Source organism: Bacillus sp. FSL R7-0672, assembly GCF_038601465.1.
Taxonomy (GTDB): domain Bacteria; phylum Bacillota; class Bacilli; order Bacillales; family Bacillaceae; genus Bacillus; species Bacillus pumilus.
In genome coordinates this window covers 3,280,833-3,396,175 of sequence record NZ_CP152010.1, presented here as the reverse complement: position 1 = coordinate 3,396,175, position 115,343 = coordinate 3,280,833, and the positions used below count along the sequence as shown (strand labels likewise).

The 115,343-nt window shown below is 40.5% G+C and carries 123 protein-coding genes and 2 pseudogenes (2 of these 125 cut by a window edge); 100 read left to right on the top strand and 25 right to left on the bottom strand.

Annotated elements, in window-relative coordinates; all coding sequences use genetic code 11:
- From MKY18_RS17310 to MKY18_RS17270, 9 genes are all read left to right on the top strand, one after another.
- Positions 1 to 752, top strand: the 3' portion of a protein-coding gene (locus tag MKY18_RS17310; protein ID WP_226804352.1) for an alpha/beta hydrolase family protein. It extends 217 nt beyond the left edge of the window; 752 of the gene's 969 nt are visible here — the last part of the coding sequence; the start codon falls outside the window, past its left edge; its stop codon occupies positions 750 to 752.
- A 4-nt stretch (positions 753 to 756) separates the two neighbouring features.
- A complete protein-coding gene (locus MKY18_RS17305) occupies positions 757 to 2,118 on the top strand; it encodes a HAMP domain-containing sensor histidine kinase (RefSeq protein WP_268453518.1) in 1,362 nt (453 codons plus the stop codon).
- A 13-nt stretch (positions 2,119 to 2,131) separates the two neighbouring features.
- The gene (locus tag MKY18_RS17300) at positions 2,132 to 2,689 is read left to right on the top strand and encodes a response regulator transcription factor (RefSeq protein WP_229200331.1); all 558 of its coding nucleotides are present in this window, start codon (positions 2,132 to 2,134) and stop codon (positions 2,687 to 2,689) included.
- Positions 2,690 to 3,279: 590 nt separating this feature from the next.
- A complete protein-coding gene (locus MKY18_RS17295; RefSeq protein WP_226804344.1) occupies positions 3,280 to 3,483 on the top strand; it encodes a helix-turn-helix transcriptional regulator in 204 nt (67 codons plus the stop codon).
- Between the two features lie 38 nt (positions 3,484 to 3,521).
- On the top strand, positions 3,522 to 3,800 hold the full coding sequence (locus MKY18_RS17290; protein WP_226804342.1) for a hypothetical protein: 279 nt from the start codon (positions 3,522 to 3,524) through the stop codon (positions 3,798 to 3,800).
- Positions 3,801 to 4,207: 407 nt separating this feature from the next.
- The gene (locus MKY18_RS17285; RefSeq protein ID WP_268453520.1) at positions 4,208 to 4,414 is read left to right on the top strand and encodes a hypothetical protein; all 207 of its coding nucleotides are present in this window, start codon (positions 4,208 to 4,210) and stop codon (positions 4,412 to 4,414) included.
- A 75-nt stretch (positions 4,415 to 4,489) separates the two neighbouring features.
- Positions 4,490 to 4,660 (top strand): hypothetical protein, encoded by a 171-nt coding sequence (locus MKY18_RS17280; protein ID WP_268453521.1) that lies wholly within the window; start codon positions 4,490 to 4,492, stop codon positions 4,658 to 4,660.
- Positions 4,661 to 5,138: 478 nt separating this feature from the next.
- Complete coding sequence (locus MKY18_RS17275; RefSeq protein ID WP_268453523.1) at positions 5,139 to 5,786, top strand: restriction endonuclease; 648 nt, start codon at positions 5,139 to 5,141, stop codon at positions 5,784 to 5,786.
- A gap of 417 nt (positions 5,787 to 6,203) precedes the next feature.
- Positions 6,204 to 6,782, top strand: a complete 579-nt coding sequence (locus tag MKY18_RS17270; RefSeq protein ID WP_268453525.1) for a YiiX/YebB-like N1pC/P60 family cysteine hydrolase — start codon at positions 6,204 to 6,206, stop codon at positions 6,780 to 6,782.
- A 21-nt stretch (positions 6,783 to 6,803) separates the two neighbouring features.
- Here the strand turns inward: MKY18_RS17270 and MKY18_RS17265 are convergent, their stop codons facing one another.
- The 3 genes and pseudogenes from MKY18_RS17265 to hemQ all read right to left on the bottom strand — a co-directional run bounded on the left by MKY18_RS17265 (position 6,804) and on the right by hemQ (position 8,653).
- The gene (locus tag MKY18_RS17265) at positions 6,804 to 7,118 is read right to left on the bottom strand and encodes a hypothetical protein (RefSeq protein WP_268453526.1); all 315 of its coding nucleotides are present in this window, start codon (positions 7,116 to 7,118) and stop codon (positions 6,804 to 6,806) included.
- A gap of 313 nt (positions 7,119 to 7,431) precedes the next feature.
- A pseudogene (locus tag MKY18_RS17260) lies at positions 7,432 to 7,815 on the bottom strand (MFS transporter); the annotation flags it as partial.
- 67 nt (positions 7,816 to 7,882) lie between these two features.
- Positions 7,883 to 8,653, bottom strand: coding sequence for a hydrogen peroxide-dependent heme synthase (gene hemQ, locus MKY18_RS17255; protein ID WP_003215092.1), 771 nt, complete (start codon positions 8,651 to 8,653; stop codon positions 7,883 to 7,885).
- Between the two features lie 240 nt (positions 8,654 to 8,893).
- On the opposite strand from hemQ, the gene pta reads away from it, so the two are divergent.
- The 11 genes from pta to MKY18_RS17200 all read left to right on the top strand — a co-directional run bounded on the left by pta (position 8,894) and on the right by MKY18_RS17200 (position 17,870).
- Positions 8,894 to 9,865, top strand: a complete 972-nt coding sequence (pta, locus tag MKY18_RS17250; protein WP_003215086.1) for a phosphate acetyltransferase — start codon at positions 8,894 to 8,896, stop codon at positions 9,863 to 9,865.
- Between the two features lie 133 nt (positions 9,866 to 9,998).
- Positions 9,999 to 10,850 carry a MurR/RpiR family transcriptional regulator gene (locus tag MKY18_RS17245; RefSeq protein ID WP_113767832.1) on the top strand — a complete coding sequence of 284 codons (852 nt, stop codon included), beginning with the start codon at positions 9,999 to 10,001 and terminating at the stop codon, positions 10,848 to 10,850.
- 142 nt (positions 10,851 to 10,992) lie between these two features.
- Positions 10,993 to 11,664, top strand: coding sequence for an RraA family protein (locus tag MKY18_RS17240; RefSeq protein WP_113767831.1), 672 nt, complete (start codon positions 10,993 to 10,995; stop codon positions 11,662 to 11,664).
- 11 nt (positions 11,665 to 11,675) lie between these two features.
- On the top strand, positions 11,676 to 12,551 hold the full coding sequence (locus MKY18_RS17235; protein WP_340913380.1) for a prephenate dehydrogenase/arogenate dehydrogenase family protein: 876 nt from the start codon (positions 11,676 to 11,678) through the stop codon (positions 12,549 to 12,551).
- Between the two features lie 45 nt (positions 12,552 to 12,596).
- Positions 12,597 to 13,931, top strand: a complete 1,335-nt coding sequence (locus MKY18_RS17230; protein ID WP_268453538.1) for a TRAP transporter large permease subunit — start codon at positions 12,597 to 12,599, stop codon at positions 13,929 to 13,931.
- Between the two features lie 13 nt (positions 13,932 to 13,944).
- Positions 13,945 to 14,211 (top strand): hypothetical protein, encoded by a 267-nt coding sequence (locus tag MKY18_RS17225; RefSeq protein ID WP_126740941.1) that lies wholly within the window; start codon positions 13,945 to 13,947, stop codon positions 14,209 to 14,211.
- A gap of 174 nt (positions 14,212 to 14,385) precedes the next feature.
- Complete coding sequence (locus MKY18_RS17220) at positions 14,386 to 14,796, top strand: DUF5082 family protein (protein WP_126740940.1); 411 nt, start codon at positions 14,386 to 14,388, stop codon at positions 14,794 to 14,796.
- Positions 14,789 to 15,067 carry a YwqI/YxiC family protein gene (locus tag MKY18_RS17215; RefSeq protein ID WP_126740939.1) on the top strand — a complete coding sequence of 93 codons (279 nt, stop codon included), beginning with the start codon at positions 14,789 to 14,791 and terminating at the stop codon, positions 15,065 to 15,067. Before MKY18_RS17220 ends, MKY18_RS17215 begins: the two co-directional genes overlap by 8 nt.
- A gap of 11 nt (positions 15,068 to 15,078) precedes the next feature.
- Entirely contained in the window at positions 15,079 to 16,869 is a 1,791-nt protein-coding gene (locus MKY18_RS17210) for a T7SS effector LXG polymorphic toxin (RefSeq protein ID WP_340913375.1), read from the top strand.
- A complete protein-coding gene (locus MKY18_RS17205) occupies positions 16,869 to 17,312 on the top strand; it encodes an SMI1/KNR4 family protein (protein ID WP_340913372.1) in 444 nt (147 codons plus the stop codon). The genes MKY18_RS17210 and MKY18_RS17205 overlap by 1 nt, the downstream gene beginning before the upstream one ends.
- A gap of 162 nt (positions 17,313 to 17,474) precedes the next feature.
- On the top strand, positions 17,475 to 17,870 hold the full coding sequence (locus MKY18_RS17200) for an SMI1/KNR4 family protein (protein WP_340913369.1): 396 nt from the start codon (positions 17,475 to 17,477) through the stop codon (positions 17,868 to 17,870).
- A gap of 194 nt (positions 17,871 to 18,064) precedes the next feature.
- Here MKY18_RS17200 and MKY18_RS17195 read toward each other — a convergent pair whose 3' ends face one another.
- Both MKY18_RS17195 and MKY18_RS17190 read right to left on the bottom strand, forming a co-directional pair.
- On the bottom strand, positions 18,065 to 18,940 hold the full coding sequence (locus MKY18_RS17195) for a fumarylacetoacetate hydrolase family protein (RefSeq protein WP_340913365.1): 876 nt from the start codon (positions 18,938 to 18,940) through the stop codon (positions 18,065 to 18,067).
- Positions 18,937 to 19,662, bottom strand: a complete 726-nt coding sequence (locus tag MKY18_RS17190) for a hypothetical protein (protein WP_340913362.1) — start codon at positions 19,660 to 19,662, stop codon at positions 18,937 to 18,939. Before MKY18_RS17190 ends, MKY18_RS17195 begins: the two co-directional genes overlap by 4 nt.
- 151 nt (positions 19,663 to 19,813) lie before the next feature.
- On the opposite strand from MKY18_RS17190, the gene MKY18_RS17185 reads away from it, so the two are divergent.
- The 7 genes from MKY18_RS17185 to MKY18_RS17155 all read left to right on the top strand — a co-directional run bounded on the left by MKY18_RS17185 (position 19,814) and on the right by MKY18_RS17155 (position 28,335).
- Positions 19,814 to 20,689, top strand: coding sequence for a LysR family transcriptional regulator (locus tag MKY18_RS17185; RefSeq protein WP_340913360.1), 876 nt, complete (start codon positions 19,814 to 19,816; stop codon positions 20,687 to 20,689).
- A 186-nt stretch (positions 20,690 to 20,875) separates the two neighbouring features.
- Entirely contained in the window at positions 20,876 to 22,741 is a 1,866-nt protein-coding gene (locus MKY18_RS17180; RefSeq protein ID WP_340913358.1) for a beta-glucoside-specific PTS transporter subunit IIABC, read from the top strand.
- A 25-nt stretch (positions 22,742 to 22,766) separates the two neighbouring features.
- Complete coding sequence (locus MKY18_RS17175) at positions 22,767 to 24,176, top strand: glycoside hydrolase family 1 protein (RefSeq protein WP_340913356.1); 1,410 nt, start codon at positions 22,767 to 22,769, stop codon at positions 24,174 to 24,176.
- Positions 24,177 to 24,340: 164 nt separating this feature from the next.
- Positions 24,341 to 25,186 carry a lipoate--protein ligase family protein gene (locus MKY18_RS17170; RefSeq protein WP_342487534.1) on the top strand — a complete coding sequence of 282 codons (846 nt, stop codon included), beginning with the start codon at positions 24,341 to 24,343 and terminating at the stop codon, positions 25,184 to 25,186.
- A 40-nt stretch (positions 25,187 to 25,226) separates the two neighbouring features.
- Entirely contained in the window at positions 25,227 to 25,712 is a 486-nt protein-coding gene (locus MKY18_RS17165; RefSeq protein WP_065097829.1) for a tetratricopeptide repeat protein, read from the top strand.
- 116 nt (positions 25,713 to 25,828) lie between these two features.
- Positions 25,829 to 28,105, top strand: coding sequence for a glycosyltransferase (locus MKY18_RS17160; protein WP_065097830.1), 2,277 nt, complete (start codon positions 25,829 to 25,831; stop codon positions 28,103 to 28,105).
- Positions 28,102 to 28,335: a DUF5970 family protein gene (locus MKY18_RS17155; RefSeq protein ID WP_113767824.1), complete on the top strand. Its 234-nt coding sequence runs from the start codon at positions 28,102 to 28,104 to the stop codon at positions 28,333 to 28,335. The genes MKY18_RS17160 and MKY18_RS17155 overlap by 4 nt, the downstream gene beginning before the upstream one ends.
- A gap of 34 nt (positions 28,336 to 28,369) precedes the next feature.
- On the opposite strand, the gene MKY18_RS17150 is transcribed toward MKY18_RS17155, so the two are convergent.
- Positions 28,370 to 29,170 carry an RsfA family transcriptional regulator gene (locus MKY18_RS17150; protein ID WP_265208735.1) on the bottom strand — a complete coding sequence of 267 codons (801 nt, stop codon included), beginning with the start codon at positions 29,168 to 29,170 and terminating at the stop codon, positions 28,370 to 28,372.
- 238 nt (positions 29,171 to 29,408) lie between these two features.
- Between MKY18_RS17150 and MKY18_RS17145 the strand changes: the two genes are divergently transcribed.
- From MKY18_RS17145 to MKY18_RS17130, 4 genes are all read left to right on the top strand, one after another.
- Positions 29,409 to 29,630: a DUF1450 domain-containing protein gene (locus tag MKY18_RS17145; protein WP_003215259.1), complete on the top strand. Its 222-nt coding sequence runs from the start codon at positions 29,409 to 29,411 to the stop codon at positions 29,628 to 29,630.
- A 170-nt stretch (positions 29,631 to 29,800) separates the two neighbouring features.
- Positions 29,801 to 31,102: an HD domain-containing protein gene (locus MKY18_RS17140; protein ID WP_007497716.1), complete on the top strand. Its 1,302-nt coding sequence runs from the start codon at positions 29,801 to 29,803 to the stop codon at positions 31,100 to 31,102.
- 30 nt (positions 31,103 to 31,132) lie between these two features.
- Positions 31,133 to 31,633, top strand: coding sequence for a YwgA family protein (locus MKY18_RS17135; RefSeq protein ID WP_065097834.1), 501 nt, complete (start codon positions 31,133 to 31,135; stop codon positions 31,631 to 31,633).
- Positions 31,634 to 31,858: 225 nt separating this feature from the next.
- Positions 31,859 to 32,671 (top strand): zinc-dependent metalloprotease, encoded by an 813-nt coding sequence (locus MKY18_RS17130; RefSeq protein ID WP_342497601.1) that lies wholly within the window; start codon positions 31,859 to 31,861, stop codon positions 32,669 to 32,671.
- A gap of 49 nt (positions 32,672 to 32,720) precedes the next feature.
- Here the strand turns inward: MKY18_RS17130 and MKY18_RS17125 are convergent, their stop codons facing one another.
- Entirely contained in the window at positions 32,721 to 32,906 is a 186-nt protein-coding gene (locus MKY18_RS17125) for a 2-hydroxymuconate tautomerase (protein WP_003214939.1), read from the bottom strand.
- A gap of 107 nt (positions 32,907 to 33,013) precedes the next feature.
- Between MKY18_RS17125 and MKY18_RS17120 the strand changes: the two genes are divergently transcribed.
- A complete protein-coding gene (locus MKY18_RS17120; RefSeq protein ID WP_342497600.1) occupies positions 33,014 to 33,676 on the top strand; it encodes a site-2 protease family protein in 663 nt (220 codons plus the stop codon).
- A gap of 12 nt (positions 33,677 to 33,688) precedes the next feature.
- On the top strand, positions 33,689 to 34,207 hold the full coding sequence (locus tag MKY18_RS17115; protein WP_065097836.1) for a YwhD family protein: 519 nt from the start codon (positions 33,689 to 33,691) through the stop codon (positions 34,205 to 34,207).
- 124 nt (positions 34,208 to 34,331) lie between these two features.
- Here MKY18_RS17115 and MKY18_RS17110 read toward each other — a convergent pair whose 3' ends face one another.
- The gene (locus MKY18_RS17110) at positions 34,332 to 36,401 is read right to left on the bottom strand and encodes a transglycosylase domain-containing protein (RefSeq protein WP_342497599.1); all 2,070 of its coding nucleotides are present in this window, start codon (positions 36,399 to 36,401) and stop codon (positions 34,332 to 34,334) included.
- Between the two features lie 224 nt (positions 36,402 to 36,625).
- Here MKY18_RS17110 and speE point away from each other — a divergent pair, with 224 nt between their 5' ends.
- From speE to argS, 5 genes are all read left to right on the top strand, one after another.
- Positions 36,626 to 37,456, top strand: coding sequence for a spermidine synthase (gene speE / locus MKY18_RS17105; protein ID WP_003214614.1), 831 nt, complete (start codon positions 36,626 to 36,628; stop codon positions 37,454 to 37,456).
- Positions 37,457 to 37,525: 69 nt separating this feature from the next.
- Positions 37,526 to 38,398, top strand: a complete 873-nt coding sequence (speB, locus tag MKY18_RS17100; protein WP_065097838.1) for an agmatinase — start codon at positions 37,526 to 37,528, stop codon at positions 38,396 to 38,398.
- Between the two features lie 75 nt (positions 38,399 to 38,473).
- Entirely contained in the window at positions 38,474 to 38,707 is a 234-nt protein-coding gene (locus tag MKY18_RS17095) for a hypothetical protein (protein ID WP_265208742.1), read from the top strand.
- 238 nt (positions 38,708 to 38,945) lie between these two features.
- Positions 38,946 to 39,368, top strand: a complete 423-nt coding sequence (locus MKY18_RS17090) for a DUF1934 family protein (RefSeq protein WP_044140186.1) — start codon at positions 38,946 to 38,948, stop codon at positions 39,366 to 39,368.
- Positions 39,365 to 41,038 carry an arginine--tRNA ligase gene (gene argS / locus MKY18_RS17085; RefSeq protein WP_044140185.1) on the top strand — a complete coding sequence of 558 codons (1,674 nt, stop codon included), beginning with the start codon at positions 39,365 to 39,367 and terminating at the stop codon, positions 41,036 to 41,038. The genes MKY18_RS17090 and argS overlap by 4 nt, the downstream gene beginning before the upstream one ends.
- A 48-nt stretch (positions 41,039 to 41,086) precedes the next feature.
- On the opposite strand, the gene MKY18_RS17080 is transcribed toward argS, so the two are convergent.
- A complete protein-coding gene (locus MKY18_RS17080) occupies positions 41,087 to 41,404 on the bottom strand; it encodes a hypothetical protein (protein WP_065097839.1) in 318 nt (105 codons plus the stop codon).
- Between the two features lie 605 nt (positions 41,405 to 42,009).
- On the opposite strand from MKY18_RS17080, the gene MKY18_RS17075 reads away from it, so the two are divergent.
- Positions 42,010 to 43,160, top strand: a protein-coding gene (locus MKY18_RS17075; protein ID WP_185108217.1) for an IS3 family transposase whose coding sequence is annotated in 2 segments (ribosomal slippage) — positions 42,010 to 42,283 and positions 42,283 to 43,160 — 1,152 coding nt in all. Because the reading frame shifts where the segments join, the coding sequence is not laid out codon by codon here.
- 69 nt (positions 43,161 to 43,229) lie between these two features.
- On the opposite strand, the gene MKY18_RS17070 is transcribed toward MKY18_RS17075, so the two are convergent.
- Entirely contained in the window at positions 43,230 to 44,201 is a 972-nt protein-coding gene (locus tag MKY18_RS17070; RefSeq protein ID WP_065097840.1) for a S66 peptidase family protein, read from the bottom strand.
- Positions 44,202 to 44,357: 156 nt separating this feature from the next.
- Here MKY18_RS17070 and cls (MKY18_RS17065) point away from each other — a divergent pair, with 156 nt between their 5' ends.
- The 3 genes from cls (MKY18_RS17065) (at position 44,358) to MKY18_RS17055 (ending at position 48,752) form a co-directional block, all read left to right on the top strand.
- The gene (cls, locus tag MKY18_RS17065) at positions 44,358 to 45,860 is read left to right on the top strand and encodes a cardiolipin synthase (RefSeq protein ID WP_065097841.1); all 1,503 of its coding nucleotides are present in this window, start codon (positions 44,358 to 44,360) and stop codon (positions 45,858 to 45,860) included.
- A 105-nt stretch (positions 45,861 to 45,965) separates the two neighbouring features.
- Positions 45,966 to 47,681, top strand: a complete 1,716-nt coding sequence (locus MKY18_RS17060; protein ID WP_106066376.1) for an ABC transporter ATP-binding protein — start codon at positions 45,966 to 45,968, stop codon at positions 47,679 to 47,681.
- 72 nt (positions 47,682 to 47,753) lie between these two features.
- A complete protein-coding gene (locus MKY18_RS17055; protein ID WP_342497598.1) occupies positions 47,754 to 48,752 on the top strand; it encodes a S66 peptidase family protein in 999 nt (332 codons plus the stop codon).
- Positions 48,753 to 48,782: 30 nt separating this feature from the next.
- Here the strand turns inward: MKY18_RS17055 and MKY18_RS17050 are convergent, their stop codons facing one another.
- The 3 genes and pseudogenes from MKY18_RS17050 to cls (MKY18_RS17040) form a co-directional block, all read right to left on the bottom strand.
- Positions 48,783 to 49,037, bottom strand: coding sequence for a general stress protein (locus MKY18_RS17050; protein ID WP_113767816.1), 255 nt, complete (start codon positions 49,035 to 49,037; stop codon positions 48,783 to 48,785).
- A 73-nt stretch (positions 49,038 to 49,110) separates the two neighbouring features.
- Positions 49,111 to 50,069, bottom strand: a pseudogene (gene uvsE / locus MKY18_RS17045) (UV DNA damage repair endonuclease UvsE).
- Between the two features lie 12 nt (positions 50,070 to 50,081).
- Entirely contained in the window at positions 50,082 to 51,278 is a 1,197-nt protein-coding gene (gene cls, locus MKY18_RS17040; RefSeq protein ID WP_065097845.1) for a cardiolipin synthase, read from the bottom strand.
- A 143-nt stretch (positions 51,279 to 51,421) separates the two neighbouring features.
- On the opposite strand from cls (MKY18_RS17040), the gene MKY18_RS17035 reads away from it, so the two are divergent.
- The 14 genes from MKY18_RS17035 (at position 51,422) to pyrG (ending at position 65,903) form a co-directional block, all read left to right on the top strand.
- On the top strand, positions 51,422 to 53,533 hold the full coding sequence (locus MKY18_RS17035; protein WP_342497597.1) for a heterodisulfide reductase-related iron-sulfur binding cluster: 2,112 nt from the start codon (positions 51,422 to 51,424) through the stop codon (positions 53,531 to 53,533).
- Between the two features lie 102 nt (positions 53,534 to 53,635).
- Entirely contained in the window at positions 53,636 to 54,811 is a 1,176-nt protein-coding gene (locus MKY18_RS17030) for an acetyl-CoA C-acetyltransferase (RefSeq protein WP_113767813.1), read from the top strand.
- A gap of 19 nt (positions 54,812 to 54,830) precedes the next feature.
- Complete coding sequence (locus MKY18_RS17025) at positions 54,831 to 55,694, top strand: 3-hydroxybutyryl-CoA dehydrogenase (protein WP_113767812.1); 864 nt, start codon at positions 54,831 to 54,833, stop codon at positions 55,692 to 55,694.
- 11 nt (positions 55,695 to 55,705) lie between these two features.
- Positions 55,706 to 56,818: an acyl-CoA dehydrogenase family protein gene (locus tag MKY18_RS17020; protein WP_342497596.1), complete on the top strand. Its 1,113-nt coding sequence runs from the start codon at positions 55,706 to 55,708 to the stop codon at positions 56,816 to 56,818.
- A gap of 16 nt (positions 56,819 to 56,834) precedes the next feature.
- Positions 56,835 to 57,977, top strand: a complete 1,143-nt coding sequence (locus MKY18_RS17015) for an acyl-CoA dehydrogenase (RefSeq protein WP_342497595.1) — start codon at positions 56,835 to 56,837, stop codon at positions 57,975 to 57,977.
- A gap of 346 nt (positions 57,978 to 58,323) precedes the next feature.
- Complete coding sequence (locus tag MKY18_RS17010) at positions 58,324 to 58,515, top strand: hypothetical protein (protein WP_034620267.1); 192 nt, start codon at positions 58,324 to 58,326, stop codon at positions 58,513 to 58,515.
- A 1,071-nt stretch (positions 58,516 to 59,586) separates the two neighbouring features.
- A complete protein-coding gene (locus MKY18_RS17005) occupies positions 59,587 to 59,877 on the top strand; it encodes an uberolysin/carnocyclin family circular bacteriocin (protein WP_003214902.1) in 291 nt (96 codons plus the stop codon).
- 158 nt (positions 59,878 to 60,035) lie between these two features.
- Positions 60,036 to 60,215, top strand: coding sequence for a hypothetical protein (locus tag MKY18_RS17000; protein WP_126741250.1), 180 nt, complete (start codon positions 60,036 to 60,038; stop codon positions 60,213 to 60,215).
- 695 nt (positions 60,216 to 60,910) lie between these two features.
- A complete protein-coding gene (locus tag MKY18_RS16995; RefSeq protein ID WP_238153554.1) occupies positions 60,911 to 61,357 on the top strand; it encodes a hypothetical protein in 447 nt (148 codons plus the stop codon).
- Between the two features lie 13 nt (positions 61,358 to 61,370).
- Positions 61,371 to 61,901 carry a stage II sporulation protein M gene (locus MKY18_RS16990; protein ID WP_065097851.1) on the top strand — a complete coding sequence of 177 codons (531 nt, stop codon included), beginning with the start codon at positions 61,371 to 61,373 and terminating at the stop codon, positions 61,899 to 61,901.
- Between the two features lie 30 nt (positions 61,902 to 61,931).
- Positions 61,932 to 62,546 carry an ATP-binding cassette domain-containing protein gene (locus MKY18_RS16985; RefSeq protein WP_058013461.1) on the top strand — a complete coding sequence of 205 codons (615 nt, stop codon included), beginning with the start codon at positions 61,932 to 61,934 and terminating at the stop codon, positions 62,544 to 62,546.
- On the top strand, positions 62,525 to 63,028 hold the full coding sequence (locus MKY18_RS16980) for a hypothetical protein (RefSeq protein ID WP_113767807.1): 504 nt from the start codon (positions 62,525 to 62,527) through the stop codon (positions 63,026 to 63,028). Before MKY18_RS16985 ends, MKY18_RS16980 begins: the two co-directional genes overlap by 22 nt.
- Positions 63,029 to 63,517: 489 nt before the next feature.
- Positions 63,518 to 64,057 carry a DNA-directed RNA polymerase subunit delta gene (rpoE, locus tag MKY18_RS16975; protein WP_065097853.1) on the top strand — a complete coding sequence of 180 codons (540 nt, stop codon included), beginning with the start codon at positions 63,518 to 63,520 and terminating at the stop codon, positions 64,055 to 64,057.
- Between the two features lie 238 nt (positions 64,058 to 64,295).
- On the top strand, positions 64,296 to 65,903 hold the full coding sequence (gene pyrG / locus MKY18_RS16970) for a CTP synthase (glutamine hydrolyzing) (protein WP_185107712.1): 1,608 nt from the start codon (positions 64,296 to 64,298) through the stop codon (positions 65,901 to 65,903).
- A gap of 41 nt (positions 65,904 to 65,944) precedes the next feature.
- Here the strand turns inward: pyrG and MKY18_RS16965 are convergent, their stop codons facing one another.
- Entirely contained in the window at positions 65,945 to 66,475 is a 531-nt protein-coding gene (locus tag MKY18_RS16965; RefSeq protein ID WP_113767805.1) for a DUF2529 domain-containing protein, read from the bottom strand.
- Between the two features lie 180 nt (positions 66,476 to 66,655).
- Between MKY18_RS16965 and MKY18_RS16960 the strand changes: the two genes are divergently transcribed.
- The 10 genes from MKY18_RS16960 to MKY18_RS16915 all read left to right on the top strand — a co-directional run bounded on the left by MKY18_RS16960 (position 66,656) and on the right by MKY18_RS16915 (position 77,046).
- On the top strand, positions 66,656 to 67,030 hold the full coding sequence (locus tag MKY18_RS16960; RefSeq protein WP_003214681.1) for a response regulator: 375 nt from the start codon (positions 66,656 to 66,658) through the stop codon (positions 67,028 to 67,030).
- A gap of 178 nt (positions 67,031 to 67,208) precedes the next feature.
- The gene (locus MKY18_RS16955) at positions 67,209 to 68,066 is read left to right on the top strand and encodes a class II fructose-bisphosphate aldolase (RefSeq protein WP_003214879.1); all 858 of its coding nucleotides are present in this window, start codon (positions 67,209 to 67,211) and stop codon (positions 68,064 to 68,066) included.
- Positions 68,067 to 68,178: 112 nt separating this feature from the next.
- Entirely contained in the window at positions 68,179 to 68,817 is a 639-nt protein-coding gene (gene fsa / locus MKY18_RS16950) for a fructose-6-phosphate aldolase (RefSeq protein ID WP_003215343.1), read from the top strand.
- Between the two features lie 247 nt (positions 68,818 to 69,064).
- Entirely contained in the window at positions 69,065 to 70,354 is a 1,290-nt protein-coding gene (locus MKY18_RS16945; RefSeq protein WP_003214820.1) for a UDP-N-acetylglucosamine 1-carboxyvinyltransferase, read from the top strand.
- A gap of 32 nt (positions 70,355 to 70,386) precedes the next feature.
- Entirely contained in the window at positions 70,387 to 71,352 is a 966-nt protein-coding gene (glpX, locus tag MKY18_RS16940) for a class II fructose-bisphosphatase (protein WP_065097854.1), read from the top strand.
- 364 nt (positions 71,353 to 71,716) lie between these two features.
- Entirely contained in the window at positions 71,717 to 73,000 is a 1,284-nt protein-coding gene (gene rho, locus MKY18_RS16935; RefSeq protein WP_003215202.1) for a transcription termination factor Rho, read from the top strand.
- Between the two features lie 130 nt (positions 73,001 to 73,130).
- Positions 73,131 to 73,331 (top strand): 50S ribosomal protein L31, encoded by a 201-nt coding sequence (gene rpmE, locus MKY18_RS16930; protein WP_003215407.1) that lies wholly within the window; start codon positions 73,131 to 73,133, stop codon positions 73,329 to 73,331.
- Between the two features lie 87 nt (positions 73,332 to 73,418).
- The gene (locus tag MKY18_RS16925; RefSeq protein ID WP_044140163.1) at positions 73,419 to 74,021 is read left to right on the top strand and encodes a thymidine kinase; all 603 of its coding nucleotides are present in this window, start codon (positions 73,419 to 73,421) and stop codon (positions 74,019 to 74,021) included.
- 279 nt (positions 74,022 to 74,300) lie between these two features.
- Entirely contained in the window at positions 74,301 to 76,001 is a 1,701-nt protein-coding gene (malS, locus tag MKY18_RS16920; RefSeq protein ID WP_113767803.1) for an oxaloacetate-decarboxylating malate dehydrogenase, read from the top strand.
- 88 nt (positions 76,002 to 76,089) lie between these two features.
- Positions 76,090 to 77,046, top strand: a complete 957-nt coding sequence (locus MKY18_RS16915) for an AEC family transporter (RefSeq protein ID WP_044140161.1) — start codon at positions 76,090 to 76,092, stop codon at positions 77,044 to 77,046.
- Positions 77,047 to 77,081: 35 nt separating this feature from the next.
- Here MKY18_RS16915 and racA read toward each other — a convergent pair whose 3' ends face one another.
- On the bottom strand, positions 77,082 to 77,630 hold the full coding sequence (gene racA, locus MKY18_RS16910) for a chromosome-anchoring protein RacA (RefSeq protein ID WP_265208905.1): 549 nt from the start codon (positions 77,628 to 77,630) through the stop codon (positions 77,082 to 77,084).
- A gap of 210 nt (positions 77,631 to 77,840) precedes the next feature.
- Between racA and prfA the strand changes: the two genes are divergently transcribed.
- The 21 genes from prfA to MKY18_RS16805 all read left to right on the top strand — a co-directional run bounded on the left by prfA (position 77,841) and on the right by MKY18_RS16805 (position 94,793).
- Positions 77,841 to 78,908 carry a peptide chain release factor 1 gene (gene prfA / locus MKY18_RS16905; RefSeq protein ID WP_044140158.1) on the top strand — a complete coding sequence of 356 codons (1,068 nt, stop codon included), beginning with the start codon at positions 77,841 to 77,843 and terminating at the stop codon, positions 78,906 to 78,908.
- Positions 78,898 to 79,782, top strand: a complete 885-nt coding sequence (gene prmC / locus MKY18_RS16900; RefSeq protein WP_185107714.1) for a peptide chain release factor N(5)-glutamine methyltransferase — start codon at positions 78,898 to 78,900, stop codon at positions 79,780 to 79,782. The genes prfA and prmC overlap by 11 nt, the downstream gene beginning before the upstream one ends.
- Positions 79,783 to 79,924: 142 nt before the next feature.
- Positions 79,925 to 80,404 (top strand): hypothetical protein, encoded by a 480-nt coding sequence (locus MKY18_RS16895; RefSeq protein ID WP_003214608.1) that lies wholly within the window; start codon positions 79,925 to 79,927, stop codon positions 80,402 to 80,404.
- A gap of 118 nt (positions 80,405 to 80,522) precedes the next feature.
- Entirely contained in the window at positions 80,523 to 81,179 is a 657-nt protein-coding gene (spoIIR, locus tag MKY18_RS16890) for a stage II sporulation protein R (protein ID WP_185107716.1), read from the top strand.
- A 63-nt stretch (positions 81,180 to 81,242) separates the two neighbouring features.
- Positions 81,243 to 81,686, top strand: coding sequence for a hypothetical protein (locus tag MKY18_RS16885; RefSeq protein ID WP_003215151.1), 444 nt, complete (start codon positions 81,243 to 81,245; stop codon positions 81,684 to 81,686).
- Between the two features lie 161 nt (positions 81,687 to 81,847).
- Entirely contained in the window at positions 81,848 to 82,900 is a 1,053-nt protein-coding gene (locus tag MKY18_RS16880; protein WP_081277137.1) for an L-threonylcarbamoyladenylate synthase, read from the top strand.
- A gap of 60 nt (positions 82,901 to 82,960) precedes the next feature.
- Positions 82,961 to 83,515: a manganese efflux pump MntP family protein gene (locus MKY18_RS16875; protein WP_044140153.1), complete on the top strand. Its 555-nt coding sequence runs from the start codon at positions 82,961 to 82,963 to the stop codon at positions 83,513 to 83,515.
- Positions 83,516 to 83,578: 63 nt separating this feature from the next.
- Complete coding sequence (locus MKY18_RS16870; RefSeq protein ID WP_065097861.1) at positions 83,579 to 84,037, top strand: low molecular weight protein arginine phosphatase; 459 nt, start codon at positions 83,579 to 83,581, stop codon at positions 84,035 to 84,037.
- Between the two features lie 140 nt (positions 84,038 to 84,177).
- Complete coding sequence (gene rpiB, locus MKY18_RS16865) at positions 84,178 to 84,627, top strand: ribose 5-phosphate isomerase B (RefSeq protein WP_044140151.1); 450 nt, start codon at positions 84,178 to 84,180, stop codon at positions 84,625 to 84,627.
- A 12-nt stretch (positions 84,628 to 84,639) separates the two neighbouring features.
- Positions 84,640 to 85,179, top strand: a complete 540-nt coding sequence (locus MKY18_RS16860) for a TIGR01440 family protein (protein WP_065097862.1) — start codon at positions 84,640 to 84,642, stop codon at positions 85,177 to 85,179.
- A gap of 177 nt (positions 85,180 to 85,356) precedes the next feature.
- On the top strand, positions 85,357 to 86,604 hold the full coding sequence (gene glyA, locus MKY18_RS16855; protein WP_012011552.1) for a serine hydroxymethyltransferase: 1,248 nt from the start codon (positions 85,357 to 85,359) through the stop codon (positions 86,602 to 86,604).
- Between the two features lie 146 nt (positions 86,605 to 86,750).
- Complete coding sequence (gene upp, locus MKY18_RS16850; RefSeq protein ID WP_003214553.1) at positions 86,751 to 87,380, top strand: uracil phosphoribosyltransferase; 630 nt, start codon at positions 86,751 to 86,753, stop codon at positions 87,378 to 87,380.
- A gap of 496 nt (positions 87,381 to 87,876) precedes the next feature.
- The gene (locus MKY18_RS16845; protein ID WP_003215321.1) at positions 87,877 to 88,260 is read left to right on the top strand and encodes an ATP synthase subunit I; all 384 of its coding nucleotides are present in this window, start codon (positions 87,877 to 87,879) and stop codon (positions 88,258 to 88,260) included.
- A gap of 7 nt (positions 88,261 to 88,267) precedes the next feature.
- Positions 88,268 to 89,002 (top strand): F0F1 ATP synthase subunit A, encoded by a 735-nt coding sequence (gene atpB / locus MKY18_RS16840; protein ID WP_065097864.1) that lies wholly within the window; start codon positions 88,268 to 88,270, stop codon positions 89,000 to 89,002.
- 48 nt (positions 89,003 to 89,050) lie between these two features.
- Complete coding sequence (gene atpE / locus MKY18_RS16835; RefSeq protein ID WP_003214968.1) at positions 89,051 to 89,263, top strand: F0F1 ATP synthase subunit C; 213 nt, start codon at positions 89,051 to 89,053, stop codon at positions 89,261 to 89,263.
- Between the two features lie 120 nt (positions 89,264 to 89,383).
- Positions 89,384 to 89,905, top strand: coding sequence for a F0F1 ATP synthase subunit B (gene atpF / locus MKY18_RS16830; RefSeq protein ID WP_065097865.1), 522 nt, complete (start codon positions 89,384 to 89,386; stop codon positions 89,903 to 89,905).
- On the top strand, positions 89,902 to 90,447 hold the full coding sequence (locus MKY18_RS16825; protein ID WP_034660287.1) for a F0F1 ATP synthase subunit delta: 546 nt from the start codon (positions 89,902 to 89,904) through the stop codon (positions 90,445 to 90,447). Before atpF ends, MKY18_RS16825 begins: the two co-directional genes overlap by 4 nt.
- A 16-nt stretch (positions 90,448 to 90,463) precedes the next feature.
- Complete coding sequence (gene atpA, locus MKY18_RS16820; protein ID WP_034660286.1) at positions 90,464 to 91,972, top strand: F0F1 ATP synthase subunit alpha; 1,509 nt, start codon at positions 90,464 to 90,466, stop codon at positions 91,970 to 91,972.
- Between the two features lie 88 nt (positions 91,973 to 92,060).
- Positions 92,061 to 92,927, top strand: a complete 867-nt coding sequence (locus MKY18_RS16815) for a F0F1 ATP synthase subunit gamma (protein WP_113767796.1) — start codon at positions 92,061 to 92,063, stop codon at positions 92,925 to 92,927.
- Between the two features lie 24 nt (positions 92,928 to 92,951).
- Positions 92,952 to 94,373 carry a F0F1 ATP synthase subunit beta gene (atpD, locus tag MKY18_RS16810; RefSeq protein WP_113767795.1) on the top strand — a complete coding sequence of 474 codons (1,422 nt, stop codon included), beginning with the start codon at positions 92,952 to 92,954 and terminating at the stop codon, positions 94,371 to 94,373.
- A 24-nt stretch (positions 94,374 to 94,397) separates the two neighbouring features.
- Complete coding sequence (locus MKY18_RS16805) at positions 94,398 to 94,793, top strand: F0F1 ATP synthase subunit epsilon (protein ID WP_044140142.1); 396 nt, start codon at positions 94,398 to 94,400, stop codon at positions 94,791 to 94,793.
- A 41-nt stretch (positions 94,794 to 94,834) separates the two neighbouring features.
- Here MKY18_RS16805 and MKY18_RS16800 read toward each other — a convergent pair whose 3' ends face one another.
- Complete coding sequence (locus MKY18_RS16800) at positions 94,835 to 95,308, bottom strand: hypothetical protein (protein WP_065098079.1); 474 nt, start codon at positions 95,306 to 95,308, stop codon at positions 94,835 to 94,837.
- Positions 95,309 to 95,478: 170 nt separating this feature from the next.
- Between MKY18_RS16800 and MKY18_RS16795 the strand changes: the two genes are divergently transcribed.
- From MKY18_RS16795 to MKY18_RS16770, 6 genes are all read left to right on the top strand, one after another.
- On the top strand, positions 95,479 to 95,709 hold the full coding sequence (locus tag MKY18_RS16795; RefSeq protein ID WP_044140141.1) for a DUF1146 family protein: 231 nt from the start codon (positions 95,479 to 95,481) through the stop codon (positions 95,707 to 95,709).
- Positions 95,710 to 95,836: 127 nt separating this feature from the next.
- Complete coding sequence (locus tag MKY18_RS16790; RefSeq protein ID WP_106066999.1) at positions 95,837 to 96,571, top strand: YwmB family TATA-box binding protein; 735 nt, start codon at positions 95,837 to 95,839, stop codon at positions 96,569 to 96,571.
- A 32-nt stretch (positions 96,572 to 96,603) separates the two neighbouring features.
- Entirely contained in the window at positions 96,604 to 97,911 is a 1,308-nt protein-coding gene (murA, locus tag MKY18_RS16785) for a UDP-N-acetylglucosamine 1-carboxyvinyltransferase (protein WP_342497594.1), read from the top strand.
- 257 nt (positions 97,912 to 98,168) lie between these two features.
- On the top strand, positions 98,169 to 99,194 hold the full coding sequence (gene spoIID, locus MKY18_RS16780) for a stage II sporulation protein D (protein WP_065097867.1): 1,026 nt from the start codon (positions 98,169 to 98,171) through the stop codon (positions 99,192 to 99,194).
- Between the two features lie 325 nt (positions 99,195 to 99,519).
- On the top strand, positions 99,520 to 100,218 hold the full coding sequence (locus MKY18_RS16775) for a VWA domain-containing protein (RefSeq protein ID WP_080772972.1): 699 nt from the start codon (positions 99,520 to 99,522) through the stop codon (positions 100,216 to 100,218).
- Positions 100,219 to 100,300: 82 nt separating this feature from the next.
- A complete protein-coding gene (locus MKY18_RS16770) occupies positions 100,301 to 100,978 on the top strand; it encodes a VWA domain-containing protein (protein WP_065097868.1) in 678 nt (225 codons plus the stop codon).
- Between the two features lie 52 nt (positions 100,979 to 101,030).
- Here the strand turns inward: MKY18_RS16770 and MKY18_RS16765 are convergent, their stop codons facing one another.
- Together MKY18_RS16765 and MKY18_RS16760 are read right to left on the bottom strand one after the other, a co-directional pair.
- Positions 101,031 to 103,379, bottom strand: coding sequence for an FdhF/YdeP family oxidoreductase (locus MKY18_RS16765; RefSeq protein WP_342497593.1), 2,349 nt, complete (start codon positions 103,377 to 103,379; stop codon positions 101,031 to 101,033).
- A gap of 82 nt (positions 103,380 to 103,461) precedes the next feature.
- The gene (locus tag MKY18_RS16760) at positions 103,462 to 104,727 is read right to left on the bottom strand and encodes an OFA family MFS transporter (RefSeq protein ID WP_342497592.1); all 1,266 of its coding nucleotides are present in this window, start codon (positions 104,725 to 104,727) and stop codon (positions 103,462 to 103,464) included.
- 134 nt (positions 104,728 to 104,861) lie between these two features.
- Here MKY18_RS16760 and fdhD point away from each other — a divergent pair, with 134 nt between their 5' ends.
- Together fdhD and moaA are read left to right on the top strand one after the other, a co-directional pair.
- Complete coding sequence (gene fdhD, locus MKY18_RS16755; protein ID WP_319610144.1) at positions 104,862 to 105,650, top strand: formate dehydrogenase accessory sulfurtransferase FdhD; 789 nt, start codon at positions 104,862 to 104,864, stop codon at positions 105,648 to 105,650.
- 10 nt (positions 105,651 to 105,660) lie between these two features.
- Positions 105,661 to 106,668, top strand: coding sequence for a GTP 3',8-cyclase MoaA (moaA, locus tag MKY18_RS16750; RefSeq protein WP_065097872.1), 1,008 nt, complete (start codon positions 105,661 to 105,663; stop codon positions 106,666 to 106,668).
- A gap of 253 nt (positions 106,669 to 106,921) precedes the next feature.
- Here moaA and rpsN read toward each other — a convergent pair whose 3' ends face one another.
- The 4 genes from rpsN to MKY18_RS16730 form a co-directional block, all read right to left on the bottom strand.
- Entirely contained in the window at positions 106,922 to 107,191 is a 270-nt protein-coding gene (gene rpsN / locus MKY18_RS16745; RefSeq protein WP_065097874.1) for a 30S ribosomal protein S14, read from the bottom strand.
- A gap of 16 nt (positions 107,192 to 107,207) precedes the next feature.
- Positions 107,208 to 108,404, bottom strand: coding sequence for a GTP-binding protein (locus tag MKY18_RS16740; protein WP_065097875.1), 1,197 nt, complete (start codon positions 108,402 to 108,404; stop codon positions 107,208 to 107,210).
- 80 nt (positions 108,405 to 108,484) lie between these two features.
- On the bottom strand, positions 108,485 to 108,634 hold the full coding sequence (gene rpmG, locus MKY18_RS16735; protein ID WP_003214771.1) for a 50S ribosomal protein L33: 150 nt from the start codon (positions 108,632 to 108,634) through the stop codon (positions 108,485 to 108,487).
- A 142-nt stretch (positions 108,635 to 108,776) separates the two neighbouring features.
- Complete coding sequence (locus tag MKY18_RS16730; RefSeq protein ID WP_106067006.1) at positions 108,777 to 109,199, bottom strand: DUF5362 family protein; 423 nt, start codon at positions 109,197 to 109,199, stop codon at positions 108,777 to 108,779.
- Between the two features lie 527 nt (positions 109,200 to 109,726).
- Here MKY18_RS16730 and MKY18_RS16725 point away from each other — a divergent pair.
- Entirely contained in the window at positions 109,727 to 110,128 is a 402-nt protein-coding gene (locus MKY18_RS16725) for a hypothetical protein (protein ID WP_044140129.1), read from the top strand.
- A 48-nt stretch (positions 110,129 to 110,176) separates the two neighbouring features.
- Here the strand turns inward: MKY18_RS16725 and MKY18_RS16720 are convergent, their stop codons facing one another.
- Positions 110,177 to 110,686, bottom strand: coding sequence for a hypothetical protein (locus tag MKY18_RS16720; RefSeq protein ID WP_106067007.1), 510 nt, complete (start codon positions 110,684 to 110,686; stop codon positions 110,177 to 110,179).
- Positions 110,687 to 110,784: 98 nt separating this feature from the next.
- On the opposite strand from MKY18_RS16720, the gene MKY18_RS16715 reads away from it, so the two are divergent.
- From MKY18_RS16715 to MKY18_RS16705, 3 genes are read left to right on the top strand one after another with little or no spacing between them, the layout of a single operon-like run.
- Entirely contained in the window at positions 110,785 to 112,584 is a 1,800-nt protein-coding gene (locus MKY18_RS16715) for an ABC transporter ATP-binding protein (protein WP_065097878.1), read from the top strand.
- 1 nt (position 112,585) lies between these two features.
- On the top strand, positions 112,586 to 113,143 hold the full coding sequence (locus MKY18_RS16710; protein WP_342497591.1) for a MauE/DoxX family redox-associated membrane protein: 558 nt from the start codon (positions 112,586 to 112,588) through the stop codon (positions 113,141 to 113,143).
- A complete protein-coding gene (locus MKY18_RS16705) occupies positions 113,140 to 113,670 on the top strand; it encodes a thioredoxin fold domain-containing protein (protein ID WP_106067008.1) in 531 nt (176 codons plus the stop codon). The genes MKY18_RS16710 and MKY18_RS16705 overlap by 4 nt, the downstream gene beginning before the upstream one ends.
- Positions 113,671 to 113,702: 32 nt before the next feature.
- Here the strand turns inward: MKY18_RS16705 and MKY18_RS16700 are convergent, their stop codons facing one another.
- Positions 113,703 to 114,212 (bottom strand): GNAT family N-acetyltransferase, encoded by a 510-nt coding sequence (locus MKY18_RS16700; protein WP_065097881.1) that lies wholly within the window; start codon positions 114,210 to 114,212, stop codon positions 113,703 to 113,705.
- A gap of 116 nt (positions 114,213 to 114,328) precedes the next feature.
- On the opposite strand from MKY18_RS16700, the gene MKY18_RS16695 reads away from it, so the two are divergent.
- Complete coding sequence (locus MKY18_RS16695) at positions 114,329 to 115,225, top strand: peptidoglycan DD-metalloendopeptidase family protein (protein ID WP_003214850.1); 897 nt, start codon at positions 114,329 to 114,331, stop codon at positions 115,223 to 115,225.
- Positions 115,226 to 115,305: 80 nt separating this feature from the next.
- Here MKY18_RS16695 and MKY18_RS16690 read toward each other — a convergent pair whose 3' ends face one another.
- Positions 115,306 to 115,343, bottom strand: partial view of a P-II family nitrogen regulator gene (locus MKY18_RS16690; RefSeq protein ID WP_335351368.1) — the 3' portion only. The gene runs 310 nt beyond the window's last position; only the last 38 of its 348 coding nucleotides appear in the window; the start codon falls outside the window, past its right edge; it ends in the stop codon at positions 115,306 to 115,308.

The following is a 115,343-nucleotide window of genomic DNA, read 5'->3' as shown; positions in this document are numbered from 1 at the left end:
ATAAGAATGACAAGGTTTCTGGGGAAGTGTTTTTACGAAAAGAGTCAAAATACAAGCCCAATGTAATCTTCGTACATGGATGGCGCATGGATTCATACGACAGAATCAAGAAGATTTATCACGATAAGATCGTTAAAAGTTATGATTGGAATATGTATTACTACACGTTGCCTTATCATTTCGATAGGGAACCGCAAAATTCAACATATTCTGGTGAACACATGATTAGCGCCAATATAAGTCGAACAGTGCAATCCTCCCAGCAAGCTATTGTTGAACTTAGAGGGCTGATTAAATGGATCAAGGAAAATGAAGGTGGGGAAATAATCGTAGTTGGTATTAGTTTAGGAGGGTGGCTAACAAACTTATTAGCAACAGTCGAGAAAGACGTGAATATTGTTGTATCAGCTTTTTATGCGAATAATATTGCGCATTCCATCTGGAACACTCTTCCTGGGAAGTATATACGAAGAGATCTGGAGGAACATGGGACAACGTATGAAGAACTCGACAAAGCTTGGGATATTATCAACCCTAGTAAAGCAAAACTTCTCGTAGACAAAGAAAATGTACTCTTAATATCAGGAAAATATGACATGTATATCGACATAAACGATGCTGATACTCTGTGGAATAGCTGGAATCAACCTAAAAGGCACGTATACAGTTGTGGGCATGCTGGAATTGTTCTATCTAGAAATAGAATAGCAGCTGACACACTTCAATTTATTGAAAGTAGGCTAAGGAAATAAAATGATGTTCATCCTAACTGCATTGTTGTGGGCCATGAGTTTAGTTTTGTTTCTTACTTATCCTGAAAATGAAAAAACAAGATGGGGTAGCTTTATTGGATTTTTTGGTGGTTTTGGTGGTTTAAGTGTAATTTTGTCGTATTACTTGGATGGTTCATCTAGCCATCTACAGCTAATCCATTACATTACATCATCTATTGGACACTATGGAACAGCATATGCAATCATGATTTTCGGCCTTGTGTTTTCAGAAATAATCAAAAGTAAAAAGCAAAGTTTCATTTGGAAAATAATTTTGTTCATACCCGTAATCATTATGCAAATTTACTTTACGGAATTCCCTCTATGGCAAACACATCATGTAGTTCTTTCATTATGGGTCGTACCATACGTCTTTATTTCTTTAGGATTGATGGTTTATGCAGCATATACAGATAAGAGTATAACAAGCAAAAGACAAAAAATTTATACTTGTCTAGTTATTGTACCAACACTCTTATTCGCGGTATTCACCAATATAATTTTAGAAGCCTTTGGAATATTTGGTGTGTGGATGCTAAACCCTTGGGTAATAGCTATTGCTTTTGTATTATTTGTTTATTTTATAATCAAATATGGCTTCCTGGGAGTACAAATAAAGTTTGAAAAACAAAGAAGAGACTTAACCATGAAGGCAGTAACATCTGGTACTGCCTTATTAAATCATTCAATAAAAAATGAAGTAGCAAAAATAGATCTTCTTGCAAATGACCTCAAAGAGTCAAAATTTGGGGAAAACCAGGAATCAGTTGATATGATTCTTAAATCAGCCACTCACTTGTTTGAGTTGTCGAGCCGTATTCAAAGTAAACTAGATATTATGGAATTAAAGGAAACAGAATTTAATATTATAGACCTTGTTAATTCAAGTGTTGAACTACTTCAGCCACAGATCAGCACTGTACAATTAAAGAAATTATTTGAAGTGGATGCGAATATCTATGCAGATCCTATTCACTTGCAAGAAACGTTATTAAATTTAATGGAAAACGCGATGGAAGCAATGAAGGATAATAAACAGATAAAGATTAGAGTCTACCAGGTGCGTCGTAAATTACATATTGATGTCGCTGATAATGGAAAGGGCGTTAATAAAGAAATGCAGGCCAAAATGTTAGACCCGTTTTTCTCTACAAAAAAGAAGGTTGGAAATTTTGGTCTTGGCTTAACATATTGTTATAACGTCATGACAAAACATAACGGCAGCATAAAAGTAAATAGCCAACTAGGAGAGGGAACAACTATAACCTTAACTATTCCTAGAAACAGAGTTAGCAACTTAAAATCAAGTTCGAAAAAAGAAATTGTTGGTGAAAGCTATGGATAATAGGATCAAGGTAATGATTGTTGAGGATGATCCAGTGTGGATGAAGGGTATTAGCGACTTAATTTCGAAAGAAAAAGATATGGTTGTTGTAAAAAAAGCTTTCACAAAAAGTGAAGCCTTGCAGCTGGAGAATCATGAAATTGATATTATACTTATGGATTTAACTTTATCTGAAGATGAGGAATTAGGCGGTTTAGATTTATCAAAAGAGTTGGTTGAAAGAGGTTTCCAGAAGATCATCATGCTTACTTCCTGGGAAGAGCCTGCAATCATTCTAGAGTCATTTGATCAAGGGGCCATGAATTACATTAACAAGTCATCGTACAAAGATATCCCAAAATTTATTAGAGAAGCTTTTATAGATAAGGTTACATTAAATGCTGATGTTTCAAGCCTGTTGATTAATGAACTGCGTATGGAGAGAAAAGCTAGCATATTAACTCCGGCCGAAAGAGAGGTTTATAAATTAAAAGAAAAAGGGTTAACAAGAGTGCAGATCGCGGAACATTTGTTTAAATCGGTCGAAACAATAAAAAAACAGTTGAAGACGATAAAGGAGAAACTTAAATAAAGGGGGGGTATAAAATTAACCCTCCCTTTTTGTTTTATCATCTTGTAAAGTAATATTCGTAATCGAATTTAAAAATGCCCTCAATAAGTCACGTTCCTTATCACTTAATTCGTTGAAGGATTGTATGAGGGGGCAATATTGTTCATATGTGAAAGAACAGTAGTTGATAAAAATGATTGAATAAACTCTATTTCGCCACCTGACATTTATTAAGTACATGCATAAGCTTTTCATTAATCTGAGCACTATCATCAATTTCAGGGAAGAGAGATTTAGGCAGAACTTCATAAAATATTTAAAGCATTGCAAATTTTAATCAGTGTCTCGATGTTTGGGTGAGGAAGTCCCCATTTCAATTTTACTTATAGAGGATTGGGAGACTCCTGAAAGGCGAGAGAATTCAGTAGATGATATCTTTAATGCTTGCCTGCGTTTGAGAATTCTTCTTCCTATTTCATTTTGTAATTCGTTCATAAGATCCACGCACCAATGTTTGTTATTAATTTAATAATAGCAGAAAAAGGTGAGATATTTTAATTTCTGATGAATATTCCTGAAGGAATAAAAGTTTTGAAAAATACCTTAAGGAGTTGAAAACAATAAAGAACATCGTTAAAGAAAAGAGAAAAGAAAAAGGGTGGACCCAGTTTCAGTTGGCAGCAGTATCCGGGGTTTCACAAGCAACCATCTCTAAGATTGAGAATGGTGACTATAATAAATCCTCTCTTGCTGTGATGATGAAAATCGCGCAAACATTAGGAATAAAGACAGAGGATTTAACAGAAAATTTATAAACGGTGGTGCAACATTACATATGAGACAGGTGCAAAAAATGTCAGAAGAAAAAATGGTAAGATTTGAATTTGTTGATCTTGCTAATACAGTGACGATTAAGACCTTTAATAAAGAGATTTATGTTCTGAAATCAAGTTTATTTGTTCAAAATGTCCATAATAATCAAGTCTTAAGATTGCATGAAATTTATTATGATATAAGAACAGTAAGAACAATAGAAGGCAAAGTTCTTGCTAAACGCAAGAATAGAAATAGTGAACTGGTTAAGGTTGGTAGGTCAAGATCAGTTAGTTATAGAGAGCAAGTTAAACTGTAATTGTTATTAAAATGTTCTTTTTAAAAAAATTATGCGTGGTGCTTGGTCGAAGATCACCAACCAAGTTAACTATACGACTAATCTAGTTAGTGGGGAGAAGCTTAAAATCCACTTGTGATCCAATTCGTGACTGAGGTTTTCTATTTATGATAGGAAATCCAAGGTTGTTGGTACATGCCAAAAACCAACATTATAAAAAGAGATAATACGAATAAATATGGAAGTTACATTTCTTGTACCATATAATGTATTTTAAGTTGGTTTCCATATTTAATTGTAGCATCTACAGTCTTTTATTACGGCATTCATTCTAACTTGACGTGCCATGAGATGAACTAAATAAATAGCAAGAAAAAAGAGTATTTCTTAAAAAGGAATACTCTTTTTTTATTAAAAAGGGTGAGGATATGTATAAGAAATTATTATTAAGGCGTTTATTGATTGTTTTAAGTTTAATTGTTATAGCTTCTTTAATGCTTTCCACAAATGATAACCCAACCACTAATTATACAGCCAAGAGGATAGAAACATTTGGGATTAATAATGAGGGCTGTTTAGAAATGGATGGGAAAGAAAAATTGATTAATCATGTTGAAAAAAATTTTAAGAATTAGTTTTTGAAGAACAGATTGAAAGTAATGAATTTGAACTGTCATTTTTATTCAATCTTTTCAAGAAAAATACGGCGTATGCAGCTGCACCAAAAATTGAATATAAAGGGGCTATTAGATGATGAAGAGAAGAAAACATGGAAACGTGCTGAAGGAATCGGTACGGTGGCAACGCGCGATTCTATCATTGAGCTACTAATCAAACGTGGTTACATTGAACGTAAAGACAACAAGTTAATTTCAACGTAGCTGGGAAGAACATAAATTCAAATGATGCCGGATGATTATCTTCTTACTAAAATGCATGCAACAGTATATCTAGAGTTATTGCTGTTGGAAGTTGAAGCATGCAAAATGACGAAATAAGACTTTTACATGGAATTGAGGCTTTTTATCAATAAAACTTGTACTGACATTAAGAACAACATTAAGACAATAAATTTGAACGAGAAGTAATAGCAACTGGTAAACAGTGCGGGAAACCTATTCTTGAAAATTCTAAGGCTTATAGTTTTTGTTTAAGAAAAATTTGGAGAAATTGGGGGAGAAAAAAGCCACGCCAAAGGAAACGACCAAATTACTAAATGGATACTGTAAAAATGAAACTAAAGTCAAGCTTTGAAAATAAAAGAGTGGAATTTTCTGAGCAAAGACAGCCTCCTATTTAGGAGGTTTTTTTCTTTCTTTACAATAGGAGGAGTCAATTTTGGTGAGGAGAAATATCTTATTGAAACTACCTAACACCTGGAATGTTTTGTTTATTGTATTTGCCGTAATCGTAATGATAGGTTTTTGTTATCTTGTTGCAAGCTTTCTTTCAAAAAACAAAAACAAGAGCAAATTCGTAAAGTCAAGCATTAAGGATATTGACCATATGGACGGTTTTCAGTTTGAGCAATACCTCGCATATATGTTTAGGGCCAATGATTATAAGGTTCAGGTGACACCTGAAAGGAAGGATTTTGAGGCTGATCTCATCATAAAAAAATCAGGCACAAAGATCGTAGTGCAAGCAAAGCGTCAAAAAGCTAAGGTCGGTATAAAAGCGATTCAGGAAATAGTGGCCGCTAAAAATCACTATAAGGCTGAAGAGTCCTGGGTGATCACGAACAACTTTTATACAAAAGATGCACGAGAACTGGCTGAAAGTAATGATGTTAAGCTTTTAGATAGATACAAACTCATTGAACTAATGACAGCACTCAATTTATCAGTAAGCATGACAGCTGGTGAATTCAAACAGAAAGTAAAGGCAAAGCCGATCAAGTGTGTTTGTGGAGCTCAAATGGCCCGTAAAAAAAATAGGCATTCTGGCCGTTCGTTTTATGGTTGCACAACATATCCCAAATGCTCACATACAAAGCCAATCCTGTGAATTTTCTTTCTGACTTCATAAGTATATATGTCTGTTGCTATTCAAATGAACCCCCACATCTATATGAGAATGGGGGGTTTTATGTTTCGATAGAACATAGTTTCAATCCATACTTTTCTTCTAAAAGTTTATTCATTTTTTTTAGATGTTTACTATAGAAAAGGGTAATCTCTTGATACATCTCTATAAGGGTTCAACATTAGGTCAGTAGAAGTTTTGGATAGTCTAATAACCATTATTGAGACCTCATATTATAGAAATGTGATTACCTGTTTCTTATTCCTTAGTTTAACCTTAAAATTACATAAATTTTAGGCTATTTTCGTAGTTTTTCCATCAAAAATAATATAAAATTAGAAAAATAAACCTATATTAGTAATACAGGTGAAAAATTGAAAACAGAAAGGATAGTATAAAATGCAACTTCGTAAGTTAATAACAGCAACATTAATAACAATTATCGCTACAACTTTTATCTTTTCGCCAAAAACAGAGGCAGCTGCTCCTAAGGTCAAATCTGGTGATATCTTAGTAACTCCAGTTGGACCAGTAGCAAAACTTGTAGGCCATACAGGTATAGTTGCGAATGATGGAAAAAGTGTTATTCACATTGCAGGACCAGGATATCATCCAAGAAAGATAAGTCTGAAATCTTGGAAATCAAGATTCCCAAAAACAAAGATTGTACGATACAAAAATGCAAGTAAAGCAAAACAAGCAGCAATATGGGCTGACAAGAACTTTATAAAAGGAAAATATAAAAAAATAAAATATTTTATTTCAAGCGGTCCATACCATTTTAGGTCAACATATTGTTCGAAATTAGTGTGGCAAGCCTATTATAAGGGTGCAAACGTTAAATTTAAAGATTGGTATGTAGCTGGTGGTCCATATGTATCAGTGACCGTTTTTGACGTCCCTGAAATAATTCAACCATATATGTTTTTAAGAAACGGTGACTTTAACGGCCTCAAAACAATTGGTAGAATAAATTAAAAAACATCCGAATGAGTTAACTCATTCGGATGTAATTCCTACTTTTTCAACTGCTGTTCTTTCTTTATCAACCCAACTATAAATAAAAACATCCTCTTTATCTTTTATCTTCACATAAGCTTCATAAGGAATAGAACCTCCCTTAATAAAGTTATATTTTATATCAATGTCAATAATATCCTTCTCAGAATAATCTTCTTTTACAAGTTCAAAAATAGTATCTCTCAACAATTCCTCTCGAGACATCATATCTCCATTAGCTAACCGGTTATATATAGAAAAACAAGAAAATAAGAAAAAAATAGAAAATAAGATTATAAAAACAAACTTTTTCATAACATCAACACCTCATTAAATATACTTTTTAATCTCAACATGCCAATGCAGCATGACCTCAAACGTTCCCTTCTTCTTCAATCTTGATCAGGCATGATTACTGTTGCACCTAGGGCATCTTTTCCATTCCAAAAGCTAAATCTTCTATCCAAATTTATGTTTAGTTCATCATAGCATAGGAAAGAATTTTTCCAACAAATTATTAATGTACTTATTTAAAGAATATATGAAAATTTTATCGCTCAAATTTGCAAGATGTCAATTTCGGTGGCGCTGATCAGTTCACCAGTATGTATTTTTGACCAAAATGCATATTTTTCTCCTTAGGCACAAGCCGTGCCGCCATGATCGCTCCGACACCAAAGAAGGTCCCGTGAGCAAATGATGTCAAAATACGTGCAGCCATTAATAGACCATAAGAGGTTGATATAGCAGCGACAGCATTTCCCGCCACGAACAGGATCATTAATAGAATGAGAAGACGTTTCCTCGACATTTTCCCAGTCGATAACGTTAAAATAGGTCCGCCAACTGCCACACCAAGTGCATATCCAGTAATCAGCTGCCCTGAAGCAGAGATAGATACATGAAGGTCGTTAGCAACGTTTGGTAAAAGTCCCATAATGACAAATTCAGTTATACCAATTGAAAACGCACCGAGCGTTAAAGCAAAAATAGCGATGGGGAAGTTTTTCATGATGTGATCACCCTTCTAAAAAAATATATAAAAAGGCTTCGGAAAGATCCGAAGCCTTAAGAGTTTATCATACATGAAAATAAGACGCCAGCTGCTCGTTTGCTAATCGGTTTCCGACAAAGAAAGAACCAAATTCGCCGTAGCGTGCACTGACTTCATCAAAGCGCATTTCATAAACCAATTTTTTGAATTGAAGCACATCGTCAGAGAAAAGAGTGACGCCCCACTCATAATCATCAAAACCGACGGAGCCTGTAATGATCTGCTTTACTTTCCCAGCATAACTGCGGCCAATTAAGCCGTGGCTTCTCATGAGTGATTTACGCTCATCCATAGAGAGCATGTACCAGTTGTCGTTGCCGGAACGTCTTTTATCCATTGGATAGAAGCATACGTATTGAGAAGAAGGGAGCTCTGGGTATAGACGCGCACGTACATGTGGGTTCTCGTAAGGATCTCCGCCATCTCCGCCTCCTGCTAAGTAGTTGCTAAGTTCAACAACTGAAACGTACGAATAAGCTGGGATCGTAAACTCTGCTAGTCGTGTCTTGTTGAATTCAAGTTCAATTTCACCCAGTTCTTCCATGGTTGGACGCAAAATCATGAGCATAATATCTGCTTTTTGGCCGACAATACTATAGATTGTTTGGCTTCCAGCCTTATCGTGCTCAGCTGTTTTCCATTTTTCTAATAGACCTGTGAACTCATGAAGAATCGCTTGGCGCTCATCACTTGTCAGCAGCTTCCAAGCTGTCCAGTCAAAGGTTCTAAAATCATGCAGTGCATACCAGCCGTCTAGTGTTTGAGCTGCTTCATTGGTTGTATGTTGTTCGCTCATTTATTTCACTCCTATTTACAGTTTTCCATCTGTTCCAACTATAACATAGTTTGTCCAAATGAAGATGTGATCAAAACTTGAACGACGAAGTCAGCTTTTATGGAAATTGATTAAATTAGTTTGAAAAATAAGAATTTAATTTGTAAGCGCTATAATGTAAGTTGGTAGTTTGAATTTATGGAGAAGAAGAGTATGCTTAAAAGAGAACGCTTTTTTTGTAAAATCAAGGAGGGTATATAAGTGGCAGATATTTTTTCAACAGTTCAGGAAAAGGTTGCAGGTAAAGGAGTAAAGATCGTTTTTCCTGAGGGAATGGACGAACGCATTCTAACAGCCGTTCAAAAACTAGCAGATGGCAAAGTCTTGCAGCCAATTGTTGTAGGTAAAACACAAGAAGTTGAAGCAAAAGCAAAAGAATTAGGTCTTACACTTGATGGTGTTGACGTGTATGATCCTCATACATATGAAGGTTTTGAAGAGCTTGTACAAGCTTTCGTAGAAAGACGTAAAGGCAAAGCAACAGAAGAGCAAGCAAGAAAAGCATTACTAGATGAAAACTACTTCGGTACGATGCTTGTGTACAAAGGTCTTGCAGACGGACTTGTGAGCGGTGCAGCACACTCAACTGCTGACACAGTACGCCCAGCACTTCAAATCATTAAAACAAAAGAAGGCGTAAAGAAAACATCTGGCGTCTTCATCATGGCTCGTGGCGAAGAGCAATATGTGTTTGCTGATTGTGCAATCAACATTGCACCAGATAGCCAAGATCTAGCTGAAATTGCGATCGAAAGTGCTAACACAGCCAAAATGTTCGACATCGAACCACGTGTGGCAATGCTTAGCTTCTCTACAAAAGGCTCAGCAAAATCAGACGAAACAGAAAAAGTATCTGAAGCAGTTCGTATTGCAAAAGAAAAGGCACCTGAGCTTGTACTTGATGGGGAATTCCAATTCGATGCAGCTTTCGTTCCTTCAGTAGCAGCGAAAAAAGCACCAGATTCCGTCATTAAAGGCGATGCTAGCGTATTTGTTTTCCCTAGCCTAGAAGCTGGAAACATCGGCTACAAAATTGCACAGCGCTTAGGTAACTTTGAAGCTGTAGGTCCAATCTTGCAAGGCTTAAACCAGCCAGTAAACGACCTTTCAAGAGGCTGTAATGCCGAAGACGTTTACAACCTTGCACTTATCACAGCAGCTCAAGCACTATAAAATAGCATCTCGGCTAAAACAGTCAGCGCGATAGATTCGTGCTGGCTGTTTTTTTATTTTGGACAAATGTGTACAATATAGAAAGAAAACAATCTGAACGTAGATAAAGCCGATAGGATGGGCAGGTGCTAAAATGGAGGATTTAATACATAAGCTTCAGCATAAGGTCGCGTTTTTAACTGATGCACAGAGGAGAATTGCAGATTATATCGTACAACATCCAATGGAGGTTGCGTTTTTAACTGTCGATAAATTAGCGTCAAAAGTCGGGACGAGTACAGCAACCATCATGCGATTCTCTGCTGCTGTGGGGTATTCTGGTTTTTCTGAGTTTCAAAAAGAGCTTCAATCAGCGATGAAGCATAAAGCTGACCCTCAAACAAGACTTGAGGCGAATCTCAAGCATTCAAATAAGAGTAAGCTCCTGCATAACCATGTAGAATTGCAATTTCAAAATATCCAGTACGCATTGGACAATATCACGGAAGAAACCTTTCAGCAAATTGTTGGGAAAATAGCCAATGCGCGCCACGTTTTGTGTACAAGTGTCCGAAGTGGAAGACCTGTTGGCGAATACATGTCGTTAGGAATCAATCGGCTATTGGGGAATTGCCAGTATATTGATGCAGATCAAAGTGACTGGGTGGATGATTTGGTTCATTTCAACTCGAGTGATTTCATTATAGCGGTCAGCTATCCGCGTTATGCAAAGCGTATGAAGGATTTGATGGAAGCAGCAAAGTCTTATGGGGTGGAAGTCCTTTTAATTACAGACAGCTACAGCTCTCCACTAACTAAATATGCACAATATGTATTACCGTGTTCCTCAGCAAGTGTAGGCTCTCATAACTCTGTCGTATCTGCTATCTTTATCGTCGATTTCATCTTAAGTGCATTAGCGATGAATGATCCTGAAAGAACAAAACCACGTTTAGATCAAATCAATCATATGTTAACGAAAATGAGTTATCACACAACACAATAGTCGTGTGGGGACTCATTTTTTATTTTTTGAAAGCGCTTTACTAATTAAAAATGAGATGGTATGATCATATCACAAAAGTAATGTATATTACTTTAAATGAATTAAATGTAATGAATATAACTCAAAGGGGATGATGGAAACAATGAGTACTGTTCATTTCGTGTCAAATGATCTTATAGCTAGGGCAAGAAAGCTTAACTCGACCTTGCTGTCAGACGTGATGGGATGCACCGGCGCGATGGATCATCAAATCAAACCAGTTGCGAGAGGCATGAATGTAGTCGGCACAGCTTTTACCGTGAGCTTACGGCCAGGAGATAATCTGTTTCTTCACCAAGCGATTTATTCTGCACAAGTAGGCGATGTACTCATCGTTGATGGGAAAGATCATAGGGGTCACGCATATTTAGGAGAATTGATGGCTAGTTCAGCAAAAGCTGTTGGAATAGAAGGAATCGTGATCGACGGTCTTGTCCGCGATAAAGTCGCTTTAGAGGAATTAGCTTTTCCGATCTACAGTAAGGGGTTCACGCCGAATGGACCTTTTAAGGATGGTCCTGGTGAATTGAATGAAATCATCTCGTGTGGAGGGGTCAAAGTATCACCAGGTGACTTGGTCGTTGCAGATGATGATGGAGTAGTGATTGTCCCGAAAGAGAAAGCAGAAGAGATGCTGTCACTAGCTGAAGAGAAACTAGCGTATGAAAACCACAGATTAAAGACCATTCAACATTATATGAGCGAAGGAAAGCAGGATATCAGTCTCTTAGCGCCTGCATGGCTAGAGGGCAGAATGAAAAAATTCCAGGGATAGGGGAATCTGTGATGAAGATAGGCTTTATTGGTTATGGAGAAGCTGCATATGAGCTGTCAACGGGATTGAAAACAGAAGGTTTAGATCATTTTTATGCGTATGATGTACTATTACAGAATGAGAAACTCGCTGGAACAATGAAAGAAAAAGCAGCCCGCACAGGCGTCGAATTAACAAGTAATGTGAGTGAAGTCATTGGAAAATCTGATATTGTTATTGCGGCTGTGCCAGCGAATAAAACCTTAGAAGTGGCTCAATCCGTATTAGATAGTTTGAAAAAAAATCAAGTATATGTGGATGTGTCGGCATCAACTCCAGATATCAAAAAACAAGTGGCAAACGAAATTGAAAAGCAAGAAGCTCTATTTGTAGATGTTGCCATGCTAGGATCTCTTCCAGTTAACAAACACAAGGTTCCAATCACTGCTAGCGGCAGTGGAACAGATCGATTCATTGAATTAACGAAAGAATACGGTATGAATATTACAAAAATCAGTGATCAGCCAGGAGATGCCTCAGCCTTAAAGTTAATAAGAAGCATTTATATGAAAGGGATTGTCGGTTTACTCATTGAATTTTTGGAAATTTCTAAAAAATATAATGTCGAAGATCAAGTGATTTCTTCACTAAGCGAAACGCTGGACAGCAAAAGTTTTGAAGAGACGATGAATCGTCTTGTGACAGGAAGTGCATTACATGCAAAAAGACGAGCGGTCGAACTACTTGGCTCTATTGAAATGCTGGATTCAGCTCATATTGATGCGAGCATGTGCCGGGCAGCACAACAGAAGCTAGAGAGATTAGCAGATTTTCAATTCGTTGAACGGTTTAATGGGGAAAAACCAGCCAGCTGGGAAGAAGTCATTGACGTGATGCAGCAAGGGTGATATTTGTAAGCGTTCTATTAAAATAAGGGGAGGCGAAGAAACGACATGGGTTTTATTGCATTGATTGTATTCATAGCCGTCATCATTATATGGAATGTCATCGTGAAACGAAATATGGGAGAAGCCATGCTATTAGGCTTTATTGCAACCACTTTGTTTGGCGGAATGGATGCATTAAGACTTTTCTGGGATGGTTTAAAATTTGCATCCACATATGAGGTGCTTTATGCAGCCGTTGCGTTTGTATTCATGGCCTATTTAATCGAAAAGCTGGAATTAATTCACGCACTCTTGCGCATCCTGAATTCGGTTGTCGGCAAGCTTCCTGGTGGAGCTGCTTATATGAGTACGTTAGGTTCAGCAGTGTTAGGTGCTCTTTCAGGTTCAAATTCTGCAAACACAGCTGCCACTGGCTCTATTACGGCTTCTTGGATGATTAAATCAGGCTGGAGCCGAACCCATACGGCCACGATTCTAGCCGGGAATGGCGGACTTGGAGCCGCGCTGCCTCCGAACTCTTCCATGTTTATCATGCTGGGCTTTGCACCAGTTGCAGCCCTTGTATCTGAGGGTGATTTATATATTGCTCTTTTAATAGGAGGGCTGTATCAAGTCGTATACCGATTTATTCTTGTGTATATTCTGGTGAGAAAAAATAAAATTCAAGCGATGCCGCCAGATGATATTGTCCCTTTTAGAGAAGCTGTGAAAAAAGGGTGGAAGTCGATCTTTATTTTTTTCGGTGCATTGATCCCGATTATCATGACGATTGGTCCACTTGCAAATTATTTAAAAGGTAATCCAGACATTGGACCAGAGGCGATGGATCAAATTTCTTTAATTACGTGGATTCCGATTCTCATGATGCTGATTAGCTTAACAATTGGAAGAAAAAAGGCGTCTGCTTTAGATTGGTCTAAGTTTTTCAAATCGGCCATTCCTAAGTTTACAACCATCGGAGCATTGATGCTGTTTGCTGTTGCTGCTAGTCAGGTGCTTGCTGAATTAGGACTTGCAGAAGATTTGACGCAAATCACATCAGTACTTGCCATTCCGAAGTGGCTCATGGTGCTCATTGTTGGTGTTCTTGTCACGCTGGTAGCTGGACCATTATCTTCAACTGCCACATTAACAGCTGTTGGACTTGTCTCATTTTCAGCTTTAATCTCAGTCGGAGTAGATCCAGTTGTCGCTGTTGTCGCCATTCTTGCCTTTTCATCAACAGAAGGCGCTTCCCCGCCGGCATCAGGATCAATCTTTATCGCTTCTGGTCTTGCAGGAGCCCGGCCGGAGAAGACATTTATACCACTCATTCTTTACTATATGCTGCCGATTGTAGGAATTGGCTGGCTCATCGGAATGGGCATACTTCCAGTATAGAAAGGAGAAACACATGAGAGCATTGATGGAATGTTTATTTAAAGTGCTGCTTGTCCTTTTCTTAACGTCAGGTACCCTGTTGGTATTCGGTCAAATACTAGGGATTCTCTTGCAAAATGGAGATTTGATCATAGCAAGTACGAACCTATTCAAAAATCCAACACTGGTGTTAAGCGCTTTTTTTAGTCTTGTCGGTTTCTCTCTTCATTATATTCCTGAAAAGAAAGACACGTCATTTAGCGATCAACCATCAGCATCAGCTGGTGATTCGGTCAAATAAGCGTCAAAAGCTGGATTCAGTTGGTGGATTCAGCTTTTTTGCGCGTGTGAATTAGGTATAAAAACCCAATACCTACGATTCATTTTTCGTTGAATTCGTTTTCAATCATATGCCTCTTGTGCTAGGAAATGGTAACATAACGGAGGACTATTTGAGGGATAGAGGTGTTTGACGATGTCTGGAGCTATCATCGGTTATACAACAGCCTTGTATTCGTTAAAGGCAGACATATCCATAAAAAAAGAACAAATCATAGAACTGAGCATGTGTCGAAAAGAAATAAAAGAAGCAAAGTCTGCTCTGGCAGATGCTAACAAGAAAATGACTTATCCAGATCTGACATCACATACATGGTTTGGCCATCTTGCAGATACGTTTGATGACATTCGAGAAGAGATGGCATCCGCCAGTCAAGAGATAAAAAGTGTACAGCTGACCAATCTAGTGAACCGAATTGATGAGAAAATCAGTGACCTAAAATCGGAAATCCATTCGTTAGAACATGAGATCCATTCCGTTGAAAGAAAAATAGAGAAAGAAAAGCAGAAACAATTGGAAGAAAAAAGAGGGAATTCACATGAGTAGAGAAATCAAAATAGATGTCAGTGAAATCAAACGAGTTTTACAACATGCAAAACAATCAGGCGCTCAAATGAATGCAAAACTTCCAACATCCATCAAAGGGAGAAACCAGCTCATAGAAGCAGACACATTAGAAAAAATCAATCAACAGTTGAACGAATTAAGTACATCCTACATAGGTATTCTTCAGAAACAGCTTGTGCAAACAGAACAAGCGGTGAACACCATGATCGAAACGGACAAGGCGCTTGCCTCCAGCAGTAAAAGAAAATAAAGGAGAACGCAATGAAAACCCTTGACGCTTTTGCGCTAATAAACGGAATGGACCAAACGCTGAATACATTAAAGCAGCAATCACAACAAATCAGCTCCATAGAAAAACAAATCCATCAGATCATCTCACTTGATGGCGCACTAAAGGGAGAGGCGGGACAAGCCATCCGCTCCTTTTATACAGAATGTCATATTCCCTTCCTGCAATTCTTTCAGGTCGTCATTGAGGAATACAGCACTGCGCTGAAAAGCACAAAACAGGCGCTTCATGCTCTTGAACCAAACCAGCACGGCTTGATCTCACAATCATTTATTGAACACGAACTAGATCAAGGACTAAAAAAAGCCGAGCGCACGATATCTGAGATTGTAACGGATGTAAACCATGCCATTGGCAGAATTGGTCATATTGTTCATTTGCCAAATGTAGACGAATCAGCTTTTCAGCAGAGCTATCAAAAAGCCTGGCTCGAGACCTCAAGAACCATTGGACTGCTTCATGCATTTGACCGAGAGCAGACAAGCGCTTTGCAAGAAACAAAAAGCTCCCTTCAAACAATGAAGCAATTCATCAACACGTTAAGCACCATGTTCACCGGCCCGAAAATCGACATCACCACCTATCAAAAAGGGTCTATTTTCAAAAATGGAAAAGAAGAAAAAATAAGCAGCACCGTCGGTGGATTAAATGACAAAATAGACAACCCGAAAGACAATAATCCGATGATGATCATGCTGAAGAAGCTGAGAGAGAAAGAACAGACGGATGTGGAGACGGTTGTTCGGGATGACACACATAAATACATCAACAAACAAGTCACAGTCAACGACCTATCCCTTACGACATTGCAAAGGGAAGCCGTGAACGGGAAAAACAAGATTCATAGAGACATCAGGGTCATAAATGGTAAACTATACAACGTCAAAGGCATTAAAAAATTAAAAGAATTCGATATCGCAGATGAAGTTGTCACCGACTCATCCGATATTGATTTTATTGGCGGCCGATACACCGTTTACGCCAATAAACAAATCATCCGAACGTATATCGCAAACGGTGTAGTAAGAATAGAAGAAGTAGACAAAATCCCAGAAAGCCGGAGCCGAGGCAACGCGAAGCGCATATTAGACGGTGAAGTTGTCTCAACAACCGAAAACATCATCCTAGAATACAGCGGAATCTACGACGGTTATCGAGCCGTCACCGGCAAAAACCCCGAAACCAGCCAAAACATCAGCAGCACAGACCAAGCTCTGTCCGCAGCTTCAATTATCCCAATCGCGAAAATAGTGAAGGTAGGGAAATATGTCTTTAAGATAGATCAAGGGAAGAGTGCGGTGAAGAGGATTACTACTAGTACAGGGAGTAAGATAGATTCTGATACAATAAAAAAATATGTTAGAGATATAGAAGGACGAACAGGTAGAGAGTTACCTAAAAACCAAATAGATAATTTGAAAGCAGCATTAAGAAATAAAGAGTATAGCAAAATGTCACCCATAGAAACGGCTAAGCATCGGGCGAAATTTGATAGTGTGAAAAATAAAGTAATCAAAGAGTGGGAAAGAAATACTGGACAAAAGTGGCCAGTGTATAATGAAAATATTATTTCAGGAAAAACTGGTAAAGTAATTAGAAAAAAAGGAGATAAGTATGATGCTCACCATATAATTGAAAATACTTTTGGAGGAGAGCATGAGTGGTGGAATATGCATCCTGCAAAATTTCCAAATGAGCATCAAGCAGGTATACATGGAGCAGGTTCACCAGCAAATACATTATTTAAAGGAGTTAAAAAATAATGGGATATGAAATTATTAAGAAAAACGAAGAAAATAGTTTTTTTTTAGTAACTGAAAAAGAAATCTTAGATGTTGAAAAGGAACTTGATTTAAAGTTTCCTAAGGAGTTAATTAGTTTTTATATAGAGGTAGGTTACGGTTTTATTAATGGGTCTGAGTTTAACACTAATCGCATTATGGACCCTTATTCTGTAAGAGACTTTCGATTAAGGGCTAATGATTTTGAATTCTATCCTGACATTGAAATCTATGATGAATTTGAGAATAACAAATTAATCTTTTTTGAAGCAAATGAGACAGCTTTAATGTCAATTGAATTGAATGAAAAGGATAGAAGCGCAATATATTATTATGATATACAAATTGCTAATTCTTTAGAGGAGTTTTTAACCAAAATACAAGAGGATGATAAATATTATCTAGATTTACTAGCAGACTATTAAAAGCCTTTCAAGATTTACTTTGCCTTCGATCAACTAATATATGAGAATTGGACAAGGGGAAATTCATAAATTGGAATATAATTGTGGATTGAGTGACCTGTTAAGTAAATCTAAAGATAAAGCAAAACTTCATAAACATAGCACTTATCTAGGAGGATCCAAATGGTCGATTTACCCCAAATCCCAGGCCTAATCATCAACAATCCAGAAACTGATATAAACATCAAAAAGGCAGAATCCCAACTAAACATGGTGCTACCCGATGCTTATAAAAACTTGCTGAAACAGACAAATGGATGTTCCATTGGTGGCGATGTTCTACTATACGGCACTGAGGACATTACGGAACGCAATGCAACGTGGGAGGTTCAACGGTATGCAGGAGGCTATATAGCGATTGGCGACGATGGTGGAGGGCAAGTATTTCTCATGCGTCAGACCAAAGAAGAGAAACTCGTGTGGGTTGTAGATGCTGGTGTAATGGTCCCTCAGCATGCAGAGTTAATCACTGAAGACTTGCTGACGTGGATGAGTGAAGGGGGTATCGTTGAAGCTTAATCAACAGGAGAGTGAGCGTATTGTCTGGAGCTCATGAACCAATTCCTGTCTCGGGGTTGTGAGACCTTGTGTTTTGATCTGAATTGGAGATAGTATATTGAAGATGGTGGGCGGCTATGTGACTTTTCATGTCATATAGCTTTTTATCAAATTGTAAAAGGTGGCCTTAGACATTTCTAGGCCACCTGCACACATCAAACTAATTTATTTTTTAACTGTCCAATTTGTCCAATTGTTACTTCCATTTCATCTCCAGCTTTAAGCCAATTCTGTTTATCAGGTGTATATCCCAAGATAACACCCTCTGGCGTACCTGAGAAAATAACATCCCCTGGTTTAAGCGTCATATACTTAGAAATGTAGCTAATGAGAGTGGCACAGCTGAAAATCATATTTTTTGTATTACTTGATTGTCTCACTTCACCATTAATTTTGCATTCAATTGATAGATTTGTTGGGTCTACCTCATCACTTGTCACCAGATAAGGACCGATCGGTGCAAATGCGTCAAGTGTTTTTCCAAGAAGCCATTGACCAGATTTCATTTGAAGGTCGCGTGCAGATACATCATTACCGACACAATATCCATAAATATATGACAGCGCTTCTTCTTCTGAGACATCCCGAGCTTCTTTACCAACAATCATCACCAATTCTGCTTCATAGTCATATTTCTCAGCAGTTTTAGGCAGTGGAATCTCTTGTTGATGTCCCGCTAACGTATTGTTAAATTTGCTAAACAGAACTGGAGAGTCTGGAATCGCCATATCTGCTTCTTCCACGTGAGGCATGTAGTTTAGGCCGACACATAGAATTTTTTCAGGGTTGATGACTACTGAATCAAATGTAATGTCCTGTTCTTTTACAAGATAGAGAGATGGGTCACTAATTGCTTCAAGAACATGATGAAGTTGTTCTCTGCCTTGTTCACCAGAGCGAATTAATGTATCAATTGACTCTGGAAGCGGAAGACCTTTTTGTTTTGCAGCTTCATTTACATTTATAATCCCATCTTCTGATTTGTAGCCAATGAATCGTTCATTATTTTTTATAAAATGACCTAGTTTCATTTAATTTCCTCCTTATTTGTACTGCAAGTACATCCAGCAGACATATGAGCAACCGCAGCATTTAATAGTTGTTTGACCACTAACACTTCTGATTTGTTACGAGGGGTATATATCATGAGATAAGTATCTGGCAGATTTAATTTAACCCCTGCTAGAGGGTGACGTTCTCCCCAGCCTTGTTCGATTACTTTTTTTGCATCACTTGGACTGAACACCATATGCATAGATCCGTCAGAAGGATGTATGTGTGCAATTTCTCCTTCGGTTTCCTTGGCAAGTGTTACCCCAGCATTTTTGTTAATGAGTGTAATCGCATCATTTCTTTTTTCAAAGAAACTTTTCTCATAGTGAACACATTGAGTATGTGATTGAACATATTCATTAAATACTTCATCAAGCAGTTCCCTTGTTCCTGGTTCGCTGTCCAATTGGTCCAATTGTCTATGTGGTACAGGATGTTTCCCGATTTTTGGACGAGGGCCTTTGCGCTTTTCTACTTCACCTAAACGAACAGAATCTTCTCTAGTATTCAATCTGTCATTATAGATATCTGTTTTGATAGGGTTCCGTTTATAAAAGCGGTAGTAAGTTACTAGCAACCAACCATAAACGTTATAAGGAACTCCACCTTTTCCAAGCTTTTTCCACTCTTCGTAATCTTTCTTTCCTAATAAGGTTACACCAATTATCAAAGGAACGTATTTAAAAAAAGATTTAAGCAACACAACACCTCCATGTTTTTATCACGGCGTATTAATTAAAGATAAGTTGAATTATAATGGGAATAAAATGGCTTGAGAAATGAATCTTTATTATTATTCCATAACTGATATGTTATGATCTTAATAAATTAGGGGACAGAGGTGATCATATATGACAATCACGCAATTATATATCTTTCTTAAGGTAGTGGAAGAGAAAAATTTCACAAAAGCTAGTGAAATCCTACATATAAGTCAGCCTGCAGTCAGTCATGCGATTTCTGGTCTTGAGCGAACCCTTGGTGTTTCTTTATTTATAAGAGATAAGAAGAAGGGGCTCGAAATCACTGAAATAGGCAGGAAAGTCGTTCCCTACGCAAAAGAATTGATTAAACAATATGAGTCCATTGAACATGAAGTGAGATTGTTCACCGAAAATAAAGCCGACGTGATACATATTAGTGGTTTCCCAAGTATCACCTCCGTATATATGCCAAAATTAATTTCGTATTTTAAAGAGCATGACCCATCCATTCAATTGTCTTTTACAGAAGGCAGTGTTAATAAAATAAAAGAATTGGTTATGGATGGTTCTGTTGATTTTGGAATCACCATCATCACTGAAGAAGACCATCAATCGATCTTTCTATTCGAGGAAGAGATGGTGATTGTTGCTCCCACTCCTCATCCTTTGGAAGAAGGTGAGGAAGTGAAAATGGAAGAAGTAGTTGATGAGCAAATCATACTTTGTGGTCATGGATTTGAAAAATCAACGATTGAAGCATTTCGGCAGCATCACTTAGAACTGAACATTAGCCATATTGTTGATAGTGTCAACACTGCCTTGAGCATGGTGAAAGGTGGGTTAGGCATTGCCATCCTGTCTCGAAAATCCTTTGAATATTTACCAGAAACACTTCAAACCATCTCCTTTACCCCTACGCTTCATAGGAAAATTGGGATTATTTATTCAAAAGATAAACCTCTCCGAAAATCTGTACAACTTTGTATAAAAGAAATTGGTAAATTTAATCAACTTAGTGAATAAGCCCATAACTTATAGGTTATGGGCTTATTCATATATTGTATTTTCTTTATAAAAATAAGTTTTTTATAATCAATGTATGTTAACGCTTTCTGATTCTAAAGAGAGGTAGAAATCGATAGGAAAGTATGGGTTATTTAGGTAATATTAACTATTTTTATCATTTTGAATAGTAAAGGGGATCTTTTTATGGATCATAAAAAGTTGGCTGCACAGATACTAGAACGAGTTGGTGGTCAGGAAAATATTCAATCCTTTTATCATTGTTCCACCCGGCTGAGACTACGTTTAAAAGATAATCGTAAGGCTTCTAAAGATCAGGTATCTTCACTTGAAGGTGTCATTCAAGTGGTTCAGGGGGGCGGAGAATTTCAAGTTGTGATTGGTAGTTCAGTATCAGAAGTACATGACGAGTTAAATCAATTGACCACAGGAGATTTTCAAGAAGAAACGACTCCACATCAAGAACAACGAAAAGGATTTAAAAACCGTTTCAATCAAGCTGTTGATATTATTTCAGGTATATTTACACCAATCATAGGGGCTTTAGCTGGAGCAGGTATTATTAAAGGAATTCTTGTCATTCTTAGTACAACAGGCGTACTCAATAATCAAGAAGGTTCATATAGAATTTTAAATGCAGCAGCAGACAGTGTTTTTTATTTTCTACCAATTGTGATAGCGCTTACGGCATCAAGGAAGTTTAAAGCTGATACGATCATATCTGTTATCATCGGAGCAGCTCTACTATATCCAGACCTTGTAACATTAATGGCAAGTGGGGAATCAATCACATTTTTTACAGTTCCAGTTCTGCCAGGTGTTTATTCTTCAACGGTTATTCCTATTATTATAGCTATATGGGTTCTTTCTAAATTAGAAAAGTTCCTAAAGCGAGTGACGCCAGATGTAATCAAAATATTAGTTGTTCCGGCTTTAAGTTTAGCCATTATTGTTCCTCTCACTTTGATCGTATTTGGTCCTGTTGGTAATTATCTTGGATACCTACTATCTAGTTCTTATGCCTTTATGTATCACTTAAGCCCTGCTGTTGCTGGCGCCTTTTTGGGTGGAACGTGGGCGATCCTGGTTATTTTTGGACTTCACAAAGTTTTAGTACCGGTTGGAATTAATGATATTGCACGATCTGGTCAAACAACAATCTTTGTGTTTTCAGCTGCGGCAAATTTTGCACAAGCTGGGGCAGCTTTAGGTATCTTTTTTAAATTAAAAGATAAAAAACAAAAATCGTTAGCTGGTACAGCCTCTTTAACGGCTCTATTTGGTATTACAGAACCTGCGATTTATGGTTTCACACTTAAATATAAAAAACCTATGATTGCTGCCGTGATAGGAGGTGCAATAGGCGGTATTATAACGGGTATTGCTGGATCAAGAGCAATCGCTGCCGCATCTCCAGGTTTAATGACTCTTCCTATATTCTTCGGGGATGGTTTCATTGGGCTGTTAATCGGTATCACTGTTGCTTTCCTTATCTCTTTGCTGTTAACCATTCTTTTTGGTTTCGAAGAACAGGGAGGCCGTGCTGAAGTGAATCAGCAGAAAGAGTCAAAAACAACTAGTCATCATGAAAGTACAGAAAAGGAAACACTTGTGGCTCCGCTGTCTGGAAGTTTAATTTCTCTTGAAAAGGTGAATGATCCAGTCTTCTCTTCCAAGTCTATGGGTGATGGATTTGCTATTATTCCTTCTGAAGGTAAACTATATGCGCCTGTTGAGGGGGTTGTTGCAACAGTTTTTCCAACTGGTCATGCCATCGGATTACGAAGTCATAATGGGGCTGAAATATTGATGCATGTTGGTATTGAGACGGTTAACTTACAGGGAAAACATTTCTCAGTTAAGGTAAAACCTGAGCAGGAGGTGCAGAAAGGTGATGTGCTGCTAGAATTTGATTTGGAAGAAATCATCAAAGCAGGATACGACAGCACCACTCCTATTGTTATAACGAATAGTCAAGAGATTTCTAGAACAATGAGAATCAGCAATAAAACGAATATAGCGGTCGGAGAAGAAGTAATGACCTTGAGTTGAATAATAAAAAGGAGCATATGATGATATGAAGAAATTGAATGAATTTCCAAAAGAATTCCTCTGGGGAGCGTCTACATCTGCCTTTCAAGTGGAGGGAGCGTATAATGAAGATGGAAAAGGTTTATCCATTGCTGATATGCAATCATTAGAGTCATCAACGACAAAAGCTGACACAAAAGTAGCAAGTGACTTTTATCATCGTATGGTTGAAGATGTCGCTTTAATGGTTGAATTAGGCTTAAAATCATATCGTTTTTCCATCGCATGGACAAGAATCTTTCCTAATGGAAATGATGAAGAGCCTAATCAATTAGGTCTAAATTTTTACAAGAAACTAATTAATGAATTGGTTAAAAATGGAATTGAACCTATACCGACAATGTATCATTTTGATTTACCTCAAGCACTGATTGACCAATATGATGGCTGGCATTCCTATCAATGTGTAGAAGACTTTGAAAGGTATGCACGTATTCTTCTAACCGAATTAGGAGAGAAAGTAAATTACTGGCTAGTCATAAATGAACAGAATTTGATGCTTAGAAAAGAAAAACTTATTGGAATTAAGGAAAAAGATCCTTTAAAACGTGAACAAATTCGGCACCAAATGAATCATCATATGTTTGTAGCAACACACCGTGCTATCGCCGCCTGTCGTGAAATTTGTCCGCACGCAAAAGTTGGGCCGGCATTTGCTTATCTTCCTTCTTATCCTGCAACTAGTAAACCAGAGGACGTTTTGGCAGCTCGTGATGCAGATAACCTTTACAATCATTATTTAGCAGATGTTCATGTGTTTGGAGAGTATCCGAAGTATTATTGGGACTATTTATGTGAACATAATTGGCAGCCGGATATCAAAGAAGGGGACATGGAAGTCATTAAGGCGAACAAACCCGACTTTTTGGCTTTTAATTATTATTTAACATTTGCAGCTGAATATTGTCCGCAAGATGTGGAAAATACCGATTATGTTAATATCTTAAATCTTGTTGTACCGGGCCGTTTCAGATATGTAAAAAATCCTTATCTAGATGCCACTGAGTATGGTTGGCAAATTGATCCGAAGGGGTTCCGGTTCGCTTTTAACACGTTATACGACAGGTATAGACTTCCATTGATGGTGACAGAAAATGGGATGGGAACAGCTGATGTACTAGAAGACGATTCGAAAGTTAGAGATGACTATCGAATTCAATATTTGAAGGACCATTTGTCTCAGATGAAACTAGCGATTAAAGACGGTGTTCCTATTATCGGCTACCATGTGTGGACTTTACTTGATGTCGTTAGTACAGGAAGCGGGTTTAAAAAGCGATACGGTTTGATTTATATTAACCGTGATGAAACAGATCTTAAAGATTTAAGAAGAATAAAAAAAGACAGTTTTTATTGGTATCAACAAAATATAGAGACCAATGGTGCCAACCTTTAACATAAGTTCAGAGACTTCTGCCCTTGGCAGGAGTCTTTTTAGTCATGAATGATAGTTTCAACTGTGAACCGACCTTTTTCCACATCACCAAGTCTCTCTCATTCTCCCTCCATTCATCCCATGTTATAATAAACACAGTTTATGAACGAGAGGATATGCAGGACATGAAAAATGAACCTATTGAGTTACTGACACAGCCGAAATGGCGAATCATAGATCAATCGAGCCTTGGTCTTTATGTGGACCCGAAGCAATCCTTTGCGATGGATGATACGCTTTGTGCGTCGGTCGGGAAGGGACTCTCACCAGCGACTGCGCGTTCTTGGGTGCATCACAATACAATTGTGCTTGGAATTCAGGATACAAGGCTTCCATTTCTTCAAGATGGTGTGAAGCTGCTTGAGGAAGAGGGCTATCGTGTGATTGTGCGCAATTCAGGCGGTCTTGCTGTGGTGCTGGATGAAGGTGTCTTAAATGTGTCGTTAATCTTTGCGGAACAAAAGAAGGGCATTGATATTGACCGCGGGTATGATGCGATGGTGGAATTGGTCCGCCGGATGCTGTCTAAGTATGAGGTGGACATTGAAGCCTATGAGATTGTCGGCTCTTATTGTCCTGGCAGTTATGATCTAAGCATCAATGGAAAGAAATTTGCAGGCATTTCTCAGCGTAGATTACGCGGTGGAGTTGCTGTGCAAATTTATTTGTGTGCAGATGGAAGCGGGCGGGAACGTGCCGACTTAATCCGCCGTTTTTATGACGCCGCCTTAAAAGACAAACGAGAAGAAGTGAAGGCAGTATTTCCTGATATACAACCTGATACGATGGCGTCTTTATCAGAATTAACTGGAGAACCAATTGATTGTGCGCTTCTTATGCGTCTTTTACTAGAAGAGCTTCAAACGCTCAGTGATCAGCTGACAGCGTCAGGACTAAACGCAGAAGAACAGCTTGAATTTGAAAAAAACATGACGCGGATGATTGAGCGGAATGAAAAGGTGTTTTCGTAAACATCAGTCTTTTAATCTTAAAAAGCATAGAGGTGAAGTGATGGAAACAAAGCTTGAGAAAGCCATTGAACTTCGAAAAAGTGGACACCATCTAGAATCAAATGAAATGCTCACTCATCTTGTAGAGGAGTATCCAGACGATGCCTCTATTCATTATCAATGTGCATGGAGTTATGATTTGTTAGGAGAGGAAAGGCAAGCTGTCTTTTTTTATGAAAAGGCCATCGAGTTAGGGTTGTCTTCAGGGGAACTGGAAGATGCTTTACTAGGGTTAGGAAGTACATACAGAACCTTAGGAGAATATGAAAAGTCCAAGCAGATATTCCTAAAAGGGATAGAAGCTTATCCTGATAACAAGGCCATTCAAACGTTCTATGCCATGACTTTGTATAATTTGAAGGAACATAAGAAAGCAATGGAAATATTACTGAACTGTTTAACTGAAACGACAACAGATCCTACTATTTTGAATTATCGAAAAGCTATTGATTTTTATTCAAATCAGTTAGACAAATTGTGGAAATAAACCATTTACGATAGTCAAATAGAAACGGAGGGGCACTGTAATGAAAGAATCCCCTCCTTCGTTATGTAGTTTTATATGCGATAGTCATTTATGGCGTAAGAAAGAAGGAAAATGTATTGTCATTATTCACCACGTATTACCCGCTGTTTATGCTTTGTGTTTTATCTGTGTTGTATGTAATGTATCGTATTCAGCCGGTGGCCACTACTGTTAAAAAAATCATCATTGTGCTCTGTGTGTTAACAAATGCCGCTTATATTTGCTGGCGTCTTTTCTTTACACTGCCGCATGAAGGTACTTTTAATATTGTGATGGGTATTTTGCTTGTTGCCTGTGAATGCATTGGGTTTTTACAGCTGCTTGTGTTTTATACACTTGTTTGGAAGCCTTCCAATCGGAAACAAGTCATGATCAGTGATCTTGACAGGCTGCCAACAGTTGATATTTTCATAGCTACATATAATGAACCAATTGAAGTGCTGAAACGCACTGTTGCAGGTTGTGTGAATCTCTCTTATCCAAAGGACAAAGTCCACATTTATTTATGTGATGATGGCAAGCGGGCGTCTGTAGAGCAGCTTGCTTCTGAGTTTGGTGTTCATTATCTGACAAGAACAGATAACCAGTTTGCGAAGGCGGGTAACTTAAACCATGCGATGTCTCAAACGAATGGGGAGCTGATTCTCACACTTGATGCGGATATGGTCCCCCTTCCTTCGTTTTTAGAAAAAACAGTGCCTTACTTTCATGATGGAGCGACGGCGTTTGTTCAAGTTCCACAGGCGTTTTATAACGAAGATCCTTTCCAATATAATATGTTCTCGAAGGATCGAATTCCAAATGAGCAGGACTTCTTCATGCAAACCCTCCAAGCTGGTAAGGATCGGTTTAATGCTGTGATGTATGTCGGTAGTAATACTGTCTTTAGAAGAATCGCCTTAGATGAAATTGGCGGATTTGCTACTGGGGTGATTACAGAAGACATGGCGACAGGAATGCTACTCCAAGGAAAGTTCAAATCTGTGTCTGTCGGAGAAGTATTAGCCGTCGGTCTGGCACCTGAAAGCTGGCTGGATCTGTTAAAGCAGAGAGATCGGTGGTCGAGAGGGAACATTCAGTGTGCCCGTAAGTTTAATCCTTTGAAGGTTCGTGGCTTAACGCTTATGCAGCGAGTTCTTTATTTAGATGGTATTGTGTATTGGTTTAACGGTTTGTTTAAAATGATTTACATTCTCACGCCGATTTTGTTTTTATTGTTTGGTATTCAAAGTTTCTGGGCAGATTTCCAGTCCATTTTCATGTTCTGGCTACCGGCGTTTTTTAGTTCCTATTTAGCATTTAAACTAGTGTCGAATCAAAAAAGAAGTATGTTTTGGAGTCATATTTATGAAAGCTCTATGGCATTCCACCTGGCTGGTGTAGCTTTAAGTGAGCTGTTTTTCAAAAAGAGAGTGGAATTTCTTGTCACACCAAAGGGAATTCAAACGGACAAAAGACACTTTCATTTGAAAACGATGATTCCCCATTTGATCTTTTTGCTGCTCTCATTGCTTGTCCTAGTGAAAATAGGATACGATGTGAAGGTAAATGGGACGATGAATGCTGACCTCACGTTGATTAATATTTTTTGGGTGATGTATAACGGTGCAGGTCTATTCATGGCACTGCTTGTGGCGTTTGACCGTCCGCGTTATCGAAAATCAGAGCGGTTTGTCATTGAAAAAGAGGGACAGCTTCATTCTGATCATCAAGATGAGTCGATTGCTTGTTTTCTACTAGATATGAGTGATTCAGGTGCGCGTCTATCCATTCCATTGGATCAAGCTCCTTCTCTTTATCAAGGACAAAAGCAATTATTCTTTACAGAGGATGAAAGTGTGGCGTGTGACGTGGTCTGGAGCTATCCAGAGGAAGACAAGCTGATGGTTGGTGTTGCTTTTACTGACACACAAAAATCAGAGTATCTATCACTGATCCGCTTCCTATTCACACGAGAGCATGTATCGATAACGGATCGTGAGAAAAAATCCTATGCTGTTCGGACATTTCTCCGCTTTGTAAGAGAAAGTGCCAAAGTGCCAAAGGCTATACGGCGCAAATGGGTGAGAAAACCTTTAAAAGGTGTGACAGGCACGTTATCATATGAGGACAGATTAGAAGAGAAGGTGCCGTTGGTCATACATGATATTAGTGTATCTGGGTGCAAAATCGAGTCTGAAGCTGTCATTGAATTACATGAGAAAGTGCGGATCACCATTGACACAGAATCTCTGACAGATCAGCCGGCGATTGCCGTTTGGACTTCAAAAAGACGCGGCCGCACAATTGTCGGACTCAAATTTGTTCAACCTGAAATCAAGCAGATAGAAGAAAGAGAGGGAGTGGTTTCTTGAAATCCAAAAACGGCAGTTACCTCTATTTACTATGGCTTCCTGTTATCATGGGAGCCGGCTACGGCATTTCGCTTTTGGTGCCGTTTCTTCAGCCTGTACTGACACTTGGCATCGCAGGTCTTTATATTTTTATATTTGGTGATTTTCAGGTGAGACAAGTCAGGTATATTTTTATGTTTGTCTTTTTGATTAATGTCCTATTTAGTGTGATGCTATTTTTGGGCATTTAAAAAAGTGCTTCCCGCAGATGGGGAGCACTTTTTGTTATTCTGCCATTTTTTCGAGGTTGCCGTTCCGGTCCATTTTAAAGGTTGGAGCGGCAGTGTCGTCCTCTTCAAACAAAACTAGTTTTCTTGCACGGTTCATGATTTTGACGAGTGTTTCATAATCTTCTTGAATGGTGAGTTGATCCTTTTCAAGCTTTTTCACTTCTGCTTCTAGCTGTGTGACTTTATGTGAAAGTTCGTTGTTTTCTCGTTTTAACCGGCTGTTTTCCATGCGTAAGGCAGAGGATTGCTGTCCATCGCCTTCATAGCGGCGCAAGAAATCAATGACATCTTCGATGGTTAAATCCTGTTGCTGCCTAAAAGGATTGGCTTCTGGCTTTTTCTCTACGACATGAGAAGCCTGTGACAATAAATGTGATAAACTAGCTAACTCTTCATTGTAGCTTTGGTCTACAAACTGGAGCTGCTCGGCTGTTTCAGATGCTGGTGCAAACGTTTCCTCCTGCGCTGGTTCCAGCTCCTGTGAGAATTCCTCTTGCGTGATTGTTTCTTCTACTTGCGGCTGATAGAGTAATCGTTTCTTTGCAGGCTGGCCATTGCCAAGTGCGCGCATCCGTTGTTTTCTTTGTTTTTTGGCAAGGGCTAACGCTTTTTCATATTGATGCCTCACAACAGCATTCCATCTAAAACCGCATGCCGCTGAGGTACGGTTCAGCTTGTCTCCTACTTCTTCAAACGCATTCAGCTGTGTGCTGCCCTCTCTGACGTGACGTAAGACGGTTTCTGCCAAAAGAAGATCATCTTCCTCTGACCAAGCATCTTGTCTTTGTTTTGACATGTTTAAACCCCCATATGATTTGATGGTATTAGATTAGCCAAGTTCAAGAAAGTTTATACAAGTTTGCTAAAAGGATAGTGGAAAATACTAGCTTTTATGTGAGCATGCTTCGGCGTTTACAATGCGTCTTGCAAGTCCAGCCGCTTCGATGTACAATGTTGGGTGGTATATTAAGACTCTTGGTTGTCCAACTGTTTCATATAAAATGAAGTTCATCATTGAAAGGAAGCGTAAGACCATGGCTAATGAGTTTCGCGTATGTGACGATTGCGATGCGACGAACCTAAAGACGTTGCTGCCTCGACTCAAATCGGTTGACCCTGATGCAAAAATTGAAATTGGCTGTCAATCCTATTGTGGTCCAGGACGAAAAAAGGCTTTTGCGTTTGTGAACAATCGCCCATTATCCGCACCAACAGAAGATGAGTTACTCGAAAAGGTTCAAAAAAAAGTCAAATAAATGTCACTGAATGTGTTCAGTCGACCTAAAAAGAGGTCCGCCCCTGTCAGGTCGGGCTTTTTACGTCCGTGCAATGGTTGAGAACACATTCACGAGCAAATTCAAGGATGTTTTCGGGAAAAGTTACCCGATATAATAGAAACACGTCTTAAAAAAAGAGGGACGAAACGATGGCGTATCCAAAAGGGAAATTATCTGAGGAAAAGGTATTTAAAGATCCTGTGCACCGTTATGTTCACGTACGGGACGCATTAATATGGGATTTAATAGGAACAAGAGAATTTCAGCGCCTGCGCCGAATTAAACAGCTAGGAACCACTTATTTGACGTTTCATGGTGCAGAACACAGCCGTTTCAATCATTCACTCGGTGTATATGAGATTGTGAGACGGATTGTGGATGATGTATTCAAAGGACGGCCGGAATGGGATGAGGGAGAACGCGAGCTTGTCCTGAGTGCGGCCTTGCTTCATGACCTCGGACATGGACCATTTTCTCATTCCTTTGAAAAGGTCTTCCACTTAGATCATGAATCGTTTACAAGAGATATTATTTTAGGGCAAACCGAAGTCAATGAAGTGCTTCGCCGGGTGAGTGATGATTTCCCGAAGCATGTGGCGGAAGTGATTGCCAAGACGTATCAAAACAAACAGGTGGTCAGTTTGATCTCAAGTCAAATTGATGCCGACCGTATGGACTATTTGCAGCGTGATGCCTACTATACAGGCGTCAGCTACGGCCATTTTGATATGGAGCGTATTTTGCGCGTGATGCGTCCGAGAGAAGATCAGATTGTGATGAAGCAGAGCGGGATGCATGCGGTCGAGGATTATATTATGAGCCGCTATCAAATGTACTGGCAAGTCTATTTCCACCCAGTGACACGCAGTGCGGAAGTCATTTTAACGAAAATTCTCCACCGTGCAAAAGAGCTGCATGAAACGGGCTATATTTTCACACATGCCCCTGTTCATTTTTATTCGATTTTCGAGGGGAATGTCACCACAGAGGACTATATTAAACTGGATGAATCCATTGTCTTATTTTATTTTCAGGCGTGGGAAGACGAAGAAGATCATGTGCTGGCTGATTTGTGCCGCCGTTTTATGAACCGCCGATTGTTCCAATATACAGAGTTTAATCCGAATGAAGAAATGACGAAATATTTCAAGCTGACCGCCTTGTTTAAGGAGGCAGGCATTGATCCTGACTATTATTTAGTCGTCGACTCTTCCTCTGACTTGCCATACGACTTCTACAGACCAGGGGAGGAAGAAGAGAGACTGCCGATCCACCTTTTGACGCAAAGTGGTCATATTAAAGAGCTGTCGAGACAGTCAGATATTGTTGATGCCATTTCCGGTAAACGAAGAACCGATCATAAACTTTATTTCCCGATGGACTTAATTGTAGATATGTCGGAAAAAGCTGAAGAAAAGAAGGCAATCATGAAGCTGCTTGGATTGGGATAAGGAAGTACTGAAAAAGGAGATGTCGGGAATTTGTTGAAAGAGCATGCAAAGTTGATGAAGGTATTCTCTGAATCCGGGGAAATCGTTGGACGGAAGAAGCTGCAAAAGATGATTTACATAGCAAAAAAGCTAGATTTGCCTTTTTACGAGAAATACGATTTTCACTTTTATGGCCCCTATTCAGAGGAGTTGACGCTCAGAATTGAAGAGCTGTGCAACCTTGGATTCTTGGACGAAATGAAGGAAAAAAAAGGCGGATACTATCAATATCGCTATTCGCTGACGGACAATGGGAAAGAGTTTCTCGATCAGTGTGAAGTGGACATGCCTGACCTCAAAGTGCTGACGAAGCAGATGAACGAGCAGTCGTCTCGTTTCCTAGAGCTCGTCTCTACGATTTTATACTTTGATGATCTGCCAGAAGATGAGGTAAAGGAAAAGGTCTTCACCATTAAAAGCAAGCAGCGCTATACGGACGAAGAATTTGAGGATGCTCTTGCTTATATTGGTCAGTTGAAGGAATTGAACTAGTTTCGCAAAAGCCCAGCATTTAGGGCTTTTTTTTGTTTTGTAAGACCTAGACCAAAAGCGCTATTTTTCGATGAAATGTGTGCTGAAGGATCCGGAAAATTAGTGAATATGACGTATTTCGACTTTCTTCCTGTGTATCTAATTCCCTGTTTTTGACTGAATAGAAGGAAAAAAGTGAATTTTCAGTGAATATATAACTTTGTGAAAATCAAAGGAGGGATAGGAATGAAAAAGCGTTCAGTCTTTTTGTCATTTTTATTGGTAGGTAGTTTGTTACCGGGAGTAAGTTCAGCTTCAGCACCAGTCGCGAGTGCTGGTCATGGGCATGATCATGGTCATGCGCCGTTCGAAACACATATTGGTGAGGGGTTGCCAAAGGCAAACGATTTTAAAGATTTGACGAAAGCATCTCCAATTGAACGAGATGTGACAACAAAGGTATTAGATGAGTCTGGTAAGCAGGTAGGCTCTAGAACCTTTAAGGCGAATACAGGAGATTCTATTTCAACAAAGGCAAGTACAGGCAGTCAAAAAGTAACGGTCTATGCTGTAGCAGATGCGCAGTATCGTGCGAAATATAGTGACTGGCAGACGAGAATTGTCAGCATCATCGAGCAAGCGGACGTCACCTTTAACCGTGATCATGATGTGGACTTTGTCGTACAAGCAGTAGGATCTTGGACATCTTCTGGATCAAATGCAGAGCAAATCTTATCTAACCTTTCGCGCAGCTTTGATGGCAGAGGATACGATTTTGTCACTGGATTTACAGCAAATCCAAACTTTGATGCGGGCGGAATCGCTTATGTATACAATAGTGCACCGCGCGGAAGTGCATTCGCCGTCAACCTTGATCAAGGAACAGCGAATACAGCAAAAGCGGCTACGCATGAATACGGCCATAACTTTGGCTTACCGCATGACCCTCAAGGCAGCGGCATTGTCTGCTTAATGAATTATGATTATTCCTACACAGTCGATTTCTTTGATGCGGCTCATAAAAATCAAGTGAACCGTAACAAAGCGTGGTACAGATAAAATAAGAGAAAAAAGGACAAACACCTATGTGCTTGTCCTTTTTTTATGCTTACAGGTCGCTCATTCGCTTTCCTGCTACGGCATAGTGTTCTTTTTTCATTTCTTCAATAATAACAGAGACTTTTTCTGCACCTGCGCCTGTTGTTTCAACAACAGCATCAGTGACTTTCTCCACAAGAGCTCTTTTCTGCTCGTCTGTTCTTCCTTCAAGCATTTGTACGGTGACAATCGGCAATGCGAAAACCTCCTTTTTCCTTTCATGCTACGCTTCCCTTTAGTTTAAGGGACTTCTTATAGTATACTGAATGAAGTAAATCATTGTATAGAAAGAAAGAGGGATTCATGCCTTTGAACCAATTTCTTGTGTATCCATTAGAACTCATTCCATATGTCGCCATTACGCTTGTTGTTGCATTTACGATGCACGAGCTGGCGCATGCATATGTTGCGTATCGTTTCGGCGACCCGACAGCTAAGAACCAAGGGAGACTCACATTAAATCCACTGAAGCATCTCGATGTATTTGGGACGATTTTGATCTTTGTCGCCGGGTTTGGCTGGGCGAGACCTGTACCGGTGAATCGTTACCATTTTAAAAACCCGCGCTTAGCAGGAATCTGCGTCTCGATTGCTGGCCCTTTAAGTAACTTAGTGTTGGCGTTTCTATGCTTTTTCGTGTACGTGCTTCTTCAGAAGTTTGGCGGGGAGTCGCTCATGCGCTTTGAGCCGGGAGTTGATCATTTCTTCCGGATATTTATTAACTTGAACGTCATTTTGTTCCTATTTAACTTATTGCCACTTCCGCCGCTGGATGGGTATCGTATTATTGAGGACGTCGTCAGCCCCCGTATCCGGGCGAAAATGACGCAATTCGAACAATATGGGATCATTATTTTTCTCATATTCGTGATCACGCCGCTAGGACAGTTTGTTTTTGGTCCATTGATCGGAATGCGGGATCAAATCATTCAATGGTTTAATCTTATTTTGAAGCCGCTGCTTTAGGAGGTTTAATGAATGGAAGGTAAAAAGAAGAAACCAATTGGTTTTAACATCATTAAAAAAACAGATGCAACCGACGGACACGGAGGCTTTGGAGCTGGTGCGCTCAGCCTAGATAACATTTCGCCGGTGATCATTGACGTAGAGGAAAAGGAAGCTGTCATTGATATTGGTGCGATGCATGCAAGAAGTGCCGTGGAAAAAGGAATTAAATTCTTGAAAACAAAAGAAGAGGTACCGAACGGAAAGCCGTATTGGCTCGTATGGGTGACCATTGACCGCAGAGAAGAAGGTCCTTATTATGCGGGTGTGACGGCTTGCGAAATGACCGTCGACCGTTCAATCCGCCGCGGGTATAAGTCGCTTCCAGAGCATGTGAATTTCATGGATAAATCAATGAAGCGAAATATCGTCGTCAGTCATATGGATGATGTATCGAAAAAGGTGCTGGCTGATTTCTTGAAGAGTCATAATGAAGCACTATGGGAAGCATCTACAGATGAATTAAAAGAAGGATTGGCTGTCCCTGAATAATTGTGAAATTTTTGTGAAGAATGGCGAATTGCTACCAATTCCAGCTGATTTTTGAGTAAACTGGTGTTAAAGCTAGGACATGGAGAATCCCGAGATGCAGATCTCGGGGTTTTTCATGTCCTTTTTAACGTTTCAGCCACTTTTCCCACCATTTCTTTGGCTTTTGATCTTGAACCGGATCTTGCTCAGAAGATTTATTCTCAGCGCCGTAGCACACACCTGTCGGCTCTGTTCCTTCTATAAAATAGGTGAATACCTTTGATTCACATCCTGGGCCTGCGAGATCGCCGGTTTTTGGATTGATATACACACCTTTTACGCCGTCTGGCGGCATGAAGGAGGACGCTGGCTGTTTGGAGAGGGCTGATTCCATAAAGGATGCCCATATCTTTTTTGCATAGGCTGTTTCTTCGACCGAGTCAATGGTACGCCCTTTATCATAGCCCGTCCACACACCTGTGACGAGCTGGGGAGAAAAGCCGATCATCCAGCTGTCGGCTCCTGTCGTTCCCGATTTTCCTCCGTATGTTCGCGTGAGATCCTTCATAATGGTGCGGCCTGTGACACTCGTATAGCCGTTTAGCTGATCATTGAACATTCCTGACATCATGTCGGTGGTGACAAAGGCTGCCTTTTCATCTAAGACTTGCTCTCGTTTTTGTTTTTCTTCAAAAAGCACGTTGCCTTTAGCATCCGTTACTTTTGTAATAAAGGTGGGTTTGACTCGTTTTCCGCCATTGACAAGCATTGCGTAAGCATTGGTCATTTCAATTGGTTTGATAGGAGACGTGCCTAGGGCAAGTGATGGCACCTGATCTAGTTTTTCGTTGATGCCAAATGTTTTGCCAGCACGTACAAGCTGCTCCATTCCTAAAAATAGATGGGTTTTCACGGCATAAATATTATCAGACAGCGCCAAGGCTTGAAGCATCGTAATGCCGTCATTGGCGTAATAGCCATGATAATTGCTTGGTGAATAAGCAGCGCCGCTTCCTTGATCATCGAGCTCAAAAACCGTTTCTTCACTGCGCATGACGGTTGCTGGTGTAAACCCATTTTGCAAGGCAATGTAATAGAGAAGAGGCTTCATTGTTGAACCGGGCTGTCTTTTCGCTTGTGTCACCCGGTTGAATGGACTTTTCTCATAATCTCTTCCCCCAATGAGGGCGAGTACATGACCAGTTTGGGGATGGATAGCGGTAAAGCCGATTTGGATGTCTGATTTCGAATAGATTGTGCTTTTTAACGTCTTCTCAGCAATTTTCTGTAACTCTGGATTTAAAGTCGTTTGGATATGAAGGCCATAGGTTTCGATCTGTTCCTCAGTTAACCCCAAGCTTTGTTTCAACTCACGAATCACATCATCATAAAAATACGGGGCTTGCTTTGCTTGCAGCTGCTTCTTTTGCAAAGGGCGATAGGACAGTTTTTCTTTCGCGGCTTCAGCGGCTGCCTTTTTCGTAATCATGCCGTCCTCTTGCATGTGCCTCAAAATCATATTCTTTCTTGCGCCGGCTTTCTCTTCATTCACATAAGGGGAGTAGAGAGAAGGGCCCTTTGGGATACCGGCAAGTAAGGCAGATTCAGCGAGGGTCAAATTCTTTGCCTTTTTTCCGAAATACAGACGGGACGCTGCTTCCACGCCATAAGCTCCATGACCATAATAAATGGTGTTCAAGTATCCTTCTAAAATCTCATCTTTTGTATAGTTTTGCTCTAAGCGAATCGTGTAAAAGGCTTCATTCCACTTCCGCTTCCACGTTTTATCATGATCTAAATACAGATTTCGTGCATATTGCTGGGTGATCGTGCTGGCGCCTTGTACCTTAGCCATGGCACGAATATCAGCCACTGCAGCACCCGCCATCCGTTTCACATCAAAGCCATGATGCTCATAAAAGGTTTTATCCTCAACAGCTACAGCTGCCTGCCTGATATAAGGGGACATGTCCTTTAAGGGCACCCAATATCTCTTTTCTCCAAAGCTGGATTCTCCAAGCTTTGAACCATCGGCTGCATAAATGGTCGTAGATTGGGGAACTTGAACAGAAGGGGCGCCTTGCCATTTGGCTATTAAAAGAATCGTCAAAAAGACAGTGCCTGCAAATAGAAAAGCGAGCAAACCAATAAAAAAACAGGCTCGAATCGTTTTCACGGTCATGCGGATTTTTTTATTACTCATGATTGTGTCCATGCAAAGCCCCCATTTTGACGGTTTTTTATCAGTATGGAACAAAGAAAACCGTTTTAAACAAATGATTGAAAGAGCGTGCATTAAAATTGAAGAGAAGTCATGCGGTTCTTTACAATTTGATATGAATCCACTATACTTTTTTCTTGGACAATCGATATAGTCATAGCCGTTAAAGGCGCTAACAATAGATGTTTGTTTATTATTGGATGAGAGGAAGATGGACAATGAGCGAACTTTGGTATACAGAGAAGCAAACGAAGAATTTTGGTATTACTTTGAAGGTGAACAAAACCCTTCACACAGAACAAACAGATTTTCAGCATTTAGAAATGGTGGAAACAGAAGAGTTTGGCAATATGCTGTTTTTAGACGGTATGGTGATGACGTCTGAGAAAGATGAGTTTGTATACCACGAAATGGTGGCACATGTTCCTCTTTTCACTCATCCAAACCCAGAAAATGTTCTTGTCGTAGGTGGAGGAGACGGCGGTGTCATTCGTGAAATCCTGAAGCATCCAAGTGTGAAAAAAGCGACACTTGTTGATATTGATGGCAAAGTCATCGAATACTCGAAAAAATTCCTTCCTTCGATTGCTGGGAAACTAGACGATCCTCGTGTAGATGTCAAAGTTGGAGACGGCTTTATGCATATTGCTGAAGCTGACAATGAGTACGATGTTATCATGGTGGACTCAACTGAACCAGTTGGACCAGCTGTGAACCTGTTCTCTAAAGGATTTTACGCAGGAATTTCAAAAGCACTCAAAGAAGACGGTATTTTCGTGGCACAAACGGACAATCCTTGGTTCACACCTGAGCTGATTACAAATGTACAGCGTGATGTGAAAGAGATTTTCCCAATCACGAAGCTTTACACAGCAAATATTCCAACGTATCCAAGTGGTCTTTGGACATTTACCATCGGTTCAAAAAAATATGATCCACTTGCTGTAGAAGACAGCCGTTTCTTTGATATTGACACGAAATATTACACAAAAGAATTACACAAAGCGGCATTCGTTCTGCCGAAATTTGTGAGCGACTTAATCAAATAAATCAAGCGAAGAGGAAATGCGCAAATAACAGTTTGCGCATTTTTTGAAGCGTAAAAGGAGGAATCTTGCATGAGATTCGAAGAGGCTTATTCAGGAAAAGTATTTATTGGAAGTCATCCGACATGGGAAGATGCAAAAGTCATTTTATATGGTATGCCGATGGATTGGACCGTCAGTTATAGACCAGGCTCACGTTTTGGCCCAAACCGTATTCGTGAAGTTTCGATTGGATTAGAGGAATACAGCCCTTATTTAGATCGTGAACTACACGAGGTGCCATTCTTTGATGCCGGTGACATTCCGCTTCCTTTTGGAAATGCTCAGAAAAGCTTGGACTTAATTGAAGAGTATGTCGACAGCATTTTAGAAAAAGGGAAGTTTCCATTAGGAATGGGCGGCGAGCATCTTGTGTCTTGGCCGGTTTTCCGTGCGATGCATAAGAAATATCCTGATTTGGCGATTATCCATATGGACGCACATACGGATCTTCGTGAGGAATACGAGGGTGAGCCTCTGTCTCATTCAACACCGATTCGTAAAGTAGCAGGACTCATTGGACCTGAGAATGTGTTCTCTTTTGGGATTCGTTCTGGGATGAAGGAAGAATTTGAATGGGCAAAAGAAGCGGGCATGCACATTTCTAAATTTGAAGTGTTGGAGCCGTTGAAGCAAGTATTGCCAAAGCTGAAGGGGCGTCCAGTTTATGTGACGATCGACATTGATGTACTCGACCCAGCTCATGCACCTGGTACAGGCACGGTGGATGCTGGCGGTATTACATCAAAAGAGCTGCTTGCATCTATTCATGCCATTGCAGGATCTGAGGTTCAAGTAGTCGGTGCAGACCTTGTAGAGGTAGCACCTGTATACGATCATTCCGACCAAACAGCGAATACAGCGAGCAAGCTTTTACGCGAAATGCTGCTTGGATTTGTGAAATAACACCTTGATAGAGGAGCTTGTCATCTCATGTGGACAAGCTCTTTTTTTACATGGAAAAAATAAAGGAGGCAGTTCATGTTTTCTTCTATATTGATGGTGCTTCTCGCTTTTTGTGTGTTAGCGGCGGGTTTTCTCACGCTGAAACGAGAGCTCGCAGCTGCGCCGCCCGTTTTTGCTTCGAAAAAGGAAGCAAAGGAAGAGATGTTGGGGCTGTTTCAAGATCGAGGCTTTTTCTATTTGACGGCCATTGCGTTATTCATGCAGGTGATATTTAAGCGAGCACAAATCGTGCCATTTGATTTTTTTTAGGTATTTTTGGCAAGTTCAGGCGTACAAGCTCTTTTTTATTTAATCAAAAGAAAAGACATGGGCGTAAAGGCTGTGTTGGTGGTATTAGTCAGTTTCCTGTTTCTTTTTTTTCTAAAGGGATGGCGTAAGATAAAAACGAAGTTTAATCGCAGTGAAGAAGAGAAATGATGGTATGATAGGCGATCATGAATATGGTATACTATTTTAGTTAAACGGGTCTTAGCAAAGGAAGTGCAAAATGACACAAAACCAAATTTCAATTCATGTAAAGTCAGTGATGAAACCAGAGACGGAGCCGGCTGAAACGATCGAATTCCGCACGACTGGAACGTATCAAGAAAAGAATGACAAAACGTATCTCACTTACCATGAAGAACATGAAATGGGTCAAGTAAAAACCGTTGTGAAAATGAGTGAAAAAGAAATTTTTGTCATGAGATCAGGGGCCATTCAAATGAAGCAGCGCTTTCTCATTGGGGAAACGACCGTCACACATTACACGATGCCATTCGGTACACTACAGCTTGATGTACACACACATGGCATTGATCTGGATGTGAACAAGGGACTGCTGCACATTACGTACGATATGCTGACAGGGGAAGATCAAAAGCATTTACATACATTATCGATTTCGTATAAGGAGGATTTACGTTCATGAATATCGCAGAACAGGTCAAAGATGCGTTAAAAGAAGAAATCATTGCGGCAGTCGTCAAAGCAGGACTTGCTGATGAAAGCCAGGTACCAGATGTCCTTTTAGAAGTGCCGAAAGACAAAACTCACGGTGATTACTCCACCAACATGGCGATGCAGCTTGCCCGCATTGCAAAAAAAGCACCTCGCCAAATCGCAGAGGACATTGTCAAAGCGTTTGATAAAGGGAAAGCTTCTATTGAAAAACTGGATATCGCAGGTCCAGGGTTCATTAACTTTTATATGAACAATCAGTATTTAACAAAGCTCATTCCAGCTGTCCTTGAAGCAAAAGAGGCATATGGTGAAACGAATACAGGCGGCGGCCAAAAGGTGCAAGTTGAATTCGTCTCAGCCAACCCAACAGGTGACCTTCACCTTGGACATGCCCGCGGAGCAGCTGTAGGTGATTCTCTTTGCAACATCCTTGATAAAGCAGGGTTCGAAGTGAGCCGTGAATACTATATCAACGATGCAGGCAATCAGATCAATAACCTTGCTTTATCTGTAGAGGTACGTTACTTTGAGGCGCTCGGTCTTGAAAAAGAGATGCCTGAAGACGGCTATAGAGGAGAAGACATCAAAGGCATCGGGCAAAAGCTGGCAGATGAATTTGGTGACCGTTTCGTGCATGAGCCAGAAGAAGAGCGTATGAAGTTCTTCCGTGAATACGGCTTAAAATACGAATTAGAGAAATTACGTGTAGACCTTGAGAATTTCCGTGTCCCATTTGATGTATGGTATTCAGAAACCTCTTTATATGAAAACGGAAAAATCGAACCAGCGCTGGAAACCCTTCGCGCTAAAGGCTATGTCTTTGAAGAAGACGGCGCAACGTGGCTGCGTTCAACTGATTTTGGCGATGACAAGGACCGCGTGCTCATTAAAAAAGACGGCAGCTTCACTTACTTGCTTCCAGATATCGCATACCATAAAGACAAATTGGACAGAGGCTTTGATCAGCTCATTAACATTTGGGGAGCGGACCATCACGGCTATATCCCTCGAATGAAAGCGGCGATCCAAGCACTTGGATATCCTGCTGGCAAGCTTGAAGTAGAAATCATTCAGCTCGTTCACCTATACAAAAACGGTGAAAAGATGAAGATGAGTAAACGTACAGGAAAAGCTGTCACCATGCGTGATCTGATTGAAGAAGTAGGTCTAGATGCCACTCGTTATTTCTTCGCGATGAGAAGTGCGGCAACACATATGGACTTTGACCTAGACTTAGCGATATCTACGTCTAACGATAACCCTGTGTACTACGCACAATATGCGCATGCGAGAATTTGCAGCATGCTGCGTCAAGGGGAAGAAAAAGGCTACGAGCCAAACCTTGAAAAAGCAGATTTCTCTCACATTCAATCGGAAAAAGAGTACGATCTTCTCAAAATCATTGGCAGCTTCCCAGAAGTTGTAGCAGAAGCAGCTGAAAAGCGTATTCCGCACCGTGTAACGAACTATATTTATGACCTTGCATCAGCCCTTCACAGCTTCTACAATGCCGAGAAGGTCATTGATGTAGAAAACGAAACAAAAACAACAGCACGTCTTTCACTCATGAAAGCAACACAAATTACGCTTGCGAATGCATTAAAACTAATTGGCGTATCGGCTCCGGAAAAGATGTAAGAACACGAAGAAACCCGCTCGGAACGAGAGTGGGTTTCTTCGTGTTTTTCATCCAGCTTTTAGATCACTTTTATTTCTCTGAAAAATCTCAATTTCATAATCCTCTAATGCTTGTTTAGGAAGTTTCTTTTCTAAGATAGATTGCAAACTTGTCATATCTTTTGAAGTATCGATGCCGATGGAAATTGTGGGATCTGTCTTGATCATTTGATAGTTAAACAATGCATGCTCTTCCCATAATGAGTCCAATACGTGGATGACCTTTTCATCTAATTCCTCTTCAGAAAGGGTGAGAGTTTTTGAAGTGAAGCTTAATCCAACAATACAAAGAGTAATAAAAAACAAACCAATCAAACGTTTTATCATTATATCTCCTTTATATAGTTAGTATATTCCTTAAATAGATCATAACATCCAATTGGGCTTGTTTGAATTGTTTAAAAGAAACCAGTTCATAAAGGGTCTTTTGAATTGATGATAATCAAACAAGGTTCCTTATAGTTATTTAAATGGCGCCATTCAGAATCTGTTAAATAAAAACATCCGCTATCTACTAGAGACAGCGGATGTTGAACATTACCCAAGCGTATTAATAATGTTAGAAATAGAATCGAATAATTGACTAAGTACATCAGAAAACATAGAGTGCATCCTCCCTTCGGTAAGCATGTAGTATGTGTGCGTTAATTAGAATTATCCAAGTGTATTAATAATGTTAGAGATAGAATCGAATAATTGGTTAAGTACATCAGAGAACATGTTTTTGCCTCCTCTCTTTTCTTTTTACATCTACTTAACGAAGGGGTTGGAGGGTTGGATCACTTTTTCTAAAAAATTTTTAAAAAAGATGGTGGCATAGAAAAAAGCACCACATATGGAACTGACCCCATAAGATGAGACAAATAAAAAACACCTTCAAGTTTGAAAATGGATCGTTGTGATCCGAAATAAAACATGGAGGTGTTTTTTCTATGGGGACAAGAGTGAGTTATCCGGTTGAAGTCAAACAGAAGGCTGTAGAAATGAGATTGGCAGGCGTACCTATGAAAGAGATCATGCAGAAATTGAATATCAAGAATAAGACGCAGGTTCAGACATGGGTGAGGTGGCATAAAGCTGGGGATACACACCGGTTCGAACAGCCTGTTGGAAAACAATATACCTATGGAAAGGGTCCCGAGTACTCTTCCGAATTAGAGAGACTGCAGGCAGAAAATCGCTATTTGAGTCAACAGAATGAAGTTTTAAAAAAGTACAACGAATTGGAAAGGAAGTTGATAAGGAAACGTCAATCAAACTGGTAGAAGAATTGTGCAAAACGATGACGGTACAGGACATCTGTGTCCATTTAGGCATCTTACGTACTTCGTATTATAGATGGAAAAAGGATCTGACTCAGAATCATTCTAAAAGACAACTAGAGAAACAGGTCGGCACGTTGTGCCGAAAGCACAAATATCGATATGGTTATCGAAAAATCACAGCTATACTAAAAAGGAGAATGCGTATTAACCATAAAACTGTTCAACGCATCATGCAGAAAAACCAGTGGCAATGCCGGGTTAAAATGAAAAAGCGTAAGAAGAATGGGCAGCCCTATGCCGTGGCCAGTAATATACTGGATCGGAACTTTCAGTCTGATCGCCCTCTTGAAAAACTAGTAACGGACATCACGTATTTGCCTTATGGACAGAAACAATTGTACCTTTCCAGTATATTGGATTTATATAATGGAGAAGTGATTGCTTTTACGATTGGTGATAAGCAGGACACAGACTTTATCTTAAACACACTTAATCAGCTCCCAGCACTGCCTGAGAATTGCGTGTTACATAGCGATCAAGGTTCTGTGTATACATCTTACGAGTATCAGAAAGCTGTTCATATAAAAGGCATTACCATGAGCATGTCCCGTAAAGGGACGCCCGCTGATAATGCCTCCATCGAATCGTTTCATTCCTCACTAAAGTCTGAAACGTTCTATCTTAACAGGATTGACCGCACTACGACCAGCATCGTAGAACGCACTGTCAAAGAATACATTTATTATTATAACAACATTCGTATTCAAACGAAACTAAACAACCAATCACCGATAAACTATCGGCAATTGGCTGTATAAAGGTGTTTTGATCCCTGTCTCAAAAACGGGGGTCAGTCCCTATTCGGGTGCTTTTTTAGCCTTTATTAGTTATGAATGAATGCGCAGCTTCACGTCTCCATCTTTACACGCTAGCTTTACATTTCCACCAATCGGTAAGGTGAAAACCGGCTGCGTATGTCCAATATCGACATCGTAAATCACTGGAATGTGTTTGAGCATTGGGTGCTTATCTAGAATGAATCTTAAATGTTCTTCTGTCATCTCGGATTTCTTCTGAAAGCGTCCGATGATCAGTCCTTTGATTGATTCTGCATGCTGCAAGAGGGATGTGAGGTCTCTGGCGAACATTTCAGGGAAAACCAAATCATCATCCTCCACAAATAAGATGGCATCCTTGATATGAGGCATAAACGACGTCCCTTGCAGTAAATTCAGTGTACAAAGGTTACCGCCATACAAGGTGCCTTCAGCTGTTCCTTCCTGATATATTCCCCATTTTGTCGGATGAAATTGCCTGTTCGCTTGATCAAGATACCACGCATCATCACTCCACTTTGTCGAAGGGATCACATCAAAAGACTCACCGTCATTCATCAAGCAGGCTTGAAACATAGCGGTCTGTTCCTCTTGTCCTTGCTCCATTTGGAAGCTGGAGAAATGAGGGCCTGAGTATGTCACCATCTCACATTTTGCAGTAATAGCGCTTGCGAGTGCGGTAATATCACTGTAGCCGCAAAGAACTTTAGGGTGCTGACGAATCAAGTCGTAATCAATATAAGGCAAGAGTTCATTGCAATTGAAGCCTCCAATGGCTGTCAAAATACCGTCGACTTCATCATCTGTGAACGCCTTATGCAAATCAGACAAGCGGTGTTCAATAGATGAAGAGGAATGAAGATCACATTCAAACGCGTGTTGTCCAAAAGAGACGGTGAAGCCTAACATCTCTAAACGCTTTTTTGCTTGAGCGATTCCTTCTTCTGATAAAATGCTGGCACTTCGGCTTGGGGCAATGACGCGAATATGGCTGCCCTTTTTTAAAGGAGAGGGTGTATACATAAACAAATCTTCCTTTCCATCACATATTTATCCATTATATCGGATCAAATGGTCCAAGTCTGTAAAAGCTAGAAGAAAGGCATAGGTCGTGCGTTTCATACAAGCTGTGCAAAGGGTATGGAAGAGAAAAGACAGAAACGAATGAGGGCGGAGAATGTGAAAAAGAGGAGACTGGAATTTTTATTTTTATATTTTATGATATTCGGGGCATATGTGGTGTATTGGTGGCCGGTTCCAGCGTGGAGTGTTCAGTTGTACGCAGCGGTTTATATCGCCATTATTTTATTTAGTATCATCTCACTCATGCTAGAGAACCGTACATCACAGCACACACTCTTATGGATGTATGTGCTAATCTTTTTCCCGATCATTGGCTATATGTTTTATTTGTTCTCAGGACAGCTCTATGTGAAAGGTCATTTATTCAAATCAAAGAGAATGTACAACCGTGAAAAACTACGCAGAATATCTGAGCTTGAGAGCAAGCCGGATGAATCGCGTCTAACCGAAAATCAGCGGACTTTTTTTCATTACACAGAAAAAGCAACAGGCATGCATGTGAACACAAATAGTGATATGGACATTTTAAAAAATGGGGAGGAGACGTTTCCCCGTATTTTTGAAGAATTAAAAAAGGCAAAATCGTTCATCCATATAGAATACTACATGTTCAAATCAGATTTCCTCGGGCACCGGATGATGGAGATTCTGATAGAAAAAGTGAAAGAAGGGGTAGAGGTTCGCTTCATCTATGATGCGGCTGGCAGCATTCGCTTCTCCCGAAAAGATATTAAACGCTTGAAGCAGGCAGGGGTCAAGGTCGCTCCATTTCTGCCTTTAAAATATGGTTTCTTTAATCAAAAATTCAATTTCCGAAATCACCGCAAAATCGTGATCATTGATGGGAAGACAGGATTTGTCGGCGGGTTAAATGTCGGAAAAGAATATGTCGGACGTGATGAAAATATCGGTTTTTGGCGTGATACGCATACCATGTTAAAGGGTGAGGCTGTCCAAACCCTTCACTCTGTTTTTATGCTCGACTGGGAGTATGTATCAGATGAAGTATTAATTGATGATCCGAAATATCATACGCCGCATCCTGTGACGGGAGAGGATGTCATTCAGGTTGTACCAACTGGACCCGATATGAAAGAAAGTATGAGTGATTTATATGATGCACTCATCTCAAATGCGAAACAATTTGTCTGGATTGCGACACCTTATTTTGTCCCTAATGAATCCCTTCGTACAGCATTGAAAATTGCTGCTACAAGAGGGGTGGATGTCCGGGTGATGGTACCGGAGATCAATGACGGCTTTCTCACACAATACGCCACACGATCCTATTTTTCTGAGCTTCTAAAAGAGGGCATCAAGGTGTATCACTATCAAAAGGGCTTCATGCATCAAAAAGTAATGATCGCAGATGGAGAACTTGCCTCTGTCGGCACTGCAAATGTGGATATGAGAAGCTTTCAGCTCAATTTTGAGGTCAATGTCTTTACAGCCGCGAAAAAGCCCATTGAGCAGCTGATGGCACACTATGAGGAGGATATGATGGAATGTGAGCAGATGGGACCTGTTCATTTTTATAAAAGAGGCTTAAAAGAACGGTTAAAGGAATCATTTGCTCGGTTGTTTTCTGGCGTTCTATGAGGATTTCTAGTCAAAGAAATCATTTCCTAATCTAGTATTTTGAAGAGGATTCCTCTATAATTGAAAATGATTATCAATTATAGAGGAAATGAGGTTCTTTTACATATGCTAAAACGCTTTTTCGCCTATTACAGGCCCTATCGAGGTCTGTTCTTTTTAGATTTCTTTTGCGCTGTCGCCGTTGGATTAATGGAACTGGGTTTCCCGCTTATCGTGAACTACTTTATTGATACATTGTTGCCAACAGGGAACTGGACAGTCATTGTCTGGACCGCATTTGCGCTGTTTGTCATTTATGCCCTCAGCTCGGTTATGCAATTTATTGTGTCGTATTGGGGCCATATGCTTGGCATCAATATTGAAACAGATATGAGGAAGAAGCTGTTTGATCACTTTCAGCGCCTATCCTTTAAATTCTTTGACAACAACAAAACGGGTAAGCTCATGTCACGGATGACAAACGACCTCATGTACATTGGAGAAGTGGCGCATCATGGTCCTGAAGATTTGTTTATAGCGATTATGACGATTCTTGGTGCCTTTGCAGTCATGCTGATGATTAACTGGCAGCTGGCCATTTTAACCTTCCTGATCATGCCGGTCATCATCTGGCTTGCCCTTCATTTTAATAAGAAAATGACGCATGCGATTACACAGCTGAACAATGACATTGGAGACTTTCATGCAAGGGTTGAAAACAATATCGGCGGCATTCGTCTTGTTCAAGCCTTTGCCAATGAACATTTCGAGAAAAAACGTTTTGCTGAAAACAACAACCGTTTTCGAAAGGCGAAGCTTCTTTCCTATAAAATTATGTCGGTCAATGGATCGATCAGTTACATTCTCACACGTCTTGTGACACTGTTTGTCCTTCTCGCAGGTACATGGTTTGTCCTGCAAGGTCAATTAACGGCAGGTGGCTTTATCGCGTTTGTTCTGATCACAAATGTTTTATTTAGACCGATTGATAAAATCAACACGGTCATTGAAATGTATCCGAAAGGCATTGCGGGCTTTAAAAGCTATGTCGATTTGCTAGAAACAGAGCCGGATGTGAAGGATACAGAGGGAGCACGTGATGTACACGGACTAAAAGGTGAAATTGAATATCGAAACGTAACATTTGGCTACGATGAACACAGTCATGTGCTGAATAATATCGATTTAAAGATTAAACAAGGAGAAACGGTTGCGTTTGTCGGGCCTTCAGGAGCGGGGAAATCAACCATTTGCAGTCTGCTGCCTCGCTTTTATGATGTGAATGAAGGGGAGATCACGATTGATGGTATAAGCACAAAGTCGATGACATTGTCTTCTTTAAGGCAGCAGATCGGTATTGTGCAGCAGGATGTCTTTTTATTCTCAGGCACCATTCGTGAAAACATTGCGTACGGCAACTTAGAAGCCAGCGATGCAGAGATTTGGGAGGCTGTAAGAAGTGCGCATTTAGAGGAACTCGTACAGCGTTTCCCAGAAGGGTTAAATACCGTCATAGGTGAGCGCGGCGTCAAACTGTCAGGCGGTCAAAAGCAGCGTCTGTCGATTGCGCGGATGTTCCTGAAAAACCCGTCCATTCTCATTCTAGATGAAGCCACGTCAGCACTTGATACAGAAACAGAAAAAGCCATACAGGATGCACTGAGTGAACTAGCTGTCGGCAGGACAACGCTCGTCATAGCCCACCGCCTTGCAACAATTAAACACGCCGATCGTATCATTGTCGTAACAGAGGAAGGCATTGAAGAACAAGGCCGCCACCAAGATTTAATTCAAATGGGCGGCGTATATAGCAGACTGCACGAAGCGCAGTTTGGTCATTAAAGATTAAGCCCTTTTGATAAGGGGCTTTTTTTGTTAGGATAGAAAAAACTCGTGTAGGAAGGATCTGATGGAATGAAGAGGCTTCGGCGATTACAAAAAGGCGATAAGATCGGTATTTTTTCACCTTCAAGTCCAGCATCAGCGACCTCGCCTCTTAGGTATGAGCGGGCGAAGAAGTGGCTTGAGCAAAAAGGTTTCATTGTGGTACCAGGATCATTAACAGGGAAAGAGGATCACTACCGTTCAGGTACAATTCAAGAACGAGCAGATGAGCTGAATGAGCTAATGGCTAGGGAAGACTTGGCGTGCGTCATGTCAATGATTGGCGGGACAAATTCAAATAGTTTGCTCCCTTATCTTGATTTTGAGCTGCTGAATCAACATCCGAAGATCATGATCGGTTATTCAGATGCGACAGCGATTCTTTTAGCCGCTTACGAAAGAACGGGACTGCCTGTATTCTACGGACCGGCGCTTGTCCCATCTTTTGGAGAGTTTGAACCGTTCGTCGCTTATACGTATCAGTCGTTCGAAGACATCCTGATGCATCCTCAACCCATTCCTTATCAGATCAAAAAACCACCTTTTTGGACGGATGAACGAATCAATTGGGAAGAAAAGACGCGTGATAAAGAGCAGCGTCCGAACGATTGGCTGTGCGTCATAGAAGGACGGGCAGAAGGCAGGTTGATCGGCGGGAACCTGAATGCAATGTACGGCATATGGGGCAGTGAGTTCATGCCAGCGATCCAAACAGGAGACATTCTCCTCATTGAAGATTGCATGAAAACCGCTTCGGTTGTAGAAAAAAACTTCTCTTTATTGAAAGTAAATGGAGTGTTTGAGCGAGTATCAGGTATTCTTTTGGGAAAACATGAGCTGTTTGATGATGAGGGAACGGGAAAAGAACCTTACGAGATTTTACTTGAGGTGCTTGGAGAGACAAAGAGACCGCTCATCGCAGATTTTGACTGTGCCCATACGCACCCGATGATTACGATGCCAATTGGGGCACAAGTGAAAATGGATGCAGCTTCAAAACAAGTGTGGTTGACGAAAGAGTGGATCTAACAAAAAGAGCGGCCTGAGGGCTGCTCCTTTTTATGAAACATGCTCTTTTTCAAAAGGCTGCAAGAGATCTTGCGCTTTTTTCCCCTCTACGACAATTAAGTAGTCAGACTCTAAATGAGTGAGCCTGAAGGTTTCAAGCTCTACGATGTTCTTGATGTTGCACATTGTTTTTTTAGAATACACATATAGACGATGTTGAGCCTGGTGGCATTTTTCATAAAGAGAAATAAGCTTATGTAAATTCAATGCTTTCGCAGCGATTTGGATTGAATAGATTTGAGACATCTTCATATCCTCCTGTTAATAACTTTCTCACAATAGCTTTGTTACCCCTGTTTGAACAGAGATAAACCTTTATCTATGATTTCCACTCAATGGTTCCTCCGCCGGTTCGCTTGTTGCCTCTTATCGCAGACAGCTCTTCGACAAGTCGGAGCAGTGCCTGATCCTTTAACTTCGCCTCAATCATAAAATCTACATCACGCCCATACGGTTTTAATGCATGAAAAAGCGGTAAGACAAAGGACATATCTACACCATCTGCATGACTGCGTATGGCTTTTTCTGATTTCGGTGAGGATAAATGGATTTTAGGCGGAATGCCAGTGCTCGTCCAAGTGTTGAACATTCTTGGCAGGATGTCTTCAAGCACGGCATCATCATCTTTATTGGCCACGTGATGATGATAATCAAAAACAAATGGAATACCGTGCTTTTCACATACATCAAGGGTTTCTAACGACGTATACGTTTTGTCATCATTCTCAAGCGTCATCCTCGCCTTGATATGCGCTGGTAGCTGTTTGATATTGTCATCAAAACGTTGAAGCGCCGAATCTTTATCACCGCACCGCCCACATGAATGTTCATATAGCCTTCCTTCACGAGCTTCATCGCCTCAAACATTTGATAATGGTACGTCATATCAATCACGGCATTTTCTGTGATTGAAGGCTTGGGGCTAGTAAACAAGGTGAATTGATTGGGGTGAAAGCTCACTCGCAGTTCATGCCGTTTCACCAACTCGCCAATTTCAAGAAACTCCTTTTGAAAAGGTGTCACAAAGTCCCAGCGTACCTCGGGATGGGTCGCAAGCGGGACGATCGAACTCGAAAAACGGTAAAGCGGGATATCATGGGCAATGGCAAAGTAAAGCGTTCTTAATGTATTCACGAGATTGGCCTTTGTTGTTCGTAATAAAGCCTCTTCTCTCTCTTCCTTTGAGAGCTTGCTGTATCTTGCAAAGGTCAGCGACTTGGCAGGAGAAGCCTCCCACAAGGTGACGGCATTGGATACATAACCGAATCGATAACGCATAGGTCAGCTCCTTTATAAAAAGTACGAGAACATGGCGCCAACCCATTCCAGCGGACGTGACAAAAGCGGACGCTGTGTCAATTTCTCCTCTGTCATAAGCTCAGACACTTCTATGTGCTCGCGAATTTTTTCTTCTACGTGTGCAGTAAAGTCGACATCATCAATGGCGACGTCAACTTCTTCGTTTAAAAACAAGCTGCGTTTATCAAAATTTGCCGTACTGATCATACAGCGTCTCTGGTCAATTAGAATGGCTTTCGCATGATAAAATCCTTTATAAAAACGATAAACAAGGCAGCCAGAGGCAATGAGGTCCTTCAAATAATGAAATCCAGCCTCTTTGACGAGTGGATGATCTGCTTTCATTGGGATGATGATTTCAACGGTGACGCCTCGCTTTCGTGCATCAAGCAGTGCACTCAGAAGAGGAGCAGATGGAATAAAGTAAGGCGTACAGATGATGATCTGTTTCCTCGCCTGCTGAATATCTTTGAGGAACAAAGCTTCTAAAGAAAAACCAGCAGTCGCGCGTGTTGTGCATTGTAGTGTTCCCGGTTCCAAAGCAGGAAAAACCTCATATTGCAGCTGATGAATGCCAGATGTCCGGTATAAATCATTCAAAAACACATGCTGGAGATCTGCGACAACTTGCCCTGTCATGCGCAAATGATAATCTTTCCAAATGCCAAACCGACCCTTTTTTCCAACATATTCATCACCAATATTAAAACCGCCAATATAGCCAATCTTTCCATCAATTACCGTGATTTTACGATGATTTCTCATGTTTAACCGATAAATCAAAAAAGGGAAACGAGGCTTATTTAAAAAGTAAAATTGGATGCCGCTTTTCTCCAGCATATCAATGGACTTTTGATCAAACGGATAGGACCCTAATCGATCGGTCAGTAAAAAGACTGAAACCCCTTGTTCAGCTTTTGTTTTCAAAGCTTGTAACACCCTTTGACCAATCTTGTCGTTCTTTACAATAAAGAACATCATATGAATAGAAGAAGAGGCGTGCTGAATATCGGTGATCAGCTGTTCAAAGAGTGGTTCGCCATCATGATAAAAGGCGGCATCACCGCTTGTTTGATCAAAAGATCGTTCAAAAGCGCGGGTGGAAAAATATTTCTTTCCCATATAAAGGTCTAACAATATGAGACAAACGATGACAATGAGTACGAGTAGGATGATCAATGCGATCATGAAGCTTCCTCCTTTTTTGCATATTTCAATAGTGTACCCAAACGTGTAAAAAATATTGACTGAATACTCATTCATTATTTATGATAGAGGTACAACATGGAAACGGAACAAAGTGGGTTTTGGGGAATGAAAGGGGGAGCAAGATGAATAGCCTTTTAATCATGAACATGATCGCATTTGCGGCGGTGACCGCTTACGCTGTGTATTTGTTTATTTATCTCATTCGAACACGAGCAGCGTACATTCGTCTTGGTAAAAAAGAAGAGTTCCAACAAGACGTGAAAAAACGCTTAGAGCGTGTTTGGGTCAATGTATTTGGGCAAAAGAAGCTGTTAAAGGACAAGAAGAGCGGCATCATTCATGTGCTGTTTTTCTACGGATTTATCCTTGTACAGTTCGGAGCCCTTGATTTTATTATGAAGGGACTCGTTCCAAGCAGCGGACTCCCTTTAGGTCCGCTTTACGGTGTCTTTACCTTTTTCCAAGAGGTAGTCACACTTCTCATTTTAGTAGCTGTTGTTTGGGCGTTCCATAGAAGGTATGTGGAGAAGCTTGTCCGTTTAAAGCGTGGCTTTAAATCCGGTCTAGTGCTTTTATTTATTGGCGGCTTGATGCTGACCGTTTTACTTGGGAACGGGATGAATATCATCTGGCATGGACACTCTTTATCACCAACGGAGCCAATCGCATCCAGTGTTGCTTTCTTGCTGGGCGGTATTTCACCTCTTGCGGCAACGGTCGTTTTTTATGTCACATGGTGGGTGCATCTCCTGATTTTGCTGACATTCTTAGTGTATGTCCCGCAGTCAAAGCATGCTCACCTCATTGCAGGACCGGTGAACGTATTTGCCAGCAGATTAGACCCGCCAGGCAAGCTGCAAAAAATTGATTTTGAAGATGAGACACAAGAGACCTTCGGTGTGGGAAAAATTGAAGACTTCCGTCAGTCACAGCTGATCGACCTTTACGCTTGTGTGGAATGCGGGCGCTGCACAAATATGTGCCCAGCAACAGGTACAGGGAAAATGCTGTCTCCAATGGATTTGATTTTAAGGCTAAGAGATCATTTAACCAATAAAGGGGCCGCCATTACATCAAAGACGCCTTGGGTTCCGCAGCTTGCCTTCAGGCAGACAACAGGAAATCAGCTGGCGCTTCAGGCGAGAGGAGCAGGTGCAGAGGAATCGGCTGCTAGCTCGATGTATCATCCTTCTCTTATTGGTGAAGTCATTACAGAGGAAGAAATTTGGGCATGTACGACGTGCCGAAACTGTGAAGACCAATGCCCTGTCATGAATGAACACGTCGACAAAATTATTGATATGCGTAGATATCTTGTGCTGACTGAAGGGAAAATGGATGCAGATGCACAGCGTGCTATGACAAGTATAGAGCGCCAAGGGAACCCGTGGGGATTGAACCGGAAAGAAAGAGAAAATTGGCGTGAACTGAGCGAAGATGTGCACGTGCCGACAGTAAAAGAGCTGAAAAAAGCAGACCAAACCTTCGATTATTTATTCTGGGTTGGTTCAATGGGGGCATACGACAATCGAAGCCAAAAGATTGCGCTTGCCTTTGCAAAGCTTCTCAACGAAGCAGGTGTGTCCTTTGCCATCCTAGGCAATAAAGAAAAAAACTCAGGTGATACACCAAGAAGGCTTGGAAACGAATTTTTATTCCAAGAGCTTGCCGCAAAAAACATTGAAGAATTCCAGAAAAACGGTGTCACAAAGATCGTTACGATTGATCCGCACGCCTACAATTTATTTAAAAATGAGTATCCAGACTTCGGGCTTGAGGCAGAAGTGTACCATCATACAGAATTACTGGCAGAGCTAGTGAAAGAAGGAAAAATAACGCCTGTACATGAAGTGAACGAGGTGATTACCTTCCACGACTCTTGCTACCTAGGCAGATATAACGAAGTGTATGATCCGCCGAGAGACATTTTAAAAGCCATCCCTGGTGTGACGCTGAGAGAAATGGAACGGCATCGTGAAACTGGTATGTGCTGCGGTGCAGGCGGGGGCTTAATGTGGATGGAAGAAGAGACGGGTACCCGGATTAATACTGCCCGAACGGAGCAGGCGTTACAAGTGCAGCCGTCCATCATTAGCTCAGGGTGTCCTTATTGCTTAACGATGCTGGGAGATGGGACGAAAGCGAAAGAAGTAGAAGAGCAGGTAGGTACATTTGATGTCGCAGAGCTTCTTGAAAAATCAGTGTTTGGCGAGGCTGGAAAGCAGGTTTCGTAAACAAAACAGGCCGATGAATAGAATGTTCATCGGCTTATAAATGGCGCTGTACATCTGCTGTTCAGATAATATGTAAGCGGTAACAAAAGGGAGGGGACATACATGAGTAAGACAGTCATTGTATCTGGAGCAAGAACACCATTTGGAAAACTAGGCGGTGCTTTCAGCGGGTTGACTGCCGCAGAACTAGGCGGAGTGGCAATCAAGGCTGCGCTGGAAAGAGTGCCGGGTTCACATCATGTGGATGAGGTCATCATGGGAAGTGTTTTGCAGGGAGGACAAGGTCAGCTTCCTTCAAGGCAAGCAGCAAGACATGCTGATCTTCCGTGGTCCGTTCCGACGCAAACCATCAATAAAGTCTGTGCATCAGGAATGCGCAGTGTGAGCACAGCAGATCAAATCATCCGAGCTGGAGATGCGGAGGTCATCGTAGCGGGCGGTATGGAATCCATGTCACACGCCCCTTATTTGCTAAAAAAAGCGCGATGGGGCTACAAAATGGGAGATGGTGCGGTACAAGATGCGATGATTTTAGATGGATTAACCTGTTCGTTTACAGGCGTTCATATGGGTGAGTATGGGAGCATGGCTGCGAAGGAGCTCGGTATCACGCGGGAAGAGCAAGACCTTTGGGCATTAAGAAGTCATGAACGAGCGATCGAAGCGCAGAAAAACGGCTTTTTTCAGCATGAAATCACTCCCGTCACCGTCAAGACAAAAACGGGAGAGCGGCTGATGACAGAAGATGAATCCCCGCGTCGTGATACGTCATATGAACGGCTGTCAAAACTCATGCCTGTTTTTGATCAAACGGGTACCATTACCGCTGGAAATGCACCAGGTGTCAATGATGGAGCAAGTGCGCTTCTTTTAATGAAAGACACATATGCAAAGCAGCATGACGTCAAGCCATTGGCAATCGTGCTTGGTCATACGCAGGTAGCTGTAGAGGCAAAGGATTTTCTCAAAACACCAGCCTTTGCTATCGAGAAAATTTTACAGAAAACAGGCAAGCGTCTAGAGGATATTGATCTATTTGAAATCAATGAGGCCTTCTCAGCTGTGGCGCTGGCATGTGAAAAAATAATCGGGCTTGACCGGCGGAAAATGAATATCAACGGTGGTGCAGTTGCGCTTGGTCATCCCATTGGGGCAAGCGGAACACGTATCATATTGACTTTGATTCATGCATTAAAACAAAGAGGCGGCGGTATTGGCATTGCGGCGATTTGCAGTGGAGGCGGTCAAGGAGATGCCATCATGATAAAGGTAGATTAAAAAGGAGGCGTTCATCGTCATGAGTACAGAAGAAACCGTCATGGTCGTTGGAGCTGGTCAAATGGGATCAGGCATTGCCCAAGTTTTTGCTCAGTCTGGCTACACAGTCCTGCTGCATGATGGATCTGAAAAGCAGATTCATCGAGCCATTTCCTTCATGACCAAACAACTGACGAAACGAGCAGAAAAAGGAAAGCTAGCCCATCAGGCAGTCCGAGATATTACACAGCGGCTTGCCGTATCTACAGATTTAAAGGACGTGCAGCAGGCTCATTTAGTGATTGAAGCTGTATCTGAACAAATGAGTGTGAAAAAACAAATCTTTGAAACACTCGATCAATTTGCAGAGGCGAAGACGATATTTGCAACAAACACATCCTCCTTGTCGATCACAGAATTAGCAGCTGTTACGGGGAGACCGGAGCAAGTGATTGGCATGCATTTTATGAATCCGGTGCCTGTCATGAAACTCGTTGAGGTCATTCGAGCGCTGCAAACGAGTGACGACACGTATCAACTCGTTTGTAAAACAGCAAAGAATTTAAACAAAACCCCAATTGAAGTGGAAGACTTCCCAGGGTTTGTATCAAACCGCATATTGATGCCAATGATCAATGAAGCTATTTACACCCTTTATGAAGGCGTGGCAGATGCAGAAAGTATTGACGGTGTCATGACGCTTGGAATGAATCACCCAATGGGGCCGCTTCGTCTCGCTGATTTCATCGGACTAGATACATGTTTATTTATTATGAATACCCTTCATGAGGGACTTGGGGATAGCAAATACCGACCTTGTCCTCTTTTGAAAAAATACGTGAATGCAGGCTGGCTGGGCAAAAAGACAAAGAGAGGTTTTTACACATACCACGACCACTCATAGGGGGAGTCAAAATGGATGTTTTGCTTACGGATCAACAGCGACTCTGGAGAGAACAGGCAGCAGAATTTGCAAGACAGCGTGTATTCCCTGAAGTGGAAGCCATGGAACAAGGTCAGTTCCCAAGAACACTTTTAGCAGAAATGGGACGACAAGGCTTTCTGGGGATTCCAATACCAGCTTCGTATCAAGGCTTAGGAGCAGATTTTACAACGTATATCATCGCCATTCATGAATTATCTAAAGTGAGTGCGACCATCGGTGTCATTGTGTCCGTTCATACATCTGTTGTGACGATGCCTATTTTGGCTTTTGGAACGAATGAGCAAAAAGAATCCTATGTTCCGCTGCTTGCATCCGGGCAGAAACTGGGAGCATTTTGCCTGACTGAACCGAAGGCAGGCTCAGATGCCTCCAATATTCAGTTAAGAGCAGAGCGGGCGGGCGACCATTATGTGTTAAATGGTACAAAAATGTTTATCACAAGCGGCGGGGAAGCAGAACTGTATCTTGTCTTTGCCGTGACAGATCCTGCTTCTGCGAAAAAAAATATATCGGCATTCATTGTCGAGAAAGATACACCCGGATTTACGATCGGAAAAGATGAGAAAAAGATGGGACTGCATGGGTCAAAAACCGTTACGCTTCATTTTGATGCTGTGCGGATTCCAAAACAGCAGCTGCTCGGTGCAGAAGGAGAGGGCTTTCACATAGCCATGTCTAGTTTAAATGCGGGGAGAATTGGTATCGCGGCTCAAAGCCTCGGTATAGCTGAAGCCGCATTAACTGAGGCAGTGACTTATTTAAAGCAGCACCCAGCAGGTCTAGAAACGACCATTCGGCTGGGTGATTTGGCAGCGAAGCTTGAAGCTGCCAAACTATTAGTCTATCAAGCGGCTTTTTATAAAGAGGCGAATCGTCCGGTGACAAAGGAAGCATCCATGGCAAAGCTATTTGCGTCAAAAACGGCGGTTGAGATCAGTACAGAAGCGATCCATTTACTCGGCATGGACGGTTATACGAATCGCTATCAAGCAGAACGTTACTTTCGTGATGCGAAAGTTTGTGAGATCTATGAAGGAACAAGTGAAATTCAAAGGCTGGTCATTTGTAAACAGCTAATATGAAACGAGGTGGCTCATGATGCAGTTTCAATTAAGTGATGAACATGAAATGATTCAAAAAATGGTGAGGGATTTTGCGGAAAATGAAGTAGAGCCAACAGCAGCAGAGCGGGACGAGACAGAAACGTATGATCCAGCTATTTTTCGCCAAATGGCGGAGCTCGGTTTAACGGGCATTCCTTGGCCGGAAGAGGTAGGCGGGATCGGTAGTGATTATTTAGCCTACGTCATCGCAGTGGAGGAGCTTTCAAGAGTGTGCGCCTCTACAGGCGTCACCCTCTCCGCCCACACCTCTCTCGCCTCGTGGCCTATCTATACTTTCGGAACAGATGAACAAAAAGAGACCTATTTAAAGCCGCTTGCAGAAGGACAGAAGGTAGGGGCATATGCACTCACTGAGAGCGGTTCGGGTTCAGATGCCGGCGGAATGAAGACAACGGCAGTAAAAGCAGGCAGTGAATACGTCCTGAACGGTGCGAAAATCTTTATTACAAATGGAGGCATTGCAGATTATTATATTGTGTTTGCTGTGACAGACCAAGAAGCTACATCTCGAAATACGACCGCCTTTATTGTAGAAAAAGAGACACCGGGCTTCTCTGTTGGCAAAAAGGAAAGCAAACTGGGCATTCGCTCATCGCCAACGACCGAAATTCGATTTGAAGATTGCCGGATTCATGAAAGAAACCGGCTCGGACAAGAAGGAGAAGGTTTTAAAATAGCTATGATGACCCTCGATGGCGGAAGAAACGGTATTGCTGCACAGGCTGTTGGGATTGCACAAGGCGCTCTTGATGCGGCAGTCGATTATGCGAAGGAGCGAAAGCAATTCGGCAAACCAATCATTCAGCATCAAGGAATTGCTTTTAAGCTCGCAGATATGGCAACCGCAATTGAAGCATCTAGGCTGCTCACTTATCAGGCAGCATGGCTCGAAACGAAAGGGCTCCCGTATGGAAAGGAATCAGCTATGTCCAAGCTCTTTGCTGGAGATACAGCCATGAAGGTAACAACAGAAGCCGTCCAAATCTTCGGCGGCTACGGGTATACAAAAGATTACCCAGTCGAACGATACATGCGTGATGCGAAAATCACCCAAATTTATGAAGGCACACAGGAAATCCAGCGCCTAGTCATCTCGCGCAAACTGCTAGATATGTAGAAACAAAGCAAAGACCACCTGATGTGAGGTGGTCTGTTTTGGTTCATGAAGCATTAATCACTAGCATCATCCAAAGTTTTTTTATTTTAGGATTGTAAAAGGATAGTGTCGGCAACAGGAAACAGCTTTAACGTATGAGTGATTTGTAACTGGTGAAGTAGTGAGTATTGGTACATGTGAATTCGCAATATACCTACTAAAGAATTAGACCTCAAGAATGATATAGCTATAACCCACATACAAGGTAATAGTCAGGTTTTCCTGAATTTAAGATGATTTCCAGTATCGATCCATATTATATTAGCATTATGTTAAAATTAAGAAAATAAAAATATGGGAGGTTATTATGACCACAACTACTACCATTTTAGCAATTGTGACTTTGGTGATATGGATCATGGTTTCCGCAGAACTTTCGAAGTCTTCAAAGAAAGATCACAATGAAAAAGAAAATAGCCGTAGAAAATTAATTGTTTTAATGCTTGCAGGCATCATATTGACCATAGCAGTAGTCATCTCATTACTTCAGAATCTCTAGCCTTAAAATAAACGATAAAAGTGTATCGTTATGAAAGCATATTTCAATGCTTGAGAACTAGATAACAAGTTCATCTCATTCACCAATGTGTTTAGACTTTGCAGAAATGTCAGGGTTCAGCCTCATTTCTAACGTGATGGTTATGATTCTGCCTACATAAAGGAGCAATGCTTTTTTTGCCCGAATATCTGGATCTAAAGAAAATACAGAAATGACTATACAGACGATTCATGCAAAAAGCAGCCATTATTTTTCATCATACGTTCAAAGATTTGAATAATGGGTATCTATTTTGATATCAAATCGAAGTCGAGACAACTCAATATGAGTGTCTCGATTTCTTTTGGAATTGAGGAAATTGATTCAATTTAACTAGGTAATTTAATCCATTTTCTTCTTTTTCGACTCCGATTTGTAGGGACTTATGTTGTGTTTTAGAGAATAGTATGTTTATCACATTTTCTAAATGTTACAATTTTTCAAAAGCTATGATAGGAACTGAAATGTATAAAGATACTGATATATTTCCAAAAATGAATCGCTCCCTAATACAGATACGGTTCTTCTCTCCTTAGGGTCAATGTGTATAACTTACTTCCCATTCCATTCATCATTTCTCTTGAATTCAAAATAAAATCAACTCTTTTTCCACATCTATAACATGATCTTTCAGTGATTTTTTGAACTTGGTCTCTGTCTTTAACGAAGGTGAGCTCCGATTGTTGAAGAATATCTCAGTAATAATCAAAGTACTACATGAAACGAGCATCTCTTAAAAAAATTCATCATAAAAGTTTACCTGTCTCTAAAAAGAAGGCATTGAAGATTTGAAACGAATTGATTTTTTGATAGTGTTTATCAGAAATTCTGACTAGATTTAAATGAATCAGAGCATTTTATGCTATTACATAAGTGCCCGGTAAAAATGGAAAATGAACGTAAATCCTGATAAAAACTGATTACAAATACCGTTAATTAAATAAATATTACAAATTTTCCAAAAAAATATTGAAATGTAATTTACTTCTTGCTAGACTAAAGAAGTAGTAAATAATCGAAGGAGGTCATATTATGACGAAAGCAACAGATTCTAAGTTTTATGCTTTATTATCGCTGTCACTTCTTGCGGTAACATTAGTAGCTTTAGTGATTGGTAATGGTTCTTTGATTGCAGCAAATCTGGGTGTTAGTACTGCAACTGCGGCAACAGTAGTGAATTTCTTAGATACTTGGTCCTCAGTAGCAACTGTCATTACAATCGTTGGTGTTTTCACTGGCGTAGGCACAATTAGTTCAGGTGTAGCTGCTGCTATCTTGGCTATTCTTAAAAAAGAAGGAAAAGCGAAAGCTGCTGCTTTTTAATCTAAAAAAAAATCATCTCAATCTTTATTGAGATGATTTTTTTTCAAAAGTGTATTGATATCAGATGAAACAACGTTCAATAGACAGGGACTTAAAAACTAATTTAACGTTTTATGCCCATCCGGCTTGTAATAAAACATTAATTAGGAGGAAATTTTATGATAAAAGCAAAAAATCTTGGCTCATTCTCACTATTGTTATTTGCAGATACAGTCGCATCTTTAGTCGTTGGAAATGGTTCAAAGATAGTAGCCAATCTAGGTGTTAGTACTGAGGCTGCCGCTGCTATTTTGTTTGTACTTAAAAAACAAGGAAAAGCCAAGGCTGCTGCTTTTTAAAATGACTTATGCATAAAACAAATAAACTATTTAAAATATATGATCAAAGTATAATGGGGTACCTCAATTATATTGGGATGATTCTTTTTTCTTTCATTGTGATGGTAGCGTTGATTTTCTATCGGGGTGAGATTCCCGGCACTTACCTAAACAGCTTTGTTTTTATTTCAATATACATTGTAGCTACAGCTAATATTAATCGTTGTGTATTACCGTATAGAAGACAGCAGCCAGGCGTGGTCTTTGTCTCTAAACAATTGTTGTTGAAACATTTATTCTTTACAATTAAAAAAGGATATTCAGTTCAATTACTTTTGGCTTGTTTCATTGCTTTAACCTTTTTGTTAGTAGAAAATCAATATTTCATTATGATACTAGCATTTATTGTCGTGATGCTTTCTTTTGCATCTCAATTATTGTCAGGTCTATTCAATATCATCAACAGAATACTCCTTTTGTTGCAATTTTGGTATATCATAACGTCCGTTTTTGAAGCAGTGATGATACTGCAAATAGTACAGTCTCTTCTTATTTACATTTACATAAGTAATTCTCATAGAATACCTTTGACAACTGGACTTTCCTTCCTAAAAAGTGCGAATAAGCAATATAGGTCTGGAAATATTCTGTATTTATTTTTGTCATATATCACTAGTAATAAAATATTGATCATTTTAATAGGTGCCTTAGTATCAATGCTTACTTATTTCGTCCAATCCTTTTTAACGAAAATAGAAAATTTGCCTGCGCTCATTTTAGTCTATATTAACTTTATTACGATCTTAGAAATCTTAATAGGGTCGAAAAAGGAAGAGATTGTGCTTGATAGGGCAAGAATCGAGACGTTGCAATCCTCTTTGATTGTGAGTCCGTACGAGAGATTTAAATCCAGTACGATATATTTACTATGTCTTGTACTGATTTTTGTCAGTGTGTGTGGAATAGTCGGAGTAATGATCAACACGTCCGATATCTCAATCATTCTTAAAAATACTTTATCGTTGCCTTTAATCATCTTTATTGGGGTCGTATATTTCAGAAAAACAGAACTATTAATCAACGATTATGAACATAAGTTATTGAAGCTGTCCTTGCCTATTTTATTACTCATATGCATTACTATTTTCACGATTACTTCATGAAAAGAGGAGGAAAATGATACATAAAAGATTGAAGTATTTTCTGTGGTACTACTCTATCTACTGTATATTGCTGATAGGTACAGGGATTTATCTAGGGAATATAGTCAACAAAGATTTATTTGAAGCCGCACCACCAACTTCGGGCCAGGAATTTATGTCTGTAGTCCTGACACATAACTTAACGAACTTTGCGATGTATTTACTGGGTTTCTTGTTGTCGCCGTTATTTCAAATAATGGATTTTGGAGGTTCGTCCTTCGTCATTACGATGGGTTTTAGAACGCTAGGAGCACAAGAAGCTTTAGGTAAACTAATTCCTCATGGGCTATTAGAATTTCCAAATATGTTGTTTTATCAAGGAATCAGCCAGTATGTGCTTTTCACACTAATTTATACGAAATCAATTAAAGCTGCTTTAGGTGTCATGAAAAAAATGATTCCTTATTATCTACTATCGTTAGTCATCCTAATAATAGCTGCTTTTATTGAAGGGTATGATTCTTTATTATTTTCTATCATGATCAATCATAGATGGTTTTATTGAAGACTCTATACGACAGAGAAGGGGATTCAAGTGGGATTAGAATTTGTAGAATGTACGAAGAAGTTCAAAAACAATACCATACTAGATAAAGTGAATTTTTCAATTCCAACAGGTCTCTTTCATTTAGTGGGGAGAAATGGTGCAGGTAAAAGCACTCTCCTTAAAATGATAGCTGGTTTAGATAAGAGATACTCTGGAGATATTGAGGCAAACAAAGAATCGACTCTTTATTTAAATGTGGATCCTATTGGCATTCACCCATTTACAATTAGAGAAAATCTAGAGATTCTGTGGAATACGTTTAAAATTGTGCCGACTGAAGAACAAATGGGGAAAGTGAATGAATTTTTCGATGGTAACCTAGATGGTTCGTATAGCAGAGCATCTACGGGTATGAAAGCGAAGGTAGGATTATCTTTATTATTCGTAAAAGATTGGGAAACCATTCTAATTGATGAAACCATGTCATCTCTAGATTCAGAAAGTATAGAGATGCTATCTGAGAGGCTAGTGAATCTCTCTATTAAAAAAATTTCAACCATCATATATGTTTCCCATAGCATGGTGAATAAACGCTTAAACGATCATTCAAGCATTGTGAGTATAGGGGATGGGAGGCTATTATGGAACAACGTCCAAGAATAACATCATTGATATCATTGGTCATTTTTATTATGGCCAATTATTATTTCGTTACTTTTGCTATTGAGTTGAATGGCTACATTTCGCAACTAGATGATTTAAGAGCTTTGTTAGAGGATATGTCCTATGAAACGATGCTGAATCTCATTGTTGTCATTACAACAATTCTAACCACCATCAGCCTATTAGTTCAGTATCTCATCGCAAAATTCCTATTAATCATCTTTGCTCCAGAGGTTAAGGGTCATCTGTTTTATGCTCTAATTCCTAAGATTATCATTATGTTTATTAATGTAATATGTATGGGGATCTTGCAAATACAAAGCTTATGGCTGTACCTCTTCACGGCACTCATAGGAGCAGTGTTGATCTTGTTCTTTTTTCAATACAAAAAAGCGAACTGGAAAGCTTCGATTCTCTTTGCGGCACCATTTATTATAGATGCTTTCATTTCCTTAGGAAAAGAAATAGTCGCTGTACTGTAATGAATAATAAATAGAGCATGAACTCTTGCGAAAAGAAGTAACGGTATTCGCATAAAAGTGAATTCAAGGTTACTTGAGAAAAAAGGTGTTATACAATTTTTTTCATTATAGGTACACGCCAACTGAACCCGTTGGTGTGTACCTTTTTATACGCTTTATAAAAAATGGACAATCACTTCGTTCGAATGATAGCCAAAATTTATTCATTCACCATTGCTGCCTGATTGTTCCCATTTTTTCGTTTGGAATGAATAAAACGGTTTACAAAATGCAGGCCGGACACAAAAGCTAGACCCATTTCACCTAAATGATGAACCATTAGTTGCTCCCCTTGAGAAAAAATCAAAAATTAACATGATTAAAGGTGGCATAAACTCCCCTAATTTGTTTATAATGAGAGGTATGGTTTGTCGTAAAAATAAGGGATAAACACTTATTATTTCACTGATAAATGGATACATACATGTAATAGAAAGGGAGTGTCTGACCTTGAGTTTGAAAGAATACTCACAGGAGCAGCTCAAGCACATGTCTTTAGTTGAACTTGCTTATGAAATTTTCAGAGACAGTAAAACACCGATTACGTTTTCCGAGTTAATAGATGAAATGGTCCGTTTACAAGGAATACAAAAATCTGATCTTGATGATCGCCTTGCTCAATTTTATACAGACTTAAATATAGATGGCCGCTTTATTTCGTTAGGTGATCAGAGATGGGGACTTCGCAGCTGGTATCCAGTTGATCAAGTCGAAGAAGAAGTTCAGCCAGCTGTGAAAACAAAAGCGAAAAAGAAAAAAACAAAAGCAGCTGTCGTTGAAGAAGACTTCGATGAAATTGAAGAGGAAGAGGAAATCGAAGAGCTTGAAGAAGAACTTGATCTTGTTGAAGACGACGATGATCTCGACCTAGACGATGATGAGGAAATCGAGGAAGATATAGAAGACTTCGACGAAGACGATGACGAAGATGATGATGGCTTAACAGAAATTGACGAAGACGATTTAGACGATAATAAGGAAGAGAAATAACCCTCACAAACCGGTCCTCAAAACAGGATAAAACCGTCTTGACTTTCGAGAGCGAACTATGTAGTATGTATTTTGGGCTCTCTAAAAAGAGTACGTAAAGATACGTTCATTTACGCTCCCTTTCATTTATTTGAAAGGGAGCTTTCTTATTTTTCAAGAGATTTAGGGATACACTCTAAAAAGGATGAAGCTGTGCATGTCTAGTCATGCAAGGGTAAAAAAGAGAGGAGCATACGAAATGACAAAGTATATTTTTGTAACAGGAGGAGTTGTTTCCTCACTTGGAAAAGGGATCACGGCTGCCTCGTTAGGCCGCCTTCTGAAAAATAGAGGGATGGATGTCACCATTCAAAAATTCGATCCATATATCAACGTAGACCCAGGGACGATGAGTCCATATCAGCACGGTGAGGTCTTCGTCACAGATGACGGTGCTGAAACAGACCTTGACTTAGGTCACTATGAGCGCTTCATTGATATTAACTTAAATAAGTACAGCAACGTTACAACTGGTAAAATCTACTCTACTGTTCTGAAGAAAGAGCGTCGCGGCGACTATCTAGGCGGAACTGTACAGGTTATTCCCCATATTACAAATGAAATCAAAGACCGCGTGTACCGTGCCGGAAAAGAAACAGGTGCAGATGTGGTCATTACAGAAATCGGAGGAACAGTAGGAGACATCGAATCCCTTCCTTTCCTTGAAGCGATTCGTCAAATGAAGAGTGACATTGGTCGTGAAAACGTGATGTACATTCATTGTACGCTTGTTCCTTACATCCGAGCAGCAGGTGAACTGAAAACAAAGCCAACACAGCACAGTGTAAAAGAACTTCGCAGCCTTGGTATTCAGCCAAACGTTATTGTGGTTAGAACTGAAATGCCAATGACCCAAGACATGAAGGACAAAATTGCGTTATTCTGTGATATTGATACAAAAGCTGTTATCGAATGTCAGGATGCAGACACGCTGTACTCTATTCCGCTTGATTTACAAAAACAAGGACTAGACAAGCTTGTATGTGAACATATGAAACTTGACTGTCAAGATGCAGACATGACGGAGTGGACAGCGCTAGTCGATAAAGTGCAAAACCTCTCAAAACAAGTCACAATTGGTTTAGTAGGAAAATATGTTGAACTGCAAGATGCCTACATTTCTGTCGTTGAATCACTTCGCCATGCTGGTTATGCATTTGATTCAGACGTTCAAATCAAATGGATCAATGCAGAAGAAGTGACAGCAGAAAATATGGCTGATTTCGCGCAAGATGTCGACGGCATCATCGTTCCTGGAGGCTTCGGAGACCGCGGAGTGGAAGGGAAAATCATTGCTACACAATATGCCCGTGAAAACAAAGTGCCTTTCTTTGGAATTTGCTTAGGAATGCAAGTTGCGTCAATCGAATATGCACGAAACGTACTAGGTCTTGAGGGAGCTCATTCAGCGGAAATTGATCCTGAAACAGCGTTCCCAATCATTGACCTTCTTCCAGAACAGAAGGATGTAGATGATCTAGGCGGAACACTTCGTCTTGGTCTGTATCCATGTAAATTAGATGAAGACTCCAAAGCATTTGCTGCATACAATGATGAAGTGGTCTACGAACGCCACCGCCATCGCTATGAGTTTAATAATGAATTCAGGCAGCAAATGGAAGCTGCAGGATTTGTCTTCTCTGGTACAAGCCCAGACGGACGTCTTGTTGAAATTATCGAGCTGAAGGATCATCCTTGGTTCCTTGCTTCTCAGTTCCACCCAGAATTCGTCTCAAGACCGACAAGACCTCAGCCATTATTTAGAGATTTCGTTGGTGCTTCACTGCAAGCATCTGAATCAAAATAAAACAAAAAAACTGCCGAGAATATCATCTTCTCGGCAGTTTTTTATTCATATTCCTCAACGATTTCTTTCACAGTAAACGATAGAGCGTGGTAGACGTATAAGCATGTCATTAAAGCAGGATAACCGAACCTTGTTCCATCATCAGCAGGCACAAGCGGTTTCTTGAGCTGGAAATCAATGTGGACATCACAATGCTCTTCAATCATGGACGACTCCTTTTGTGCCGGCCCGACACCGACAACGGGCGTCCCTTGCGCGTGAAGCTCTTTTACAAGAGATTGAATCTCTTCGTCTTCTGGGTCTGAATAAAATAGCAGCACTCTATCGCTTGGATGAAGCAAGCTGCGCTCCGTTTGATCAAGCGGCAGCACTTTCGCACCTGGAAATGGCTCCTTGCTTTCAGTTGCCTCTATGGCTACAGCAGCCAGTTCATTCTTCCCATGAAAATAAACAGCATGTCCACTGACAACGGCTTGTGTAAGAAGGCGTGCACCATCCTCGATCGCTTCAGCCTGCTTTTCTCCAATACGTGAAAAAATACCTGATAATTGGGTCGTGAAAATTTTTAACAAGACTGATTTCCTCCTTCGGTCAGATCATTTTATAATAGAATATAAAGAGAATATTAGGAAAAATGCTCAGAAAATGTCGTAAAGTAAACTATTATAAATAAAGGAAATGTGAAAATCAAACAGAATTATTTAACAACAGCTCTTTTTATGGCGAAAAATGAAAGCAATGGGGTGTAACAGATGAATGAGAAAATTTTAATTGTCGATGATCAATATGGTATTAGAATATTATTGAATGAAGTGTTTCATAAAGAAGGTTATCAAACCTTCCAAGCAGCCAATGGACTTCAGGCGTTAGATATTGTGAAAAATCATAGACCAAACCTTGTGCTGCTTGATATGAAGATTCCCGGAATGGATGGAATTGAAATTTTAAAACGCATGAAATTAATTGATGAAGACATCCGCGTCATCATTATGACAGCCTATGGCGAATTAGACATGATCCAAGAATCCAAAGAACTCGGTGCTTTGACGCACTTTGCAAAACCTTTTGATATTGATGAGATCCGAGATGCTGTCAAAGAATACTTGCCGCTCGAAACAAATGGGTAGTTGGAAATGATTGAATCGAGTCATTCTGTTGCCGATTTGTCGAATAATTGGTATCCTAGATAAGAAGAAGAAAGCGATCTGACTTTGAAAGTTTACATATGGCGAGAAATTCTGGTCATGCTAGGGTGGAGAGCTTTTTTTAGTAAGCAAATTAGCTACATAGGGAGGATTTTTCATCATGCCTTTAGTTTCAATGACAGAAATGTTGAAAGACGCAAAGGAAAAAGGTTACGCTGTTGGACAGTTTAACTTAAATAATTTAGAATTCACGCAAGCGATTTTACAAGCTGCTGAAGAAGAGAAATCTCCAGTTATCTTAGGAGTATCTGAAGGAGCAGGACGCTACATGGGCGGCTTCAAAACAGTTGTCGCAATGGTTAAAGCGTTAATCGAAGAATATAATGTAACAGTTCCTGTTGCGATTCATTTAGATCACGGTTCAAGCTTTGAATCTTGTGCAAAAGCGATCCATGCAGGATTTACTTCTGTCATGATCGACGCTTCTCACCATCCATTCGATGAGAACGTAGCAACAACTGCGAAAGTAGTTGAGCTTGCACATTTCCACGGTGTATCTGTAGAAGCTGAGCTTGGAACTGTTGGCGGACAAGAAGACGACGTCATCGCTGAGGGCGTTATTTATGCTGATCCAAAAGAGTGCCAAGAGCTTGTAGAACGCACTGGTATTGACTGCCTTGCACCTGCATTAGGTTCAGTACATGGTCCATACAAAGGTGAACCAAACCTTGGTTTCACTGAAATGGAAGAAATTGGTAAAATGACAGGTCTTCCACTTGTTCTTCATGGCGGAACAGGTATCCCAACAGCTGACATCAAGCGCTCAATTTCACTTGGTACAGCAAAAATCAATGTAAACACTGAAAACCAAATTGCTTCTGCGAAAGCAGTACGCGAAACACTTGCTGCAAAAACAGAAGAGTATGATCCACGTAAATATCTTGGACCAGCTCGTGACGCAATTAAAGCGACTGTTATCGGCAAAATGCGTGAATTTGGTTCTTCTAACCAAGCATAATTTGATGAGAACCGAAAGCCGCCTGAGTCACAGGCGGTTTTCTCCATATCTTGAGAAAGCGCAATCAAAATTTACATTTCAGACAATTTATTGATAGGAGAGTGGCACGGTTATGTTATTTTTCGTAGATACAGCGAATATCGCAGACATCAAAGAGGCGCACGAGCTTGGCATTTTAGCAGGCGTCACAACAAACCCTAGTTTAGTAGCGAAAGAAAAGGACGTATCATTCCACGACCGTCTTCGCGAAATCACTGACGTGGTATCAGGTTCTGTCAGTGCAGAAGTCATTTCCCTCAAAGCAGAAGAAATGATTGAAGAAGGAAAAGAGCTTGCTGCCATTGCACCAAATATCACGGTTAAAATCCCAATGACAACAGATGGTCTTAAAGCTGTCAAAGCGTTAACAGACCTTGGAATTAAAACAAACGTCACTTTGATTTTTAGTGCAAACCAGGCACTTCTTGCAGCTAGAGCTGGTGCGACGTATGTCTCTCCATTCCTCGGCCGCTTAGATGACATTGGCCAAAATGGTCTCGATCTCATCAGTGAAGTGAAAACCATTTTTGATGTTCATGGCTTAGATACACAAATCATTGCTGCATCCATTCGTCATCCGCAGCACGTGACAGAAGCTGCACTTAGAGGTGCTCATATCGGCACAATGCCGCTGAAAGTCATCAAGCAGCTGACGAAACACCCATTAACGGATGCGGGCATTGAGCAATTTTTAGCTGACTGGAATAAATAAGTGATTGTGGCAGGCGGGATTGTCTCCTGCTTGCCGCAGTTTTCCTTAAAAACGCTAAGAAATGTTTTGTGCAAAGAAGAGAACATCACAGCCTCGCAAAGCTTCGATTATTTTTCTTCCGACAAATTTCGTTTAACCTGTATTCTTTCTCTTGATATTGGCTAAATTTTGGACAAGACCTTTTAAAGCGCGACATCCACAAACAGTATAACTCCAACAGTGATCTTCTTTAAGAAGGGAGACAAATATGGAAAAGTTAAACATTGCCGGCGGTGACCCCTTACGCGGGACCGTACATATTAGTGGTGCGAAAAATAGTGCAGTGGCACTGATTCCTGCCACGATTCTCGCTGATTCTCCAGTAACGATTGAGGGCCTTCCGCATATTTCAGATATTGACACATTACGAGATCTGTTAGAAGAGATTGGCGGAAAGGTCACATTTGAAAAAGGTGAAATGGTCGTCAATCCTGCTTCCATGATCAGTATGCCGCTTCCTAATGGGAAAGTGAAGAAACTGCGTGCGTCTTATTATTTAATGGGCGCTATGCTGGGAAGATTCAAGCAGGCTGTCATTGGGCTGCCAGGAGGGTGCCACTTAGGACCTAGGCCGATCGATCAGCATATTAAAGGCTTTGAAGCACTCGGAGCCGAGGTGACAAACGAGCAGGGTGCCATTTATTTGCGCGCTGAAAAATTAGTCGGAGCCCGTATTTACCTTGATGTGGTCAGTGTAGGTGCGACCATCAATATCATGCTGGCAGCCGTACTGGCTGAAGGAAAAACGGTGATTGAAAATGCCGCAAAAGAACCCGAAATTATTGATGTAGCGACACTGCTTGCAAGCATGGGGGCCAAAATCAAAGGTGCGGGTACTGATGTGATTCGAATCGAAGGTGTAGAATCTCTTCATGGCTGTAAGCATTCCATCATCCCTGACCGTATAGAAGCAGGCACATTTTTAATTGCTGGTGCTGCGATGGGAGATGAAGTTGTACTTGATAATGTGATCCCAACTCATTTAGAATCAATTACGGCGAAACTTAGAGAGATGGGGTTCACCATTGAAACAAGCAACGATCAGATGCTGATCGTTGGCAGAAACGAAGGACTCAAGCCTGTCGATATCAAAACCCTTGTGTATCCGGGCTTTCCGACGGACCTTCAGCAGCCGATGACGGCGCTGTTAACAAAGGCGAAAGGCACGAGTGTGGTCACAGATACGATCTACTCAGCCCGCTTTAAGCACATTGACGAATTACGCCGAATGGGGGCAAACATGAAGGTCGAAGGAAGATCTGCCATTATCACTGGACAAACGCAGCTTCAAGGGGCAAAGGTGAAAGCAAGTGACCTGCGTGCAGGTGCTTGTCTCGTCGTTGCAGGGCTAATGGCAGACGGTGTGACCGAAATCACAGGGCTTGAACATATAGACAGAGGATATAGTTTGCTTGAGAAGAAGCTTGAAGGCTTGGGTGCAACCATCTGGCGTGAAAAGCTGAGTGACCAAGAAATAGAAGAACTTCAAAATTCATAAGGCTTTGACTGTGAGAGGAGATTTGGACAAAAATGGAAAGAAGTTTATCGATGGAACTAGTACGGGTGACAGAAGCAGCCGCATTAAAATCTGCTCGTTGGATGGGAAGAGGATTAAAAGACGAAGCGGACGATGCTGCAACAAGTGCAATGCGTGATGTATTTGATACCATTCCGATGAAAGGAACAGTGGTCATTGGCGAGGGGGAAATGGACGAAGCACCAATGCTTTACATTGGGGAAAAGCTTGGGAACGGATACGGACCTCGCGTGGATGTAGCTGTTGATCCATTAGAAGGAACAAATATTGTGGCAAGCGGCGGCTGGAATGCCTTAGCTGTTATTGCGGTTGCAGATCATGGCAATTTGCTGAATGCACCTGATATGTACATGGATAAGATCGCAGTAGGTCCAGAAGCGGTAGGCTGCATCGACATTGAAGCGCCTGTCATTGACAATCTTCGTGCTGTAGCAAAAGCAAAAAACAAAGATATTGAAGATGTGGTTGCAACGATTTTAAACAGAGATCGACATGAGAAAATCATTGCTGAACTGAGAGAAGCAGGAGCAAGAATCAAACTGATCGATGATGGTGACGTTGCAGGAGCCATTAATACAGCATTTGATCATACAGGTGTTGATATTCTATTTGGTTCAGGCGGAGCGCCAGAAGGTGTCCTTTCTGCTGTTGCGTTAAAGGCACTTGGTGGTGAAATCCACGGAAAGCTTCTTCCTCAAAGTGAAGAAGAACTGAGACGCTGTGTGAAAATGGGGCTGGATGTTGGCAAAGTCCTAAGAATGGAAGACCTCGTGAAAGGCGACGACGCCATTTTTGCAGCGACTGGTGTAACAGACGGTGAGCTATTAAAAGGTGTTCAATTCAAAGGCTCTGTTGGAACAACACATAGTGTTGTTATGCGTGCGAAATCAGGTACAGTTCGTTTCGTAGACGGCAGACATAGCTTAAAGAAAAAACCGAATCTTGTCATTCGTCCGTAATCTGAAAGCGGGTATTCATTACCCGCTTTTCATATAGGTGTCAAATGTATATCATTTTCTTTTTAAAGTTGAATATTCTCTGCAAATGAGGTAAAACTAAAGAGTGCTGCGAAATTTTCTGCGAATTTACTTCTTTTAAGCTTCAACAAGTTTAAATACTGCCGCATCATGACGATATACTCATTATCCTTCTCTATGTTGACAAAGCTCGAGTTCACATTGTTCCTATCTTTACGATAAAACGAGTGGGAGCGTTACCATGAGAGCGAGGTCATTCCAACAAAAACGGAATTAAAAGCTAATCAAATACAATGGTCATGCATTTGTAATGAAATACATTGACTAGAAAAGTGTGGTGTCCATATTGAAAGATGTTTCGATTTCATCTTTGGAAAATATGAAATTAAAAGAGCTGTATGAGTTAGCAAAAAAGTACAAAATCTCTTATTACAGCAAACTAACAAAAAAAGAATTAATTTTTGCCATCTTAAAGGCGAACGCTGAGCAAGAGGATCTCTTATTTATGGAAGGGGTTCTTGAAATTATTCAGTCTGAGGGTTTTGGTTTCTTAAGACCAATTAACTACTCCCCAAGTTCTGAAGACATTTATATTTCAGCTTCACAAATCAGACGCTTTGATTTGCGAAACGGAGATAAGGTGTCTGGAAAGGTACGACCTCCAAAAGAGAATGAACGCTACTATGGCCTCCTTCATGTCGAAGCGGTAAATGGGGACGACCCAGAATCAGCTAAGGAACGTGTTCACTTTCCTGCACTCACGCCGCTATTCCCTGATCGTCAAATGATTCTTGAAACACAGCCTAATCACCTGTCTACTAGAATTATGGATATGATGGCGCCAGTTGGGTTTGGGCAGCGTGGTTTAATTGTTGCACCGCCTAAGGCTGGGAAAACCATTTTGCTCAAAGAAATTGCCAACAGCATTTCTGAAAATCACCCAGAGTCAGAGCTGATTGTCCTTTTGATAGACGAACGCCCGGAGGAAGTAACAGATATCGAACGTTCTGTTGCAGGGGATGTTGTTAGTTCAACCTTTGACGAAGTACCGGAAAACCACATTAAAGTAGCAGAGCTTGTATTAGAGCGTGCGATGCGTCTTGTTGAACATAAGAAAGATGTCATCATCTTAATGGACAGCATCACAAGGCTTGCTCGTGCATACAACCTTGTCATCCCGCCAAGCGGCCGAACGCTTTCCGGTGGTATTGATCCAGCGGCTTTCCACCGTCCAAAACGCTTCTTTGGTGCTGCGCGTAACATTGAAGAAGGCGGAAGCTTGACGATTTTAGCCACTGCGCTTGTTGATACGGGATCACGTATGGATGATGTGATTTATGAGGAATTTAAGGGAACGGGGAACATGGAGCTTCATTTGGACCGCTCTCTTGCAGAAAGAAGAATTTTCCCAGCGATCGACATTCGTCGTTCTGGTACGAGAAAAGAAGAACTGCTTGTACCAAAAGAGCATCTTGATCGTTTATGGGCGATGAGAAAATCGATGTCAGATACACCTGACTTTGCTGAGAAATTCATGCGCAAAATGAGAAAAACAAAGACAAACCAAGAGTTTTTTGATATTTTAACGCAAGAATGGAAACAAGCGAACATGTCTGCATCAAGAAGATAGTTTGTTGAAAAAATACATTTGCAATCATAGACTCACACTGTTATAATTTCATCATGTGCGTTTCAGAATTTATTCTGAGATATTAACTCTGTTTCCGAATTGGATTCAGGGCGGAAGGAGATGACAGTAGATGAAAACAGGAATTCATCCTAACTACAAAAAAGCTACAGTCAAATGCGCTTGTGGAAATGAGTTTGAAACTGGATCAGTAAAAGAAGAGGTACGCATCGAGATTTGCTCTGAATGCCATCCTTTCTATACAGGCCGTCAAAAATTCGCTTCTGCTGATGGACGTGTTGACCGCTTTAACAAAAAATACGGTCTTAAGTAATAATAGATACAATAAACAGGCAGGAATCCGTTCTTGCCTGTTTTTTTACGTGGATTGATGGAACTTTAAAACGGGGGAGAAGACCTTATGTATGTGATGAAACAAAGCGGTTGGCTTGAAGTCATCTGCGGAAGTATGTTTTCTGGAAAGTCGGAAGAATTGATTCGGAGAGCCAAAAGGGCCACCTTTGCCAAACAAGAAGTAAAAATATTCAAACCAGCGATTGATAACCGGTATAGTACAAGCTCAGTTGTTTCACATAACGGTTCATCGGTCGATGGGATTGCAGTAGCCTCACCAAAAGACATAATAACGCACATATCAGAAAGAACCGATGTCATTGGCATAGATGAGGTGCAATTTTTTGATGAGACAATCATTGACATTGTCACTCAATTGGCTGATAAAGGTTACCGAGTCATTGTTGCAGGCCTTGATCAAGACTTCAGAGGAGAGCCATTTGGTGTTGTTCCGCATTTAATGGCATGTGCAGAGCTTGTAACAAAACTTCAAGCAGTTTGTTCGGTATGCGGCTCCCCAGCGAGTAGAACACAACGCTTGATCGACGGTAAACCCGCATCCTATGATGATCCCATTATTTTAGTAGGTGCGCAGGAATCATACGAAGCACGATGCAGACATCACCATGAAGTATCAAGACTTGACGTTGGTACAACACTTGACAATTAAAAAAATAGCAAATGCCGCTGTGTTTCGTTTTTCGAGATTTTGGCTGAACACCCATCATTTGTACTTAAATAAATTAAATAACGCTACGAAAAAATTATCTAATTTTCAACGCTTGCGTTTTAGTATAAGCAGGCATAAAATGACTAACTGTAGTGTAAAGCATTTTAACGAAAAGTTCGATTTCTTGTCATAATTTTTTTGATTAAGGATTATTCTCCTTAATCGTTCTTTAAATTAATAGTTCACTTTATTTATATTTTAGAAAGAGGGTAGTTTTTGATGAACAACGTGAAGAAAACAAAAGAAGGGTACCTCGAAACCACTTTGACAGGTAAAGATGTATTATCGATTCCAACGTTGAACAAAGGCGTTGCTTTCTCTGAAGAAGAAAGACAAGAGCTTGGATTAGAAGGCTTACTTCCTCCAACTGTTCTCACTTTAGAACAACAAGCGGAGAGAGCGTACAAGCAATTTCTAGCACAGCCAGATCGTCTTCGTCAAAACGTATACTTAAGTGATTTGCAAAACCGTAACGAAGTATTGTTCTATAAGCTTATATCAGACAAGCTTCGTGAAATGCTTCCTGTTGTGTACACACCAACTGTTGGTGAAGCGATTCAAGAATACAGCCATGAATACAGAAGACCTCATGGTGTCTATCTTTCAATCGACAACATTGACGGCATTGAGAAAGCATTTGAAAACTTACATGCCACAGCAGGAGATATCGACCTTATCGTAGCAACTGACTCTGAGAGCATTCTTGGAATTGGTGACTGGGGTGTTGGTGGTATCAACATCGCAATTGGTAAATTAGCTGTCTACACGGCTGCTGCAGGTATTGATCCAAGCCGCGTGATTCCAGTCGTATTAGATGTTGGAACAAACAATGAAAAATTATTGAATGATCCATTATACATCGGAAACCATCACAAACGTGTACAAGGTGAAAAATACGATGAATTCATTGATGCATATGTAAAAGCAGCGCTTAAATTCTTCCCGAAAGCATTACTTCACTGGGAAGACCTTGGAAACAAAAACGCGCGTAACATCATGAAAAAATACAATCATAACATCCTAACGTTCAATGATGATATTCAAGGTACTGGTGCCATTACTTTAGCGGGTGTACTTGCAGCTGTCAAGAAAACTGGTACACAATTGAAAGATCACCGTATTGTGATTTTCGGAGCAGGATCAGCTGGTATCGGAATCGCAGATCAAGTGCGTGACACAATGGTACTTGAAGGTCTGACTGAAGAAGAAGCAAACAATGCATTCTGGACATTAGACTACAGAGGGTTGTTAACAGATCAATTTGAAGATGAAGTGCTTGATTTCCAAAAACCATACCTTCGTTCTTCTGATGAAGTAGAAGGCTGGGCTCGTGATGAAAAAGGGCAAATCTCATTTGCTGAAACTGTTCGCAGGGTGAAGCCAACGATTCTAATTGGTACATCAGGTCAAGGCGGCGCATTCACTGAAGAAATCATTAAAGAAATGGCAGCTCATACAGAGCGTCCAGTGATCATGCCAATGTCTAACCCAACACCACTTGCTGAGGCAGTGCCAGAGGATCTGTTTAAATGGACAGACGGCCGTGTACTGATTGCAACAGGAAGTCCGTTCGAAAACGTTGAGTATAACGGAATTGAACATGAAATTGGACAATCAAACAATGCGTTCGTTTTCCCTGGACTTGGTCTTGGCTCAATCGTAACGGAATCTAAAATCATCACAAAAGGCATGTTCGTTGCTTCTGCGGATGCGATTGCTGAAATGGTTGATCATGATAAACCAGGTGCTGGTCTTCTTCCAAGCATTGATAAATTGCAAGAAGTTTCTATCAAAGTGGCCATTGAAGTGGCAAAAGCAGCAATTAAAGATGGTGTCGCAAGAAGAACGCCTGAAGACATTGAACAAGCTGTGAAAGATGCAATGTGGATTCCTGAATATAAAAAAATTGTAAGAGCATAATAAATTGTGTAACGCGGCATTGTTTAGGGTAATTTAAACAATGCCGCAATAAATAGAAACTTGTAAGGATTTAAGGAGGAAGAGTAAGGTGGACTTTTTAAATATTTTGATCCTCCTAGCACCGATTTTTTTCGTTATCGCGCTGGGTTGGTTCGCAGGACACTTCGGTAGCTATGACGCTAAATCTGCAAAAGGTGTAAGTACACTTGTGACAAAGTATGCTTTGCCAGCGCACTTTATCGCCAGCATTCTGTCAACACCAAAAGATAAATTCTATAGTCAAATTCCATTTTTCGTTGCATTGATTTTAGGAATCGTAGGTTTTTATATCATTATCCTTCTTGTTACGAAATTTGCTTTTAAATACGATTTAACAAATTCATCTATTTTCTCGTTAAACTCAGCTCAACCGACCTTTGCATTTATGGGGATTCCAGTCCTAGGCAGTTTATTTGGGGCTCAAGAAGTTGCAATTCCGATTGCAATTACCGGAATAGTTGTAAATGCAATGCTTGATCCAATTGCGATTATTGTGTCAACTGTCGGTGAAAAAACAAAAGGAAAAGCCAAAGACGGCGAAAGTTTCCTTAAAATGACGACGAAAGCCATTTTGCACGGTTTATCAGAGCCGCTTGCACTTGCACCGCTAGCAAGTATCATTCTTGTTCTTTTAGGATTTAAACTTCCTGCAATTGGACATGAAATGTTAGAGGAAATTGGAAGTGTTACATCAGGGGTTGCGCTATTTGCAGTCGGTGTCACTGTTGGTATCCGTAAAATTAAATTAAGCCTACCAGCATTCAGTATCGCATTGCTAAAAGTAGCTGTACAACCATTGCTTATGTATTTTATCGCCATTTTCATGGGTCTTTCGGCTGATGAAATTACAAAAGCTGTATTACTTGTTGCCTTCCCAGGTTCAGCTGTTGCAGCCATGATCGCAACCCGATTTGAAAAACAAGAAGCAGAAACTGCATCCGCATTTGTGATCAGTGCAATCATGTCATTAATTTCATTACCGATCATTATTGCACTTACCTCATAAATAAAGTAGAAAGGCTGCCTAACGAGGCAGCCTTTTTAGCGAAATGAATGAAACATAGGGAAGAGCGCACGCTTTTTTTTGATGTCAGTGTGCGTGATTTCCTTTTTTTCTTCTATTTGAGAGGGTTGTTTCAAGCTCCCAGCAAGACGCTCAAGTTTAGTGGTGAGATCTTCAATTTCTCTACGGTGCTGGAGCAGCTGATAGGATACACCTTCATCTGCTTTTTTAGCCAGTTTCCGTTCGAGTTCTTGCAGTCGTTTTTCTACATCAGTGCTGCGTAATTGCTGCTGAATGAGCTGATTCACTTGCTTTTCTAATGCTTCAATCCGCTTTGTGGAGGCATCAGTTTCTGCAGCAGGCGATAACTGTTGAACGGTTTTCGCGTGGATTGGCAATCGAATGTCTTGAAGGATCACACCCTCACTCATTTGGTGTTTGACTTCTTTGAGAAGCTGTACAATATCTTCATGAAATTCATAATGTCCAAGTTCATTCCGGGCGACAGGGATGTTGAGCTGTTTGACCCAACGCTGAATCGTTTTTGAAGAAACGCCAATTTCTTTTGCAACCTCATTTGTATTCAAACCAAATGCCCTCCCTTTTTTCAATTATAAGTACCATTCTCTTCAAGAAGGACCTGTTCCTTCACGTTAGACAAAACAAGTAACCAATCGCCAAAGATCGTGTTTTCTAGCGAAAAATTGCAGAAAATCAATTGTTTTGGAAATTTTTTTGACTGTCATACCCCGCTATACTATAATTAGACTGTTACGCACAAAACAGAGGTGAAGACCATGTTAGACCGTTTAAAATCAATTGAAGAACGCTATGAAAAGCTAAATGAATATTTAAGTGACCCTGAAGTGGTGAACGACCCTAAGAAGCTTCGTGAATATTCAAAGGAACAATCTGATATTCAAGAAACTGTTGAGGTATATAGACAATATCGTGCGGCATACGACCAGTTGAGCGAAGCGAAAGCAATGCTGGAAGAAAAGCTGGATGCCGAGATGCGCGACATGGTCAAAGAAGAAATTTCAGAGCTCACAGAGGAAACGGAACGTTTAGAAGACGAGCTGAAAATCTTGCTGATCCCGAAAGATCCGAATGACAACAAAAACGTTATTGTGGAGGTTCGTGGTGCAGCAGGAGGAGAAGAGGCCGCGCTTTTTGCTGGAAACCTTTACCGTATGTACAGTCGTTATGCTGAAATGCAGGGCTGGAAAACAGAAGTAATGGAAGCGAGTGTGACTGGAACTGGCGGTTATAAAGAGATTATCTTTATGATCAGCGGGAAAGGCGCATATTCCAAACTAAAGTTTGAAAACGGTGCACACCGCGTGCAGCGTGTTCCGGAAACGGAATCAGGCGGACGGATTCATACATCAACAGCGACAGTTGCTGTCTTGCCCGAGGCTGAAGAAGTTGAAATTGATATCCACGAAAAAGACATCCGTGTAGATACTTTCACATCAAGCGGACCTGGCGGACAAAGTGTTAACACAACCATGTCTGCTGTTCGATTAACTCACCTACCAACAGGCGTGGTTGTATCCTGTCAGGATGAGAAATCACAAATCAAAAACAAAGAAAAAGCCATGAAAGTGTTACGTGCAAGAATTTATGATAAATTCCAGCGTGAAGCACAGGCTGAATATGATCAAACACGTAAATCTGCTGTTGGAACAGGGGATCGTTCAGAGCGTATCCGTACGTACAACTTCCCACAAAACCGTGTAACAGACCACCGCATCGGATTAACGATTCAAAAGCTTGATCAAATTTTAGAAGGAAAACTTGACGAGATCATAGATGCATTAATTATGGAAGACCAAGCAAGAAAGCTTCAAAATGCAAAATAATCAGCGAACCAATTTTGAAGCCCTTAAATGGGCTTCTTCTTTGTTAACGGAAGCCGGTAGAGACCAAAACGCAGCAGAGCTCCTTTTGATGCATGTACTGGGCCTAAGCAGAAGTGAACTTCTTGCACGTTTTCATGATCAGCTGCCAGAGGAGCAAGATCGGTTGTTCAGCGAGTTTGTCACGCAGCACAAGAAAGGCGTGCCTGTTCAGCATCTAACAGGTATTGAATTCTTTTACGGCCGTCCATTCGAGGTGAACAAACATGTTCTCATTCCTCGTCCTGAAACGGAAGAGGTCGTTTTGGCGGCGCTGAATTTGATGAGTGACATCTTCCCGCACGATCAGCCGCTCAAAGCAGTAGACGTTGGCACCGGAAGCGGGGCAATTGCGATTACGCTCGCTCTTGAAAAAGAAACACTATCTGTCACAGCAACGGATATTTCACATGAAGCACTTGCGGTAGCAAAGCGGAATCAACAAGCGCTAGGTGCAGACGTCCATTTTTTACAAGGGGACTTACTCGAACCTATCAAAGATCAGGGCATCAAAGTGGATCTGTTTATTTCCAATCCACCTTATATTGCGGCAGAAGAAATGGACAGCTTGTCAGAGGTGGTTACGAAGCATGAACCAGTAAATGCGCTGACAGATGGACGTGATGGTCTGTGGTTTTATAAGCGTCTCATTCGTGATCTTCACCATGTACTTCATAAGCAGGCGGTCGTTGTCTTTGAAATTGGACATACGCAAGGGCAAGATGTAAAAGCACTTCTCTTGCAGTCATTTCTCGCGGCAGATGTCCGCATCGTCAAGGATATTAATGGGAAAGACCGAGCTGTTTGCGCACACATTCAAAACGGAAAGTCCGGCTGAATAAAGTCGGACTATTTTATTATGTAAAGATGAAACTTATGGTAAAAGAGAAACGTATATATAGAAGAATGAACATTCTGATCATGATTTTTTTACATAAATTTGTTTTGAAGGAGCGAATGGTGTGAACAGAAGGTATGCGATGGTGTTGGTCATCGTCAGTGTACTATTGATTGTGAGTGCTTGTGGCAAACCGAGCTTTAAAAAAGAAGCAGCAGCATTTGGAGAAAGCTATAAAAAAGCACAATACACAGTGAATCGAACAGATGACCTAACTGATATGAAGGAGAAGCTGAAGTCTTATTTAACCGAGCATGAATATCAAGAATATACACAAGACAGCATGTTCCCAAGCGTGTTAGAAGCAGCAAAGGATCAAGATTGTCAAATTAAGCTGAAGAAAATTACGTTTACGCCTTCAGATGAAAGCGATGACAGAATTGAATTTAACTATGAAATGATGATTCAATTTATTAATCAAAACGGAAAAGTCAAAAAAGAAATCAAGAAAAAAGGAGCAATGACTGTCATCAAAACAGATGCAGGGTTAAAAATCAGCCGAGATTGGGATGGAAGACTGTACCCTTCCGATTACCAATCCTCACTCCAAAGCCGTTCTTAATGGAACGGTTTTTTTCATTTGACTCATAATCTATTAAAAAAATCATTTTTCCTGTTTATGAGATGGGTTTCCTGGACACAATGTTTGTAGCGAAGAGAAAAAGTGGGGGGAACACATCATGTTTAAAAGTAAAATGATGATTTGTCTTTATATGTTTCTATTATTATGCGGTGCTTTTGCAAACCTTGGCAGAGAGGAGACAGCGGCTGCTTCTGCAAATCAGCCTGTTGTGATACCAGAGGAAGCCATTCGATTACGCATTTTAGCAAATAGTGATCGTTCAGCAGATCAGGATGTGAAAAGAAGCATTCGAGACGAAGTCAATGCCAATATGACAGAATGGGTCAAAGACCTTACATCCATTGAAGAAGCAAGACGTGTGATTCGGTCCAAGCTGCCAGAAATCAATCGCATTGCCAAAGCGAAATTGAAGGAGCAGCATATTGATCAATCCGTATCAGTCAGTTTTCAAAAAGCCTCATTTCCAACAAAGCTCTATGGAAATTTCGTCTATCCTGCAGGGAAATATGAAGCCATTTTAATTACGCTTGGAGAAGGGGATGGAGCCAATTGGTGGTGTGTGTTATTCCCGCCGCTCTGCTTTATTGATTTTTCAAATGGAGAAGCCATCGCGTCGCCAGAGGGGGATGAGGATTCCGAAGTGACAGCACAGCAAACAGATGAGTCTGTGAATGAAGTGGTCAAAGAAGAGAAAGAAGAGACGGGTGAAGTGAAATTCTTTTTATTCGAATGGGTCTCTAGTCTTTTCTCCTAAAAAAGGTATAAATCTGTTTTTGCCTCATAGAGTTGAAGTAAGAGATCAAAAAGAGGTGAAAGCATGTTTTATCAATTAAGAATAGCCACAGAAGAAGATGCCCCAGCGATCAATGCTTTTCTTGAAAAAGGACAAGCGAAAGGCGGCGTCACGCTTGCAGAGCGTACGACATTTGTTGTCATGGAAGATGCAGAAGGTCAGCTGGCAGGGTGTTTAGGTCTTGAACAGCTTAGTGAACAAGAGGGCTTGCTCCGGTCTCTTGTCATATCAGATAAACTAGGTCAAGGACACATCGTGTCTTTGTTCCAAAGTGTTCAAACGCTCGGAGGGAAAATAGGTGTGGATACGTTTTATGTCGTTGCCAACCACTCCTCTTCGCATGACTTTTTGGCATTGATGGGCTTCACGGCTTTAGAGGATATTCCAGAAAGCATGTGGGTATCTGCACATGCAAAAGAGATCTTAGCGAAAGAACAGGCTGTGGTTCTTCAAAAAAAAGCCAGTTAATCACAATATATTGAACTTATACACATACTTATCCACTGTTAAACAAGCGTTATCCACAAATTGTGGACAACGCTTGTTTTATTGATCATCATCTTTTATACTTTCAAAAGGATAATTGAGATATATCAACAGTTTTATCTTTTTTAAAAGGAGTTTGTATGATGTTAAATACAAAAAGGTGGTCTGTGGATTTAGAAAAGGATTTATCCACATACTATCCACAAATTGAACAGGCAGCGTTGTTATTGCAGCAAAACGAAGTGGTCGCTTTTCCGACAGAGACAGTGTATGGACTAGGGGCTAATGCGAAAGACACAGAAGCTGTCATGAAAATATATGAAGCGAAAGGGCGTCCAAGTGATAATCCATTGATTGTCCACATTGCGGAGATTGAGCAGCTTCATGAATTTGCACAAATAGAAAGCGAAAAAGCAAAGGCATTGATGGATGCCTTTTGGCCGGGTGCTTTAACCATTGTTCTTCCGTGTAAGCCGGGCGCTTTATCAAAGCAGGTCACGGCAGGTTTATCCACGGTCGGTGTGAGAATGCCTGACCATCCGATTGCGCTGGAGCTTATCCGAACGGCTGGCCTGCCGATTGCCGCACCAAGTGCCAACCGTTCAGGCAAACCATCACCAACACAAGCTGACCATGTAGCGAGTGATCTCGATGGAAGAATCGCTGGGATTGTCGATGGTGGTTCAACTGGTATTGGCGTTGAGTCAACAGTTGTATCCTGTGTCGACGAGATTCCAGTCATCCTAAGACCGGGCGGAATTACAAAAGAAGCTTTAGAAGAGGTAGTAGGAACGGTCAGTATTGACCCAGGGCTGACAAAAAAGGACGAGGCGCCTGTATCGCCAGGGATGAAATACACACACTATGCCCCTGAAGCTAAGATGTACCTCTTTTTTGGAAGTGATGAAGAGATGCAGCATCACATTCAAACATACCAAGCAGAAGGTTTAAAAGTTGGTGTGCTGACAACAGAAGAAAAGAAATCGTTGTTTGCGGCAGATGTTGTTTTCAGCTGTGGATGGAGAGAAAAACCTGAAACGATAGCGGCGAACTTATATCGTGTACTGAGACAATTTGATGAGACAGATGTAGATGTTATTGTTTCAGAAGCCTTTTCAGAACAGGGGGTTGGTTCAGCAATTATGAACCGTCTGCAAAAAGCGGCAGGAGGCCGAATCCTCTCTTCATTCAAATAGTTCTAACCCTTCTTGGACAAACATAGGTTAAAGGAGAATGTGTGTCCAAGGGGGATTTACATGTACGAACTAGCTGGCGAATTGCTGACGCTCAGCATCATGGCTTTTGCACTGGGGATGGATGCTTTTTCGGTTGGATTTGGCATGGGAATGATTCAGCTGAGGTTCCGCCAGATCATTTATATTGGACTTGTCATTGGGATATTTCATATGTTTATGCCGCTTTTTGGCATGTTAACAGGTCAGCTCTTATCAGGCTGGCTCGGTCTCCTTGCCACCTATATCGGCGGGGCGCTGCTTTTGGTGCTCGGGCTGCAAATGATCATTGCCTCTATTCGCAAAGAAGATAAACCATTTATCGCACCTGTGGGCACTGGTCTTGTTCTTTTTGCAACAAGTGTCAGCTTAGATAGTTTTTCCGTTGGTTTAAGCCTCGGAATTTACGGTTCTCGCGTGTGGATGACCATTTTATTGTTTGGTTTTTTTAGTATGATCCTCACATGGCTTGGATTATTACTCGGTAAACAGGTTCGATCATGGGTGGGATCATATAGCGGGGCGCTTGGCGGAATCATTTTACTAGCCTTTGGTATCAAATTATTATTTCCGCTCTAGTCAGTCTCCTTACATAACATGTAGAATGAAATACTATATAATAGAAGAAAAGGAGGGCGAAAGATGAAAATCTTATTTGTTTGTACGGGAAATACATGCAGAAGTCCGATGGCTCAAGCCCTTTTTGCTTCAATTGCACATGATAAAGGTTTAGAGGTCACTGTTAAATCAGCGGGCATTTTTGCCTCAGATGCTGGGAAGGCTTCTCCTCAAGCGGTCGAAGCGTTATTTGAGAAAAGCATTCCGCTGAATCACTCTTCAGCAAAACTGACAGAGGATCTTCTGCGAGAAGCTGATTACGTTTTCACCATGACCATGCAGCATAAACAGTTGATTATGGAGCAATATGCACATGTAAAAGACAAGATCTTCACTCTAAAGGAATTCGCGACAGGAACAGAAGGCGATGTTTCCGATCCATTTGGAGGAAGCCTGTCTGTTTACCAGGAAATACGTGATGAACTTGAAGCATTGCTCCATCAGCTGGCTGAGAAATTGAAAAAGGATCGGACATCCTCATAATGGACAACCTGTAAAACCGTTGCAACAACGGTTTTTCTGCTTTTGTTTGCAAATGACTAAGCAGAGGTTAAAATATAACTGTAAATAAAAAATAAATGTAAGGCTTAACAGATCAACTCACCCTTAGGAGGAATTGCCCGATGAAAGTAGCTATTGCATCCGATCACGGCGGAACGAATATTCGTGAAGAAATCAAACAACTGATGGATGAATTGAAGATTGAATACATTGATATGGGTTGTGAATGTGGATCAGGTTCTGTAGACTACCCAGATTATGCTTTTCCTGTAGCCAATATGGTGGTAAACGGAGAAGTTGACCGCGGCATTTTAATTTGCGGGACAGGCATCGGTATGAGTATCTCGGCAAACAAAGTAAAAGGAATTCGCTGTGCGCTGGCGCATGATACATTTAGTGCGAAAGCGACTAGAGAACATAATGATACAAACGTCCTTGCAATGGGAGAACGAGTCATTGGACCTGGATTAGCACGTGAGATTGCACATATTTGGCTGACAACAGAATTTACGGCAGGACGACATGCTGTACGGATTGGTAAGATTGCTGATTACGAAGAAAAGCACCTATAAGGAGCGCTTAACATGAACATTGGTCAAGATTGGCTTGAAATGTTAAAAGAGTTTCATCAAATGGTCGAACTGCGTGCTGGGCAAATCTTAGTGATCGGCTGCAGTACATCAGAAGTGGCTGGTGAGCATATTGGGACAGCAGGAAATGAGCAAATAGCTGCGTCCATTTATCAAGAATTGGATCAGCTAAGACGAGAGACCGGTATTGACCTCGCTTTCCAGTGCTGTGAGCATTTGAATCGTGCTCTTGTTGTGGAAGAAGAAGTGGCTTTCCGGCTTAACCTAGAGATTGTGGCGGCAGTACCTGTCCGAAAGGCGGGTGGTTCGATGGCGGCTCATGCGTATCAGCACATGGAACATCCTGTGTTAGTTGAATCCATCGAGGCGCATGCTGGAATCGATATCGGTGATACATTAATTGGGATGCATCTAAAGAGAGTCGCTGTACCTGTTCGCCTTAGTCGTCATCAATTAGGACATGCACATGTGACGTTTGCGAAAACGCGTCCGAAGCTGATTGGCGGAGAACGAGCGGTTTATACAAGATCTTAGCTTAGATATATTTCTAATATAATGTTGAATGATGAAGGCGCTTCACCACTTGAACATTCGGTTTTTCGCAAAAAAAGAAGTCAATTTCCCAAAAAAACTTTTACATTTCACTTAAAAACCGTGTACAATGAGATGGTGAAAACATCGAATGGAAATAGATTGGAGAGGATTTCGCTGATGAAACATTTACCTGAGCAAGACGCACAAGTATTCAAGGCAATTCAACTAGAGCGGAAACGCCAGCAAGACAAAATTGAATTAATTGCATCAGAAAACTTTGTAAGCGAAGCAGTCATGGAAGCGCAGGGCTCTGTATTAACAAACAAATATGCAGAGGGCTACCCTGGTAAACGCTACTATGGCGGTTGTGAACATGTAGACGTTGTAGAAGATATCGCACGTGACCGCGCAAAAGAAATTTTTGGCGCTGAGTATGTGAACGTACAGCCTCACTCAGGTGCTCAAGCGAACATGGCCGTATACTTTACCATTCTTGAGCATGGCGATACAGTGCTAGGTATGAACTTATCACATGGCGGGCATTTAACACACGGAAGCCCTGTTAACTTTAGTGGTGTACAGTACAACTTTGTAGAATATGGTGTTGATAAAGAAACGCAGCATATCGACTATCAAGATGTACTTGAAAAAGCACGTGAACATAAGCCAAAGCTAATTGTTGCGGGTGCAAGTGCATACCCACGTCAAATTGATTTCAAAAAGTTCCGTGAGATTGCGGATGAAGTCGGTGCTTACTTTATGGTCGACATGGCTCACATTGCAGGTCTTGTTGCAGTAGGTCTTCATCCAAATCCAGTTCCTTATGCAGATTTTGTGACAACGACAACTCACAAAACATTGCGTGGACCTCGCGGCGGAATGATTTTATGCCGTGAAGAGTTTGGTAAAAAGATCGACAAATCGATCTTCCCTGGTATTCAAGGTGGACCACTGATGCATGTCATCTCTGCAAAAGCTGTTTCTTTCGGTGAAGTATTGAACGGAGATTTTAAAACGTATGCACAAAATGTCATTGACAATGCGAAGCAGCTAGCTGAAACCCTTTTATCAGAAGATATTCAGCTTGTGTCCGGTGGAACGGATAATCATCTTGTTCTTATCGACTTGCGTTCTCTTGGCATTACAGGAAAAATTGCAGAAAATGTTCTTGATGAAATCGGTATTACAGTGAACAAAAATGCGATTCCTTATGATCCAGAAAAACCTTTTGTCACAAGTGGTGTACGTGTTGGTACAGCAGCAGTGACAAGCCGCGGTTTCGATCAAGAGGCGATGAAAGAAGTAGGTTCCATTATTGCGCTTGCTCTAAAACATCATGAAGATGAAGCGAAATTAGAAGAAGCGAAAAAGCGTGTATCTGATCTAACTGCCCGCTTCCCTCTATATAACGAATTAGATTATTAAAAGCAGACCCATTTGCCTATTTTTGGCATGTGGGTTTTTTTTGTAGGATTTGCGAATCATATTGAAAGATGATGTCTTTTTATGTAGAATTGTAGGAAGTGTGCAAAGTTCACCGGAAGATGACAGAAAAGGAGTTGTAGCAAGCAATGGCAAAGGTTTATGTATTTGATCACCCGCTTATTCAACACAAACTTACATATATTCGTGACGTTCATACAGGAACAAAAGAATTTAGAGAGCTAGTGGATGAAGTCGCAACATTAATGGCATTTGAAATCACAAGAGATTTACCGCTTGAAGAGGTAGATGTAGAAACACCTGTACAAGTAGCGAAATCAAACGTGATCTCAGGGAAGAAACTCGGTGTTGTGCCAATTTTAAGAGCAGGTCTTGGAATGGTGGACGGGATTTTGAAACTCATTCCAGCTGCTAAAGTGGGACATGTCGGTTTATACCGTGATCCGAAAACATTAAAGCCTGTTGAATATTATGTGAAGCTTCCATCTGATGTGGAAGAGCGTGAATTTATCGTAGTAGATCCAATGCTTGCAACTGGCGGTTCAGCAGTCGAAGCATTAAATAGCTTGAAAAAACGCGGGGCGAAAAACATTCGCTTCATGTGTCTGATTGCTGCTCCTGAAGGTGTAGAAGAAATGCAAAAGCATCATCCTGATGTTGATATCTACATTGCAGCATTAGATGAGAAATTAAACGAAAAAGGTTACATTATCCCAGGCCTTGGTGATGCTGGTGACCGTATGTATGGAACGAAATAACATGTTTTAATAAAAGCCCACATGCAAACGTGCATGTGGGCTTTTTGAAATATATGACAAACGGTTGATATCGTTCTTAGAAAAATCAATGTATACTGAACATTAGCTGTTTTTTTCAATGAATGTCACGTGTCTCCTAAAGTTTGATGAAATTGTGAACATTTTGTGTGCTCTATCATTATAGAAAAGTTTTTTAACTTTCAACGGATTGACACATCATAGACGCTATTGTATGCTAAACGAGGGTATTATGGTAAGGTTTTCATAGCCTATAGCACTCTACTAATCCTCATTGTGAACCCTTTAATTATCAGGGTTTGTATCAGCGAATGAAGCAACATCCCATAGATCTTTAGATTTCAAGTCTGATTGTGCAATTAGACCGATGGGTGATTGATTTTTTTCGAACAGGACTGCTTATCATAAGCGTCTTCTACGCAGTTTTCATCACCAATTATCACCTTTTTTACAATATTTTTCATCGGGAGTCAGATGAATGAACGATCCAAACGCGATTTTCCGCAGACAGAGTAAATACATGTTCTATCTATTGGCAATTTTTGTGTTTGGCTATGCCATGCCTGGTTTTAAACCACTGTTTCTTGGTTTGATTATCGGCACAATTTTTGCTTTCTTTAATTTATTCCTACTTATACGGAGAATGCATGCTTTTGATCGAGCGGTTAAAAAAGGAAAATCCATTCGTTCAATGGGAAGTACAGCCAGGTGGGCCAACGCAATTCTCGCTGTAGCGATTGCTTGGCGTTACCCTAATGAAGTTCATCTGGCAGGTGTTGTTATAGGATTAATGACAATATATCCTGTCATTATGATAGATTCCTTCATTCAACTTAAACGTTCTACTATGGAAGAGAGGTGAATACTCTTTGGGTCACAGTTCAAAAACGACAGAATTTTTAGGGTTAACGTTCAACTTATCTAATGTTCTCATGATTACGATTGCTAGTATCATCGTTCTTCTCATAGCGGTGCTGACTACTCGTGTTCTGTCTATTCGTCCGACAAAGGCGCAGAACTTCATGGAATGGATTGTTGATTTTGTTCGAAATATCATAGGTAGTTCGATGGACATGAAAACAGGAGCCCCATTTCTAGCGCTAGGCGTTACATTACTCATGTACATATTTGTTTCAAACATGCTAGGACTGCCATTTGCGATTACGGTCGATCACAACTTGTGGTGGAAATCACCAACAGCAGACCCTGCAATCACAATGACACTAGCGATTATGGTCATGGGATTGACACATTATTACGGTGTCAAGGCAAAAGGAGTCAAGGAATATACGAAAGACTACTTTAGACCAATTCCGCTTTTAGTACCATTGAAACTTATTGAAGAATTTGCAAACACGCTAACACTTGGTTTGCGTCTTTATGGAAACATTTTTGCTGGAGAGATTCTTCTTGGTTTGCTTGCAGGACTTGCGACCAATTTCTACACGCAAAACATTGCGCTTGGTATCGTTGGTACATTAGGTGCCATCGTGCCGATGATTGTATGGCAGGCATTTAGTTTGTTTGTCGGTACAATCCAAGCATTTATCTTCACCATGCTGACAATGGTGTACATTTCTCATAAAGTCAGCGACGAACACTAAAAAATTGAGAGTCCAAAAAGGACGTTATTTTAAAGGAGGAGCTTTTTAATGAATTTAATAGCAGCAGCAATTGCAATCGGTTTGGGAGCACTAGGAGCAGGTATTGGTAACGGTCTAATCGTATCTAAAACAGTTGAAGGAATCGCTCGTCAGCCAGAAGCTGGTAGAGAACTAAGAACTCTTATGTTCATCGGGGTTGCTTTAGTTGAGGCACTTCCAATTATCGCTGTCGTTATCGCATTCTTGGCATTCTTTGGTTAATATGTGAGAAGCGTTCTAATATGAAATTTAATGGCGAAGATCAGATTAGTTCGAAACTTCGCCATTCCTTTATGTTTTGTTTCTTAACATATTATTTAAAGAAGGGAGTTGCCGTACTAAATGTCTCAGTTACCAGTGGTTTTAGGAGCAGGTGGCTTAAGTTTCAACGCTGGGGATATGATATTCCAGTTGATCGCTATGCTCATCTTGCTTGCACTTTTAAAGAAATTTGCGCTTAAGCCTTTATTAGGGATTATGAAACAGCGTGAAGATTATATAGGAAATGAAATTTCAAGTGCTGAACAAAAGCACGTTCAAGCTGAAAAGCTTCTTGAAGAACAACGTGCCTTATTGAAAGAAGCACGCGAAGAATCACATACACTCATCGAAAATGCGAAAAAGATTGGTGAGAAGCAAAAAGAAGAGATCATTCAAGCAGCACGTCAAGAGTCAGAGCGCTTGAAAGAGTCTGCTAGAACTGAAATCGTGAAAGAAAAAGAACAAGCTGTGGCTGCACTGCGCGAGCAGGTTGCATCACTATCTGTACTTATTGCATCTAAAGTGATTGAAAGAGAACTTGATGAGCAAGCACAAGAGAAATTGATTCAAGAGTATCTTAAAGAGGCAGGCGAAAGCCGATGAGCGTGACTATTGTCTCTAAGCGTTACGCTTCTGCTCTTTTTGACATCGTTCTTGCTTCTTCGGCAGTAGACGAAACTGAAAAAGAGCTGAATGAGATCAAAAAAGTTCTAAAGGCTGACCAAGAATTGAATGACTTTCTTGTTCATCCAAAGATTACGGCAGACAAAAAGAAACATTTGATTGCAGAAGCTTTCAAAGGTGTTTCGACACATGTATTGCACACAATGTATTTATTGATTGACCGCGGGCGCACGAATATTTTCTCTGAAATGACGTCTGAGTTTGTGAAACTGGCAAACCGAACGAAACAAATAGACGATGCGGTCGTGTATTCAGTGAAACCGCTGAGCGGCGCTGAAATTCAATCTTTATCTGAAGTATTTGCCAAAAAAGCCGGAGTCACATCACTGCGTGTTGAAAATGTGATTGACAAGGATCTAATAGGCGGAGTGAAAATCCGTATCGGAAACCGCATTTATGACGGCAGTGTCAGCGGAAAGCTTTCCCGCATTGAACGTCAGCTTGCAGGCGAAAATCGTTAGAAGGGGTGAAACCTTAGTGAGTATCAAAGCTGAAGAGATTAGCGCGCTGATAAAGCAGCAAATCCAAAACTATCAATCTGAAATTGAAGTAAAAGATGTCGGTACAGTCATTCAAGTAGGGGACGGTATCGCGCGTGTACATGGCCTTGACAACATTATGGCAGGAGAGCTGGTTGAGTTCTCTAACGGTGTAATGGGTATGGCTCAAAACCTTGAGGAGTCTAACGTAGGTATCGTTATTTTAGGACCTTACAAAGATATCCGCGAAGGTGATGATGTAAAACGTACAGGTCGTATCATGGAGGTTCCAGTAGGTGAAGAGTTAATCGGACGTATTGTGAACCCACTTGGTCAGCCTGTTGATGGACTAGGTCCAATTTTAACAAGCAAAACTCGTCCAATCGAAAGTGAAGCACCAGGCGTTATGGATCGTAAATCTGTACATGAGCCGCTTCAAACAGGGATTAAAGCAATTGATGCCTTGATTCCAATCGGACGTGGACAGCGTGAATTGATCATTGGTGACCGTCAAACAGGTAAAACATCTGTTGCAATTGATACGATCCTAAACCAAAAAGATCAAGACATGATCTGTATTTATGTAGCGATCGGACAAAAGGAATCAACGGTTCGTGGTGTTGTTGAAACACTTCGTAAGCATGGTGCGCTTGATTACACAATTGTAGTCACAGCTTCTGCATCACAGCCAGCTCCGCTACTTTACCTTGCTCCTTATGCAGGTGTAACGATGGGTGAGGAATTCATGTATAACGGCAAGCACGTACTTGTTGTATATGATGACCTTTCTAAACAAGCGGCAGCTTACCGTGAGCTTTCATTATTGCTTCGTCGTCCTCCAGGTCGTGAGGCATTCCCTGGTGATGTTTTCTATCTTCACTCTCGCTTATTAGAGCGTGCAGCGAAGCTTAGTGACGAAAAGGGTGGCGGTTCTATCACAGCATTGCCTTTCGTAGAAACGCAAGCTGGCGATATCTCTGCATATATCCCAACAAACGTTATTTCAATCACAGATGGACAGATTTTCTTACAATCTGACCTCTTCTTCTCAGGCGTACGTCCAGCAGTAAACGCAGGATTGTCTGTATCCCGTGTAGGTGGTTCTGCACAAATCAAAGCGATGAAAAAGGTAGCAGGTACACTTCGTCTGGATCTTGCTTCTTATCGTGAGCTTGAAGCATTCGCTCAATTTGGATCTGATCTAGACCAAGCGACTCAAGCAAAATTAAACCGTGGTGCTAGAACAGTTGAAGTCTTAAAACAAGACTTGAACAAACCGCTTAAAGTTGAAAAACAAGTAGCGATTCTTTATGCACTTACAAGAGGATACTTAGACGATGTCGCGATTGCTGATGTCAAACGTTTCGAAGCTGAATTATTCATGTACATTGAAGAAAACCATAAAGACTTGTTTGACACGATCTCTCAAACAGGAAACATGCCTGCTGATGAAGAGTGGAATACAGCAATCGAAGGCTTTAAACGTACGTTTGCACCAAGCAACTAATTAGTAATCTTTCCGAGAGAAAAAGATTCTCTTTTTCTCTCTTTTCACGTAAATGAACACGGATTCCTGAAAAAAGGTGGTGAAATCTTTGGCCTCATTACGCGATATAAAGTCAAGGATCACGTCAACGAAAAAATCGAGTCAGATCACAAAAGCGATGCAAATGGTATCAGCTGCGAAACTGAATCGTGCTGAAAACAATGCGAAGTCTTTTGTTCCTTACATGGAGAAAATCCAGGAAGTCGTTGCTGCAATCGCAACTGGAACAAGTGCTAAGCACCCAATGCTTCTTTCAAGACCTGTCAAGAAAGCAGGGTATCTCGTCATTACATCTGATCGAGGACTTGCAGGACCTTTTAACAGCTCGATTTTGCGTGCCGCTTACCAAACCATTCAATCTCGTCATCAATCCGCTGATGAATATACGGTGATTGTGATTGGTAAAATCGGACGCGACTTCTTCAAAAAGCGCGGTATTCCAGTTATTTCTGAAGTCACAGGGCTTGGAGACGAAGTAGCGTTTGCTGATATTAAAGAATTAGCAAGCAGTACAGTTCAAATGTTCTCTGATGAAGCGTTTGACGAACTTTACATGTTCTACAACCACTTTGTCAGTGCCATTTCACAAGAAGTAACAGAGAAGAAATTATTGCCGCTAACGGACATTTCGGCCGCAGCGACACCCAATAAACGTTCCGCATCTTATGAGTTTGAGCCTTCTGAAGAAGAAATTCTTGAAGTTCTCCTTCCTCAATATGCAGAGAGTTTGATTTTCGGTGCGCTTCTTGACAGTAAAGCAAGTGAACATGCTGCAAGGATGACAGCAATGAAGAGTGCAACAGACAACGCAAAGGAATTGATCGACGGCCTGACACTCTCTTACAACCGTGCTCGTCAAGCAGCGATTACACAAGAGATTACAGAAATTGTCGGCGGAGCAGCTGCCTTAGAATAGAAATAATTGTCAGGAGGGAATGCAATGAAAACAGGACGCATCAGTCAGATCATGGGACCAGTCGTAGACGTTCATTTTGAAGACGGTCACTTGCCTGAGATTTATAATGCGATCAGAGTTTCGCATAAAGCGGAAAGTGAAAGTGAAGTTACTATCGAATTAACTTTAGAAGTAGCACTACATTTAGGTGATAATACAGTCAGAACCATCGCAATGGCATCAACAGATGGTGTGAAGCGCGGTATGGAAGCTGTAGACCTTGGAAAACCAATTTCAGTACCAGTTGGTAACGTAACACTTGGACGTGTATTCAACGTACTGGGAGATAATATTGACTTAGATGAGCCACTTGGTGTGGAAGCTCAAAGAGATCCAATCCACAGACAAGCGCCTTCTTTTGATCAACTTTCAACAGAAGTTGAAATTCTTGAAACGGGTATTAAAGTTGTTGACCTTCTTGCTCCTTACATCAAGGGCGGAAAGATCGGTCTATTCGGTGGAGCCGGTGTAGGTAAAACCGTTCTGATTCAAGAATTGATCAACAACATCGCACAAGAACACGGCGGTATTTCTGTATTCGCTGGTGTTGGAGAGCGTACACGTGAAGGAAACGACCTTTACTACGAAATGAAAGATTCTGGCGTTATCGAAAAAACAGCCATGGTCTTCGGTCAAATGAACGAGCCACCAGGTGCACGTATGCGTGTTGCCCTAACTGGTTTGACAATGGCAGAGCATTTCCGTGATGAACTAGGTCAAGACGTATTGTTCTTCATCGATAACATCTATCGTTTTACACAAGCAGGTTCTGAAGTATCAGCCCTTCTTGGACGTATGCCTTCAGCGGTAGGTTATCAGCCGACACTTGCAACAGAAATGGGTCAGCTGCAAGAGCGTATCACGTCTACAAACGTAGGATCGGTTACATCGATTCAAGCGATCTATGTACCTGCGGATGACTATACGGATCCAGCTCCAGCAACAACGTTCGCTCACCTTGATGCAACGACAAACCTTGAGCGTAAGCTGACTGAAATGGGTATTTACCCAGCGGTTGATCCTCTTGCTTCAACATCTCGTGCACTTGCACCTGAGATCGTTGGCGAAGAGCACTATGCCATCGCACGTGAAGTGCAGCAAACATTGCAGCGTTATAAAGAACTACAAGATATCATTGCCATTTTAGGTATGGATGAATTATCAGAGGACGATAAGCTTGTGGTACACAGAGCGCGTCGTGTTCAATTCTTCCTATCTCAAAACTTCCACGTAGCAGAGCAGTTCACTGGCCAAAAAGGTTCTTACGTGCCATTGAAGGAAACTGTTAAAGGCTTCAAGGAAATCTTATCTGGTAAATACGATCACCTTCCAGAAGATGCATTCCGCTTAGTTGGACGCATTGAAGAAGTGGTTGAAAAAGCCAAAGAGATGGGTGTAGAGGCCTAATCTGGTCCTTAGGAGGGTAAAAGCATGAAGACCGTTCAAGTCAATATCGTTACTCCCGACGGCCCAGTGTATCAAGCGGATGTGGAAATGGTCAGTGTCAGAGCAGAAAGCGGTGAGCTTGGTATTTTAGCTGGCCACGTTCCAATGGTTGCTCCGCTAAAAATCGGTGCAGTTCGCTTAAAACATAGTGGATCAACTGAATTGGTTGCAGTAAGTGGCGGATTTGTTGAAGTTCGCCCTGAACAAGTAACCATTCTTGCTCAGGCCGCTGAAACATCAGATAAAGTTGATGTCGATCGTGCTAAATCAGCGAAACAGCGTGCTGAAGAGCATTTGAACCACCCGAATGAAAGTGATATACGCCGGGCGGAACTCGCATTAAAACGGGCGTTAAACCGTTTAAATGTAGCAGGGAAATAAAACAGAAAATCCTTCTTATCACAATGATAAGAAGGATTTTTTTAAAGTGACATGAGGGATTGGTACATTGACACATATGGATGAGAATCCTGTTTTTCAAGATATAAGTGCTCGCAAAACTGCGTACTATGCCACGTTTTATTGTGCCGTCGCAAACCCAGCGTATATTGATGCGGAGAGTCCATATAAGGCCGTACCACCCAGTCAGCATCTGAATGATGACGAAGAACAACCTCTCCCATATACACACTCATCATCGCTTCTAATGCATCTATTGGCATTTTCCACTCGGCAAACAGCTGCTTGGTAAATGCATCAAAGTAAAGTGATTCTAACTGATTCAGGCTTTCCTCAGAGTAATCCAAAGAAATGTTATGAAAATGACACAATTGTGCTAATTCTTCTAGCTGTGTCTGTCTATAATCAAAGTAGAAAGCAATGGCCTCCCATTCATGATCAAATGAGGGAACCAGTTCTCCGTACAAATCAACAAAGTCAGGAAAAGAATCTTTCAATATGTTCAGCTCCTTCCACACGCAGTATATCATCTCCTTGGCACCAGGATAAGAGGGGATTTACTCTAAATGTAGCTCTTTTTTCCAAATGATTCATCTTTCCGATTTTCGAGGATATAATGAAAGGGAGTTTTCCTTTACAGAAATAAATAAAAGGAGGATTCAACTGTATGGAAGACGTAGGACAACAAGCAATTGTTAGTATTGTGATCCACCTGTTTTTTATTGCGGTTACATGGTGGGCATTGCTTGCCGTAAATATTGACCCACTGATTAAAAAAGGGAAAATCATTCAGGCAAGATTGCTGATGATGCTCATTACCATTGCTATTGCATCTGCAGTCAGCAATTTCTTCCTTGATTACTTAAATTTCTCCAGACAAATACCTTATATGTTCTAACGTAAAAGGTTTGGTCACTGCCTTATGCGGGAACTTAAAAAAAGTGTCAAAAGTATGGCCTTTGATGACTTTTCCACGTATGCATAGACCTCCTTGCGGCAACACTTGTAGCAAGGGGGAATGACAAGTGAGAAAGTATGTAAAAGGTTGGCCATTATTTGCGTTTATTCTTTTTTTTGTTCTGATGATTCAAGGTGTTCGTGCGGAAGAATCTTCTCCGCTCGTCCAAATAGCAGAAGGTCTAAAAAACCAGCAAATTGAAGTAGATGGATGGACTCTTCACGCCAAAACAAATGTAGACATTTCATCCGAACAATTTTCAAAAAAAGTGAAACGTTTCAAAGACGAACTACGACAGTATGAGTGGACCGAAAAAGAAGAAGAACATGTCACCAAAGTCACAGGAATTTACAAAGATGAAAAAAATGATACATTATCGAAAGTTTTACTCGTGAAGACCGACACAAAATCCAATCAAAAGTCGTATTTATTATATGAGCAAAAAGGTGCTCGCCCACTGAATACCTGGGAGCATACATATGATCAGTTCGTACGTCATGCAAAAAGCATATTACAAGAGAAATTTGTAATTTTTACTTGTCTCGATGGTCATGTAAATGGTATGATGGATGTTGTTTTGCAAAAAAAGGCTGAAATGTTAGCAAATGAATTTCAAGCAAAACCAGTTGAGTATCTCGTTGAGTCTAATTTTGTGTCGCTTTCCGCTTACACAGATAAGTGGGAACAGTTCATTATGACTTCAAATGATAAAATGAATGTTCAAATTGCCATCAGAAGTTCGGAAATGAACGAAAATCATACGATTACGGTTGGCACACCAATCGTAACGACTGAATATTAATATAGAGAATTTGGGACGCGGAGGGGAAGACCTTGGAAAAAATCATCGTCCGCGGCGGTCAAAAGTTAAACGGCACAGTTAAAGTAGAAGGAGCAAAAAATGCCGTTTTACCAGTTATCGCTGCATCTTTGTTAGCAAGTACAGAAAAAAGCGTAATTTGTGATGTACCTACGCTCTCCGATGTATATACAATCAATGAAGTGTTACGTCATTTAGGAGCAGAAGTACATTTTGAAAATAACGAAGTATCAGTGGATGCATCTCATGCACTAGAAACTGAGGCTCCGTTTGAGTATGTCCGTAAAATGCGAGCGTCTGTGCTCGTCATGGGACCACTTTTAGCAAGAACAGGTCATGCAAGAGTTGCATTACCTGGAGGGTGTGCGATTGGTTCAAGGCCAATTGACCAGCATTTAAAAGGCTTTGAAGCAATGGGAGCTAAAATTCAAGTAGGAAATGGTTTCATCGAGGCTGAAGTTCAAGGCCGTTTAAAAGGTGCGAAAATCTATTTGGATTTCCCAAGTGTTGGCGCAACTGAAAACATCATTATGGCAGCAGCATTAGCTGAAGGAACAACGATTTTAGAAAACGTAGCAAAAGAACCTGAAATTGTTGATTTGGCAAACTACATCAATGCCATGGGTGGTAAGGTTCGCGGAGCTGGTACTGGTACAATCAAAATCGAAGGTGTGGAAACACTTTACGGTGCAAAACACAACATCATCCCTGACAGAATTGAAGCAGGTACTTTCATGGTGGCAGCAGCCATTACAGAAGGAAATGTTCTTGTGAAAGGCGCAGTGCCGGAGCACATGACATCACTTGTAGCAAAAATGGAAGAAATGGGTATTCAGATCATTGAAGAAGAAGAAGGTTTAAGAGTCATTGGACCATCTGAGCTCAAGCCAATCGATCTAAAAACAATGCCACATCCTGGTTTCCCAACGGATATGCAATCTCAGATGATGGCGCTATTGCTTCGTGCGAACGGAACAAGCATGATCACAGAAACGGTGTTTGAAAACCGCTTTATGCATGCAGAAGAATTCCGCCGTATGAATGGTGATATTAAAATTGAGGGTCGCTCTGTCATTATCAACGGGCCGGTTCAACTTCAAGGTGCTGAAGTGTCAGCGACTGATTTAAGAGCAGGAGCAGCACTTGTACTTGCTGGATTAGTAGCAGAAGGTCATACACGTGTCACTGAGTTGAAGCATATCGATCGTGGTTATGTGAACTTCCACCAGAAGCTTGCAGCAATCGGTGCAGATATTGAAAGAGTAAATGATGAAACAGCAGATGTGACACAAGAACAAGTTGTATCAGATCTGAACGCGTAATCATAAAGAAATCAGTGTGTCCATTGGGGCATGCTGATTTTTTTTTTAGAATCATAGAATGATTTATTTTCAAAGCTTATCATTAGTGTATCCAACCATCTTAAATTTTATTCATAAAGACGAACAGTAAAATCAGTTGATAAAGAGCCTCTTATCTTTATCAAAAGACTTGTCCACTGAATGAAAGAAGCTGTCATATTAGCTTGTCCCCGCCCATAGGATAAAAGAGATCCAATGACAAATGGGGGCAGCCAAATATGAAACCAATGATATGGACAATCGCAGGAATATGCATCATTATTTTAATGATTCCAACTTTACTTGTGTTGCCGACGTTTCAAGGGAAACCGGAGGCAAGCCAGCATGTATCAGCGGAGCCATCAGTTAAAAAAGAAGTGAAGGGTACAGTCAAATTGAAGCAATCACCCGTCGCTATCCCCGTCTATCGTTCAGCTCATCAGCAGGTAGAAAACATCCCCTTAGAAGAGTATGTGATTGGTGTCGTAGCATCTGAAATGCCAGCTGATTTTGAGATGGAAGCACTTAAGGCACAGGCACTCGCCGCAAGAACGTATATCGTCAGACAAATGATCATCGATAAGACCGTCAAATCACCAAAGGGCTCTCTTGTAGATGATACCCAAATGTTCCAAGTTTATAAAAACAAGCAGGAACTCAAGAAAATTTGGGGAAAAGCGTACAATTGGAAGTTAAAAAAAGTCACAGAAGCTGTCGCTAGCACACAAGGAAAAGTGTTGACCTACGACGAAAAACCAATTGATGCCTCATTCTTTTCAACAAGTAACGGGAAAACGGAAAATGCCGAAGCTTATTGGAAAAATGAAATCCCCTATTTGAAAAGTGTCTCAAGTAAATGGGACGAAAAATCGCCAAAATTTCAAAACAAGAAAACCATCTCAGTGAATGAATTTCAGCAAAAATTAGGTGTGACGCTCACTCAGCAGGCTCAGGTAGGACAGATTGTAGAACGGACACCTGGAAATCAAGTGGCGAAAGCCGTAATAAACGGTAAAACACTGTCAGGTAGAGATATTCGAGAGTCATTAGGGCTTCACTCAGCGGACTTTACATGGGAACGACAGGGCCAGCAAATTATCATCACGACAAAAGGGTATGGCCATGGTGTTGGAATGAGTCAGTACGGTGCGCATTATATGGCACAGTCAGGCAAAAAAGTAGATGCTATCGTGAAACATTATTATAAAGGGATTCAAATTGAATCAGCTGATCGTTTTCTTAACACGTATATGGCTAAAAAATAAAGCAAAGGTGCCTCAAAATGGGGGCATCTTTTTTGTGTGTTCCAAGAGGTTTGAACAGAATGTGTCAATTTGCGACTTAAGACGCACCTCAGGAAATCTTAAACATTTACGTCCCGACAAGAACCGATGGCCGATACAAAGCCCCTCGAAAGAAGGAGAAATCAAAAGAAAAAATGATGTGTTGGGTGAATATATCTAGACAACTGACAGATTTTTAGTGATTTTGATGAAAGAGAAAAAGGGACCGAGTCCTATACCATTCCAAGACAGAATATTTTACGATTAAGATGTTTCAATTTAATACATAGGGAGGAAGGAAAAAATGATGTTGAAAAAAGTATTTACACTCGTAACCTTAGCTGTATTGACATTATCTATGTCAATCTCTTCACCAGTATTTGCAAAAGCATCTACAGTCAAAAAACAAAACAAAGATGTAAGAGTCACCATCTTACTTGATGCAAGTGGAAGCATGGCAAGAAAAGTAGAGGGAGAACGCAAATTTGACCTCGCAAAACAAGAGGTATTTAAATTTGCTCAGTCACTTCCAAAAGACGCTAAAATTCGTATGAGCTTGTTTGGCTCTGAAGGAAACAACAAAAATTCAGGTAAAGCTCAATCATGTGAAGTCATTAGAGGCGTTTATGGCGTACAGCCTTACGAAAAAGAAAGCTTTGAAAACTCTTTAAACGGACTTGGACCAAATGGCTGGACACCGATTGCTCGTGCTCTTGAACATGCAAAGCAAGCGGATGAACAGCTTAATAATGGAACAAAACATATTGTGTACCTCATCACTGATGGCGAAGAAACTTGTGGCGGTGATCCAGTAAAAGTAGCAAAAGAATTGCATAACTCAAAAGGCTCGACTGTTGTTAATGTCATTGGATTAGACTTTAACGATGGCTATGAAGGTCAATTAAAGCAAGTAGCCAAAGCTGGTAAAGGCCATTACTACCAAGCAAGCACTGGTAAAGAAATGGGTTCTATCCTGTCAGCAGAATCATTAAAACTACACGAATAACTTGCTGAACAAAAGGGAAACGATTGATGTATGCTTTCGTTTCTCTTTTTCTGTACAAATGTAAAAAGGGAGGTTTTTATGAATGAAACGCAATATTGTATTAACCATTTTGGCTAGTCTTGTCCTGCTTCTTTCTTCACCAGCTCATGCTGTGACAAAAAAACAGGAGCCGGCTCATGTGGTGATATTACTCGATTTAAGCGGCAGCATGGCGCAATCAATTGAAGGCGAAAAGAAAATCGATATCGCCAAACGTTCTATTCAAAGCTTCGCAAGTATTTTATCAGATGATACACAAGTCCTTCTTCGTGTATTTGGTCATGAAGGAACCAATAAAAATGCTGGAAAAGCAATTTCTTGTGGAAGCTCTGAAGCCGTTTATGGATTTGGATCATATGAGTCATCAACATTTCAGCAAGCACTGAATGTGTATAAGCCAACTGGATGGACACCACTTGCAAAAGCATTAACAGATACGAAGCAAGATTTTGAAGATCACCAGGCTGAAGGGAAAAACATTGTCTATGTCGTCAGTGATGGTAAAGAAACTTGTGGAGGAAGCCCTTCACAAGCAGCAAAGGAATTACATGAAGGCGGAATTGACACCATTGTTAATATCATCGGCTTTGACGTGAATGAAAAAGAAGCCAAAAGTCTAAAGTCTGTTGCAAAAGCAGGCGGTGGACAATATCAACCGGCTGCAAATGCCGAAGAATTGAATCACATTCTACAAAATGCAGCGAGCGCTTTTGGTCAGTAGGATATGAATGGGAGCTGGGGATTGTTTTCCCCAGCTGTTTTTTAGTTTAAGATCAATTCAAAGTGGTTTCTAATTCATCAATTCGTTTCTCCACGTAGTGCTGGTCTTTTCTTGCATGAAAGGTTTCAGCTTTTTCTAATATAGCCACCGTATTATATTCGGGAATCTGTGAGTAGCTCTCATACACACCCTTTGGAATTAAAACGTTCCCTTCAGGCCAGTAAACAGCGATATTGCCACGTTTCAACTCCCCGAATTGAGCGACTCCTTGGTAGGATCCATATTGATTAAACAAAACAACTGGATCACCTTCTTTGACATAAAGCTCTTTAGCATCTTCGTCATTCATCAAGATAGAATGACGCTTCCCACCATTAAAGGCATCCTTTTCACTATAGATCATCGAGTTGAATTGCTTTCCTCTTCTTGTCGTGATATCAAAATGTCCCTCGTTTTTTCGGTATTGAGGCAGCTGGGCAGGAAGAAGATGTCCTTTGCCGTCCGGTGTTGGACACTCTCCGTCTTCACATAGCCAGGCACCTCCCCATTGAAAAACGTCTCCTTTATGACGTAAATGCTGGATGCCATCATAGTTTCGATTTGCGATCGCAATCTCACGGCGAATGTCTTCAGCCGTTTCGAAATGAATCAGCTCAGCATCTTGTGGGCGTACTCTTTTTGCAAGATCAATATAAATATCCCATTCTGCTCTGGCTTCCTCAATCCGAGGTCCTTCAATTTCTGGACTGAAATATACCATGCGTTCCGTACTAGTTGATGTACCGCCGCCTGGCTGTTCATATCTTGTCATAGCAGGCAGAACAATGACCGTCTCTTCTGCCTCTACTAGCGTAGAGGTATTCAAAATGATATCTTGATGGACACGGAGTTCAAGCTCAGATAATGCTTTTTCGATCGCATCTGGATTTGGCATCGTTTCTAAAAAGTTCCCGCCGCTCGTAAACAGCATTTTGAGTTTTTGCGGATGTTCTTTTGGGAGAGCCATTTTCTCAAAGGATTGCCCAATGGTGTCACCATGCCATTTCGGAATGTCAAACCCCCAAATCTTTTCGACTCTTTCAATATTCTCTTCATCAAAATCACTGCCAGGCAAAACAAATGGGTCAGCACCCATTTCACCAGAACCTTGAACACCGCTATGCCCGCGAATTGGCATGACACCACAATGTTTCCTGCCAATAAATCCACGTAACATAGCAAGGTTAGCGACCTGTGATATATTATCCGTTGCAAAGCGGTGCTGGGTAAGACCCATGCTCCAAATAAAAACGCCTGAATTGGCATTGGCAAGAAGGATGGCAAATTCCTTCATTCTTTCTTTTGATAAGCCTGATGATGCCTCAAGGTCTTCCCATTTCAACTGTGCGACATGCTGCTGTAAATCCTGTATGCCGGTAGTATGAGCTTGAATAAATTCATGATCAAGAGCGGAATGGGGCGCGTGTTGCTCCATGTCAAACCAATGTTTGATGACACCGTTCATAAACGCAATATCGCCGCCTATATTGACTTGATAGAAATCATCTGCGATTTTTGTGCCGAATAAAGCACTTTCTGGAATAGAGGGAACCCAGTACTTTTCCATGGCAGGTTCTTTGTATGGATTGATGACAATAATTTTGGTTCCTTTCTTTTTCGCCGCATACATATATTTAGTGGAAACGGGCTGATTGTTTGCTGCGACAGATCCCCAAAAAATTAAGACATCTGTTCCGATCCAATCGTTGTAATTACAGCTGGAGGCTCCTATGCCAAGAGATCGCTTAAGAGCGGTTTTGCTCGGTGAATGACAAATGCGAGACGCATTATCAATATGATTTGTCCCGATAAAGCGAGCTGCCTTCGCAGCGGTATAATAGACTTCATTTGTAATTCCTCTAGCTGTTAAATAGAAAGCGAGCTGCCGTTTATCAATTGATTTGATTTTAGCTGCGATTTGATCTAATGCATCATCCCAAGAAATACGCATAAAGGCATTGTCACCTTTTTTTCGAATCAGTGGATAAGGGATACGGCCAAGTTTGCGGAGATTAGTGCTGTCCATTTGTTTGAGTTGTTGAATGTCTTCAAACCATTTTGGATCAATAGCTGGCATTGTATTAAGACGAAGTACATTTAGTCTTGTGGTGCATATATGAGGTCCTGCGAGCGTTTGGTCATATAACCCTGAAACACCAAGGGCACAGCCGTCACACACGCCTTGCGTTAAAATACGATATGCATAGGGGAGATTATCCTTGTTCTCCCAAGCCACTTTCATCGTATCTCGAATGTGTTTCGGCTTTACTTTTCCAAGTCCCATAGGCGCAAAAGAGGCCCATAGCTTTGGTGAGGGTTTTTTATTAAGCTTAATAGGCCCCTTATGTTTTGTTTTCCCCATGATATCATCACCCTCCTTTTACTTTATAAAGCGTTTTCATATCTAAAAATTACCTTTAGATTGTGATTCTGTCAAATTCAAATTAAGGTCGGGATGAGACAGAAGCAGCAGCAGTAAGGTTTGTTTCTCTAAGCTGCTGAATATCCTTCCGTATGAGAAGAGATATGATAAAAGCGATGAAAAATAAGCCAGAGAACACCATCAGACTCTGCGTGTAGTTACCTGTTATATCCCGGATAAAGGATGAAAATAAAGGTCCTGCTAAACCAGCAGCTGCCCAGGCTGTCAAAATATAACCGTGTATGGCACCAAGTTGTTTCGTGCCAAATAAATCCCCAATATAGGCTGGAATTGAGGCAAACCCTCCTCCATAGCACGTATAAATGATTGCCATCACGATTGAAAAGACGAGTGGTTCTTTTAAGTAGGGAAGTAAAGGAAAAGCAATGAGCTGGATACTAAAGAAGATTGTATACGTATTCGGCCTTCCGATATAATCTGAGAAGGAAGCCCAGCCAATCCGTCCTAAACCATTAAAAGCACCTAAAATGCCAACAAGGGTAGCTGCAGCACCTGCAGTGAATCCAACACTTTCTTGAGCAAGAGGCGATGCTACTGAAATAATGGCAATTCCGCATGTGATATTAATAAAGAGCATGAGCCACAAATAATAAAAACGTCGTGTTTTGATCGCTTCATTTGCTGTAAGCTGTGATAAATCCTGAGGGATTTTTCTTTGATTTGTTTTTAACACATCAAATTGTTTGATGTCATCAGGTGTTGGTGGTGATAAATAAAGAGACGAAATCACCATGATCATAAAATAGGAAATTCCAAGAATGTAAAAGGTATTTGTGATATCTACTTTTTCAATGAGATATTGGATAATTGGGCTGCAAATAAGAGACGCAAATCCAAAACCCATAATAGCTAAGCCGGTTGCAAGTCCTCTTCGGTCCGGAAACCATTTCACTAAAGTTGATACAGGTGCAATGTAGCCTACCCCTAATCCTATCCCAGCGAGTACACCATAAAATAAATAGAGGAGAGGGAGTGAGGACATGTGGACAGCGAATCCTGACCCTGTCATCCCGATACCGAAGAAAATGGCTGAGAAGAGCCCTGATGCCCTTGGACCATATCTTTCAACGAAATGCCCCATGAAAGCAGCAGATAATCCTAAAAATAAAATAGCAATACTGAAGGTCAGGCTTATTTCTGTGAGTGACCAATGAAAGGCCTGATGTAAAGGATTCGTAAAAACACTCCAAGCATAAACAGACCCAATAGACAAATGAATTCCTACAGCACTTGTTGCGATGAGCCAGCGATTTTTCGATTTGTTCATTTTGTTCCCCCCATATAAAGCAATCAAAAAGTTTGATAAGATAGAAATATGTTACATTTTTATGACTTTTTAAAATAATATCACAATTTGATTGGTTCATATAACTAAATTTGTGCTGAAAGGAAGGTCATACAATGAATCCTTCTGTTAAAAAGAAACGAGTCATACACCAATACCGTGAAGGTCAATTTACTTGCAAAACAGATGAAGTTGTAGAAGAATTTCCTTTAACTGTGATCGTGAATGGAGAGGAATTTGTAACACTTGTTTGTTCACCAGATCATTTGAAAGAATTGGTGATCGGTTTTTTAGCTTCAGAAGGAGTCATTCGATTTGAAAATGAGATTAAAAGGTTTACAATAGATGAAAGTATGGGCTTTGCCTATGTTGATTTAGTTCACTCAAGCCGATTTCAGTCATCAGATTTTACAAAGCGGGTGATTGGTTCTTGCTGTGGGAAAGGGAGACATTTTTATTTTCTCCAAGATGTGAAAACAGCAAAAACAGCCATTGATCGAATCAACATTTCTGCTGATACTTGTATACGTCTAATGAAATGTTTACAAGAAGAAAGTCAATTGTTTCAACATACTGGTGGTGTGCATAATGCTGGACTGTGTGATACAGAAAAGCTATTCATCACTAGAACTGATATAGGAAGACATAATGCATTAGATAAAATCTATGGATACTGTTTACTTTATCAAATTCCACTTAGAGATAAAATTCTTGTGTTTAGCGGCCGGATATCGTCAGAAGTTCTATTGAAGGCAGCAAAACTAGGAGTGTCGATCGTCATCTCAAAATCAGCACCTACTGAGCTGGCGCTTAATATGGCAGAAGAATTAAATATCACGACAGTTGGATTTGTCAGAGGAGAATCTTTTAATATCTACACTCACCATCAGCGTATAACAGAATAGGAGGCAAAGTATGGACAGTATATTGGATAGGAGACATCGACCATTGCGCGATTTAAGAATATCAGTAACAGATCGCTGTAACTTTAGATGTACGTACTGTATGCCTGCTGAAATTTTTGGACCAGATTATCCTTTTTTGAATAAAGAAGAACTGCTTAGTTTCGAAGAAATTGAACAGCTTGCTACCCTTTTTGCAAAGGACCTAGGTGTGGTAAAAATACGCATCACGGGTGGTGAACCTTTAATGCGAAAAGATTTACCTATCTTAATAGAAAAGCTCTCAAAAATTCCAGGAATCGAAGATATTGCTATGACAACTAATGGAACGCTTTTACCTGTATATGCTGATAAGTTAAAGAAAGCAGGTCTTCAAAGAGTCACCATTAGTTTGGATTCATTAAATCCTGACCGTTTTAAGCAAATGAACGGAAGGAATATTTCTATCCAAAAAGTGTTTGATGGGATTGAAGCTGCAAAAAAAGCTGGACTTGCTATTAAGATCAATATGGTTGTTCAAAAAGGTGTGAATGATCAGGATGTTTTACCAATGGCAGCTTACTTTAAAAAAGAAGGACATGTTCTCAGATTTATCGAGTTTATGGATGTCGGAAATACGAACAAATGGAATCTAGAGCATGTCATGACAAAGAAAGAGATCATTGGTCTAATTGATTCAACATTTCCCATCAAACCAGAACCTCCTCAATATCCAGGTGAAGTAGCCAACCGATTCTTTTACCAAGATGGTTCAGGAGAGATAGGCATTATTTCTTCTGTTTCAGATGCTTTTTGTGGAACATGTAATAGAGCGAGACTTTCTGCTCGCGGTGAATTGTTTACATGTCTTTTTGCATCATCGGGTTTTGATCTGAAGCGGGTGATTCGCTCAACAAAAGATAATGAAGATATAAAGAATATATTGAAGGAACTATGGTCGAATAGAGATGATCAATATTCAGCTGAGAGAGAGCAGAAGAAAGATCAGAAAAAAGTTGAAATGTCATACATCGGTGGGTAGTGACAACAAAGTATCATGATCATGATTTTTTGAAAAGTAGAGAAAATGTCATAATCATTGTTGAAAATCCTTTTATAGAAATAGGTCTATTCATCTTAGAATCCTGTCATGATCAAAAACCAGCAGAAACTCTGCTGGTTTTTAAAATGTTATTTTGTGGCTCAAAAAGGTTGGGATATGCTTAGAAAATAGATTTTTCAACATTTTTTACTGCTTTACTTTTATGGGAGCTGTGATAAGATCAACTCAATCTTTACCAGCTCGATTTTTTCACTCCTGGAATTTGGCCCTGATAGGCAAGCTCACGAAAAGCAATTCTAGACATTTTAAATTTTCGTAAGTAACCTCTAGGACGACCGGTTAACTCACAGCGGTTTTTTAAGCGAGAAGGGGAAGAGTCTCTAGGTAATTTCCGTAAAGCTTCATATTCACCTTTTTCTTTCAACTCTTTTCTTAAGTCTGCATATTTCAATACAAGCTGCTGCCGCTTTTTTTCTTTAGCAATTTTAGATTTCTTTGCCACTTAAAACCCTCCTGGCTTAATGTTGGATTTTCCATTGAAAGGGGTCTTCAAACGTAGTCCATTCTTGATCAAATTCCTCAGGTGTGAGTAAGCATTGATCAAGTGTGCGAATGATATCTGCTTTAGGTAAATCTACGCCAATAAACACAAGTTTTGTATGCCTGTCACCAAATTCTGCGTCCCACTCATCAAGAAGCTCTGGTTCTTGCTTTAATATCTGTGCTTTTTCTTGCTCAGGCAAGGCAGCAATCCAGTAGGCAATTGGTTCAATCGCAACAGATTTTCCAGCCTGTGAAATTAAAATGGTTAAATCATGATGTGTGGCAAGCCATGTAAACCCTTTAGCGCGAACTATTTGCTCTGGCATCTGATCTAACCAATTATTTAACCTGCCAGTATGGAAGGGAAGTCTTCTTTCATAAACAAAGGAGGAGATTTGGTATTCTTCTGTTTCTGGCGTATGCTGAGAATGCCCAGCGTTGATTTCTTTAATCCAGCCAGCAGAAGCACTGGACTTTTCAAAATCGAATAAACCAGTATTTAAAATGTCACTTGGCTTTACTTGCCCTTTTGAGGTTCTGATGATAGATGCTTCTGGTTGAAGTGTGGTCAGCACGTGCTCAAGTCGGTCTAATTCTGAGTTTGATACTAGATCACACTTATTGATAATCAACACGTCGCAAAATTCAATTTGATCAATAAGTAAATCGGAAATTTCTCGTTCGTCATCATCGGAAACGGCTTGTTTACGGTCTAATAGACTTTCTCCTGACTGGAAGTCGGTCCAGAAACGGTTCGCATCTACAACAGTGACCATCGTGTCTAGCCGGCAAAAGCGCGTCAAATCTATCCCCATTTCTTCATCAATATAAGAGAAAGTTTGCGCGACTGGAATAGGTTCACTAATACCTGTTGACTCAATGACAATATAATCAATATGACCAGTCTTACATAGGCGCTCTACTTCGGTTAACAAATCTTCTCTTAGTGTGCAGCAAATACAACCATTAGATAATTCAACTAGCTTCTCATCTGATCGAGAGAGCTCACCGCCTTGTTTGATTAGTTCTGCATCAATATTGATTTCGCTCATGTCATTAACAATAACAGCTACTTTTAACCCTTTACGATTTTGTAGTACATGATTTAATATCGTTGTTTTTCCAGCTCCTAAAAAACCACTTAATACTGTAACGGGTATTCGCTTATTCATTTCCTTCTGTCCCTTTGCCAATGCTCATGTTCATTTCCGCCTCTCTTAAAAAGTAATGATTACGATTTGAAACCTAAAAATTATTTTGTTTCTCTATGAAGGGTATATTTCTTTAACCGAGGAGAATATTTTTTTAACTCCAGTCGGTCCGGATTCGTTCTTTTATTCTTTGTTGTGATATAGTTTCTGTCACCAGTTTCAGTACAGGCTAAGGTAATTTTTACACGCATCAGTAATAGGACCCTCCTTTAATTCGTAATTGTTACGATTTGTATTTTAAAATGATCAAGATAGAATGTCAAGCTTAGAAGGGTAAAACAATGCCAAATATCAAACAAAAGGGGTATCAAATGTTCATTGATACCCCCTCCATTAATAAAAGTCACCAAGCTCTTCTTCGTATTCACCTTCGTAGTGCTGAATGTCACTGGGAATTTCTTGAAGAAATGCTAGACCGCCTAATATCAGCATCAGGATAATGGCGATGAATGAGAGAATGGCTGCGACAATACTTGATATGGCAAATAGCGTCTGCATTTTCATCAACTTAGCATATTGTTCTAATAACTCTTCATAAGAAGTATCAGGAGCTTGAATTAATTGTTCAGCTGCGTTAACAGATTTTTGTACATGGATTCCCATCATAATGAGGAAGACGCCAAGGGCAGCAGGAAGAACAAGCCAAAAACCAATAAGAATTGCTAGGCCGCCTGAAATATAGAGAAATATACTACCAACTTTTCCCCACTTTGTGATCGAATGAAGAGATTGAATGATTTTCTCAGTTTGTTGCAATGGTGTTCACTCCTTTATGTATTCACTCTTTATCATACTTGAGCAGGTAGTACTTTAGGAAGAGTGAATGTAGAACAATTAAAAAATATTTCTATCTTCACTTTACTATTTATGGATAAATAAATTATCTTCAAATAAGAAAAAAGTAACATTTACTATGAATTTTAACGTCGATTTATGTCATAAATAAGATTAGTAGTTAAAAATAATTAGTAAAATTATCAAAATATGTTGTTAGTTGTCTTGTAATTGGTTATTATTGTGTTGTATTACCATAAAAATTGGAAGGTGGAATTCATATGTTAGATCGTTTCTTAAACAAAATGACCAATGTTCAACCTGCAGCTTCAAGATGTATTTTGCAAAAATTAGTCACTTCATGCAAATCAGCGCCAACTTGTTTCCTTCAAGGTGTTGGAACTTTCCGTTACTACGTGGATCGTGATACAGGTGAGATTTGTACTAGCCAAGAACGCATTAGATGTGGCTGCTAAATTCAAGGATTTTATTTAATAGGATGTGAACGCATGAGCATATCTTCGATTTCATTCTTAACAAATGCTATGCAGACGTCAAACAGTCGTCAAGCGAGTCAAACATCCAATTCTTTTTTAAACCAAGCAGCGAAAATTGTTCAAGGCGACCATTCTCCAGAAGAGAGAAAGGCATTATTTCAACAACTGACTCTAGTTCAGCAAGGAAAAGATTTAGAGCTTCATGTGTCTAAATTAAAGGAACTAGAGAAAGAGGTTCAAAAAGAATCGTCTTCTTCGTCCGTTACTGTGAATCAGCATGGTGACCAAGTAGATATTTCAAATGAGGCTCGCAGTGAGTTTGACCAAGCTGAGGAACAAGCCACAGCTTCAAGTGAAGCGAGTGAAATCGCCGCAAGGGAAAAGGATCAGGATGTACAGGCAGATTCAAACTAATAAAAAAATGAGGCGTGTGTTTTTTATCTTCACATGCCTCATTTATGTTTATTTTGCAGAAAACCTTGAATAAAGACCATCCGGAAAAGGGGCTGCATATGAGATTGTTTCATCTTCTTCTACCATGATGTAATATGGAAACTCTTCAATATGAAAGGCGCCTATCATTTGTTCGTCCACTGAGATAATTCGCATGTTGGTTTGGTTATCACGATATAATTCTTGATCCTCTTCTTTCCCATTCTTTAGCAAAATACTAAAAGAAATGTCTAATTGACCCTGCTTTTTCGTTTCTAGGAATTGTTCCAGTGATGGGATGCAATGCGGACATGCTGTGTCAGTGAATATAAGCAACTGCTGCTTGTGATTGGTTTGCAGTAGATCATTTATTTGAATAGGTGATGTTTTTTCAAGTAGCGGATGAACAAATTTTTGTCCAACATGCTGGATCGGTAAGATGATTAATTCCATCTGGTGTTTTAAATAGATCATGATTCCGATCGTCAATAAAAGGCTGCAAAGAATAAGAGTTAGCTGTAAAAGTAAGATTGAAGTCATCGTATATCGTCCTCTCAGAATGAAGTTACGCAGAGCTATCATAATATAAATATCAAAAATATGTCAATTATACTAAATGGTGTAAGGTGGAGCGTTTGATGAGTACAGTGAACCATTGTTTATATGCAATCTCCTATACTTGGAAAAGAAGTCGATCATATCTTCTATTAACTTTATTAATCCAAGTGATCGTTGGCTTTATGCCTTTGGCTAGTGTCTGGATTATTCAAACATTGATTAATGAAATTATTTTATTCATGACTTCTTCAGGAGATATTCAAAAGGTCTTAAGGTTATTTGGGTTGCAAATGGTCATTGTGATTTTAGGATATGGGCTTCAATTCATTCTTCAGCTTAGTCAGCAGAAAGCGACAAATCTGATTGGTTTGCATTTGAAGGGTGAATTGCTTCAAAAAGCGATCAGGCTTCCATATATTACATTTGAACACCCGTCTTTTTATAATGAAAGTCAACGTGTGATGAACAGTCATCAGCATGTTCTGAGTATGGTTAGAAGTATTTTTACAATCATGAGCGCATTGATTACTGTTGTATCACTTCTCATTTATATGATTGGTATCCATTGGGGCTTGGCGGTCATTCTGATCTTATGTACTCTGCCTGTCTTGTGGATTGAGCTTTTCTTTGGAGGTGCACGGTATCAATTAAACCGCATGTTAACGGCCAATGATCGAAGAGAAATGTATGTGTCTGATCTTGTTGCGCAGCGAGATTCATTGAAGGAAATCCGTTTATATGGAATTGGAAATTATCTTCTTCAAAAATGGCAAGGTCATTATGTAAAAAGTGCAGATGAAAAATATAAATTACTAAAACGTCAGGTTCGCTGGGAGATGGCAGGCGGATTGCTTATGACATTTGCCTATGTGTGCTGTGGTCTTTTTATTGTCTTTCTTATCTTTCAAAAGAAATTAGCTGCGGGTACGTTTGTTGCTGTGCTCCAAGCTGTGCAAAATATTCAAAGTGGTTTTCAGGATTTGACGAGGGAATGTTCTAGTTTATATGAAACGAGTCTCTATATTGATGAAATGAGAACTTTTCAAAAGAGAGAAGAAGAAATTGATGAGCAGACAGAGGAAACGGCATCGCTTCGTAGGATTGAATGTATTCAGTCCATTACGCTAGAAAATCTCTCTTTTACCTATCCGAATATGAAAACGCCTGCTATTGAACATATACATTTTCATATCGATAAAGGTGAACGCATTGCATTGGTGGGGGATAACGGATCAGGTAAGACGACCTTGATTAAATGCTTGACCGGTTTATATGATCCAGACAAGCCGAATATGCAAAGGGTCAATGGTGAATCGATATCGACCGTTTATAAAAAATCATATCATGCGAGAATGGCCGTCCTTTTTCAAGATTTTATGAAGTACGAATTCACTGTGAAAGAAAACATTGGATTTGGCCGTATCGACGAAATAGATAAGGAAGAGCGCATGATCTCAGCTGCACGGCAAGCAGGCATAGAGAAAAGAATTCATCAAATGGAAGAAACATACGATGCGCAGCTTGGCCGGTTTTTTGAAGAAGGTCATGAACTATCTGGGGGACAATGGCAAAAGCTTGCGATGGCGAGAACCTTTTTTAGAGAAAGTGATTTTATCATTTTAGATGAACCGACTTCTGCTCTCGATCCGCTATCGGAGATTTCACTCATTCGAAAGCTATTCGATCATACTCAGGATCAAGGGGTCTTGTTTATCACCCACCGTATGGGAGCGGCCCGCTTAGCAGACCGGATTATCGTGATGAAAGATGGTGCTTTCGTTGAAGAGGGGAACCATGAAGAACTGATGGCGCTAGATGGAGAGTACAAAAGACTTTACGAGGCACAATCCCAACTATTTCAACAAAAGGAGATGGCGTAAGGTGAGTGTCTTTTATTTTATAGGTGTCTATTTATTAGGAATCATCTTTGCAGGTTCATGGCTTGATAAAGTGAGAAAAAAAACAGCGCATATTCAGCAGATGAATGCTTATCGACTGCTGCCTCTTGCGCTCACGGCGCCTATGTTTTATTTGTTTTTGACTGTTGAATTGGCTTGTACGGGTTTATTGTTCGTGTGGAACATGTCTCTTGTACCTGCGATTGGTCTTACAGCACTTTTATGTATCTATACTGGAGCGGTCACCTTCAATTTATTGAGAGGACATCGTCACATTTCATGCGGCTGTGGAGGTTTGCTTGAAAATGACCGCCTTCACTGGGGAATTGTGATTCGTAATGTGTCGATGCTGGCTCTTGTGATTGGGTTGTTTTATGTACATCCCTATGTAGAAACAATTCCGTGGCCATTTCATATTATTTGTTTTCTGATTGCAGTGGCTGTCTGTTTGATTATAGCAGTGGGGAAAACAATCATGATGTTCAAAAGAAAATGGATGAATCAATTTGAATCGTTTATAGAAGGAGACCAAGTGAAATGACTGATATTCTACTAATTATTGTGTTATTCATTGTCATTGCTCAGCTGGCGGTCGTGTTTTTGCTTGCCCGCTTTATCGGAAAATTTATGAGTAAAATTAAATCCCTTGATGGGATTGAATTAAAGGAAGCGGATGTTGGTGATGCTGCGCCGTTATTTCGAAGCTATACACATTTAGGAGATAAGGTTATTTTAAAGGAGTATTTACAGAACGGAAGAGCCGTGATGCTGTTATTTGTAAATACCACTTGTATGACATGCAAAAGCATTTTGTCTGATATGCGTCAGCACATTTCTAGCGATGATACTCAATTCATTTTCATCAATGGAGATGAACAAGGAGATGATGCATTGCTTCTTCAATTGCTGCCTGATCAAGCTGTGTATGTGCGCTCTTCGCAAATCATGGAGCTGTATGGGGTAACTGTGGTTCCGCAAGCGATTCTGATAGATGAACATGGCATCATCCTCCAAAGAAAGGCTGTTCAAAATGCGAAACAGTTTGAACAGTTGTTACACGCATCATAAAAAGGCGTCTCTTTGTTGGAGAGACGCTCGTTTTATAATTCTTTTCCTAGAATGTCTAAATCGTACCTGCTGCCGTCCATTTCTGCGATGCGTGGCAAGTGACCCCATGTTTCAAAGCCGTGCTTTTTAAATAATCGAATGCTGGCTTCGTTGTGCCCGAAAATAAAGGCGAGTAATGTTCGAATGCCTAGTGAAGGTGCCAACTCAATGGCCTCTTGTAAAAAAAGTGATCCTAAGCCTTGCCCTCGATAGTCTTGGTTTAAGTAAATACTCATTTCAACGGTCCCGTTGTATGCAGGTCTTCCATAAAACGTTTCAAAGCTGAGCCAGCCGTAAATATGTCCATCCTCATCTGTTTTCACATAGAGAGGTCTTTTCTCTGAATGATTCAAAAACCATTGCCGGCGGTCTTCAACTGAAACTGGTTCTGTATCGGCGGTTACTTCTCTTGAAGCAATAGTCGAATTGTAAATATCAACGATTGCTTTGAGGTCATCTTCTGTTGCTATACGGTTGAAAGTTTTCACATTAAAGTCCCCCATCTTTTTTTCATTCATCATACATATTATTGATGCGATTGCGCAAAATAAAAAGAAAAATGATTTCGTGTGTATATATTTTTTGAAAAGTGTTCAGAATGTTGCTGAGGTGATGAAAAATGAGAGAGGAAGAAAAGAAACGTACTTCCAAAATCACAAAAGTTCAGCAATTTTTCCGTAAGCGCTGGGTATTCCCTGCAATTTACTTGGTCAGCGCAGCGGTCGTGTTAACAGCCGTTCTTTGGTATCAAGCTGTATCAAAAGATGTGAAAGACCAACTATCTGATGGAAATCAAACAGGGCAAGAACAGCGTGATGATGCCGTTGAAGTTGGAAAGCCAATTGAAAATGTTGCCATGCCAGTCCAGAATTCTGATAATGTTTCTGTCGTGAAAAAGTTCTATGAAGCAGATGCTGATCAAAAAGAAAAAGAAGCAGCACTTGTAAACTATAATAACACCTATACCTTGAGCAAAGGTATTGATCTTGCAGATAAAGATGGCAAAGTGTTTGATGTCACAGCTGCTCTTAGTGGAACAGTGGTTCAAGCGAAAAAAGATCCAGTTCTCGGTCACGTCGTTGAAATTGAACATGAAGATGGATTATCGACTGTTTATCAATCGTTGTCACAAGTGAGTGTTAAAGAAGGCGATGAAGTGAAGCAGAATGATGTCATCGGTGCTTCTGGTAAAAATCTTTATGGTGCTGAAAGCGGCAACCATGTGCATTTTGAAATTCGTATGGAAGGTTTAGCGCTTAATCCACTTAGCTTCATTGACAAGCCTGTTTCGACTATTGAAAAGGCCGCGCAAGAAGTGACGGAAGAAGCAAAAGAACCTGCTCAGCCAAAAGCTGATGAAAAAACGAAGGAACCTGCTGCTGAAGATAAGGCCAAAGAGCCTGCTGGAGAAAAATCTGAAGAAAAGTCTGATGAGAAGGGGAAATCCTCTGATCAAGAAAAGTCTTCTGATTCCTCTAAAGACAGCAGTCAATCTGAAGAAACAAAACAATCTTAAGTCTTGAAACCTCTGTATATGAATCATGCAGAGGTTTTTTTCTGTCTTTAAAAAATCCCCCGCACTCGGCGGGGGATGGTTTAGAGTGCGGCAGGTCCTTCTTCACCTGTCCGAATGT

What these genes read in the sequence shown, in the direction of transcription:
- MKY18_RS17290 (WP_226804342.1), top strand. Translation starts at nt 3,522, where the DNA reads ATGTCAGAAGAAAAAATGGTAAGATTTGAATTTGTTGATCTTGCTAAT.
- hemQ (WP_003215092.1), bottom strand. Translation starts at nt 8,653, where the DNA reads ATGAGCGAACAACATACAACCAATGAAGCAGCTCAAACACTAGACGGC.
- MKY18_RS17210 (WP_340913375.1), top strand. Translation starts at nt 15,079, where the DNA reads ATGAAAACCCTTGACGCTTTTGCGCTAATAAACGGAATGGACCAAACG.
- MKY18_RS16795 (WP_044140141.1), top strand. Translation starts at nt 95,479, where the DNA reads ATGGAAGACGTAGGACAACAAGCAATTGTTAGTATTGTGATCCACCTG.
- MKY18_RS17240 (WP_113767831.1), top strand. Translation starts at nt 10,993, where the DNA reads ATGAGTACTGTTCATTTCGTGTCAAATGATCTTATAGCTAGGGCAAGA.
- MKY18_RS16765 (WP_342497593.1), bottom strand. Translation starts at nt 103,379, where the DNA reads ATGGGGAAAACAAAACATAAGGGGCCTATTAAGCTTAATAAAAAACCC.
- MKY18_RS17305 (WP_268453518.1), top strand. Translation starts at nt 757, where the DNA reads ATGTTCATCCTAACTGCATTGTTGTGGGCCATGAGTTTAGTTTTGTTT.
- MKY18_RS17020 (WP_342497596.1), top strand. Translation starts at nt 55,706, where the DNA reads ATGGATGTTTTGCTTACGGATCAACAGCGACTCTGGAGAGAACAGGCA.
- MKY18_RS17140 (WP_007497716.1), top strand. Translation starts at nt 29,801, where the DNA reads ATGGCGTATCCAAAAGGGAAATTATCTGAGGAAAAGGTATTTAAAGAT.
- prmC (WP_185107714.1), top strand. Translation starts at nt 78,898, where the DNA reads ATGCAAAATAATCAGCGAACCAATTTTGAAGCCCTTAAATGGGCTTCT.
- MKY18_RS17025 (WP_113767812.1), top strand. Translation starts at nt 54,831, where the DNA reads ATGAGTACAGAAGAAACCGTCATGGTCGTTGGAGCTGGTCAAATGGGA.
- MKY18_RS16960 (WP_003214681.1), top strand. Translation starts at nt 66,656, where the DNA reads ATGAATGAGAAAATTTTAATTGTCGATGATCAATATGGTATTAGAATA.
- glyA (WP_012011552.1), top strand. Translation starts at nt 85,357, where the DNA reads ATGAAACATTTACCTGAGCAAGACGCACAAGTATTCAAGGCAATTCAA.
- upp (WP_003214553.1), top strand. Translation starts at nt 86,751, where the DNA reads ATGGCAAAGGTTTATGTATTTGATCACCCGCTTATTCAACACAAACTT.
- MKY18_RS17150 (WP_265208735.1), bottom strand. Translation starts at nt 29,170, where the DNA reads ATGTCAAAACAAAGACAAGATGCTTGGTCAGAGGAAGATGATCTTCTT.
- fsa (WP_003215343.1), top strand. Translation starts at nt 68,179, where the DNA reads ATGTTATTTTTCGTAGATACAGCGAATATCGCAGACATCAAAGAGGCG.
- MKY18_RS17200 (WP_340913369.1), top strand. Translation starts at nt 17,475, where the DNA reads ATGGTCGATTTACCCCAAATCCCAGGCCTAATCATCAACAATCCAGAA.
- MKY18_RS16725 (WP_044140129.1), top strand. Translation starts at nt 109,727, where the DNA reads ATGAGCATATCTTCGATTTCATTCTTAACAAATGCTATGCAGACGTCA.
- atpF (WP_065097865.1), top strand. Translation starts at nt 89,384, where the DNA reads ATGTCTCAGTTACCAGTGGTTTTAGGAGCAGGTGGCTTAAGTTTCAAC.
- MKY18_RS17090 (WP_044140186.1), top strand. Translation starts at nt 38,946, where the DNA reads ATGACACAAAACCAAATTTCAATTCATGTAAAGTCAGTGATGAAACCA.
- MKY18_RS17070 (WP_065097840.1), bottom strand. Translation starts at nt 44,201, where the DNA reads ATGTATACACCCTCTCCTTTAAAAAAGGGCAGCCATATTCGCGTCATT.
- MKY18_RS17000 (WP_126741250.1), top strand. Translation starts at nt 60,036, where the DNA reads ATGATAAAAGCAAAAAATCTTGGCTCATTCTCACTATTGTTATTTGCA.
- MKY18_RS17195 (WP_340913365.1), bottom strand. Translation starts at nt 18,940, where the DNA reads ATGAAACTAGGTCATTTTATAAAAAATAATGAACGATTCATTGGCTAC.
- MKY18_RS17050 (WP_113767816.1), bottom strand. Translation starts at nt 49,037, where the DNA reads ATGTCTCAAATCTATTCAATCCAAATCGCTGCGAAAGCATTGAATTTA.
- prfA (WP_044140158.1), top strand. Translation starts at nt 77,841, where the DNA reads ATGTTAGACCGTTTAAAATCAATTGAAGAACGCTATGAAAAGCTAAAT.
- MKY18_RS16885 (WP_003215151.1), top strand. Translation starts at nt 81,243, where the DNA reads ATGTTTTATCAATTAAGAATAGCCACAGAAGAAGATGCCCCAGCGATC.
- malS (WP_113767803.1), top strand. Translation starts at nt 74,301, where the DNA reads ATGAACAACGTGAAGAAAACAAAAGAAGGGTACCTCGAAACCACTTTG.
- MKY18_RS16700 (WP_065097881.1), bottom strand. Translation starts at nt 114,212, where the DNA reads ATGGGGGACTTTAATGTGAAAACTTTCAACCGTATAGCAACAGAAGAT.
- MKY18_RS17030 (WP_113767813.1), top strand. Translation starts at nt 53,636, where the DNA reads ATGAGTAAGACAGTCATTGTATCTGGAGCAAGAACACCATTTGGAAAA.
- MKY18_RS16990 (WP_065097851.1), top strand. Translation starts at nt 61,371, where the DNA reads ATGATACATAAAAGATTGAAGTATTTTCTGTGGTACTACTCTATCTAC.
- MKY18_RS16760 (WP_342497592.1), bottom strand. Translation starts at nt 104,727, where the DNA reads ATGAACAAATCGAAAAATCGCTGGCTCATCGCAACAAGTGCTGTAGGA.
- MKY18_RS17185 (WP_340913360.1), top strand. Translation starts at nt 19,814, where the DNA reads ATGACAATCACGCAATTATATATCTTTCTTAAGGTAGTGGAAGAGAAA.
- MKY18_RS17055 (WP_342497598.1), top strand. Translation starts at nt 47,754, where the DNA reads ATGAAGAGGCTTCGGCGATTACAAAAAGGCGATAAGATCGGTATTTTT.
- atpD (WP_113767795.1), top strand. Translation starts at nt 92,952, where the DNA reads ATGAAAACAGGACGCATCAGTCAGATCATGGGACCAGTCGTAGACGTT.
- MKY18_RS16715 (WP_065097878.1), top strand. Translation starts at nt 110,785, where the DNA reads ATGAGTACAGTGAACCATTGTTTATATGCAATCTCCTATACTTGGAAA.
- MKY18_RS17130 (WP_342497601.1), top strand. Translation starts at nt 31,859, where the DNA reads ATGAAAAAGCGTTCAGTCTTTTTGTCATTTTTATTGGTAGGTAGTTTG.
- MKY18_RS17175 (WP_340913356.1), top strand. Translation starts at nt 22,767, where the DNA reads ATGAAGAAATTGAATGAATTTCCAAAAGAATTCCTCTGGGGAGCGTCT.
- MKY18_RS16720 (WP_106067007.1), bottom strand. Translation starts at nt 110,686, where the DNA reads ATGACTTCAATCTTACTTTTACAGCTAACTCTTATTCTTTGCAGCCTT.
- MKY18_RS16955 (WP_003214879.1), top strand. Translation starts at nt 67,209, where the DNA reads ATGCCTTTAGTTTCAATGACAGAAATGTTGAAAGACGCAAAGGAAAAA.
- MKY18_RS16875 (WP_044140153.1), top strand. Translation starts at nt 82,961, where the DNA reads ATGTACGAACTAGCTGGCGAATTGCTGACGCTCAGCATCATGGCTTTT.
- rpmG (WP_003214771.1), bottom strand. Translation starts at nt 108,634, where the DNA reads ATGCGTGTAAAAATTACCTTAGCCTGTACTGAAACTGGTGACAGAAAC.
- MKY18_RS16770 (WP_065097868.1), top strand. Translation starts at nt 100,301, where the DNA reads ATGAAACGCAATATTGTATTAACCATTTTGGCTAGTCTTGTCCTGCTT.
- MKY18_RS17235 (WP_340913380.1), top strand. Translation starts at nt 11,676, where the DNA reads ATGAAGATAGGCTTTATTGGTTATGGAGAAGCTGCATATGAGCTGTCA.
- MKY18_RS17005 (WP_003214902.1), top strand. Translation starts at nt 59,587, where the DNA reads ATGACGAAAGCAACAGATTCTAAGTTTTATGCTTTATTATCGCTGTCA.
- MKY18_RS17060 (WP_106066376.1), top strand. Translation starts at nt 45,966, where the DNA reads ATGCTAAAACGCTTTTTCGCCTATTACAGGCCCTATCGAGGTCTGTTC.
- MKY18_RS17205 (WP_340913372.1), top strand. Translation starts at nt 16,869, where the DNA reads ATGGGATATGAAATTATTAAGAAAAACGAAGAAAATAGTTTTTTTTTA.
- MKY18_RS16980 (WP_113767807.1), top strand. Translation starts at nt 62,525, where the DNA reads ATGGAACAACGTCCAAGAATAACATCATTGATATCATTGGTCATTTTT.
- MKY18_RS17115 (WP_065097836.1), top strand. Translation starts at nt 33,689, where the DNA reads ATGGAAGGTAAAAAGAAGAAACCAATTGGTTTTAACATCATTAAAAAA.
- MKY18_RS16860 (WP_065097862.1), top strand. Translation starts at nt 84,640, where the DNA reads ATGAACATTGGTCAAGATTGGCTTGAAATGTTAAAAGAGTTTCATCAA.
- MKY18_RS17280 (WP_268453521.1), top strand. Translation starts at nt 4,490, where the DNA reads ATGCAGCTGCACCAAAAATTGAATATAAAGGGGCTATTAGATGATGAA.
- pyrG (WP_185107712.1), top strand. Translation starts at nt 64,296, where the DNA reads ATGACAAAGTATATTTTTGTAACAGGAGGAGTTGTTTCCTCACTTGGA.
- MKY18_RS16925 (WP_044140163.1), top strand. Translation starts at nt 73,419, where the DNA reads ATGTATGTGATGAAACAAAGCGGTTGGCTTGAAGTCATCTGCGGAAGT.
- MKY18_RS17035 (WP_342497597.1), top strand. Translation starts at nt 51,422, where the DNA reads ATGAATAGCCTTTTAATCATGAACATGATCGCATTTGCGGCGGTGACC.
- fdhD (WP_319610144.1), top strand. Translation starts at nt 104,862, where the DNA reads ATGAATCCTTCTGTTAAAAAGAAACGAGTCATACACCAATACCGTGAA.
- MKY18_RS17015 (WP_342497595.1), top strand. Translation starts at nt 56,835, where the DNA reads ATGCAGTTTCAATTAAGTGATGAACATGAAATGATTCAAAAAATGGTG.
- spoIID (WP_065097867.1), top strand. Translation starts at nt 98,169, where the DNA reads ATGAAACCAATGATATGGACAATCGCAGGAATATGCATCATTATTTTA.
- spoIIR (WP_185107716.1), top strand. Translation starts at nt 80,523, where the DNA reads ATGTTTAAAAGTAAAATGATGATTTGTCTTTATATGTTTCTATTATTA.
- atpE (WP_003214968.1), top strand. Translation starts at nt 89,051, where the DNA reads ATGAATTTAATAGCAGCAGCAATTGCAATCGGTTTGGGAGCACTAGGA.
- MKY18_RS16805 (WP_044140142.1), top strand. Translation starts at nt 94,398, where the DNA reads ATGAAGACCGTTCAAGTCAATATCGTTACTCCCGACGGCCCAGTGTAT.
- MKY18_RS17080 (WP_065097839.1), bottom strand. Translation starts at nt 41,404, where the DNA reads ATGATAAAACGTTTGATTGGTTTGTTTTTTATTACTCTTTGTATTGTT.
- MKY18_RS17110 (WP_342497599.1), bottom strand. Translation starts at nt 36,401, where the DNA reads ATGGACACAATCATGAGTAATAAAAAAATCCGCATGACCGTGAAAACG.
- MKY18_RS16945 (WP_003214820.1), top strand. Translation starts at nt 69,065, where the DNA reads ATGGAAAAGTTAAACATTGCCGGCGGTGACCCCTTACGCGGGACCGTA.
- MKY18_RS17245 (WP_113767832.1), top strand. Translation starts at nt 9,999, where the DNA reads ATGGAGGATTTAATACATAAGCTTCAGCATAAGGTCGCGTTTTTAACT.
- MKY18_RS17220 (WP_126740940.1), top strand. Translation starts at nt 14,386, where the DNA reads ATGTCTGGAGCTATCATCGGTTATACAACAGCCTTGTATTCGTTAAAG.
- argS (WP_044140185.1), top strand. Translation starts at nt 39,365, where the DNA reads ATGAATATCGCAGAACAGGTCAAAGATGCGTTAAAAGAAGAAATCATT.
- MKY18_RS16825 (WP_034660287.1), top strand. Translation starts at nt 89,902, where the DNA reads ATGAGCGTGACTATTGTCTCTAAGCGTTACGCTTCTGCTCTTTTTGAC.
- rpmE (WP_003215407.1), top strand. Translation starts at nt 73,131, where the DNA reads ATGAAAACAGGAATTCATCCTAACTACAAAAAAGCTACAGTCAAATGC.
- MKY18_RS17230 (WP_268453538.1), top strand. Translation starts at nt 12,597, where the DNA reads ATGGGTTTTATTGCATTGATTGTATTCATAGCCGTCATCATTATATGG.
- MKY18_RS16995 (WP_238153554.1), top strand. Translation starts at nt 60,911, where the DNA reads ATGCTTACTTATTTCGTCCAATCCTTTTTAACGAAAATAGAAAATTTG.
- MKY18_RS17095 (WP_265208742.1), top strand. Translation starts at nt 38,474, where the DNA reads ATGTTTTCTTCTATATTGATGGTGCTTCTCGCTTTTTGTGTGTTAGCG.
- cls (WP_065097845.1), bottom strand. Translation starts at nt 51,278, where the DNA reads ATGATCGCATTGATCATCCTACTCGTACTCATTGTCATCGTTTGTCTC.
- MKY18_RS17170 (WP_342487534.1), top strand. Translation starts at nt 24,341, where the DNA reads ATGAAAAATGAACCTATTGAGTTACTGACACAGCCGAAATGGCGAATC.
- glpX (WP_065097854.1), top strand. Translation starts at nt 70,387, where the DNA reads ATGGAAAGAAGTTTATCGATGGAACTAGTACGGGTGACAGAAGCAGCC.
- MKY18_RS16740 (WP_065097875.1), bottom strand. Translation starts at nt 108,404, where the DNA reads ATGAATAAGCGAATACCCGTTACAGTATTAAGTGGTTTTTTAGGAGCT.
- MKY18_RS17180 (WP_340913358.1), top strand. Translation starts at nt 20,876, where the DNA reads ATGGATCATAAAAAGTTGGCTGCACAGATACTAGAACGAGTTGGTGGT.
- MKY18_RS16705 (WP_106067008.1), top strand. Translation starts at nt 113,140, where the DNA reads ATGACTGATATTCTACTAATTATTGTGTTATTCATTGTCATTGCTCAG.
- MKY18_RS16895 (WP_003214608.1), top strand. Translation starts at nt 79,925, where the DNA reads ATGGTGTTGGTCATCGTCAGTGTACTATTGATTGTGAGTGCTTGTGGC.
- MKY18_RS17145 (WP_003215259.1), top strand. Translation starts at nt 29,409, where the DNA reads ATGGCTAATGAGTTTCGCGTATGTGACGATTGCGATGCGACGAACCTA.
- MKY18_RS17010 (WP_034620267.1), top strand. Translation starts at nt 58,324, where the DNA reads ATGACCACAACTACTACCATTTTAGCAATTGTGACTTTGGTGATATGG.
- MKY18_RS17120 (WP_342497600.1), top strand. Translation starts at nt 33,014, where the DNA reads ATGCCTTTGAACCAATTTCTTGTGTATCCATTAGAACTCATTCCATAT.
- MKY18_RS16845 (WP_003215321.1), top strand. Translation starts at nt 87,877, where the DNA reads ATGAACGATCCAAACGCGATTTTCCGCAGACAGAGTAAATACATGTTC.
- speE (WP_003214614.1), top strand. Translation starts at nt 36,626, where the DNA reads ATGAGCGAACTTTGGTATACAGAGAAGCAAACGAAGAATTTTGGTATT.
- MKY18_RS17165 (WP_065097829.1), top strand. Translation starts at nt 25,227, where the DNA reads ATGGAAACAAAGCTTGAGAAAGCCATTGAACTTCGAAAAAGTGGACAC.
- MKY18_RS16880 (WP_081277137.1), top strand. Translation starts at nt 81,848, where the DNA reads ATGTTAAATACAAAAAGGTGGTCTGTGGATTTAGAAAAGGATTTATCC.
- MKY18_RS16695 (WP_003214850.1), top strand. Translation starts at nt 114,329, where the DNA reads ATGAGAGAGGAAGAAAAGAAACGTACTTCCAAAATCACAAAAGTTCAG.
- MKY18_RS17225 (WP_126740941.1), top strand. Translation starts at nt 13,945, where the DNA reads ATGAGAGCATTGATGGAATGTTTATTTAAAGTGCTGCTTGTCCTTTTC.
- MKY18_RS17265 (WP_268453526.1), bottom strand. Translation starts at nt 7,118, where the DNA reads ATGAAAAAGTTTGTTTTTATAATCTTATTTTCTATTTTTTTCTTATTT.
- speB (WP_065097838.1), top strand. Translation starts at nt 37,526, where the DNA reads ATGAGATTCGAAGAGGCTTATTCAGGAAAAGTATTTATTGGAAGTCAT.
- moaA (WP_065097872.1), top strand. Translation starts at nt 105,661, where the DNA reads ATGGACAGTATATTGGATAGGAGACATCGACCATTGCGCGATTTAAGA.
- MKY18_RS17285 (WP_268453520.1), top strand. Translation starts at nt 4,208, where the DNA reads ATGTATAAGAAATTATTATTAAGGCGTTTATTGATTGTTTTAAGTTTA.
- MKY18_RS17300 (WP_229200331.1), top strand. Translation starts at nt 2,132, where the DNA reads ATGATTGTTGAGGATGATCCAGTGTGGATGAAGGGTATTAGCGACTTA.
- MKY18_RS16775 (WP_080772972.1), top strand. Translation starts at nt 99,520, where the DNA reads ATGTTGAAAAAAGTATTTACACTCGTAACCTTAGCTGTATTGACATTA.
- MKY18_RS17270 (WP_268453525.1), top strand. Translation starts at nt 6,204, where the DNA reads ATGCAACTTCGTAAGTTAATAACAGCAACATTAATAACAATTATCGCT.
- rpiB (WP_044140151.1), top strand. Translation starts at nt 84,178, where the DNA reads ATGAAAGTAGCTATTGCATCCGATCACGGCGGAACGAATATTCGTGAA.
- MKY18_RS16870 (WP_065097861.1), top strand. Translation starts at nt 83,579, where the DNA reads ATGAAAATCTTATTTGTTTGTACGGGAAATACATGCAGAAGTCCGATG.
- MKY18_RS17215 (WP_126740939.1), top strand. Translation starts at nt 14,789, where the DNA reads ATGAGTAGAGAAATCAAAATAGATGTCAGTGAAATCAAACGAGTTTTA.